The 111,246-nt window shown below is 74.3% G+C and carries 112 protein-coding genes and 1 riboswitch (1 of these 113 only partly in view); of the genes, 56 read left to right on the top strand and 56 right to left on the bottom strand.

Annotated features, from left to right (window positions below; translation table 11 throughout):
- The 3 genes from ACI78T_RS07715 to ACI78T_RS07705 all read left to right on the top strand — a co-directional run.
- Positions 1-2,077, top strand: the 3' portion of a protein-coding gene (locus ACI78T_RS07715; RefSeq protein ID WP_456557504.1) for a putative bifunctional diguanylate cyclase/phosphodiesterase. 44 nt of this gene lie to the left of the window's left edge; the window shows 2,077 of its 2,121 coding nt (coding positions 45-2,121); the start codon falls outside the window, past its left edge; it ends in the stop codon at positions 2,075-2,077.
- A 116-nt stretch (positions 2,078-2,193) separates the two neighbouring features.
- On the top strand, positions 2,194-2,928 hold the full coding sequence (locus ACI78T_RS07710) for an NYN domain-containing protein (protein ID WP_456557503.1): 735 nt from the start codon (positions 2,194-2,196) through the stop codon (positions 2,926-2,928).
- An 85-nt stretch (positions 2,929-3,013) separates the two neighbouring features.
- A complete protein-coding gene (locus ACI78T_RS07705; protein ID WP_456557502.1) occupies positions 3,014-4,285 on the top strand; it encodes a GGDEF domain-containing protein in 1,272 nt (423 codons plus the stop codon).
- On the opposite strand, the gene ACI78T_RS07700 is transcribed toward ACI78T_RS07705, so the two are convergent.
- Positions 4,282-4,728 (bottom strand): YdeI/OmpD-associated family protein, encoded by a 447-nt coding sequence (locus tag ACI78T_RS07700; protein WP_456557501.1) that lies wholly within the window; start codon positions 4,726-4,728, stop codon positions 4,282-4,284. The two genes, ACI78T_RS07705 and ACI78T_RS07700, sit on opposite strands and share 4 nt — an antisense overlap.
- 182 nt (positions 4,729-4,910) lie before the next feature.
- Between ACI78T_RS07700 and ACI78T_RS07695 the strand changes: the two genes are divergently transcribed.
- The 3 genes from ACI78T_RS07695 to ACI78T_RS07685 are packed head-to-tail and all read left to right on the top strand — an operon-like array spanning position 4,911 to position 8,883.
- Entirely contained in the window at positions 4,911-5,573 is a 663-nt protein-coding gene (locus ACI78T_RS07695; protein WP_456557500.1) for a PilZ domain-containing protein, read from the top strand.
- Positions 5,574-5,602: 29 nt separating this feature from the next.
- Positions 5,603-7,303 carry an ABC transporter gene (locus tag ACI78T_RS07690; protein ID WP_456557499.1) on the top strand — a complete coding sequence of 567 codons (1,701 nt, stop codon included), beginning with the start codon at positions 5,603-5,605 and terminating at the stop codon, positions 7,301-7,303.
- Positions 7,300-8,883, top strand: coding sequence for a GTPase (locus ACI78T_RS07685; RefSeq protein WP_456557498.1), 1,584 nt, complete (start codon positions 7,300-7,302; stop codon positions 8,881-8,883). Before ACI78T_RS07690 ends, ACI78T_RS07685 begins: the two co-directional genes overlap by 4 nt.
- A 52-nt stretch (positions 8,884-8,935) precedes the next feature.
- On the opposite strand, the gene ACI78T_RS07680 is transcribed toward ACI78T_RS07685, so the two are convergent.
- The gene (locus ACI78T_RS07680) at positions 8,936-9,472 is read right to left on the bottom strand and encodes an ATP-binding protein (protein ID WP_456557497.1); all 537 of its coding nucleotides are present in this window, start codon (positions 9,470-9,472) and stop codon (positions 8,936-8,938) included.
- A gap of 138 nt (positions 9,473-9,610) precedes the next feature.
- On the opposite strand from ACI78T_RS07680, the gene ACI78T_RS07675 reads away from it, so the two are divergent.
- A complete protein-coding gene (locus ACI78T_RS07675) occupies positions 9,611-10,288 on the top strand; it encodes a GAF and ANTAR domain-containing protein (RefSeq protein WP_456557742.1) in 678 nt (225 codons plus the stop codon).
- Here ACI78T_RS07675 and ACI78T_RS07670 read toward each other — a convergent pair.
- Both ACI78T_RS07670 and ACI78T_RS07665 read right to left on the bottom strand, forming a co-directional pair.
- Positions 10,285-11,226, bottom strand: coding sequence for a nucleoside hydrolase (locus ACI78T_RS07670; RefSeq protein ID WP_456557496.1), 942 nt, complete (start codon positions 11,224-11,226; stop codon positions 10,285-10,287). The genes ACI78T_RS07675 and ACI78T_RS07670 overlap by 4 nt on opposite strands.
- Positions 11,227-11,246: 20 nt before the next feature.
- Entirely contained in the window at positions 11,247-12,608 is a 1,362-nt protein-coding gene (locus ACI78T_RS07665) for an APC family permease (RefSeq protein WP_456557495.1), read from the bottom strand.
- Positions 12,609-12,933: 325 nt separating this feature from the next.
- Between ACI78T_RS07665 and ACI78T_RS07660 the strand changes: the two genes are divergently transcribed.
- Positions 12,934-13,773 carry a hypothetical protein gene (locus ACI78T_RS07660; protein ID WP_456557494.1) on the top strand — a complete coding sequence of 280 codons (840 nt, stop codon included), beginning with the start codon at positions 12,934-12,936 and terminating at the stop codon, positions 13,771-13,773.
- 706 nt (positions 13,774-14,479) lie between these two features.
- Positions 14,480-17,053 carry a SpoIIE family protein phosphatase gene (locus ACI78T_RS07655; protein WP_456557493.1) on the top strand — a complete coding sequence of 858 codons (2,574 nt, stop codon included), beginning with the start codon at positions 14,480-14,482 and terminating at the stop codon, positions 17,051-17,053.
- Positions 17,054-17,056: 3 nt separating this feature from the next.
- Here ACI78T_RS07655 and ACI78T_RS07650 read toward each other — a convergent pair whose 3' ends face one another.
- The 7 genes from ACI78T_RS07650 to ACI78T_RS07620 all read right to left on the bottom strand — a co-directional run bounded on the left by ACI78T_RS07650 (position 17,057) and on the right by ACI78T_RS07620 (position 23,416).
- A complete protein-coding gene (locus tag ACI78T_RS07650; protein WP_456557492.1) occupies positions 17,057-17,512 on the bottom strand; it encodes an ATP-binding protein in 456 nt (151 codons plus the stop codon).
- 111 nt (positions 17,513-17,623) lie between these two features.
- Positions 17,624-18,166, bottom strand: a complete 543-nt coding sequence (locus ACI78T_RS07645; RefSeq protein ID WP_456557491.1) for a DUF1697 domain-containing protein — start codon at positions 18,164-18,166, stop codon at positions 17,624-17,626.
- Between the two features lie 23 nt (positions 18,167-18,189).
- Positions 18,190-18,951: an energy-coupling factor transporter transmembrane component T family protein gene (locus tag ACI78T_RS07640; protein WP_456557490.1), complete on the bottom strand. Its 762-nt coding sequence runs from the start codon at positions 18,949-18,951 to the stop codon at positions 18,190-18,192.
- A gap of 79 nt (positions 18,952-19,030) precedes the next feature.
- Positions 19,031-20,464, bottom strand: coding sequence for an ABC transporter ATP-binding protein (locus ACI78T_RS07635; protein WP_456557489.1), 1,434 nt, complete (start codon positions 20,462-20,464; stop codon positions 19,031-19,033).
- Between the two features lie 5 nt (positions 20,465-20,469).
- Positions 20,470-21,102 (bottom strand): ECF transporter S component, encoded by a 633-nt coding sequence (locus ACI78T_RS07630; protein ID WP_456557488.1) that lies wholly within the window; start codon positions 21,100-21,102, stop codon positions 20,470-20,472.
- Positions 21,101-21,204: riboswitch (TPP riboswitch) on the bottom strand. Its footprint overlaps the gene before it by 2 nt.
- A 118-nt stretch (positions 21,205-21,322) precedes the next feature.
- A complete protein-coding gene (locus ACI78T_RS07625) occupies positions 21,323-22,606 on the bottom strand; it encodes an Nramp family divalent metal transporter (protein WP_456557487.1) in 1,284 nt (427 codons plus the stop codon).
- 99 nt (positions 22,607-22,705) lie between these two features.
- Positions 22,706-23,416, bottom strand: a complete 711-nt coding sequence (locus ACI78T_RS07620) for a Mut7-C RNAse domain-containing protein (protein WP_456557486.1) — start codon at positions 23,414-23,416, stop codon at positions 22,706-22,708.
- A gap of 94 nt (positions 23,417-23,510) precedes the next feature.
- Between ACI78T_RS07620 and ACI78T_RS07615 the strand changes: the two genes are divergently transcribed.
- The gene (locus tag ACI78T_RS07615; RefSeq protein WP_456557485.1) at positions 23,511-24,023 is read left to right on the top strand and encodes a VOC family protein; all 513 of its coding nucleotides are present in this window, start codon (positions 23,511-23,513) and stop codon (positions 24,021-24,023) included.
- A gap of 6 nt (positions 24,024-24,029) precedes the next feature.
- Here ACI78T_RS07615 and ACI78T_RS07610 read toward each other — a convergent pair whose 3' ends face one another.
- The 3 genes from ACI78T_RS07610 to ACI78T_RS07600 are packed head-to-tail and all read right to left on the bottom strand — an operon-like array spanning position 24,030 to position 27,576.
- Positions 24,030-24,659, bottom strand: coding sequence for a hypothetical protein (locus ACI78T_RS07610; protein WP_456557484.1), 630 nt, complete (start codon positions 24,657-24,659; stop codon positions 24,030-24,032).
- On the bottom strand, positions 24,659-25,141 hold the full coding sequence (locus tag ACI78T_RS07605) for a hypothetical protein (RefSeq protein ID WP_456557483.1): 483 nt from the start codon (positions 25,139-25,141) through the stop codon (positions 24,659-24,661). The genes ACI78T_RS07610 and ACI78T_RS07605 overlap by 1 nt, the downstream gene beginning before the upstream one ends.
- The gene (locus ACI78T_RS07600) at positions 25,138-27,576 is read right to left on the bottom strand and encodes a molybdopterin oxidoreductase family protein (RefSeq protein WP_456557482.1); all 2,439 of its coding nucleotides are present in this window, start codon (positions 27,574-27,576) and stop codon (positions 25,138-25,140) included. The genes ACI78T_RS07605 and ACI78T_RS07600 overlap by 4 nt, the downstream gene beginning before the upstream one ends.
- A gap of 130 nt (positions 27,577-27,706) precedes the next feature.
- Between ACI78T_RS07600 and ACI78T_RS07595 the strand changes: the two genes are divergently transcribed.
- On the top strand, positions 27,707-28,510 hold the full coding sequence (locus tag ACI78T_RS07595) for an SDR family NAD(P)-dependent oxidoreductase (protein WP_456557481.1): 804 nt from the start codon (positions 27,707-27,709) through the stop codon (positions 28,508-28,510).
- A gap of 23 nt (positions 28,511-28,533) precedes the next feature.
- Positions 28,534-29,112 (top strand): GNAT family N-acetyltransferase, encoded by a 579-nt coding sequence (locus ACI78T_RS07590; RefSeq protein ID WP_456557480.1) that lies wholly within the window; start codon positions 28,534-28,536, stop codon positions 29,110-29,112.
- Here the strand turns inward: ACI78T_RS07590 and ACI78T_RS07585 are convergent.
- Positions 29,096-29,539 (bottom strand): rhodanese-like domain-containing protein, encoded by a 444-nt coding sequence (locus ACI78T_RS07585; protein ID WP_456557479.1) that lies wholly within the window; start codon positions 29,537-29,539, stop codon positions 29,096-29,098. The genes ACI78T_RS07590 and ACI78T_RS07585 overlap by 17 nt on opposite strands.
- 134 nt (positions 29,540-29,673) lie before the next feature.
- On the opposite strand from ACI78T_RS07585, the gene ACI78T_RS07580 reads away from it, so the two are divergent.
- Together ACI78T_RS07580 and ACI78T_RS07575 are read left to right on the top strand one after the other, a co-directional pair.
- Positions 29,674-30,339 carry a GntR family transcriptional regulator gene (locus tag ACI78T_RS07580; protein ID WP_456557478.1) on the top strand — a complete coding sequence of 222 codons (666 nt, stop codon included), beginning with the start codon at positions 29,674-29,676 and terminating at the stop codon, positions 30,337-30,339.
- A complete protein-coding gene (locus tag ACI78T_RS07575; protein ID WP_456557477.1) occupies positions 30,326-31,345 on the top strand; it encodes a 1-aminocyclopropane-1-carboxylate deaminase in 1,020 nt (339 codons plus the stop codon). The genes ACI78T_RS07580 and ACI78T_RS07575 overlap by 14 nt, the downstream gene beginning before the upstream one ends.
- A 12-nt stretch (positions 31,346-31,357) precedes the next feature.
- Here the strand turns inward: ACI78T_RS07575 and ACI78T_RS07570 are convergent, their stop codons facing one another.
- The 3 genes from ACI78T_RS07570 to ACI78T_RS07560 are packed head-to-tail and all read right to left on the bottom strand — an operon-like array spanning position 31,358 to position 33,285.
- Entirely contained in the window at positions 31,358-32,044 is a 687-nt protein-coding gene (locus ACI78T_RS07570) for an alpha/beta fold hydrolase (RefSeq protein WP_456557476.1), read from the bottom strand.
- Entirely contained in the window at positions 32,041-32,259 is a 219-nt protein-coding gene (locus tag ACI78T_RS07565; RefSeq protein WP_456557475.1) for a hypothetical protein, read from the bottom strand. The genes ACI78T_RS07570 and ACI78T_RS07565 overlap by 4 nt, the downstream gene beginning before the upstream one ends.
- Positions 32,260-32,271: 12 nt before the next feature.
- Positions 32,272-33,285 (bottom strand): NADP-dependent oxidoreductase, encoded by a 1,014-nt coding sequence (locus ACI78T_RS07560; RefSeq protein WP_456557474.1) that lies wholly within the window; start codon positions 33,283-33,285, stop codon positions 32,272-32,274.
- A 56-nt stretch (positions 33,286-33,341) separates the two neighbouring features.
- On the opposite strand from ACI78T_RS07560, the gene ACI78T_RS07555 reads away from it, so the two are divergent.
- The 4 genes from ACI78T_RS07555 to ACI78T_RS07540 all read left to right on the top strand — a co-directional run bounded on the left by ACI78T_RS07555 (position 33,342) and on the right by ACI78T_RS07540 (position 38,198).
- Positions 33,342-34,244: a haloalkane dehalogenase gene (locus ACI78T_RS07555; RefSeq protein ID WP_456557473.1), complete on the top strand. Its 903-nt coding sequence runs from the start codon at positions 33,342-33,344 to the stop codon at positions 34,242-34,244.
- Positions 34,241-35,365 carry a class I SAM-dependent methyltransferase gene (locus ACI78T_RS07550; protein ID WP_456557472.1) on the top strand — a complete coding sequence of 375 codons (1,125 nt, stop codon included), beginning with the start codon at positions 34,241-34,243 and terminating at the stop codon, positions 35,363-35,365. Before ACI78T_RS07555 ends, ACI78T_RS07550 begins: the two co-directional genes overlap by 4 nt.
- 40 nt (positions 35,366-35,405) lie before the next feature.
- Positions 35,406-36,479: a class I SAM-dependent methyltransferase gene (locus ACI78T_RS07545; RefSeq protein WP_456557471.1), complete on the top strand. Its 1,074-nt coding sequence runs from the start codon at positions 35,406-35,408 to the stop codon at positions 36,477-36,479.
- Between the two features lie 132 nt (positions 36,480-36,611).
- Positions 36,612-38,198 (top strand): methyl-accepting chemotaxis protein, encoded by a 1,587-nt coding sequence (locus ACI78T_RS07540; RefSeq protein WP_456557470.1) that lies wholly within the window; start codon positions 36,612-36,614, stop codon positions 38,196-38,198.
- Between the two features lie 144 nt (positions 38,199-38,342).
- Here the strand turns inward: ACI78T_RS07540 and ACI78T_RS07535 are convergent, their stop codons facing one another.
- Complete coding sequence (locus ACI78T_RS07535; protein ID WP_456557469.1) at positions 38,343-38,837, bottom strand: phosphoribosyltransferase; 495 nt, start codon at positions 38,835-38,837, stop codon at positions 38,343-38,345.
- Positions 38,838-38,863: 26 nt separating this feature from the next.
- Between ACI78T_RS07535 and ACI78T_RS07530 the strand changes: the two genes are divergently transcribed.
- Positions 38,864-39,331, top strand: coding sequence for a hypothetical protein (locus tag ACI78T_RS07530; protein ID WP_456557468.1), 468 nt, complete (start codon positions 38,864-38,866; stop codon positions 39,329-39,331).
- A 2-nt stretch (positions 39,332-39,333) separates the two neighbouring features.
- On the opposite strand, the gene pucL is transcribed toward ACI78T_RS07530, so the two are convergent.
- From pucL to uraD, 3 genes are all read right to left on the bottom strand, one after another.
- Positions 39,334-40,236 (bottom strand): factor-independent urate hydroxylase, encoded by a 903-nt coding sequence (pucL, locus tag ACI78T_RS07525; RefSeq protein WP_456557467.1) that lies wholly within the window; start codon positions 40,234-40,236, stop codon positions 39,334-39,336.
- Between the two features lie 103 nt (positions 40,237-40,339).
- Entirely contained in the window at positions 40,340-40,657 is a 318-nt protein-coding gene (gene uraH / locus ACI78T_RS07520; RefSeq protein ID WP_456557466.1) for a hydroxyisourate hydrolase, read from the bottom strand.
- Positions 40,654-41,151, bottom strand: coding sequence for a 2-oxo-4-hydroxy-4-carboxy-5-ureidoimidazoline decarboxylase (uraD, locus tag ACI78T_RS07515; protein ID WP_456557465.1), 498 nt, complete (start codon positions 41,149-41,151; stop codon positions 40,654-40,656). Before uraD ends, uraH begins: the two co-directional genes overlap by 4 nt.
- A 47-nt stretch (positions 41,152-41,198) precedes the next feature.
- Between uraD and aceB the strand changes: the two genes are divergently transcribed.
- From aceB to ACI78T_RS07485, 6 genes are all read left to right on the top strand, one after another.
- Complete coding sequence (gene aceB, locus ACI78T_RS07510; RefSeq protein ID WP_456557464.1) at positions 41,199-42,767, top strand: malate synthase A; 1,569 nt, start codon at positions 41,199-41,201, stop codon at positions 42,765-42,767.
- Positions 42,768-42,844: 77 nt separating this feature from the next.
- Entirely contained in the window at positions 42,845-44,104 is a 1,260-nt protein-coding gene (locus ACI78T_RS07505; protein WP_456557463.1) for a DUF6986 family protein, read from the top strand.
- Between the two features lie 34 nt (positions 44,105-44,138).
- On the top strand, positions 44,139-44,786 hold the full coding sequence (locus ACI78T_RS07500; RefSeq protein WP_456557462.1) for a DUF5701 family protein: 648 nt from the start codon (positions 44,139-44,141) through the stop codon (positions 44,784-44,786).
- Positions 44,787-44,882: 96 nt separating this feature from the next.
- Entirely contained in the window at positions 44,883-45,893 is a 1,011-nt protein-coding gene (locus ACI78T_RS07495) for an anti-sigma factor RsbA family regulatory protein (protein ID WP_456557461.1), read from the top strand.
- 51 nt (positions 45,894-45,944) lie between these two features.
- Positions 45,945-46,802: an SDR family oxidoreductase gene (locus ACI78T_RS07490; protein ID WP_456557460.1), complete on the top strand. Its 858-nt coding sequence runs from the start codon at positions 45,945-45,947 to the stop codon at positions 46,800-46,802.
- Between the two features lie 5 nt (positions 46,803-46,807).
- Complete coding sequence (locus ACI78T_RS07485; protein ID WP_456557741.1) at positions 46,808-47,311, top strand: MarR family winged helix-turn-helix transcriptional regulator; 504 nt, start codon at positions 46,808-46,810, stop codon at positions 47,309-47,311.
- A gap of 96 nt (positions 47,312-47,407) precedes the next feature.
- Here the strand turns inward: ACI78T_RS07485 and ACI78T_RS07480 are convergent, their stop codons facing one another.
- From ACI78T_RS07480 to ACI78T_RS07470, 3 genes are all read right to left on the bottom strand, one after another.
- Positions 47,408-49,240 carry a diguanylate cyclase domain-containing protein gene (locus ACI78T_RS07480; protein WP_456557459.1) on the bottom strand — a complete coding sequence of 611 codons (1,833 nt, stop codon included), beginning with the start codon at positions 49,238-49,240 and terminating at the stop codon, positions 47,408-47,410.
- Positions 49,241-49,302: 62 nt separating this feature from the next.
- Entirely contained in the window at positions 49,303-50,316 is a 1,014-nt protein-coding gene (locus tag ACI78T_RS07475; RefSeq protein ID WP_456557458.1) for an ATP-dependent DNA ligase, read from the bottom strand.
- 144 nt (positions 50,317-50,460) lie between these two features.
- Entirely contained in the window at positions 50,461-50,985 is a 525-nt protein-coding gene (locus ACI78T_RS07470; RefSeq protein WP_456557457.1) for an NUDIX domain-containing protein, read from the bottom strand.
- A 38-nt stretch (positions 50,986-51,023) separates the two neighbouring features.
- On the opposite strand from ACI78T_RS07470, the gene ACI78T_RS07465 reads away from it, so the two are divergent.
- The 3 genes from ACI78T_RS07465 (at position 51,024) to ACI78T_RS07455 (ending at position 53,269) form a co-directional block, all read left to right on the top strand.
- Positions 51,024-51,515: a DnaJ family domain-containing protein gene (locus tag ACI78T_RS07465; protein ID WP_456557456.1), complete on the top strand. Its 492-nt coding sequence runs from the start codon at positions 51,024-51,026 to the stop codon at positions 51,513-51,515.
- 111 nt (positions 51,516-51,626) lie between these two features.
- Complete coding sequence (locus tag ACI78T_RS07460; RefSeq protein WP_456557455.1) at positions 51,627-52,274, top strand: hypothetical protein; 648 nt, start codon at positions 51,627-51,629, stop codon at positions 52,272-52,274.
- The gene (locus ACI78T_RS07455) at positions 52,271-53,269 is read left to right on the top strand and encodes a hypothetical protein (protein WP_456557454.1); all 999 of its coding nucleotides are present in this window, start codon (positions 52,271-52,273) and stop codon (positions 53,267-53,269) included. Before ACI78T_RS07460 ends, ACI78T_RS07455 begins: the two co-directional genes overlap by 4 nt.
- 8 nt (positions 53,270-53,277) lie before the next feature.
- Here the strand turns inward: ACI78T_RS07455 and ACI78T_RS07450 are convergent, their stop codons facing one another.
- Positions 53,278-53,646, bottom strand: coding sequence for a nuclear transport factor 2 family protein (locus tag ACI78T_RS07450; protein ID WP_456557453.1), 369 nt, complete (start codon positions 53,644-53,646; stop codon positions 53,278-53,280).
- 13 nt (positions 53,647-53,659) lie between these two features.
- Positions 53,660-54,082 carry a hypothetical protein gene (locus tag ACI78T_RS07445; protein ID WP_456557452.1) on the bottom strand — a complete coding sequence of 141 codons (423 nt, stop codon included), beginning with the start codon at positions 54,080-54,082 and terminating at the stop codon, positions 53,660-53,662.
- Positions 54,083-54,168: 86 nt separating this feature from the next.
- Here ACI78T_RS07445 and ACI78T_RS07440 point away from each other — a divergent pair, with 86 nt between their 5' ends.
- Complete coding sequence (locus ACI78T_RS07440; protein ID WP_456557451.1) at positions 54,169-54,951, top strand: MmyB family transcriptional regulator; 783 nt, start codon at positions 54,169-54,171, stop codon at positions 54,949-54,951.
- Between the two features lie 3 nt (positions 54,952-54,954).
- Here the strand turns inward: ACI78T_RS07440 and ACI78T_RS07435 are convergent, their stop codons facing one another.
- The gene (locus ACI78T_RS07435) at positions 54,955-55,089 is read right to left on the bottom strand and encodes a hypothetical protein (protein ID WP_456557450.1); all 135 of its coding nucleotides are present in this window, start codon (positions 55,087-55,089) and stop codon (positions 54,955-54,957) included.
- A 107-nt stretch (positions 55,090-55,196) separates the two neighbouring features.
- On the opposite strand from ACI78T_RS07435, the gene ACI78T_RS07430 reads away from it, so the two are divergent.
- Positions 55,197-55,769 (top strand): NADPH-dependent FMN reductase, encoded by a 573-nt coding sequence (locus tag ACI78T_RS07430; RefSeq protein WP_456557449.1) that lies wholly within the window; start codon positions 55,197-55,199, stop codon positions 55,767-55,769.
- A gap of 91 nt (positions 55,770-55,860) precedes the next feature.
- Positions 55,861-56,022 (top strand): hypothetical protein, encoded by a 162-nt coding sequence (locus tag ACI78T_RS07425; protein WP_456557448.1) that lies wholly within the window; start codon positions 55,861-55,863, stop codon positions 56,020-56,022.
- A gap of 63 nt (positions 56,023-56,085) precedes the next feature.
- Here ACI78T_RS07425 and ACI78T_RS07420 read toward each other — a convergent pair whose 3' ends face one another.
- The 6 genes from ACI78T_RS07420 to ACI78T_RS07395 are packed head-to-tail and all read right to left on the bottom strand — an operon-like array spanning position 56,086 to position 62,429.
- Positions 56,086-57,993, bottom strand: a complete 1,908-nt coding sequence (locus ACI78T_RS07420; RefSeq protein WP_456557447.1) for a hydantoinase B/oxoprolinase family protein — start codon at positions 57,991-57,993, stop codon at positions 56,086-56,088.
- A complete protein-coding gene (locus ACI78T_RS07415) occupies positions 57,990-60,062 on the bottom strand; it encodes a hydantoinase/oxoprolinase family protein (RefSeq protein WP_456557446.1) in 2,073 nt (690 codons plus the stop codon). The genes ACI78T_RS07420 and ACI78T_RS07415 overlap by 4 nt, the downstream gene beginning before the upstream one ends.
- A 46-nt stretch (positions 60,063-60,108) precedes the next feature.
- Positions 60,109-60,429: a hypothetical protein gene (locus tag ACI78T_RS07410; RefSeq protein WP_456557445.1), complete on the bottom strand. Its 321-nt coding sequence runs from the start codon at positions 60,427-60,429 to the stop codon at positions 60,109-60,111.
- On the bottom strand, positions 60,426-60,857 hold the full coding sequence (locus tag ACI78T_RS07405; RefSeq protein ID WP_456557444.1) for a DUF1707 SHOCT-like domain-containing protein: 432 nt from the start codon (positions 60,855-60,857) through the stop codon (positions 60,426-60,428). Before ACI78T_RS07405 ends, ACI78T_RS07410 begins: the two co-directional genes overlap by 4 nt.
- Positions 60,858-60,884: 27 nt before the next feature.
- Positions 60,885-61,973, bottom strand: coding sequence for a winged helix DNA-binding domain-containing protein (locus tag ACI78T_RS07400; RefSeq protein ID WP_456557443.1), 1,089 nt, complete (start codon positions 61,971-61,973; stop codon positions 60,885-60,887).
- Between the two features lie 39 nt (positions 61,974-62,012).
- Entirely contained in the window at positions 62,013-62,429 is a 417-nt protein-coding gene (locus ACI78T_RS07395; RefSeq protein ID WP_456557442.1) for a MarR family winged helix-turn-helix transcriptional regulator, read from the bottom strand.
- 68 nt (positions 62,430-62,497) lie between these two features.
- Between ACI78T_RS07395 and ACI78T_RS07390 the strand changes: the two genes are divergently transcribed.
- Complete coding sequence (locus tag ACI78T_RS07390) at positions 62,498-64,336, top strand: ABC transporter ATP-binding protein (RefSeq protein WP_456557441.1); 1,839 nt, start codon at positions 62,498-62,500, stop codon at positions 64,334-64,336.
- On the opposite strand, the gene ACI78T_RS07385 is transcribed toward ACI78T_RS07390, so the two are convergent.
- Both ACI78T_RS07385 and ACI78T_RS07380 read right to left on the bottom strand, forming a co-directional pair.
- Positions 64,285-64,749: an SRPBCC family protein gene (locus tag ACI78T_RS07385; protein WP_456557440.1), complete on the bottom strand. Its 465-nt coding sequence runs from the start codon at positions 64,747-64,749 to the stop codon at positions 64,285-64,287. The two genes, ACI78T_RS07390 and ACI78T_RS07385, sit on opposite strands and share 52 nt — an antisense overlap.
- Positions 64,746-65,156: a nuclear transport factor 2 family protein gene (locus tag ACI78T_RS07380; RefSeq protein WP_456557439.1), complete on the bottom strand. Its 411-nt coding sequence runs from the start codon at positions 65,154-65,156 to the stop codon at positions 64,746-64,748. Before ACI78T_RS07380 ends, ACI78T_RS07385 begins: the two co-directional genes overlap by 4 nt.
- An 84-nt stretch (positions 65,157-65,240) precedes the next feature.
- Here ACI78T_RS07380 and ACI78T_RS07375 point away from each other — a divergent pair, with 84 nt between their 5' ends.
- The 5 genes from ACI78T_RS07375 (at position 65,241) to ACI78T_RS07355 (ending at position 68,912) form a co-directional block, all read left to right on the top strand.
- Positions 65,241-65,735 carry a MarR family winged helix-turn-helix transcriptional regulator gene (locus ACI78T_RS07375; protein WP_456557438.1) on the top strand — a complete coding sequence of 165 codons (495 nt, stop codon included), beginning with the start codon at positions 65,241-65,243 and terminating at the stop codon, positions 65,733-65,735.
- Between the two features lie 61 nt (positions 65,736-65,796).
- Positions 65,797-66,879 carry an alkene reductase gene (locus tag ACI78T_RS07370; protein ID WP_456557437.1) on the top strand — a complete coding sequence of 361 codons (1,083 nt, stop codon included), beginning with the start codon at positions 65,797-65,799 and terminating at the stop codon, positions 66,877-66,879.
- A 148-nt stretch (positions 66,880-67,027) separates the two neighbouring features.
- A complete protein-coding gene (locus ACI78T_RS07365; RefSeq protein ID WP_456557436.1) occupies positions 67,028-67,924 on the top strand; it encodes a diguanylate cyclase domain-containing protein in 897 nt (298 codons plus the stop codon).
- A 201-nt stretch (positions 67,925-68,125) separates the two neighbouring features.
- Complete coding sequence (locus tag ACI78T_RS07360; RefSeq protein WP_456557435.1) at positions 68,126-68,548, top strand: winged helix-turn-helix transcriptional regulator; 423 nt, start codon at positions 68,126-68,128, stop codon at positions 68,546-68,548.
- 19 nt (positions 68,549-68,567) lie between these two features.
- Positions 68,568-68,912: a thioredoxin family protein gene (locus ACI78T_RS07355; protein WP_456557434.1), complete on the top strand. Its 345-nt coding sequence runs from the start codon at positions 68,568-68,570 to the stop codon at positions 68,910-68,912.
- A 3-nt stretch (positions 68,913-68,915) separates the two neighbouring features.
- On the opposite strand, the gene ACI78T_RS07350 is transcribed toward ACI78T_RS07355, so the two are convergent.
- Complete coding sequence (locus tag ACI78T_RS07350) at positions 68,916-70,124, bottom strand: sensor domain-containing phosphodiesterase (RefSeq protein WP_456557433.1); 1,209 nt, start codon at positions 70,122-70,124, stop codon at positions 68,916-68,918.
- A gap of 126 nt (positions 70,125-70,250) precedes the next feature.
- Here ACI78T_RS07350 and ACI78T_RS07345 point away from each other — a divergent pair, with 126 nt between their 5' ends.
- The gene (locus tag ACI78T_RS07345; RefSeq protein ID WP_456557432.1) at positions 70,251-70,871 is read left to right on the top strand and encodes a dihydrofolate reductase family protein; all 621 of its coding nucleotides are present in this window, start codon (positions 70,251-70,253) and stop codon (positions 70,869-70,871) included.
- Positions 70,872-70,906: 35 nt separating this feature from the next.
- Here the strand turns inward: ACI78T_RS07345 and ACI78T_RS07340 are convergent, their stop codons facing one another.
- From ACI78T_RS07340 to ACI78T_RS07325, 4 genes are read right to left on the bottom strand one after another with little or no spacing between them, the layout of a single operon-like run.
- Positions 70,907-71,551 (bottom strand): ABC transporter ATP-binding protein, encoded by a 645-nt coding sequence (locus tag ACI78T_RS07340; RefSeq protein ID WP_456557431.1) that lies wholly within the window; start codon positions 71,549-71,551, stop codon positions 70,907-70,909.
- Positions 71,548-72,378, bottom strand: a complete 831-nt coding sequence (locus ACI78T_RS07335) for an ABC transporter ATP-binding protein (protein WP_456557430.1) — start codon at positions 72,376-72,378, stop codon at positions 71,548-71,550. Before ACI78T_RS07335 ends, ACI78T_RS07340 begins: the two co-directional genes overlap by 4 nt.
- Positions 72,368-75,046 carry a hypothetical protein gene (locus ACI78T_RS07330; RefSeq protein WP_456557429.1) on the bottom strand — a complete coding sequence of 893 codons (2,679 nt, stop codon included), beginning with the start codon at positions 75,044-75,046 and terminating at the stop codon, positions 72,368-72,370. Before ACI78T_RS07330 ends, ACI78T_RS07335 begins: the two co-directional genes overlap by 11 nt.
- 20 nt (positions 75,047-75,066) lie before the next feature.
- On the bottom strand, positions 75,067-77,727 hold the full coding sequence (locus ACI78T_RS07325; RefSeq protein WP_456557428.1) for an FtsX-like permease family protein: 2,661 nt from the start codon (positions 77,725-77,727) through the stop codon (positions 75,067-75,069).
- 214 nt (positions 77,728-77,941) lie between these two features.
- Here ACI78T_RS07325 and ACI78T_RS07320 point away from each other — a divergent pair, with 214 nt between their 5' ends.
- Positions 77,942-78,676 carry a hypothetical protein gene (locus ACI78T_RS07320; RefSeq protein WP_456557427.1) on the top strand — a complete coding sequence of 245 codons (735 nt, stop codon included), beginning with the start codon at positions 77,942-77,944 and terminating at the stop codon, positions 78,674-78,676.
- Between the two features lie 21 nt (positions 78,677-78,697).
- Here the strand turns inward: ACI78T_RS07320 and ACI78T_RS07315 are convergent, their stop codons facing one another.
- Together ACI78T_RS07315 and ACI78T_RS07310 are read right to left on the bottom strand one after the other, a co-directional pair.
- Positions 78,698-79,363, bottom strand: coding sequence for a response regulator transcription factor (locus tag ACI78T_RS07315; RefSeq protein WP_456557426.1), 666 nt, complete (start codon positions 79,361-79,363; stop codon positions 78,698-78,700).
- Positions 79,360-80,493, bottom strand: a complete 1,134-nt coding sequence (locus tag ACI78T_RS07310; protein WP_456557425.1) for a sensor histidine kinase — start codon at positions 80,491-80,493, stop codon at positions 79,360-79,362. Before ACI78T_RS07310 ends, ACI78T_RS07315 begins: the two co-directional genes overlap by 4 nt.
- A 183-nt stretch (positions 80,494-80,676) precedes the next feature.
- Here ACI78T_RS07310 and ACI78T_RS07305 point away from each other — a divergent pair, with 183 nt between their 5' ends.
- Positions 80,677-81,558: an ABC transporter ATP-binding protein gene (locus ACI78T_RS07305; RefSeq protein ID WP_456557424.1), complete on the top strand. Its 882-nt coding sequence runs from the start codon at positions 80,677-80,679 to the stop codon at positions 81,556-81,558.
- A gap of 32 nt (positions 81,559-81,590) precedes the next feature.
- Positions 81,591-82,352: a hypothetical protein gene (locus ACI78T_RS07300; protein ID WP_456557423.1), complete on the top strand. Its 762-nt coding sequence runs from the start codon at positions 81,591-81,593 to the stop codon at positions 82,350-82,352.
- A 48-nt stretch (positions 82,353-82,400) separates the two neighbouring features.
- Here ACI78T_RS07300 and ACI78T_RS07295 read toward each other — a convergent pair whose 3' ends face one another.
- Complete coding sequence (locus ACI78T_RS07295) at positions 82,401-82,898, bottom strand: winged helix-turn-helix transcriptional regulator (protein WP_456557422.1); 498 nt, start codon at positions 82,896-82,898, stop codon at positions 82,401-82,403.
- Between the two features lie 88 nt (positions 82,899-82,986).
- Between ACI78T_RS07295 and ACI78T_RS07290 the strand changes: the two genes are divergently transcribed.
- On the top strand, positions 82,987-83,469 hold the full coding sequence (locus ACI78T_RS07290; protein ID WP_456557421.1) for an SRPBCC family protein: 483 nt from the start codon (positions 82,987-82,989) through the stop codon (positions 83,467-83,469).
- Between the two features lie 65 nt (positions 83,470-83,534).
- On the opposite strand, the gene ACI78T_RS07285 is transcribed toward ACI78T_RS07290, so the two are convergent.
- Positions 83,535-84,365 carry an SDR family oxidoreductase gene (locus ACI78T_RS07285; protein WP_456557420.1) on the bottom strand — a complete coding sequence of 277 codons (831 nt, stop codon included), beginning with the start codon at positions 84,363-84,365 and terminating at the stop codon, positions 83,535-83,537.
- A 54-nt stretch (positions 84,366-84,419) separates the two neighbouring features.
- Positions 84,420-85,064, bottom strand: a complete 645-nt coding sequence (locus ACI78T_RS07280; protein WP_456557419.1) for an NAD(P)-dependent oxidoreductase — start codon at positions 85,062-85,064, stop codon at positions 84,420-84,422.
- A 153-nt stretch (positions 85,065-85,217) separates the two neighbouring features.
- Between ACI78T_RS07280 and ACI78T_RS07275 the strand changes: the two genes are divergently transcribed.
- The 3 genes from ACI78T_RS07275 to ACI78T_RS07265 are packed head-to-tail and all read left to right on the top strand — an operon-like array spanning position 85,218 to position 87,869.
- Entirely contained in the window at positions 85,218-86,345 is a 1,128-nt protein-coding gene (locus tag ACI78T_RS07275) for a serine hydrolase domain-containing protein (RefSeq protein ID WP_456557418.1), read from the top strand.
- Positions 86,346-86,379: 34 nt separating this feature from the next.
- Complete coding sequence (locus tag ACI78T_RS07270) at positions 86,380-86,946, top strand: hypothetical protein (protein ID WP_456557417.1); 567 nt, start codon at positions 86,380-86,382, stop codon at positions 86,944-86,946.
- Positions 86,943-87,869, top strand: a complete 927-nt coding sequence (locus ACI78T_RS07265) for an oxidoreductase (RefSeq protein ID WP_456557416.1) — start codon at positions 86,943-86,945, stop codon at positions 87,867-87,869. The genes ACI78T_RS07270 and ACI78T_RS07265 overlap by 4 nt, the downstream gene beginning before the upstream one ends.
- Positions 87,870-87,947: 78 nt before the next feature.
- On the opposite strand, the gene ACI78T_RS07260 is transcribed toward ACI78T_RS07265, so the two are convergent.
- The 6 genes from ACI78T_RS07260 to ACI78T_RS07235 form a co-directional block, all read right to left on the bottom strand.
- Positions 87,948-88,316: a DUF1707 SHOCT-like domain-containing protein gene (locus ACI78T_RS07260; RefSeq protein WP_456557415.1), complete on the bottom strand. Its 369-nt coding sequence runs from the start codon at positions 88,314-88,316 to the stop codon at positions 87,948-87,950.
- Between the two features lie 130 nt (positions 88,317-88,446).
- Positions 88,447-89,118: a CoxG family protein gene (locus ACI78T_RS07255; protein ID WP_456557414.1), complete on the bottom strand. Its 672-nt coding sequence runs from the start codon at positions 89,116-89,118 to the stop codon at positions 88,447-88,449.
- Positions 89,115-91,535, bottom strand: coding sequence for an aerobic carbon-monoxide dehydrogenase large subunit (cutA, locus tag ACI78T_RS07250; protein WP_456557413.1), 2,421 nt, complete (start codon positions 91,533-91,535; stop codon positions 89,115-89,117). Before cutA ends, ACI78T_RS07255 begins: the two co-directional genes overlap by 4 nt.
- Positions 91,532-92,044, bottom strand: coding sequence for a (2Fe-2S)-binding protein (locus tag ACI78T_RS07245; protein WP_456557412.1), 513 nt, complete (start codon positions 92,042-92,044; stop codon positions 91,532-91,534). Before ACI78T_RS07245 ends, cutA begins: the two co-directional genes overlap by 4 nt.
- Positions 92,041-92,916 carry an FAD binding domain-containing protein gene (locus tag ACI78T_RS07240; RefSeq protein WP_456557411.1) on the bottom strand — a complete coding sequence of 292 codons (876 nt, stop codon included), beginning with the start codon at positions 92,914-92,916 and terminating at the stop codon, positions 92,041-92,043. Before ACI78T_RS07240 ends, ACI78T_RS07245 begins: the two co-directional genes overlap by 4 nt.
- Positions 92,917-93,091: 175 nt before the next feature.
- Entirely contained in the window at positions 93,092-94,531 is a 1,440-nt protein-coding gene (locus ACI78T_RS07235) for a uracil-xanthine permease family protein (RefSeq protein WP_456557410.1), read from the bottom strand.
- Between the two features lie 227 nt (positions 94,532-94,758).
- Here ACI78T_RS07235 and ACI78T_RS07230 point away from each other — a divergent pair, with 227 nt between their 5' ends.
- The 3 genes from ACI78T_RS07230 to ACI78T_RS07220 are packed head-to-tail and all read left to right on the top strand — an operon-like array spanning position 94,759 to position 97,966.
- A complete protein-coding gene (locus ACI78T_RS07230) occupies positions 94,759-96,243 on the top strand; it encodes an FdrA family protein (RefSeq protein WP_456557409.1) in 1,485 nt (494 codons plus the stop codon).
- A complete protein-coding gene (locus tag ACI78T_RS07225) occupies positions 96,240-97,649 on the top strand; it encodes a DUF1116 domain-containing protein (protein WP_456557408.1) in 1,410 nt (469 codons plus the stop codon). The genes ACI78T_RS07230 and ACI78T_RS07225 overlap by 4 nt, the downstream gene beginning before the upstream one ends.
- Before the next feature lie 50 nt (positions 97,650-97,699).
- Positions 97,700-97,966 (top strand): hypothetical protein, encoded by a 267-nt coding sequence (locus tag ACI78T_RS07220; protein WP_456557407.1) that lies wholly within the window; start codon positions 97,700-97,702, stop codon positions 97,964-97,966.
- Positions 97,967-98,032: 66 nt separating this feature from the next.
- On the opposite strand, the gene ACI78T_RS07215 is transcribed toward ACI78T_RS07220, so the two are convergent.
- On the bottom strand, positions 98,033-98,788 hold the full coding sequence (locus ACI78T_RS07215; RefSeq protein ID WP_456557406.1) for a DUF2470 domain-containing protein: 756 nt from the start codon (positions 98,786-98,788) through the stop codon (positions 98,033-98,035).
- Between the two features lie 61 nt (positions 98,789-98,849).
- On the opposite strand from ACI78T_RS07215, the gene rpsD reads away from it, so the two are divergent.
- From rpsD to ACI78T_RS07185, 6 genes are all read left to right on the top strand, one after another.
- Positions 98,850-99,452: a 30S ribosomal protein S4 gene (gene rpsD / locus ACI78T_RS07210; RefSeq protein WP_456557405.1), complete on the top strand. Its 603-nt coding sequence runs from the start codon at positions 98,850-98,852 to the stop codon at positions 99,450-99,452.
- Positions 99,453-99,498: 46 nt separating this feature from the next.
- A complete protein-coding gene (locus ACI78T_RS07205; protein ID WP_456557404.1) occupies positions 99,499-100,275 on the top strand; it encodes an SDR family NAD(P)-dependent oxidoreductase in 777 nt (258 codons plus the stop codon).
- The gene (locus ACI78T_RS07200) at positions 100,272-100,802 is read left to right on the top strand and encodes an RNA 2'-phosphotransferase (protein WP_456557403.1); all 531 of its coding nucleotides are present in this window, start codon (positions 100,272-100,274) and stop codon (positions 100,800-100,802) included. Before ACI78T_RS07205 ends, ACI78T_RS07200 begins: the two co-directional genes overlap by 4 nt.
- A gap of 94 nt (positions 100,803-100,896) precedes the next feature.
- Positions 100,897-102,603 (top strand): SpoIIE family protein phosphatase, encoded by a 1,707-nt coding sequence (locus ACI78T_RS07195; RefSeq protein ID WP_456557740.1) that lies wholly within the window; start codon positions 100,897-100,899, stop codon positions 102,601-102,603.
- Between the two features lie 213 nt (positions 102,604-102,816).
- Positions 102,817-103,221 carry a hypothetical protein gene (locus ACI78T_RS07190; protein WP_456557402.1) on the top strand — a complete coding sequence of 135 codons (405 nt, stop codon included), beginning with the start codon at positions 102,817-102,819 and terminating at the stop codon, positions 103,219-103,221.
- 64 nt (positions 103,222-103,285) lie between these two features.
- Entirely contained in the window at positions 103,286-104,926 is a 1,641-nt protein-coding gene (locus ACI78T_RS07185) for a signal peptidase I (protein ID WP_456557401.1), read from the top strand.
- A gap of 29 nt (positions 104,927-104,955) precedes the next feature.
- Here the strand turns inward: ACI78T_RS07185 and bar are convergent, their stop codons facing one another.
- From bar to ACI78T_RS07170, 3 genes are read right to left on the bottom strand one after another with little or no spacing between them, the layout of a single operon-like run.
- The gene (bar, locus tag ACI78T_RS07180) at positions 104,956-106,059 is read right to left on the bottom strand and encodes a barbiturase (RefSeq protein ID WP_456557400.1); all 1,104 of its coding nucleotides are present in this window, start codon (positions 106,057-106,059) and stop codon (positions 104,956-104,958) included.
- Positions 106,060-106,096: 37 nt separating this feature from the next.
- The gene (locus ACI78T_RS07175) at positions 106,097-107,062 is read right to left on the bottom strand and encodes a carbamate kinase (protein WP_456557399.1); all 966 of its coding nucleotides are present in this window, start codon (positions 107,060-107,062) and stop codon (positions 106,097-106,099) included.
- 52 nt (positions 107,063-107,114) lie between these two features.
- Entirely contained in the window at positions 107,115-107,948 is an 834-nt protein-coding gene (locus tag ACI78T_RS07170) for a histidinol-phosphatase HisJ family protein (RefSeq protein WP_456557398.1), read from the bottom strand.
- A 79-nt stretch (positions 107,949-108,027) separates the two neighbouring features.
- On the opposite strand from ACI78T_RS07170, the gene ACI78T_RS07165 reads away from it, so the two are divergent.
- Positions 108,028-110,247 carry a DEAD/DEAH box helicase gene (locus ACI78T_RS07165; protein ID WP_456557397.1) on the top strand — a complete coding sequence of 740 codons (2,220 nt, stop codon included), beginning with the start codon at positions 108,028-108,030 and terminating at the stop codon, positions 110,245-110,247.
- A 55-nt stretch (positions 110,248-110,302) separates the two neighbouring features.
- The gene (locus tag ACI78T_RS07160) at positions 110,303-110,935 is read left to right on the top strand and encodes an alpha-ketoglutarate-dependent dioxygenase AlkB (RefSeq protein ID WP_456557396.1); all 633 of its coding nucleotides are present in this window, start codon (positions 110,303-110,305) and stop codon (positions 110,933-110,935) included.
- Positions 110,936-111,246: the final 311 nt, after the last annotated feature.

Raw genomic sequence — 111,246 nt, 5'->3', positions numbered from 1 at the left:
GCTGGCCGGTGTTCCCGACGCGGTCTTCCGCCTCGACCCCGAGGGCCGCGTCACGTACGTCAACGCCGCGGCGGAGTCCCTGTTCCAGATGGGCGCGGCCGAGCTCACCGGCCGCCGGCTGCTCGAGGTCTTCCCCGCCGCCAAGGGCACCCTGGTGCAGGAGCAGCTCCGCGACCTCCTCGGGGACGGGCGGCCCCGCCAGTTCGAGTACTTCTACGAACCGAGCGAGCACTGGTTCGAGATCCGGGCCTTCCCCGATCCCGACGGCGTCGCGGTGTTCCTCCGCGACGTCGACACCCGGTACCGGACCGACCTGCGGCGCGACACCGAGCTCCGCGAGCTGACCGCGGTCCTCGAGGCGCTGCCGTCGGCCACCGTGCTCGTCGGGGACGACGGCCGCATCCTCGTCGTCAACCGGGCCTGGGAGGCCGACGGGGAGCTGCTGCGCAGCGGGGGCGTCCAGCCCGGCGGCGTCGGCGACGTCTACCTCGAGTGCATGTCGCGCGGGCTGCTGCCGACGCACCACGCGGCGATCGCCGCGGGGGTCATCCGCCTGCAGGCGGAGGAGCCCGACGGCGTGCCCGGCTCCTTCGAGTACGAGTACTCGACGCAGCTCGGGTCCTTCGCGACGTGGTTCCACCTGCAGGCCGCCCGTGTCCCGTTCTCCCGGCGGGTGGTGGTCACCCACACCGACGTCACCGAGCGGGTGCGCGGCGAGCAAGCCATGGCCTGGCGCGCGGGCCACGACGAGCTGACCGGCCTGCCCAACCGGGCCACGCTGCTCGACATGATCGCCGACGCCCTGGGCGGCGGGGCCCCCGATGCGCCGGGCACCGCGCTGCTGGTGCTCGACCTCGACGGGTTCAAGACCGTCAACGACTCCCTCGGCCACCAGCTGGGCGACCGGCTGCTGCGGCAGGTGGGGGAGCGGCTGGCCGAGCAGGTCCGCCCCGGGGACGCCGTCGGGCGGCTGGGCGCCGACCAGTTCGTCGTCCTGGCCCGCGAGTGCGACCAGGCCGAGGCGGCCGCGCTCGCCTTCCGGCTGCAGACGACCTTCGCGCTGCCCTTCACGGCCTCGGGGATCTCGGTGCCGCTGTCGGCCAGCATCGGTGTCGCCGTCTCGCGGTCCGACGTCCGCGACCCGCACCAGCTGCTCAGCGACGCCGACGCGGCGATGTTCGCCGCGAAGAGCTCCGGCCGCGACCGGGTGCACCTGTTCTCCCCCGGGCTGCGGGAGGCCGCGCGCTGGCGGCTCGAGGTGGCCACCCGTCTCCGCGGCGACGCGATCGACCAGCTCGTCGTCCACTACCAGCCGGTGGTCCGCCTCGACACCGGCGAGGTGGAGGGCGTCGAGGCGCTGGTCCGCTGGCAGCACCCGGAGCGGGGGCTCCTGCCGCCCGACAGCTTCCTGTCCGTCGCCGAGGAGACCGGTCAGGTCATCCCGATCACCCGGTGGCTGCTACGGGAGACCACCCGCAAGGCCGCCGAGTGGGCGGCGCAGGGCCTGCCGCTGCGGATGTCTGTCAACGTGAGCGCCCGCCACTTCTCCGCCGAGACGCTGGTGCGGGACGTGCGGACGGCGCTGCGCGATTCCGGGCTGCCGCCCGACCAGCTCGTGCTGGAGCTGACCGAGACGAGCGTCGCCGAGGACCCGACCCGCGCCGAGGACCAGCTCACCGTGCTGCGCAGCTTCGGCGTCCGGGTGGCCATCGACGACTTCGGCACCGGCTGGTCCTCGCTGGCGCAGCTGTTCGCGCTCCCCATCGGCACGCTCAAGATCGACAGGTCGCTGCTCAACGCGGCCGAGCGCGCCGTCGCGGGCGAGACCGGTGCGGTCCTGCAGGCGATCGTCGGGCTCACCCGGACGCTCGGCATCCGGTCCGTGGCGGAGGGGATCGAGACCCCCGAGCACCTGCGGATGGTTCGCGCGGCCGGTTGCGACCTGGCCCAGGGCTGGTTGCTCGGCCAGGCGATGCCGGCCGAGGAGATCCCCCGGTTCGTGCGGTCGGTCCAGGCCGCGGGCGGCGACCTGTGCGCGCTGGCGGTCGCCGGCGACGCGGTGCCGCAGGCCGGGTGATCGGCCGCCGCACCGGCCGCCGGGCGACCGCACCGGCGGGACCCCCGCGGCCGGCCGAGGTGCGTCCCTCGGGCCCGGAGCGCACCCGCACCCGCACGGCGCGGCAGACTGCTCCCGTGCCCGACAGCCTCGACGCCGAACTCGCGACCCTCACCGAGGAGGAGCCCGCGCCCGGCGGCGCGGCGGAGCTGCCGGCCGCCGCGGTGGCCGAGGGCCGCCCGCAGCCGGTGCTGGACCTGCTCATCTGGGACGCGCCCAACATCGACATGACCCTGTCGACGGTGATCGGCGCGCGCCCGACCGCGGCGTCCCGGCCCCGGTTCGACGCGATCGCCGCCTGGTTCGTGGAGGGGGCGGGGGATCCGTCGGCCCCCGGCGCCCCCGAGGTCGAGGCGTGCGTGTTCGCCAACATCCCGCCGCAGCCGGGCACGCTGCAGCGGTGGGTGGAGGCGCTGCGCGGCTTCGGCTACTCCGTCTTCGCCCGGCCGAAGTCCCAGCCGGACGACGACATCGACCAGGACATGCTCGACCACATCGCGGTCCGGGCGCACAGCCACCGCCTCCGGCGCCTGGTGGTGTTCTCCGGCGACGGGCGGAACTTCGCGGAGCCGCTGGAGCAGCTGGTCCGCGAGGGCACGCACGTCGTGGTGGTCGCCTTCAGCGAGGTCGCCGGGTACGCGATCAGCTCCGAGCTGCTGGAGTTCATCGACATCGAGGACGTCCCCGGGGCGTTCGTCGAGCCGCTCGACCGGGTGCGGCTGGACGCCCTGCCGCCGGACGGCGCCTGGCTGCGGCCCACCCGGAGCCTGCGGGACTTCGTCAGCAGCTTCAACGCCCGCCGCGACCGCTGATCGGTCGGCCGCCCCGGTCTCACCCGACGGAGGCTGTCGCGCGGACGGTGCTCAGGCAGCGGCCCGGTTCTGCCGAAGAGAGGACGTGCTGCTCGAGGGCCTCCGCCGGGTCGTGGCGATCATCCTGGGCGACGACGCGCTGCCCGGCGTGGCGTCCGGCCCCGATGCCGCACGCACGGCCGCGGTCGAGGGCGGCTCCGGGACCGGGAGGGAGCGGCCGACGCTCGAGGCGGTCACCGCCCTGTCCCCGGCCATCCGCCACGAGCTGGCCGAGCGGTCCCGCAGCACCGGCATCCTGATCGGCCTGTTCGCCGCGGTCATCCTGCCTGCCTGGACCCTCGCCGACCGGTTGCTCGAACCCGAGCTCACCGGGCTGTTCCTCACCGTCCGGCTGATCAGCGTCGTCCCGATGCTCGTCGCGGTGTGGGTCCTGTGGGCAGCTCCCCAGCGCTGGCGTCGTCCGGAGCTGCTCACCTACTTCGTCCTGGGGCTGGTGCAGGTCGAGGTGGCCTGGATGATCCCGCAGGTCGAGAACGTCGAGTACTACCTGATGGGGTTCACCCTCGCGATCTACGCCAGCGGCTGCCTGATGGTGTCCCGGCCGCGCTGGACCATCGGCCTCATCGCGGTGTCCTGGGCCGCCCTGGCCGTCTCCCTCGTCGGCTGGCACACGGCGATGTCCGCCGGTGACCTCGGCGGGACCGCGGCCTTCCTGGCGACCGCCTCGATCATCGCCGTCGTCGCACACCTGCGCCGGCACCTGCTCAGCATGCGCGAGCTGATGACGCGCGTCCGGCTCGAGCGCGAGCAGCAGCGCACCGGCGTCCTGCTCGCCCAGCTCGAGCGGCTCAGCCACGAGGACCCGCTCACCGGCCTGGCCAACCGCCGCCGGTGGGACGCCGAGCTCGCCGGCACGTGCACCGTCGCCCGGCAGCGGGGCGGGCACGTCGCCGTCGTCCTGCTCGACATCGACCGCTTCAAGACCATCAACGACCGCCACGGGCACCCAGGGGGCGACGAGGTGCTGGGCCGGGTGGCCGCTCTCCTCGCCGCGCGGGTGCGCGCCGACGACGTCGTGGCCCGGCTCGGCGGCGACGAGTTCGGCATCCTCCTGCCGGGCGCCGACCTCGACCGCGCGGTCGAGCTCGCCGAGCGCCTGCGCGCGGAGGCGGCGCGGCTGCTACCGGCCGGCTTCGGCCCGGGCGAGATCAGCCTCTCCCTGGGCGTCGCCTCCGCATCCGGCGACGCGGCCTACCCGCTGGAACTCATGTGCCAGGCCGACCAGCAGCTCTACCGGGCCAAGATCACCCGCAACGCGGTGGGCGCACCGCCGCGCGAGCTGCCCGTCCCGTCCTAGCGCGCGTCCCCGCGCAGCATCTCCAGCGCCTTGGTGACGCGCCGCTGACGCGTCTCCGGCGTCTTCGCGTCCTCGATGGCAATGACGTGCCGCCGGCGGTGGCTGTAGGACAGCGCGTCGAAGGCCGCCCGTGCTGCCGCGTCGCCGTCCAGCGCCTCCGCCAGGTCCGCGGGGACGGCGACCTCGCGGGGCGAGGTGTCCAGCTCCACGTCGACGTCCACCTCGTCGCCGGCCGACACCCCGGCGGCCGTCCGGTTCTCCGCGCTCAACGGCAGCAGGTACCGCCCGCCCATGACGGCGACGGTGCTGCGGTAGCTGTGCCCGCCGATGCGCACCACCACCGGAGGCTTCCGGCCGGCGCCCAGGGCGTCCACGACCTCGGCCGGCACCTCCAGCCCGGTCGCCGTCTTCCCGCCCAGCTCGACGGTCGTCCGGAACTCCACGGTCCGGCAGTGTGCCGGGTGCAGCGCCCCACCGCCAGGGTGCGGTCGTGGAATGGTCGCCTCCTGCGGCGCGTCGGGAGTGGGCGGCGCGCCCGCCGTCGGACGAGCGGGCTACGGTCCCCCCGCGGCGTCCCTGAGCGGGTCGGACCGGCCCGTGCCGCGGAACCGATCGGAGAGGACCCATGACCAGCGTTCCCGGAGTGGACCACCCGGAGGAGCAGACGGAAGCCGAGATCACGCTCTCCGGCCGCGGGGTGTCGGTCAGCTCGCGGGTCGAGGTCGTCCAGAACGAATACATCTCCGTCCGGCCGTCGGTCGGCGAGTTCGTCGAGCAGGTGGTCGTCAAGGTCGGCGACGTCGTCGAGGTCTTCTGGAAGACCGAGGAGTCGCAGCGGGCGATGCCGGCGGAGATCACCGACGTGGAGACCGGCGCCGTCGTGCGCTGGCGCATGCGCACGACCGGCCCCGCCGAGATCAGCCAGCGCCGCAAGGCGGTGCGCGGCCGGGTGGCCGTGCCGATCATGGCCGGCTACGGGTCCATCGAGCTCAAGGGCACGACCATCGACCTGAGCGAGGCGGGCGTGCGGGCGGAGTTCGAGGGGCTCGGCGCGCCGCCCGAGGCCGGCGCCAAGCTCGACCTCGTCATCGAGCTCGAGGACGGGGCCACGAAGACGAAGGCCGAGGTCGTGCGCACGCAGGCGCGGGGCGCGCGCTGGGTCATGTCCATCCGGTTCTCCGGCATCCAGGAGCGGGACCAGGACCGCGTCCGGAAGCGGGTCTTCCAGGCGCTGCGCGAGGAGCGCGCCAAGCGGGCCGACGACTCCCCGCCCGACCTCCGGGGGTAGCCGGCCGTCCGACGGGGCAGTTCCCCGGTGTGACCGCCCCGACCCTGCGGCTGCCCGACGCCCTCGCGGCGCTCCGGGACCAGCTCGCGACGACGCCCCTCGGGCTCGCGACCCCCGGGCGGGACGGCGCCGTGCGGGCCGCGCGGGCCGTGCGGGACCAGATCGACGACTACCTGCTCCCCCGGCTCGGCGACCTCGACGCCCCGCTGCTCACCGTCGTCGGCGGCTCGACGGGCGCCGGCAAGTCCACGCTCGTCAACAGCCTCGTCGGGAGCCCGGTCACGACGGCCGGCGTGCTGCGCCCGACGACCCGCGCCCCCGTGCTGGTCTGCGCCCGTGCCGACGTGGCGGCGTTCTCCGGCGACCGGGTCCTGCCCGGCCTGGCGCGCGTCACCGGGGGCGACGGCGGCCCCGGGACCGTCCGGCTGGTCGCGCGGGACGACGTGCCGCCCGGCCTCGCGCTGCTCGACGCCCCGGACGTCGACTCGGTCGTCGAGTCCAACCGCGAGCTGGCCGGCCAGCTCCTGGCCGCGGCCGACCTCTGGGTGTTCGTGACCACCGCCGCCCGCTACGCCGACGCGGTGCCGTGGGACCTGCTCCGGACGGCGCAGGAACGGGGGACCGCCCTCGCCGTCGTCCTCGACCGCGTCCCGCCGGAGGCGGCGGGTGAGGTCGCGGCCGACCTGCACGGGATGCTGCAGCGCGCCGGCCTGTCGAGCGCCCGGCTGTTCGTCGTCGAGGAGCGCCCGCTGGTCGAGGGCCGCCTGCCCGAGGACCAGGTCGCGCCGATCCGGACCTGGCTCCACGACCTCGCCGCGGACCAGGAGGCCCGCGCCGCCGTCGTGCGGCAGACCCTGACCGGCGCGCTGGACAGCCTCGAGCAGCGCGTGGGGGGCATCGCGGCCGCCGTCGACGAGCAGGCGACGGCGGGGGATGCCCTGCGCGCCGCGGCCGCCGCCGCCTACACGGCCGCCTACGACGGCATCGACGAGGGCGTCCGCAGCGGCACGCTGCTGCGCGGAGAGGTGCTGGCCCGCTGGCAGGAGTTCGTGGGCACCGGGGAGTGGATGCGCGCGCTGCAGAACCAGGTGGGCCGGTGGCGCGACCGGCTGGTCAGCGTCGTCACCGGCCGCCCGACGCCGGCCGAGGACCTTCAGGGGGCGTTGGAGAGCAGCGTCGAGCACCTCCTCCGCGCCGAGGCCGACCGCGCCGCGGAGCGGACGGTGACGACGTGGCGCTCGATGCCCGGGGGCGCCCAGCTGCTGGCCGGGGCGGAGCGCGAGCTCGAGCAGGTGTCGCCCGACTTCCCGGAGGCCGCGGCCGCGCAGGTGCGCGACTGGCAGGGCGCGGTGCTGGACCTGGTCCGCGAGCAGGGTGCGGAGAAGCGGTCCACGGCGCGGATCCTGTCGTGGGGCATCAACGGCGCCGGCGCGGTGGTCATGGTCGCCGTCTTCGCCTCGACCGGCGGGCTCACCGGCGGCGAGGTCGCCGTCGCGGGCGGCACCACCGCGGTCGGCCAGCGGGTGCTCGAGGCGGTGTTCGGCGACTCCGCCGTCCGGGCGATGGCCGACCGCGCGCGGGAGGACCTGCAGCACCGGGCCGATGTCCTGCTGCGCTACGAGCAGGCCCGCTTCGACGACCGGGTGGACGACGCGGCGCCGGCACCAGGCACGGCCGACGCCCTCCGCCGCGCGGTGCGCGAGCTGGCCGCGGCCCGGCGGAGCGCATGAGCCGCCGGGAACCGCCGCTGGCCGACCGCCTGGCCGCGCTCCGCGAGGCGGTCGAGGTGGCCGAGGGACGGCTCGAGGTGCCGGAGGTGCCGGAGGCCAGGGCCCTGCTGGCGAAGGCCGGTGCCCGCGCGGCGCTGGGCGACGCGACCGTCGTGGCGCTCGCGGGCGCGACGGGCAGCGGGAAGTCCACCCTGTTCAACGCACTCTCCGGCGCGGAGGTCAGCACGCCCGGGGTCCGCAGGCCGACCACCGGCGTGGCGCACGCGACGACCTGGGGCGAGGACGGGGCCGACCGGTTGCTCGACTGGCTGGAGGTGCCCCGCCGGCACCGGCACGCCCCCGAGCCGGCGCTCGACGGGCTGGTGCTGCTCGACCTGCCCGACCACGACAGCGTGCGGCTGGAGCACCGGCTGGAGGTCGACCGCCTGGTCGGGCTGGTCGACGTCCTCGTGTGGGTGCTCGACCCGGAGAAGTACGCCGACGCCGCCGTGCACGACCGTTACCTGGCCCCCCTCGCGGGGCACGCGGGCGTGCTGCTCGTCGTCCTCAACCAGGTCGACCGGCTCGACGCCCGGGCGGCGCAGGAGTGCCTCGCCGACCTCCGCGGCCTGCTCGACCGCGAGGGCCTGGCCGCCGTCCCCCTGCTCGCCGCCTCCGGTCGGACCGGGACCGGCGTGGCGGAGCTGCGCGGCGAGCTGGCCCACCGGGTGGCGGCGCGGCGCGCGGCGACCGACCGGCTGACCGCCGACGTCCGCGGGATGGCGGCCGCACTGGCGGTGCACGCGGAGGGCGACGACGCGGCGCTGGGCCGTCGGGCACGCGGCGAACTGAGGGAGGACCTGGGTGACGCGCTCGCCGCGGCGGCGGGGGTGCCCACGGTGACCTCGGCGGTCGAGCGCTCGACGATGCGCGCCGGCGTGGCCCGCACCGGCTGGCCGCTCCTGCGCTGGGTGCGGAAGCTGCGCCCGGATCCGCTCGACCGCCTGCACCTGGGCGACGAGCGCGCGCGCACCTCGCTGGGGCCGGCCGGGCCGGTGGAGCTCGCCGGCGTGACGACGGCGGTCCGCCGGGCCCGGGACGTCGTCGGGGAGGGGTTGCCCCAGGCGTGGCGCGACGACCTCCGCCGGACGGTGGAGGTGTCGGAGGACGAGCTGGCCGACCGGCTCGACCGGGCCGTCGCCGGCACCGACCTGGGCTCCGACCGGGTGCCGGTGTGGCAGCGGGCCGTCGGCGGCCTGCAGTGGCTGCTGGCGCTGGTGGCCCTCGTCGGCGCCCTCTGGCTGCTCGTCCTGGTGGTCCTCGGCTTCTTCCAGCTCGACGACGTCGTCCCGCTGCCCCGCGTGGAGGGCCTGCCGCTGCCGACGCTGCTGGTCGTCGGCGGGCTGCTGGCCGGGCTCCTGCTGGCGGTGGTGTCCCGGCCGCTGGTCCGGCTGCGCGCGCGGCGCAGGGCCCGCGCGGTCGAGCGCCGGCTCCGGGCGGCGGTCCAGGACGTGGCGGAGGACGCGCTGCTGGCGCCCATGTCCGCCGTCCGCGAGGACGCCGCCCGCTTCCGCGACGCGGTGCACCGAGCCCGGCGGTAGGCCCGGCCGGAGGCTCGCCCTGAGCGTGCGAAGGGGTGAGGGGTCCTTCCCGCTAGTCCCGGCGGACCTCGGGCGAGCGTGGTTCGGGCAGCTGGCCCTTCCGGCGCTCCGCGCTCTCCTCGCGGCCGGTGGGCAGCCGCGCCCACACGTGCTTGCGCCCGGGGCGCTGCTCCCAGCCGAAGGCGGTCGACAGCTGCGCCACCAGGTGCAGCCCCATCCCGCCCAGCGAGGGGTCGCGGTCGACGGCGGGGACCGGCGGCCGGTCGGGCGCCTCGTCGCTGAGGTCGAGCAGCCAGCCGCCGGAGCCGGCGACGACGAGGGCGCGCACGTCACCGCCGCCGTGGCGCAGGGCGTTGGAGGCCAGCTCCTCGAAGACGAGCAGCAGCCCGTCGCGGGCGTCCTCGGTCGAGGCGGCCGACACCGACGGGTGCGCGATCCGGGCCCGCAGGTCGCTGCGCACCCGGGAGACCACGTGCATCGTCTCCAGCTGCCAGTGCCAGACGTCGCCCGGGACCGACGGCACGGGGGCGCACGGCCACGGGTCGTGCGCGCCGTCGGGGGACTGCTCGTCGCCCGTGTCGCGGGCCATCGCCTCCCCCTCGTGTCGTGCGTCGCACCGGAGCCGGGCCCGTGCCTGGCCGCGTCCATCCTGACCGATGGTGATGCGGCGCGCACCGGCGGGCGCGCCATCGGGACCCGACGAGGCAGACTGTGCCGCGTGGAAGCCATGTTGCGCGAGCTGAGCCGCGTCGTCCTCGTCGACCGGACCCTCGACGACGTGCTGGCCGACATCACGCGGATCGCCGCCTCGGGCATCCCGGGGGCCGAGGCCACCTCGATCACGCTCCTGCGCGACGACAAGGCGTTCACCGCGGCCTACCACGGCGAGATGGCGCTGGCCGCCGACGAGCTGCAGTACGAGAAGGGCTACGGGCCCTGCATGGACGCCGGGCGGGGCGGCGTCCTCCTGCGCATCGACGACATGCGGACCGAGACCCGCTGGCCCGACTACGTGGCGACCGTGCAGTCGACCGGTGTGCGCAGCTCGCTGTCGGTCCCGCTCCCGTACCAGGGCGCGTTCATCGGCGCACTGAACAACTACTCCTCGGCGGCCGCCGCCTTCGCCTCCCCGGAGAGCCTGGAGGCCGGGCTCGAGGCGGCCGAGGTGGTGGCGATCGCGGTCGCGAACGCCGACGCGCACTGGCAGCTCGGCGAGCAGGCGCGGAACATGCGGCTGGCCATGGAGTCGCGCGCGGTCATCGAGCAGGCCAAGGGCGTGCTCATGGCCCAGCGCCACGTGGACGCCGACCAGGCCTTCGAGATCCTGCGCGAGGCCTCGCAGCGCTACAACCGCAAGCTGCGCGACATCGCTCTCGGCATCGTCGAGGGCACCCGGCAGCGCTAGCGCGCGTCCAGCGACGACAGCCGCGACACGAGGAACTCCACCGCGGCCGCGCTGTCCACGGTCTCCGCGACCTCGACCGCGGTGGGCGCCGACGAGACGGTCCGCCGGTCGACCAGCGTCTGCCCGCGGCCGAACCCGAGGCCGGTGTCGACCACGACGTCGCGGGGCACGGTGCCCAGGGTCCCCGGCGCGATCGCCTCGGTGACGGCGAGTGCGTCGTGCACCACCACACCGGTCGTCCCGTAGGCGGTGCGCGCGTGGTCGAGGTACTGCTGGAGGATCGCCGCGGCGCTCGCGCCGATCGGCCCCGCGGCGGCGAACCGGGCGATGCCGTCCTCGTCCAGCACGGTGGGCAGCGTGACGTCGAGGCCGACCAGCACGGTGGGCAGCGTCGAGGTCAGCACCGCCTGGGCGGCCTCGGCGTCGGCCCAGACGTTGAACTCCGCGGCCGCCGTCACGTTGCCGCCGCGGGTGGCCGAGCCGCCCATGACCACCAGCCGCCCGATGCGCGCGGCGGCCTCGGGGAAGACGCGCAGCAGCAGCGCCAGGTTGGTCAGCGGCCCCACGGCGGCGACGGTGACCGGCTCCGGCGACGTCATCAGCAGCTCGGCCAGCGCCACCACCGCCGGGCGGGGGTCGACCGGCGCCGGGGACGGCGGCAGCTCCACGCCACCGAGGCCGGCGCTGCCGTGCACGTGGCCGGCGCGCTCGGGCTGCGGGTGGACGAGGGACTCCGCCGCTCCCGCGGCGACCGGGACGTCGGAGCGCCCGGCCAGGTGCAGCACCCGGAGCGCGTTGTCCGTCGTCCGGTCGAGCTCGACGTTGCCGTGCACCGTCGTGACCAGCCGCAGGTCCACCTCCGGGCTGGCCAGCGCGAGGAGGATCGCGAGGGCGTCGTCGATGCCGGGGTCGGTGTCGATCACCAGGGGAGTGGGCACCGGGGGATCCTGCCAGCGGGTCAGCCGACCGGTTCGGCCGCCTTCTCGCCGGCGGTGGACCGCTCCGGGTTCCGCCACCACGGCGCCTGCGCGAGCAGGTACAGGAGCACGCCGACGGCGAGCATCACCCCGGCGAACAGCCAGGTCCTGCCCTCCTGCTGCCACAGCAGCAGGAGGCAGGACGCGATGGCCAGCACCGGGACCACGACCGGGGCCCGGAAGTGGTCGGCCTCGACGCGGTCGCTCCGCAGCACCAGCACCGCCGTGTTCGTGCTGAGGAAGACCAGGAGCAGCAGCAGGACGACGGTGTTGGCCAGCGTCGCGAGGTCGCCGACCAGGGTGAGCCCCATGGCGACGGCGGTCGTCACGACGATCGACACCCACGGCGTCCGCCGCCGCGGGAGCACCCGGCCGAGCGGGCGGGGGAGCAGGCCCTGCTCGGCCATCCCGAAGACCAGGCGGCTGGCCATGATCATGGTGAGCAGGGCGCCGTTCGCGACCGCCACCAGGGCGATGGCGCTGAACACCTCGTCGGGGATGCCCGCATCCGCCGCCCGGACGACGTCGAGCAGCGGCCCCGACGACCCGGCGAGGTCCCCGGGCGCCAGGACGACCGAGGCGGCGAGGCCGACGAGGACGTAGACCAGCCCGGCCACGAGCAGCGCGCCGAACAGCGCCCGCGGGTACACGCGGCGGACGTCGCGCACCTCCTCGGCGACGTTGGCCGAGGTCTCGAACCCGACGAAGGAGTAGTAGGCCAGCAGCGCGGCGGCCAGCACCCCCGAGGCGACCGAGACGCCCTGCGGGAACTCGGTCACCCGCCCCAGGTCCCCGTCGCCGCGGCCCAGCACGACGGCTCCGAGGACGACGACCAGGAGCAGGCCGGAGAGCTCCACGACGGTCATGACGACGTTGGCCCGCACCGACTCCTGGATGCCGCGCGCGTTGAGCGCCGCCACGAGCACCAGGAAGCACAGCGCGGCCGGGATCGCGGGGACGTCGAGGAACACGCCCAGGTAGTCCCCGGCGAACGCGAGCGAGAGCCCCGCCGCGCTGGTGACGCCGGCGGCGAGCATGCAGTAGCCCACGAGGAACGAGACGACGGGGCTGCCGAAGGCGCGCTCGGCGAACACCGCGGAGCCGCCCGCCCGCGGGTACTTGGTGACGAGTTCCGCGTAGGACGCCGCGGTGAGCAGCGCGAGCAGGAGTGCCACCAGCATCGGCGCCCAGACGGCGCCGCCCACCTCGCCGGCGATCACGCCGAACAACGCGTAGATCCCGGCGCCCAGGACGTCGCCGAGGATGAAGAGGAACAGCAGCTTCCCGCTGACCGCGCGGCGGAGGCGGGTGTCGGACTCGTGGGGCGCGTCGAGGTCGTGCACCACCGAAGTCTCCGGGCGGTGCGCGGTCGCGGCAATTCGACGTGTCCCGGACGGGGGACGCTCCCGACACGCCGCGCGCGTCGGACGGGCGACCGGGATGACCGACGCCGCTCCCCGCCATTTCCACGCTCGGAATGCGCTGTTTGTCGACAAGTTCCCGCTGTGAGGAAAGGGTCATCGACCGGTTCGGAATTGCTGCGCAACGGTTCGGTCACGCGCGTTCCAGGTGGTGTCCGGAATGGCCGAGAAAGGAGCCCCGCCTCCCTATCTTTCTCCTTGTCCGCGGCACCTTCCCCGGCTGCGGACATGAACTCGAGGAGGCGACATGAGCAGCGACCGCGCGACCGCGATGCCGCTGTCCGCCGCTTCTGCCCGCGGACTGGTGGGGCTGATCGACGTCCTGGACCGCGTGGACGGACCGGCCGCGCGCCGGCCGCAGCCGCGGCGGACCTCGGCGCACCGCCCCTCCGGCACGCGGACCGGCGCCGTGCGCACCGTCCCCCTGCGGTCGGTGCAGCCGGCGCCGATGGCCCGGCCCGCCGCCGCTCCCCGCGTCTACGTGCTCCCGGAGCCCGAGCGCGTGCCGGTGACCGGTCTGGCCGACCTCGTCCGCCGCGCCGCGATGTGGGGCGCCGGACCCCGGGGCGAGTACCTGGCCTGGCGCCCCCGCACGGCGGCTCCCGCCCCCGCCACCCAGGCGGCGGCCCGGCGCCCGGGACGCATCCGCGGCCTGATCCGCCGCGCCGCCCTCTGGGGCGCCGGACCCGGCGGCGAGCACCTCGCGTGGGGCCGCCCCGCTCCCGCGCCGGCCCCGAACGAGGTCGACCCGCCCGTGGTGCTGCGCGAGATGCCCAGCACCCCCACCATCCAGCCCGTGGCGCCTTCCCCCGCCGCGGCGCTCCTTCCCCGCGGTCCGGCGTCGTCGGCCGGCTCGCGAGGATTGCCGCCGGTCCCCCGTGGAGCAGTGGCCGTCCCCGGCGTAAGACACGGCGGACCGCCTGAACGCTCCCGGGCCACCGGCTGGCCGTCCCACCAGCGGACGTCGCCCGGAGCGACCGGCCTCGTCCGGACCCGCGGTGACCCGGCGGCGTGCCGGGTCAGGGGTTCTCCCCCGCCGGCGCGGCGCTCCCGGTCCCCGGGCTCCGCCTGGAGTTCCTTCCCCTAGGACCGCCGCAGCAGAGCAGCACTGCGCGACCACGGCAGCCAGCCGCTGGACGCCGTCCTCCGTTCGCCCGAGCACGCCGAGACCGGTCACCCCCTTCCCCGGGTGACCGCGACCGACGAGCCGGTCCCGAGCCACCGATCCGCAGGCCGACCCGGCCGCCTCTGGCTCACCTCCGACGGTGCACGTCCGGCCGCCGACCGACTTCGACGCACGACGGTTCTCGCCTCGACCCACCGCCGACTGCCTCCGAGCAGCGCGCGGACCCTCCAGGGAGGCGCAGACGTGTGCGGCGACGCCGGCCCGGCGACGGGAACCGTCGAGGAGGTGGCCCCAGGTCCTCCCGGTACCCGGAAGGGACGTCCCGTCCCCCGGGTCTCTGACCGGGCCCCGACCTGGCACACGGCGCCGGAGCAGGCGCCGCGCGGAGCCGGCCGCTCGCCGGAACCGGTCCGTGGTCCGGCCGCTCGCGGCACGCGATGCTGGACGACGTCGCCTGGTCCGTGATTTGCGTACGGGGGGACGCAGCACGCCGTCCCCCACCCTCCCGCCGACGGGCGGGCGCCTCCCGGAAGCCCCCGGAGGTGCCCGCCCCGGCCAGGAGCCACCCCGGTGCCGCACCGCGAAGTGCCTGCCGGGATGCTGGGACCGGACATCCGGCGCCCGCCGAGGTGTGTGCCCGGCTGGCCCGCGTGGAAGGAACCCGACCGTGACCGCCCCCGAGCCGCTGACCGGCTCCCGCGAGGGGCGGCTGGCGGCTGTGCGACGGCTGGAACCGACCGCCCTCGGCTCCCGCGCCCTCCAGCGGCTCACGGGCATCGCCGCCCGCCTCCTGGGCGCCGACGGCGCCTGGGTCTCCCTCGTCGGCGACGTCCAGACCGTCGTCGGCGCGCACGGGCTGCCGCCGGGCAGCCTCGGCCGGCAGGGCCCGCTCACCGAGTCGATCTGCGCCGTGGTGCTCGAGCGGGGCACCGACCCGCTCGTGCTGGCCGACGCCGCCACCGACCCCGGCATCTCCGCCCTGCCGGCGGTGGCCGACGGCACCGTCGGTGCGCTCATCGCCGTCCCGATCGTCGTCTTCGACGGGTCCCCCGTCGGCACGCTGACCGCGTTCACGACCGCGCCACGGCGGTGGACCGACGGCGAGACGGCGCTCCTCCGCCAGCTCGCCGACTCCGTCGCCACCGAGCTCGAGCTCTCCGCGCTGGGCCGGGAGTTCGAGGCGCACCGGCTGCGCGTCGAGCTCGCCATCGACGCCGCCGAGATCGGCAGCTTCGACTGGGACCTGGCCACCCGCCGGCTGGTCTGGGACGACCGCCTCGTGCAGATGTTCGGCTACGACCGCCCTTCCTTCGACGAGACGATCGAGGCGTTCCGGGACCGGGTCCACCCGGAGGACCGGGACCGGGTGGCCGGCGCCCTGCAGGCCGCCATCGACACCTGCGGCGAGTACGGGGCGGAGTTCCGCGTCGTCCTCCCCACCGGCGAGACCCGGTGGGTGCAGGCGCGCGGGCGCGCGCTCGCCGACGACCGGGGCGCCGCCGTCCGCCTGCTCGGTGCGGCGTTCGACACCACGAAGCAGCGGCACAGCGACGCCCGTGTCTCGCGCGTGCTCGAGGTGATGAAGTCGGCGTTCTTCTCCCTCGACCCCGACTGGCGCTTCACCTACGTCAACGCCGAGGCCGAGCGGGTCCTCGCCAGCACGCGGGAGGCCCTGCTCGGCGGATCCATCTGGGAGCTCTTCCCGGCCGCGGTGGGCAGCGACTTCGAGGTGCACTACCGCGCGGCCGTGGAGACGGGGGCGGAGCGGGTCTTCGAGGCCTACTACCCCGAGCCCCTCGAGGCCTGGTACGAGGTCCGGGCCTGGCCGGGTCCGGACGGGCTGTCGGTCTACTTCCTCGACGTCACCGAACGACGGCGGGCGGAGGAGCGGGCGCGGCGCAGCGCCGCGCACCTCGCGCTCGTGGCCGACGTGACGGCGGCCCTCTCGGCGACGCTGACCAGCGGCGGGAGCGAGGCCGAGGCGCTGCAGCGGGTGGCGGAGAGCGTGGTCCCGCTGCTCGGGGAGTGGGTGATCCTCAGCCTGGTGGACGAGGACGGCCGGATGCGCGACGTCGCGAGCTGGCACGAGGACCGGACCCGCCGGTCGGACGTGGCGCGGTACGCCGAGCTGCGCCTGGCCTCCATCGGGCCGGACGCCCCGATCGTGCGGGCGCTGGCGTCCGGGCAGGTGCTCACCGTCGCCGACGTCCCGGCGGCGGTCGGCTACGACCTGCCCGCGGGCGAGGTCAGCGACGTCTTCTGGCGGCTGGCCCCGCAGTCGGCCGTGACCCTCGCGCTGACCGCCCGGGGGCGGACCCTGGGGGCGCTGAGCATCTACCGCCCGGCGGACCGGCCGATGGCCGACGCCGAGGACGTCGCCACGGTGCGCGACCTCGCGGACCGGATCGCGCTGGCCATGGACAACTCCCGGCTCTACGAGCAGCAGCGGCGGCTCGCCGAGGGCCTGCAGCGCAGCCTGCTCACCGCGCCGCCGGAGCCCGACCACGCCGAGATCGTGGTCCGCTACCGGCCGGCGGTGGAGGTCGCCCAGGTCGGCGGTGACTGGTACGACGCGTTCCTGCAGCCCTCGGGCGCCACGATGGTCGTCATCGGCGACGTCGTGGGGCACGACACGGAAGCGGCCGCGGCGATGGGCCAGCTGCGCGGCATGCTGCGCGGCATCGCCTACCGGGACGGGCCGGGCCCGGCGGCGGTGCTCAGCGAGCTCGACGCCGCCATCCAGGGGCTGGGCATGGGCACGATGGCCACCGCGGCGATCGCCCGGTTCGAGCAGACCCCGGAGGAACGGGCGGCCGGCCTCACCCGGATCCGGTGGTGCAACGCGGGGCACCCACCGCCGTTGCTGCTGCACGGCGACGGCCGGGTCGAGCAGCTGGAGCACGACCGCGCCCAGCTGATGCTGGGTGTCGACCCGACGGTCGACCGCACGGACGCCGTGGTGACCGTCGAGCGGGGCGCCACCGTGCTGCTCTACACCGACGGCCTGGTCGAGGGCCGGGACCTGCCGCTGGACGAGGGGATCGCCCGGCTCCGGGGAGCCGTCGCGGAGCTGGCCGACCAGCCGCTGGCGCTGGTCTGCGACGAGGTCATCGGGCGGCTGCGCCCCGAGGGCCTGCAGGACGACATCGCCCTCGTCGCCGTCCGGCTGCACCCGGAGGACCGGCCGCGCCCGCCGGAGGCCGGCCCGGAGCGGCTGCCCGAGCTCGTCGACCCGCGCTGACCCTCAGGCGCGCGGGAGCAGCGCCCAGACGAACTTCGCGCCGTCGAGGACGTACCAGCCGTGGGCGGACGACATCTCGGCGATCAGGTAGAGGCCCAGCCCGCCCTCGCTCGGGTCCCGGTCGACGGCCGGGGACGGCGGCGTGGTCGCGGCTCCGTCGGACACCTCGATCAGGTAGGCGTCCGAGGTCAGCCGGACGGCGGCCCGTACGGCCCCGCCGCCGCCGTGGCGCAGCGCGTTGGAGGCCATCTCGTCCAGCGCGAGGATCAGCTGGTCCCGGAGCTCCTCGGCGATCTCGGGGTCCGCGCCCCGGGCCACGGCATGGCTCAGGGAGTGCCGGCGCAGCTCGGCCCGCACCCTGGGCAGCTCCGCGATCCCGTGCAGGTCCCACGCGAGCGCGGGATCGGCAGGAGGCGGTGCTGCCGACGGCCAGACCGGTCCGGCCGCCTGCCCTGTCACGCGATGGTCCCCTTGCGTTCTGCGGCCTCCGTGGTCGAGGCCAACGACTTCGTATGGGCTGCCGCGAGGCCCGCCAAACCTACTGCGACGTGTGTCACCCGCCCGGGCGAGTCAGCCCTCCTCGGCGAGCGCCACCAGCCTCGTGACCGTGTTCCAGTTCCGGGCGGTGCCCGGCACCCCGAGCAACGCGTCCCACTTCCAGGAGGCGAGCGGTGTCCCCTGGATACCGTCGGGCAGCCAGAGGTGCAGCTCCCGGCCGTGGACCCGGTAGTCCCCGGGCCCGTCCACGGCCGGCAGCGCCGCGACCCGGTCCGGGTCGGGCGGCCGCGACAGGAAGGTCACCAGGTAGCGCGCCGGGTCGGTGGCGACCCCGGCGAACGGGTCCTCCGCGACGACGGCGGCCAGTTCGGCGCCGGTCCGGACGACGACGGGGACGGCGAACCCGAACTCGGCCTCGACCGCCTCCGCGAGGTCGGCGGCGAGCTCCTCCTCCGGCAGGTCGCTGTCGAGCAGGACGTTGCCGCTGCGCAGATGGGTGCGGACACCGCTGTACCCGCGCTCGGTGAGCACCTCCACCAGCCGGGGCATGGAGACCTGCCGGGCGCGGCCCAGGTTGATCCCCCGCAGCAGGGCCACGGAGCGGGTCGGGCGCACGGGCGCACCGTAGCGCCGGGCACTCAGCCGACGAAGATCGGCGACCAGGAGCCGGTGACCACGCTGAGGGTCACCGCGGCGGCGCAGACGAGGACGGCCCCGGCCACGAAGCACGCGTCCCGGGCGTGGAGGCGCGAGCCGCGGGCGTTGGTCCGCGGGACGCCGGAGTCGAAGCCGCGCGCGTCCATCGCCGTGGCCAGCCGGGAGCCGCGCCGCACCGCGCCGACCAGCAGGGCGAAGGCGACTCCGGCGAGCAACCGGGCCTGCGCCACCGGGTTGCGGCCGGCCGCCACGCCCCGCGTGCGGCGGGCCAGCCGGATGGACTCGAACTCGGCCACCAGCAGCGGCACCAGGCGCAGGGCGGCGAGCGACCCGTAGGCGAAGCGCGTGGACAGGCGCCAGTGGATGGTCAGCGCGTCGGCCAGCCGGACCGGGTCAGTCGACGCCACGAGCAGGACGCCGGGCAGCGCCAGCCCGATCACCCGCAGCGCGAGCCCGATCCCGGTGACGGCGGTGGCCTCGTTGCTGAGCAGCACGTTGACCAGCCCCACCGACCCCGCCCCGAGCAGCAGCGGCCAGGTGCGCCGCCACAGGTCCCGGGGGTCGGTCAGGCCGGCGGCCGGCAGCAGGCACAGCTCGGCGGCGACCACGACCGCCGGCGTGACGACGTCCAGGCTGGTGAGCAGGACGAGCGTGACGACGAGCATGGCGCCCAGCTGCGCCACGGGGTTGATCGCTGCCAGCCGGGCGCCCGGGACCGGGCCGAGCGAGAGCGAGGCGGTCACAGTGCCTCCCGTTCGATTCCGGACTCGTTCCGCTCCTCGCTCGCCGGCGCTCGCTGCGATGCTCGCTCGCCCGTCGCTCTCACAGCGCCAGCCGCTCGTCGGCCAGGATCCGCACCAGGTCCTCGTCGTGCGTGACGACGGCGACGGCGCACCCCCGGGCGCGCTGCTCGGCCAGCAGGGTGACCAGCTCCCGCCACGTCGCGGCGTCCTGGCCGAACGTCGGCTCGTCGAGGACCAGCACCCGCGGCGAGGTGGCCAGCGCGGTCGCCACGGACAGCCGCCGCTGCTGCCCGCCGGAGAGCGTGTAGGGGTTGGCGTCGGCGTAGGCGGTGAGGCCGAGCCGCTCGAGCAGCGCGTCGGCGGTGGCGCGCGCCGCGGCGGCGTGCTCCCCGGAGCGGAGGGGGCCCAGGGCCAGCTCGTCGCGCAGGCGCCCGGTGAGGAACTGCTGCTCCGGGTGCTGGAAGACCGTGCCGATCCGGGTCACCAGCTCGCCGGCCCGCCAGCGGTGCGGCTCGGCGTGCCCGCCGCGCACGCGGCCGGTGAGCTCGCGGGACGCCGCCACGCGGCCGCACGTGGGCGCCCGCAGCCCGGCCAGCAGCAGGGCCAGCGTGGACTTGCCCCGCCCGTTCGGCCCGGTGACCGCCAGCGCGCGGCCTCCGTGCAGCTCCGCCGTCGTCGGTGCGAGCGCGGGTGCGGCGCTGCCGCGGTAGGTGAAGCCGGCGTCCCGGGTGGCCAGCAGCAGCGGACCCTCCGGCGCGGCGGGGAGCAGCAGGCCGGCCGTGCGGGGCACCGGCCGCCAGCCGGGCCCGTGCTCCACGAGGCCGCCGCCGGTCACCTCGACGACCCGGTCGACCAGCGGCAGCCACGGCTCGGCGTCGTGGTCGACCACCACCACCGTGGCCGAGCGGTCAGCGGTCGCGCGGGCGACGGCCGACCGCACGAGCGCGGCGCCGGCCGGGTCGAGCTGCGCGGTCGGCTCGTCGAGCAGCAGCAGCCCCGGCCGGCGGGCGAGGGCGCCGGCGAGCACCAGCCGTTGCTTCTCCCCGCCCGACAGCGCCTGCGTCTGCCGGTCGCGGCCGTACGGGAAGCCGACCGCCGCCAGGGCCTCGTCCACCCGCGGCCAGATCTCGTCCGGCGGCAGGCCCGCGTTCTCCAGCCCGAACGCGACGTCGTCCCCGGCGCGGGTCATGACCAGCTGGCTGTCCGGGTCCTGGGCGAGCAGGCCCAGCCCGGCACGGGCGTCGCGCGGCGGCCCGCCGTCGACGCTCAGCTCGCCGGCGAGCTCCGTCCCCTCGCCGTCGAGGATCCCGGCCAGGGCCGCGAGCAGGGTCGACTTCCCCGAGCCGGAGGCGCCGGTGAGCAGGATGCGCTCACCGGGCTCGACGACGAGGTCGGCGCCGGTGAGCGCCCAGGCCCGCCGGGAGGCGTGCCGGACGCCGAGCCCGCGCGCGACCACGCGCACCGGCCCGGCGCCCGCGCGGACCGGTGCGGACCCGTGGGTGGCGCTGCCCACCGGGGTCAGACGCGGGTGCGGCCCGCGGCGAACGAGCTCAGCGCCCCCGTGCGGGCCAAGGCGCGCACCAGCAGCAGGCCGACGACGCCCGCCAGGAGCACGCTGGAGAGCACCGTGGTCAGCGTGTAGGGCAGCGTGAACGCCCAGAACGGGTACTCCTGCGAGACCGGGTAGTAGAGGCTCAGGTCGAGGATCGACGTCGACAGCCCCGCGGTGACCGACGCGAGCAGCGCCGTCCCCCAGCCGAAGCTGCGGTACCGGGTGAGCAGGAAGCCGAGCTCGCCGCCCACCCCCTGGACCAGCCCGTAGACGACGATGATCCCGCCGTAGGGGGAGCCGAGGAGCAGGCTGACGGCCGCCGCGAGGGTCGACGCGAAGATCGCCGCGCCGGGCCGCCGCACCAGCAGGCCGGCGACCACCCCGGGCATCAGGAAGACGCCGTTGAGCAGCCCCTTGATCGGCGGGAAGAAGTCGAGCGGGGTGGACAGCGCCTCGGCGACGAGGTTCCAGCCCCAGAAGACGACGCCGAAGGCGACGCCGAGGACGGCGGTGACGACGATGTCCACGGTGCGCCAGCGGGCGACGCTCCCGGTGTCCCGGACATGGGTGGACGACGGACGGACGGCCTGGTCGGCCATGACTCTTCCTCCAGACTCCCTGCGCCGGCATGACCCGGATCAGGTTCGAGGGTCTGCGGTGTCCCGCACTCTCAGCGCCGAAGCGCTCCCCTGCTGTGAATGTGTGTTCAGTTGTGGTGCGCCGCCAGCCTAGCCCGCCGTCCCCACCCGCTCCCCCCGGGGACTTTCTGCACGTCAAGTCCCCGGACCTCCTGTGCAGAAAGTCCGGGGACGCAGGGGGTCAGAGGACGAACCCCAGGACCAGGTGGGCGTTGAGGCCGATGATCAGCGCGGCCACCACGCTGCCGGCGACCGTGGTGATCCGGCGGTTGACCCACCCGCCCATGAGGTCGCGGCGGCTGGTCAGCCAGAGCAGCGGCACCAGGGCGAACGGGATGCCGAACGAGAGCACCACCTGCGACCACACCAGCGCCGTCGTCGGGTCGCCGCCGAGGACCAGGACGGCCAGGGCGGGGGCGAGGGTGATCAGCCGCCGGGCCAGCACCGGGATGTGCCTGCGGAGGAAGCCCGCCATGACCACCTGACCGGCGTGCGTGCCGACCGAGGAGGAAGCGAAGCCGGAGGCCAGCAGGGCGAGGGCGAAGGCGAGCGCGGCCCCGCTCCCGAGCTGGTCGCCGAGGCCGGCGTGCACGCCCTCGAGGGAGTCGGCCTGGCTGCCGGAGGTGAACAGCTGCGCCGCGATGACCAGCATGGAGGCGTTCACGAGGCCGGCCAGCCCCATGGCCAGGAGCACGTCGAGCCGCTGGGCCTTGAGCAGCCGCCGTCGTCCCTCCTGGGTCCGGCCGGCGGTGACGGCGTCGCCGTAGCGGCCGGGGGTCAGGGCGGAGTGCACGTAGATGACGTGCGGCATGACCGTGGCGCCGAGGATCCCGGTGGCCAGCACGATGCTCTCCGGCCCGTCGAACGTGGGCACGAGACCCGCGGCCGCGCCGCCGACGTCGACCCCCGAGCCGACCAGCGTGTAGCCGAAGCCCAGCCCGATCACCAGCAGCAGCCCCGTGATGACCCGCTCGAACGGCCGGTGCCCCCGGGACTGCGCCGCCAGCAGGACGAAGGCGACGACTGCGGTGATCACGCCGCCGATCGGCAGCGGGACGCCGAAGAGCAGGTACAGCGCGACGGCGCCGCCCACGATCTCGGCCAGGTCTGTCGCGATCGCCACCGCCTCGGCCTGCAGCCACAGGCCCCAGCTGACCGGTCGGGGGAACCGCTCCCGGCAGTTGGTGGCCAGGTCGCGGCCGGTGGCCAGGCCCAGCTTGGCGGTCAGCGACTGGATGAGCATCGCCATGAGGTTCGCGGCGACGATGACCCACAGCAGCGTGTACCCGAAGGCCGCGCCCCCGGAGAAGTTGGTGGCGAAGTTGCCCGGGTCCACGTACGCGACCGCGGCGACGAAAGCCGGGCCGAGCAGGGGCCAGATGCGCCGCTTGGGTGCGACCGGTGCCGGGCGCGCGGCGCCCAGCACGGTCGGCAGGACGGCGGCCTCGGTCTTCGACAGGTACACGGCGGCCTCGCAGGGGTGGGTCTGGAGTGGTGCTCCTGTCCTGCCCGGCCTCGGTGTCACCCCGGGGCCGACCCGTGGCCCCCGCGGGCCAAGTGAGCCTCACCTACCGGTGGCCGACCGGATCATGGCGTCGATGCGGTGCGCGTGGGCGCCGTGCCAGTAGACGCGGCCGCACGCTGGGCAGCGGGCGAAGGCGTCCTGGGTGAGCAGCGTCCCCGGCTCGAGCAGGTGCGCGACGTCGGCCTTCGCAACCGGAGCGAGCGCCGCACCGCAGGCGGTGCAGCGGCTCAGGGGTGCCAGCCCCGGGTCGAATCGCGCCAGGACGTCGGCCAGTTGCTCGGCGGGCCGGCTGCCGCGCACCAGCGCGCCGTGACGCAGCGCCCGCCGCATGAGCAGCCCCCGGTCCTGGGTGAGGAGCACGCGCTCTTCCCGGTTGGCGCGCTCGACGAGATCTGCGTCGTCCGCGTCGTTCGACCAGGCGGCATCCAGGCCCAGCAGCCGCATGCGGCGGGCGAGGGCCCCGAGGCCGACGTCGAGCAGGAAGCCGCCCGGTGCCGCGCTCTCCGGCCGGGGCCGCTCCGCCACCTCGACGGTGCTGCCGGGTCGTGCGCGGGCGTCCCTCGTCACCGGCTCCCCGTCCGACCGGAGCCCGCCGACCTCGGTGAGGGGCACCCCGGCGGCCTGGACGAGGTGCCCCACGGTGGCGTCGGGGTCGAACGCCAGCCGCCGCGCCGCACGGGGGCGGTCGCGCGCCGGGAGCAGGAATCGCAGGGCCGGCGGGACGGCGACCTCCACACCGGCATCCGGCATGCACGGGGCGCTACCCGGTCGCGCACCAGGAATGCTTGAGCTTTCAAATAACTTGGTGGAGGATGCACACGTCCTCGACAGCCAGGAGCCCGTCATGCCCGTCCAGCGCCTCAACCACGCCGTCCTCTACGTCCGCGACGTGGAGCGCAGCTCCGCGTTCTACCGGGACGTCCTCGGCTTCCGGGTGAAGATGGAGATCCCCGGTGCGGCGGTCTTCCTGCAGGCGGAGGGCTCGACCAACGACCACGACCTCGGCCTCTTCCAGATCGGGGCGGGGGCGGGTGCCTCCGAGGCCGGCCGCCGGACCGTCGGGCTCTACCACCTGGCGTGGGAGGTCGACACGCTCGCCGAGCTCGCCCGTATCCGGGACGCGCTCCTGCGGGCCGGGGCCCTCGTGGGGCAGTCCGACCACGCGACCACCAAGGCGCTGTACGCCCAGGACCCCGACGGCCTCGAGTTCGAGGTCTCCTGGCTGCTGCCGGCCGACCTGATCACCCCCGAGGTCACCGAGGGCGCCGCCATCACCGCGCCGCTGGACCTCGACCGCGAGATCGCGCGCTACGGCGCCCGGACGCGCGGCGGCGTCGGGGTGTCCGTCCCCGCCTGAGCCGGGTCAGAGCTGGGGCCGCACCCCCGGGTCGTCGCCGGGCGACGCCTGCCCCCGGCGGCCGAGGGGCAGCACCGTGCGCCGGTGCGAGCCCTCGAGCTCCAGGGCGAGAGCCGCGTAGAGCGCCAGCACCGCGAGCGCCAGGCCGACCCATCCGGCGGCCGACTTCCAGCCGGCCGAGCCGGTGAGGTGGTGCGCGCCGGTCACCGCGAAGCGCACGCCCGCCAGCCCCATGACGGCGGCCGGGACCAGCTTGCCGCCGGCCGAGACCGCAGGCACGAGCATGCACACGCCGGCGGTGACGAGCAGGACCCCCAGGCCCTTGCTGGTCGCGCCGGGGGCGGAGGTGTAGGTCGTCAGGCCCACGACGGCCCACGTGCCGGTGAGCACCCCCATGCCGGTGGCCGCCACGGGGTCGCGCGCCAGGAAGCCCATGACCGAGGCGAGGAACTGGAGCGGCACGGTGGCGGCGATCGCCACCAGAGCCGCCACCCTGCCCTCCGTGGGCGGGATCCACCCCAGCTGCAGGGCGCTGAACGCGGTGGTCGCGAGGACCAGGGCGAGGAAGCCCAGCGGTAGCGGGGTCGCCAACGGACGCAGGACCACCCGGGTCGCCGGCTCGCCGTTGCCGTCCATCAGCTGGACAGCACCTGGGGGGAGGACTCCTTGAGCTTGGCGTTGGCCCAGCGCGACACCCGCAGCGTCTGCGGGTGGCAGCGCTCGGCGAGGTCGAGCAGCGCCTCGTTCCTCGCGCCCTGGGCCCCCTGGGCGAGCAGCTCCCAGTCGAGCGAGGTCCCGGAGGCCTCCCGGTAGAGGTGGCGCAGGTCGGCGAGCAGGAGGAGCCCGGGCGCGGCGCGGCGACCGGTCAGCTCCGAGGCCTTCTGCTGCAGGGTCTCGAGCAGGCTCTGGCTGTTCCTCGCCTCCGGGTCGAGGTCGAGGCCGAACTCGCGGCCCGCCTCGGCCAGCTCGGTCACGTGCTTCTCCGACCACCCGGCCATGTCCCGGCAGACGTGGAAGACCTCGTGGTCCACCGTGTGCCGGTCGGACATCGCCAGCAGCACGGTGTACAGCTCGTTCTCCGAGCGGTGCAGCTCCTCGATCGCCAGGTCGAGCTTCATGCCCGTCCTCCCACCAGTTCCTCCGCCTCCGCCGCGGCGCCGCCGGTGGTCGCCGGTGGCGAGCCCGTCACCGGTGCGGACGCCGTCGTCGTGGGCGCCGCGGACGGCGTCCCGTCGGATGCCGTCAGCCGGCGTACCGCAGCGGCAGCCGTCTTGAAGATGGGCTGCTTGGACACCGGGTCCCAGTCGGTGGGCGTCAGCTCGTTCGCGGCCCGGTCGCCTTCGCCGTCGGCGTCCCAGTAGCCGTAGTGGAAGGGGAGGAACAGGACGCCCGGGCGGATGCCGCTGATCCGGAGCCGTCCCTCGACGCGGCCGCGCGGCGTGGTGACCTCCAGCAGGTCCCCCTCTCCGAAGCCGCGGTCGGCGGCGTCGCCCGCCGCCATCTCCACCCACACCTCGGGCGCCGCCTTCTGCAGCTGCGGTGCGCGGCCGGTCTTGGTGCGGGTGTGGAAGTGGTAGAGCGTGCGCCCGGTGATGAGCTGGAAGGGGAAGTCCTCGCCGGGCAGCTCGTGCGGGGGCAGGTACTCGGCCGCCTTGAGCACCGCCTTGCCCTCGGGGTTGAGCGCCTTGTACTCGGTCTCGGACACCGGGGCCCCGGTGACCATGTCCCGCCCGTACTCCTCGCAGAAGGCCGGGTCGGCCCAGAACCGCCCGTCGGCGTAGAGCCGCGCGGTGCCGTCCGGGTTCTCCTCGTTCACCGGCCACTGGATGCCGTTGCGCTCGCGCAGCTTCGCGTAGCTCAGCCCGGTGTAATCGCACGGGCGGCCGCGGCTGCACTCCTTCCAGCCCTCGAAAGCGGCCTCGGGGTCCGACCACTTCACCAGCGGCGCGCCGTCCTTGTCCCGCAGGCCCAGCCGGTGGGCGAAGTCGGTGAAGATGTCCAGGTCCGGCTTCGCCTCGCCGGGCGGCTCGACCGCCTTCTCCGACAGGTGCACGGTGCGGTCGGCGTTGGTGAAGGTGCCGGTCTTCTCGCCCCACGTGGCGGCGGGCAGGACGACGTCGGCGAACTCCGTGGTCTCCGTCGGGAAGATGTCCTGGACGACGACGAACAGCCGCTCCTGACCCAGGATCGAGCGGATCCGGTGCAGCTCCGGCAGCGAGACCGCGGGGTTGGTGCCGATGATCCAGAGGAAGCGGATCGAGCCCTCCTCCGCGTAGCGGAAGATCTGCATCGCGTGCGTCGGCGGGGCGTAGTGCGGGATCCTGATCTGCTCGATGTTCCAGATCCGCGCCAGGTCGGCGACGTGGTCGTCGTTGTCCCAGTTGCGGAATCCCGGCAGGTCGCCGTCCGCCCCGCACTCGCGGGTGTTCTGCGCGGTCGGCTGGCCGTTCATCTGCAGCAGGCCGCACCCGGGCTTGCCCAGCATGCCCCGGACGATGTGGATGTCGTTCACGCAGACGGCGGCCGCCGTCGCCTGGTGGGACTGGTAGAAGCCCTGCAGCACCGTGGACAGCAACCGTTCGGCGGTGCCGATGATCCGGGCCGCCGCCCGGATCTGGTCCGCGGGCACGTCGCAGACCTCGGCGGCGACCTCGGGTGGGTACTTCTCCACCTGCCGTCGCAGCTCGTCGAAGCCGACGGCGTGCGCGGAGACGTAGTCCTCGTCGTGCCAGCCGTTGCGCAGGATCTCGTGCAGCAGCGCGTTCATGAGCATCACGTTGGTGCCCGGCCGCGGCGCCAGGTGCACGGTCGCGTGCTTCGCCACCGGCGTCAGCCGCGGATCGACGCAGACCAGCGTCGGCGGGTTCGGGCCCGCCAGCCGGTCGAGCATCCGTGTCCAGAGCACGGTCTGCGTCTCGGCCACGTTGTGCCCGTACAGGACGATGACGTCGGCGGAGTCGACGTCCTCGTAGGAGCCGGGCTGGCCGTCGCAGGCGAAGGACTCCTTGAGCGCCGCGGCTGCGGTCGCCGTGCACAGCCGGGTGTTGCCGTCGACGTGGTTCGTGCCGATGCCGCCGTGCGCGACCATGCCCAGGGTGTAGTAGTCCTCGATGAACAGCTGGCCGGTCGTGTAGAAGCCGATGGCGCTCGGGCCCTGCTCGTCCAGCAGTTCCCGGACCTTGCCCACGACGGCGTCCATCGCGGTGTCCCAGTCGGTCTCGACCAGTTCGCCGTCCCGGCGGACGAGCGGCCGGCGCAGCCGGTCCGGGGAGCCGTTGGCCTGCCAGCCGAACAGGTCCTTGGGGTCGAGCCGGCCGTGGTTGACCCGGTCGTCCGCCCGGCCGCGGACCCCGACGATCCGCCCGTCCTTGACCGCGATGTCCATGCCGTCGCCGTTCGAGTGCAGGATCGACGCGGACTGGACCCAGCGGTCGACGTCGTCCTCGCTCAGGCCGTCGGCGAGGTGCGTGTCGACGCGGACCGGCCACCTCTCGCCCGGGCCGTACGGCGTGCGGGTCCCCCATGGTTCGGCGACGCGGTCGAGCCGGCCCATCCCGCCTCCCGGAACCGTTGATGGTCTGCAACCGAGTCTGCGGCCCGCGCGGCAGTCGCGCAGATCGTGCGTCGGCGGCGACCGCCCCGGGCATGGAGGGGGCTGATCCCCCGAGTGCCTGGAGGCCTTCGTGACCACGCCCGCTGCACGCCCGCTCGCCCTCGTCACCGGCGCCTCGAGCGGCATCGGCCGCGAGCTGGCCAAGCAGTTCGCCGAGAACGGCTTCGACCTGATCGTGGCCGCGGAGGACGTCGAGCTCGACGACGCCACCGAAGAGCTGCGCGGCATGGGGGCGGCGGTCGCCCCGGTGAGCGTCGACCTGACCAAGCCGGAGGACGTCGAGCGCCTGGCGGCCGCGGTCCGCGGTGCCGGCCGGCCCCTCGACGCGGCGGCGCTGAACGCCGGGGTGGGTGTGGGCGGCGCGTTCGCCGAGACCGACCTCGACCGCGAGCTGGAGATCGTCGACCTGAACTGCCGCTCCACCGTGCACCTGGCCAAGCGCGTCGTGCAGGACATGGTGGCGCGCGGTGAGGGCCGGATCCTGTTCACCTCGTCGGTCGCCTCGCAGGCGCCCGAGCCCTTCCAGACCGTCTACTCCGCCTCCAAGGCGTTCGTGCAGTTCTTCGCCCTCGGCCTCCGCGAGGAGCTCTCCGAGACCGGCGTGACGGTGACCGCCCTGCTCCCCGGGCCCACGGACACCGAGTTCTTCGACCGCGGCGACCTCACCGACACCAAGCTCGGCGCGATGGAGAACAAGGACGACCCGGCCCTCGTCGCGCGGCAGGGGTTCGAGGGCCTGATGAAGGGCGAGGCCTCGGTGTTCGCCGGATCGGTGTCGAGCAAGCTGATGGGGAAGCTGTCCGCGATCCTGCCGGACGCCATCGCGGGCAAGTCGCACAAGCCGATGACCCGGCCGGGGTCGGCGGAGGGCTGAGCCGCTCGGGCACCATCACGGGCGTGGAGACCGTCGCGCTGGAGCCCATCGAGCCGGTCGAGCTGGACGCCGGGCCGGTCCGGCTCCGGCCCTGGCGGCCCGACGACCTCGACGCCCTCTGGTCGGCGTTCCAGGACCCCGAGATCCGGATGTGGAACGGCGGGGGAGTGGCCACCCGCGAGGACGCGCTGGCGCTGCTCGGGCGGCGCGCCGGGCGCTACCCGGACCACGTCTCGTGGGCCGTCGTGGACCCGGCGAGCGGCGAGCTGCTGGGCTCGGTGTCGCTGCACTCCATCGACCCCGTGGGCACCGACGGCCAGGTGGGCTACTGGACGGCGCCGGCGGCTCGGGGCAGGGGCGTCGCGGTCTCCGCCGTGGACGCGGTCTGCCGCTGGGCGTTCCGGGCGCTGCCGGTCGACCGGATCGAGCTCTTCCACGCCGTGGAGAACGCCGCGTCGGGCCGGGTGGCCGAGAAGGCGGGCTTCACCCGGGAAGGTCGCTCGCGGCGCTCCTACCGCTACGGGGACGGCGTGAAGCACGACGAGCTGCTGTGGGCGCGGCTCGCCGACGACCCCGCACCGGACCTCAGCACCCGCAGCTGATCCCGGCGGGGGCGGTCAGCGGATCGGCGGCCGACCGGCGCACGCCGTCGTCGGTCTCGACCGGCAGGCCCTCGCGCACCCAGTACTCGAAGCCGCCGATCATCTCGCGCACCCGGAAGCCGAGCGTCGCCAGCGCGAGCCCCGCGCGCGTGGCCCCGTTGCAGGCCGGGCCCCAGCAGTAGACGACGACCGGGACGGACCGGTCCAGCTCGACGGGCGCCCGGTCGACGATCTCCCTCCCGGGCAGGTGGACTGCCCCCGGGACGCGCCCCTGCGCCCAGGCCTCGGCGCTGCGGCTGTCCAGCAGGATGAAGCCGGGCCGGCCGGAGTCGAGCGCGGCCGCGACGTCGCTGACGTCGGTTTCCACCGCGAGTCGGTGGGCGAAGTGCGCGGCGGCCACGGTGGGGTCGGTCGTCCAGTCGATCACGGTCCCGACGCTAGGAGCGGCCCGTCCTGCCGACGAGGCCCGCGACGGCCAACCACCGCACCGATAGGGCCAAAGTGGCCACTTCGGCCCCTCGAGGGTTGACGTGAGGACGACTGACATCTGAGATGTCAGTTGTGTCCCGTCCGCTCCCGCCCGTCCGCCGCGTGCTGCTGCGCGACCAGGCGCTGACCCTGCTGCGGGAGGCGATCGTGACCGGCGACCTCGCCCCCGGGGCGGTCGTGAAGGACACGGAGCTGGCCGAGCGGATGGGCCTGTCGGTCGCTCCCGTGCGCGCGGCGCTGGCCCGGCTCGCCGACGAGGGTCTGGTCGAGGCCAAGCCGCAGAGCCACACGCGCGTCACCCCGCTGGTCCCCGGCCAGGTCCTCGACGCCGCCGTCGTCGTCCGCTCGATGCACGAGGTGGCCGTCCGCGAGGCGGTCCCCCGGCTCACACCCGAGGACGTCGCCGCGATGCGCGCCGCCAACGACCGCTTCGCGGCGGCGCTCGACGCCGGGGACGTCGACGCGGCCATGGCCGCCGACGACGACCTGCACGGCGTGCTGGTGGCCCGTTGCGGCAACGCGGCGGTCGCGGCGACGGTCGACCGGTTCACGCCGGCCATCCGACGGCTGGAGCGCCGCCGCTTCGCCGAGGCCCACGGACGTGGCTCCGTGGAGCTGCACGAGCGCCTCATCGCCGCCTGCGCGGCCGCCGACGTCGAGGACGCCGTCGCCACCACCACCGACATCTGGACGGCGCTGCTGTCCGAGCTGGAGGACCACGACCATGGCTCTCGCTGACTTCCCCCGCTACCCGCTGCTGTTCGGGCCCTCCCCCGTGCACCGGCTGGACCGGCTCACCGAGCACCTCGGCGGCGCCGCCGTCTGGGCGAAGCGGGAGGACGTGAACTCGGGCATCGCGTTCGGCGGCAACAAGACCCGCAAGCTCGAGTACCTGGTGGCCGACGCCCTGGCGCAGGGCTGCGACACCCTCGTCTCGATCGGCGGCGTGCAGAGCAACCACACCCGCCAGGTCGCCGCCGTCGCGGCCCGCGTCGGGTTGCGGTGCGTGCTGGTGCAGGAGAGCTGGGTGGACTGGCCCGACGCCGTCTACGACAAGGTCGGCAACATCCTGATCAGCCGGCTGGCCGGCGCGGACGTGCGGCTGGTCAAGGCCGGCTTCGGGATCGGGTTCAAGGAGAGCTGGGAGTCGGCGCTGCGGGAGATCGAGGAGCGCGGCGGCAAGCCCTACGCGATCCCGGCCGGCGCCTCGGACCACCCGCTGGGCGGGCACGGCTTCGCCGGTTGGGCGCACGAGGTGGCGCAGCAGGAGGCGGAACTCGGCGTCTTCTTCGACACCGTCGTCGTGTGCTCGGTGACCGGCTCGACGCAGGCCGGCATGGTGGCCGGCTTCGCCCAGCTCGAGGAGCAGGGCGGCCGGCCGCGCCGGGTGCTGGGCATCGACGCCTCGGCCAAGCCGGCCGAGACCCGTGACCAGGTGCTGCGGATCGCCCGGCGGACCGCCCGGGCCATCGGCGTGCGACGCGAGCTGACCCTGGACGACGTCGAACTCGACGAGCGGTACCACGCGGGGATCTACGGCATCCCCGACGAGGCGACGATCGCGGCGATGGAGCTGGCCGCCCGGACCGAGGGCATGGTCACCGACCCGGTGTACGAGGGGAAGTCGATGGCCGCGACCATCGACCTGGTCGGGCGCCGGGAGATCGACCCGTCGTCGACGGTGCTCTACGCCCACCTCGGCGGGCAGCCCGCCCTCAACGGCTACAGCGCCCTGTTCTCCTAGAGGGCGGTTCTCCTAGAGGGCGAGGGCCAGCGACCCGTCGTCGTCGCGGGCCAGCGCCTCGGCCACGTCGGGCCGCATCGGTGCCAGGCCGGCCCGGGCGAGGACGACGTCCCGGGTGAAGGCGTGCCACACGAGCGCCCGCCGGACCATGCTGTGCCCGCCGGCGACGGTGAACCGCGCGACGCGTGCGCCGGCCGCCTGCGCCCGCGCCGCGAACTCGGCCGACAGGGCGGCCGGGACCCAGCGGTCGCCGCGGCCGTGCAGGATCGCCACGGTCGCGCCGCGCAGGTGCGCGACCGGCTCGCCCGGCGGCGTCCAGGGCGCCAGGGCGCAGACCGCCCGAACGCCCGGTTCACCACCGGCGCGGAGCACCGCCCGGCCGCCCATGGAGTGGCCGACGAGGACGACCGGCACGTCGCCGTGCTCCGCTCGGATCCGCGCCAGGGCCCAGCGGACGTCGGCGAACGCGTCCGCCGCGACGCCGTTCCAGCCGGCGACGCGGTACCGCAGCAGGCACGTCGTGAGCCCCTGCCCGGTGCCGGTCGCCGCGACGAACTGCTCCACGGCACGCATCCGGACCAGCGACAGGGCCCGGTCCCGCGGCGGCTCGACGCTGGCCACCGTGCCGCCGTGGCAGAGGAGCGCGACCGCGGTGGTGCCGCCCTCGGCGGGCCGCACCTCCAGCCGCGGCTGGGTCACCGCCGTCGCTCGCCCCGGAGGGTCGCCCGCGCCCGGTCGCCGAGGTCGCCCGCCCGGAGCAGCATGCGGCTCACCGCGGAGGGCCCGCGGCGCCGCTCGAGGGACCGGCCGACCCGGCGGAGCAGGCCGGTGGTGAGCGGGACGACGACGGTGAGGATCAGCCACATGCGCAGCCGCCGGGAGAAGAAGAGCCACATGGCGTCTGCCCTGCCCACCCGGTCGACGTCTCAGTCGGCGAGCTTGACCACCATCTTCCCGGTGTTGCCGCCGCGCAGGAGGTCGAGGAAGGCGGGCACCGCGTCGTCCAGGCCCTCGCGGACCGTCTCCCGGACGACGAGCTGCCCGGAGGTGACCAGTTGCGTGACCTTCTCGGTGAACTCGTCGCGCAGGTCGGCGTGGTCGCCGACGATGAACCCGCGCAGGCTCAGCTTCTTCGACACGAGCATGAACATGTTGCGCGGCCCGGGCTGCGGCTCGGTGGCGTTGTAGCCCGAGATCGCGCCGCAGATGGCGGCGCGTCCGAACTCCTTGAAGGCCCCGATGGCGGCCTCGAGGTGCTCGCCACCGACGTTGTCGAAGAAGACGTCGATGCCGTCGGGTGCGGCGGCCTTCAGCTGCTGCGCGACCGGTCCGTCGTGGTAGTCGAACGCCGAGGTGAAGCCGACCTCCTCGGTGAGCCAGCGCACCTTCTCCGGCGTCCCGGCGCTGCCGATCACGGCGGACGCCCCGTTCAGCCGGGCGAACTGCCCGACCAGGCTGCCGACGGCGCCCGCGGCCCCGGAGACGAAGACCGCGTCGCCCTCCCGGAACTCCGCGAGGCGGAAGAGGCCCACCCAGGCGGTCAGCCCCGGCATCCCGAGCACGCCCAGGTGGTAGCTGGGCGGGATGCCGGGCAGCTCGGGGAGCACCCGGACGTGCCGGGCGTCGAGGACGGCGACGTCGCGCCACGCCGCGTCGGCCAGCACCAGGGAGCCCTCGGGCACGGCGGGCGAGCGGGAGTCGACCACCCGGCCGACCGCGCCGCCCTTCATGGTCTCGCCGACCTCCCACGCCGCCGCGTAGGACTTCCCCGCGTTCATCCGGCCGCGCATGTACGGGTCCACCGACATGGCGAGCATCCGGACGACGACCTGCCCCTCCACCGGGTCGGGGCGCTCGAGCTCCACCAGCCGGAAGTCGTCGGGGGTCGGCTCGCCGTGCGGGCGGGCCGCCAGCTGCCATTCACGCGTGGTCACGGGCATGCGCCCGATCCTGCCCGGTGGGCCCGGACGGGCTGCCATCGCGTAGGAAGAGCGGCATGGAGATCCTGCGGACGCCCGAGGAGCGGTTCGCCGACCTGCCGGACTTCCCGTACGAGCCGCGCTACGTCGACCTGGACGGCGGCCTGCGGGTCGCCGTCGTCGAGGAGGGACCGGCCGACGGCGAGACCGTCCTGCTGCTGCACGGCGAGCCGTCCTGGTCCTTTCTGTACCGCCGCATGATCCCGGTGCTGGCGGGCGCCGGCCTGCACGTCGTCGCTCCCGACCTCGTCGGCTTCGGTCGTTCGGACAAGCCGGCCGACCGGTCGGCCTACAGCTACGCCGCCCACGTCGCGTGGATGCGGGAGGCGCTGCTCGACCGGCTGGACCTGCGCGACGTCACCCTCGTCGGCCAGGACTGGGGTGGCCTCATCGGCCTGCGGCTGGTCGCCGAGCACCCGGAGCGCTTCGCGCGGGTCGTCGTCGCCAACACCGGCCTGCCGACCGGTGACCAGCCGATGAGCGAGGCGTTCCTGGCGTGGCAGCGGTTCTCGCAGGAGAGCCCGGAGTTCCAGATCGGCCGGGTGATCGCGAACGGCTGCCGGACGACGTTGCCGGCCGAGGTCGTGGCCGGGTACGACGCGCCCTTCCCCGACGACGGCTACACCGCCGGCGCGCGCGTGTTCCCGGCGCTGGTGCCCACCCGCCCCGACGACCCGGCCGCGGCGGCCAACCGGGCGGCGTGGGAGGTCCTGACCCGGTGGGACAAGCCGTTCCTGACCGCGTTCTCCGACGGCGACCCGATCACCGGCGGCGGCGACCGGGTCTTCCAGAAGCTGGTGCCGGGGGCGCAGGGGATGCCCCACACGACCCTCGCGGGCGGCGGGCACTTCCTGCAGGAGGACGTCGGCCCCGAGCTCGCCCGGGTCGTCGCCGACCTCGTGGCGGCCACGCCCCGGTGACCGCGGCCGAGGACCTCTTCGGCGCCCTCCGCCGCGCGCCGGACGTCGAGGCACCGGAGCTGGTCGCCGTCGACGCGACCGACCGCCTGCTCCTCGACGAGGCGGCGGCCGCGCTGGCGATCTGCGGGCCCGGCGAGGTCGCCGTCGTCGACGACGCCTACGGGGCGCTGACCCTCGGCGCGGTGGCGCTGCACGGCGCCACGGACGTCCGGGTCGCGCAGGACCTCCTGGTCGGCGAGCGCGCGCTGGCACGCAACGCCGAGCGGACCGGCCTGGTCGGGACCTACCGCCCGCTGCCGCTCGACGAGGTGGCGGCGGGGGCGCGGGTGGTCCTCGTCCAGGCGCCGAAGGCGCTCGACGCGCTGCGTGAGATCGCCGAGCGGGTCGCCGCGGTGGCCGCGGCCGACGTCACCGTGTTCGTCGGCGGGCGGGTCAAGCACATGACGCACGCGATGAACGACGTCCTGGGCGACTCGTTCGGCGAGCTCTCGGCCACCCTCGCGCGGCAGAAGTCGCGGGTGCTGGTCGGGCGGCGGCCGCAGCCGGGGACCTTGTCGTTCCCGCGGCGGCAGGAGCACGCCGATCTCGGGCTCACCGTCGTCGCCCACGGGGCCGCGTTCGCGGGCACGAAGGTCGACATCGGCACCCGGACGCTGCTCGGCGTCCTGGACGGCAGGGCGCCAGGCGCCGGGACGGCGCTCGACCTCGGCTGCGGCACCGGCGTGCTCGCGACCTCGCTGGCGCGGGCTCGGCCGGAGCTCACCGTGCTGGCCGCCGACCAGTCCGCCGCCGCGGTGGCGTCGGCCGCAGCCACCGCGGAGGCCAACGGCGTGGCCGACCGGGTGCGCGTCGTCCGGGACGACGCGGCCGACTCCCTCGTCGACGCGAGCGTCGACCTGGTCGTCTGCAACCCGCCGTTCCACGTCGGCGCCGCCGTCGTGACGACCGCCGCGGACCGGCTGTTCGCGGCGGCGGCGCGGGTGCTGCGGCCCGGCGGCGACCTGTGGACCGTCTACAACAGCGCGCTGCGCTACAAGCCGACCCTGGGCCGCGTGGTGGGTCCGACGCGGGTCGCCCGGCAGACGCCGAAGTTCACGGTGACGGTGTCGACGCGCAGGTGACCCTTGTCGCCGCGGCCGGACCGGGCCACGGTGACCGTGCATGACAGCAACGTCGCCCGTCCCGCTCGGAGATCGCCTCGTCGCCGCCGTGACCGGAGCCTTCGAGGCGGCTGCTGTCGACCTCGGGGACCGGCTGGGCTGGTACCGCGCACTGGCCGACACCCCGTGCACCGCGCCCCAGCTGGCCGCCCGCACGCGCACGCACCCCCGGTACGTCCGCGAGTGGCTCGAGCAGCAGGCCGTCGCCGGCTACCTCGCCGTGGACGACGTCCGGGCCGCGCCCGACGAGCGCTGCTACACGCTGCCCGACGAGCACCGCGCCGTCCTCGTCGACGAGGTGGACCCCGCCTACGCCACCCCTCTGGCCCGGGTGGCCATGACCTTCACCCGGAACGTCCCGCGACTGGCCGAGGCGTACCGGACCGGCGGCGGGCTGAGCTGGGCGGAGATGGGTCCGGAAGCACGGGAGGGGCAGGCGGCCGCGAACCGGCCCTTCTTCATGGGCGCGCTGGTCACCGAGGTGCTGCCCGGCCTCGCCGACGTGGACGCGGTCCTCCGCGACGGCGGCCGGGTGGCGGACGTCGGCTGCGGCATGGGGTGGTCGTCGATCGGGATGGCGACCGGCTACCCGGCCGCCCGGGTCGACGGGTTCGACGTCGACGCGCCGTCCATCGAGCAGGCCCGGAGCAACGCGGCCGAGACCGGGGTCGCCGACCGTGTGCGGTTCGCCGTCGCCGACGTCGCGGGCCTCACGGACGTGGGGGAGTACGACCTGGTGACGGCGTTCGAGTGCGTGCACGACATGCCCGACCCGGTCGGCGTGCTGTCTGCCGTGCGGACCATGGTGCGTCCCGGCGGGACCGTCCTCGTCGTGGACGAGCGGGTGGCCGAGACGTTCACCGCGCCGGGCGACGACGTCGAGCGGCTGATGTACGGCTACAGCCTCACCTGCTGCCTGCCGGACTCGATGTCGACGACCCCGTCGGTGGCCACGGGGACCGTGATGCGACCGGCCGTGCTGGCCGGATACGCGCGCGCGGCCGGCTTCGACGGGGTGCAGGTGCTCCCCGTCGAGCACGACTTCTTCCGCTTCTACCGCCTGACGGGCGGCTGAATCGGTTCACCGAGCCGGAACCAGAAAATCCGCAACTTTCACGTTCTTCGGCTGTAGTCGCTCCAGTCACCGGCCGAAGAACGCGGCAACGGTGGAGAACCACCGCCCCGGCCACTGGTCCTGGAGTACTCGATGGCGCGTTCGCTCTGGTCCGACCGGCCGCTCGGCGTGAAACTGGCGGCATTGGTCGCCGCGGGTGCCGCGGCGCTCGGCGTCTTCGCCGTCGTGACCGTCGGCGCGCTGCAGGACACCGGCGAGACCGCCGAGGAGCTCCTGGCCAGCGCGGAGGCCACCGAGGACGTCCTCCTCGCCGACATGATGCACGACGCCGTCCGGGCCGACGTCCTCCAGGCGCTGCTCAGCGGCGGGACCGGCGACCTGTACGCGACGGCGGCCGCCGACCTGGCCGACCACACCGAGACGTTCCGCGCCATCCTGGACGAGGCCCGCGCCGACCGGCTCAGCCCCGAGGTCGTGGACGCCGTCGAGGCCGTCGCCCCCGAGGTGGACGCGTACCTGACCTCGGCCGACGCCATCGTGACCACCGCCGGCACCGCCCCGGCCACGGCCGCGGCCGCCTACCCGCAGTTCGCCGACGCCTTCTCCGCCCTCGAGGAAGAGCTGCCCACGCTCGGCGACGCCGTGGCCGCCTTCGCCGAGGCCGCGGCCACGAGCAGCAGCGACGAGCGGGCCGCCGCGATCACCTCCTCGATCGTCATCGCGGTCGTCGGCGTCCTCGTGCTGGCCCTGCTCGGCTGGGTCGTGACCCGGTCGGTGGTCCGGCCGCTGCACAAGGTCCGCGCCGTCCTGGCCGGTCTCGCCGACGGCGACCTGCGCGGCTCCACCGACATCACCAGCAAGGACGAGGTCGGGCAGATGGCCGCCTCGCTCGAGACCTCCATGGCCAACGTGCGCGCCGTCATGACCGCGATCGGCGACAGCTCCACCACGCTCGCCTCGGCCACGGAGCAGCTCTCGGCCAGCGCCCAGGACATGGCCCGCCTCGCCGACGAGTCCTCGCAGCAGAGCGGCATCGTCGCGACGGCGGCCGGGCAGGTCTCCACCAACGTGCAGACCGTGGCCGCCGGCTCGGAGCAGATGGGGGCGTCCATCCGCGAGATCGCGCAGAACGCCAGCGAGGTGTCCCGCGTGGCCGGTCAGGCGGTGGCCGCCGCCGACGACACCACCGCCACGGTGGCCAAGCTCGGCGAGTCCTCGCTGGAGATCGCGGGCGTGGTCAAGGTGATCACCTCGATCGCGGAGCAGACGAACCTGCTCGCCCTCAACGCCACGATCGAGGCGGCGCGGGCGGGGGAGGCCGGCAAGGGCTTCGCCGTCGTCGCGAACGAGGTCAAGGAGCTGGCACAGGAGACGGCGAAGGCCACCGAGGACATCTCGAAGCGCGTCGAGGCCATCCAGACCGACACCGAGGGTGCCGTCCGGGCGATCGGTGAGATCTCGTCGATCATCGCCCGGATCAACGACTCGCAGAGCACCATCGCCGCCGCCGTCGAGGAGCAGACCGCCACGACGACGGAGATGAACCGCAACGTGTCGGAGGCGGCGCTCTCGGCCAGCCAGATCGCCGAGAACATCGACGCGGTCGCCGCTGCCACCGGTTCCACGACCCGTGCGATGACCGACGCGCAGGCCGCCATCGACGAGGTCGCCCGCATGGCCACCTCGCTCCACAGCTCGGTCGCGAAGTTCCGGTACTGACGCGCTACCGGAGCGGCCTGAGACGCGGCGGCGGTGGGGGGCTTCCCACCGCCGCCGCCGTCAATCCACGGCAACGACGCGTTCGGCCACCCTTCAGGGGCCCGCGGCGAGCCTGCGAGTCGTGGGGGGAAGGGTGGTCCTTCTTCAGTGGGCGGGGCGGCCGCTGCGGCGGACGACCGGCGGCAGCACCGACCACGGGAAGTCGATCCACCGGTCGGTGCGACGCCAGACGTAGTCGCACTGCACGACCGACTGCGGCTTCTCGTAGATGACCGCGGTGCGCACCTCCGCGACGTAGCCGGTGCAGAAGTCCCGGACCAGCTCGAGCGTCTTGCCGGTGTCGGCGACGTCGTCGGCCACGAGCACCTTGCTGCCGGTGATGTCCACCCGGTCGAGGGTCGGCGGCAGCACGACCGGCAGGTCCAGCCGCTGGTCGACGCCGGTGTAGAACTCCACGTTCATCGTGAACAGGTTCTTCACGTCGAGCGCGTAGCCCAGCGCCCCACCCAGGAACAGGCCGCCGCGGGCGATGGACAGGATGAGGTCGGGCTCGTAGCCGTCGGCGGCCACCTGCTCGGCCAACTCGCGGCTCGCCGTCCCGAACAGTTCGTAGGTCAGGGTCTCTCGCTCGCCGGTCACGGTCGCGATGGTGGCAGGCTGCTCGCATGAGGCGTTCGGCGGCATCCGTTCTCCGCGCGGCCCGGCCCTGGCTCGTCGGTCTGCTCGCCTTCCACGCCCTGGTGGCCGTGGCCGGCCGGGTCACCGCGTGGCGGAGGAACGAGGGCGACGAGTCGTCGACGTCGATCCGGCGGGTGCTGACCCACAGCGGCCTGGAGCTGCGCCCGCGGAACCCGGATCTCTCGCGGCTCCGGGTGGACATGGGCATGGCCGGCGCGGAGATCGACCTGACCGGCATCCCGCGGTCCGACCACGGCATCGACGTCACGCTGCGGGTGCTCATGGGCGGCGCGGCGGTGCGGGTGCCGGCCGACTGGCGGGTGTGGTGGCGGTTCCGGGGCGTCGGCGGCATGGGCGGCGACGGCGTCGCCCAGCGCACCCACGACGAGCACGCCGCGGACGTGCGGATCCACGCGATCGCCGTCTTCGGCGGCATCGGCGTCGAGGCCGGCTGAGCTCAGCAGAAGCCGGCGGTTCCCTGCCAGGCGACGCCGGCGGGCGGGGCGTCGTCGCGCAGCACCGTGCCCTCGATGAGCCCGTAGGGGCGGTCGTCGGCGTGGTAGACGACCGCGCCGCCCTCGGGGGTGTTCTCCAGCCCGTAGGCGGAGAGGTCCTGCAGGAAGTGGTGCTTGTTGGGCATCGACATCCGGATCTCGGCGACGTCCGGGAACTGCTCCAGCACCGCCTCGCCCATCGCGTACAGCGACTGCTGGAGCGCGAGCGAGTGCGTGGACGCGAACGTCTCGAGCAGCGTGGTCCGGACGCCGGCGAAGCACGCGTCGAAGTCGACGTCCGATCCCGTGTAGCGCCAGCGGGCGGTCACGGCGGTGGCCAGGATCCGGTCCGTCGTCTCGGCGAGGGTCGTGTACCGGTCGCGCGGGAAGCCCCAGAACTCCGAACCGGTCGTCTTGAGGACGACGAGGTCGCTCAGCCCGGCGAGCACGTGGGCGTCGTCGCCGTCGACGGTGACGACGGCGGTGCGGACCTCGGCGCCCGCCTTGCGGAACGCGTGGTCGTGCTCCGCGCCGCCGACGGCGATCCGGTCCCAGCCGTAGGACTCCACGGCCACGCGTGCGCCGGTGATCCAGTCGTAGGAGCCGGCGAAGTGCCGGGCCAGCCGCAGGCCGAACTCCTCGGGCGTCCCCACGCCGTCGCGGGCGAACGCGAAGACCGTGTTCTTCTGCGCGTCCGTGGTGAGGACGTGCGCGTTGTCGCCCGCGGTGTGCGCGGCGGTGAAGTCGCCGCGCAGGCTGGAGCTGACGTTCAGGTCCCAGAAGGTGTGCCGCGGCTCGCTGCGGTCGACCGCGACGACGCGGACCTCCGCCTTCCCGTACTGGTTCGGTCCGAGCACGATCGCCATGCGGGCACCCTCCCCTGCGCAGATGTCACGGATGTTGCCAAGCGGCCCCTCTGCAGGGTCCCGCGCCGAGCGTGCGAGGCGTGGGGGGCAGAGGGGTCCTTTCTTACGAGCCGCGGTAGGTGGAGTACGCGAACGGGGAGAGCAGCAGCGGCACGTGGTGGTGCTCGGCCGGCTCGGCGACGGAGAACGTCAGCACCACCTCGGGCCAGAACGCCTCGCGGTCCTGCTCGGCGAACCACTGGCCGGTGGCGAAGACCAGCCGGTGCGTGCCCAGCGCCGTCGCGTCCTCGGTCAGCCGGCAGCGGCCGTCGTGATCGGTGACGCCTTCGGCGATCAGCTCCTGGTCGGCGTACAGCCGGACGGCGATCCCCGCGGCCGGCCGCCCCAGCACCGCGTCGAGCACGTGCGTCGAGACGCTCACGAGACCAGCGCCTTCACGCGGAGCGCGGTGATCTGTGCCAGCTGCTCGGTCACCTCGGCGCGCTCGGCGTCCTCGTCGTTGCCCAGCCGCCGCTCGAGCTCGGCCAGCATCTCCTCGGGCGACCGTCCGGAGGCGCGGATCAGGAAGACGTGGCCGAAGCGCTCCTCGTACCGGCGGTTGCCGTCCAGCAGCGCCTGCCGGGTCGCGTCGTCAGCGCCGGACACGGAGCTCTGCTCCCGCCGCGAGGACTGCGCCTCCGCCGACGAGCCCTCGACCCGGTCGCCGATCCGCGGGTGCGCGGCCAGGGCGATGGCCACGTCGTCCCAGGGCAGCGCCCGGGCGACCTCCTCGGCCCGCGCCACCAGCGTCTCGACGTCCCGGTACGGCCGTCCGGCGGCCACCTCGGCCGCGAACCGCGGCGCCGCGTTGCAGGCCCGGAGGGACTGGACCGCCTGGTCCGCCGGCTCGTCGTTGAACTCGTCGAGGCTCGCCACGGTGAGAGGATGCCAGCTCGGCCGGTCGAGGGAAGGTGCGGCGAGTGGTGGACGTGCGCGTGGAGGGCCCGCCGGTCGAGCGGGGCGAGGAGATCCTGACCCCCGAGGCGCTGCACTTCGTCGCGGATCTGCAGTCCCGGTTCGGCACCCAGCGCGACGCGCTGCTCGCCGCCCGCGCCACCCGCCGGGCCGAGATCGCCGCTGCCCGGCGGATCGACTTCCGCCCCGAGACGGCGGCGATCCGCGAGGGCGACTGGCAGGTGCCCCCGCCCCCGCCCGGCCTCGTCGACCGCCGGGTCGAGATCACCGGCCCCACCGAGCCGAAGATGGCGATCAACGCGCTGAACTGCGGCGCGAACGTCTGGCTGGCCGACCTCGAGGACGCCAACACCCCGCACTGGCGCAACGTCGTCGGCGGGCAGGTCGTGCTGAAGGACGCCGTCCGCCGCACGCTCTCCTTCACCAGCCCCGAGGGGCGCGAGTACCGCCTGCGGGACGACGGCGAGCTGCCCACGATCGTGCCGCGCCCGCGGGGCTGGCACCTGCCCGAGCGGCACCTGCTGGTGGACGGGCAGCCGTCGGTCGGCGCCCTGGTCGACGCCGGCCTCTACCTGTTCCACAACGCGCGGGAGCAGCTCGACCGCGGCAGCGGGCCGTACTTCTACCTGCCGAAGATGGAGGGCCACCTCGAGGCCGCGCTCTGGAAGCTGGTCTTCGACCACGCCGAGCAGGTGCTCGGCCTCCCCGCCGGTTCCATCCGGGCGACCATGCTCATCGAGACCATCCCGGCCGCGTTCGAGATGGAGGAGATGCTGCACGAGCTCGGCCCCCACGCCGCCGCGCTCAACGCCGGCCGCTGGGACTACCTGTTCAGCGTCATCAAGGTCTTCCGCGACGCCGGCCCCGAGTTCGTCCTGCCCGACCGCGGCGCGGTCACGATGACCGCGCCGATGATGCGGGCCTACACCGAGCAGCTGGTCGCCGTCTGCCACCGCCGCGGGGCCCTGGCGATCGGCGGCATGGCGGCGGCCATCCCCAGCCGGCGTGACGCCGAGGCGAACGAGCGGGCGCTGGCCAAGGTCCGCGAGGACAAGACCCGCGAGGCCGGCGACGGGTTCGACGGCTCGTGGGTCGCGCACCCGGACCTGGTCGGCGTCTGCCGGGAGGTCTTCGACGGCGTCCTGGGGGAGCGGCCCAACCAGCTCGACCGGCTCCGGGACGACGTCCGCGTGGCTCCCGAGCAGCTGCTCGACGTGGCGGGCGTGCCCGGCGAGCGGACGATGGCCGGCCTGCGGGCCAACGTGGAGGTGGCGATCCGCTACCTGGCGGCGTGGCTGGCCGGCAACGGCGCCGTGGGCATCCACGGCCTGATGGAGGACGCCGCCACCGCCGAGATCAGCCGTTCGCAGGTGTGGCAGTGGATCAACGCCGGCGTCCAGCTCGACACCGGCGAGACGGTCACAGGGGAGTTGGTCCGCCGGGTCATCGACGAGGAGGTGGCCGGGATCGGCGAGCTGGACCGGCTGGACGACGCCCGGCGGCTGTTCGAGCAGGTGGCGCTCGCCGACGAGTTCCCCGACTTCCTGACCCTGCCCGCCTACGGGCTCGTGGAGTGAACCGTGAGAACGGCGGGCGAGCGAGCATCGCAGGGAGCGCCGGCGACCGAGGAGCGGAACGAGCCCGGAGTCGAACAGTGAGTGGCGCCCTGCCCGAGGACCTGTACGCCCAGCTGGACCGGCTGCTCACGCCGGGCGACGCGCTGCGGCTGGCCCGCTACCCGGGCGAGTGGCCGCAGCGGCAGCCGGTGCACACCTGCTACGTGCCCGCCGACGCCGTCGTCCCCGGCCTGGCGGCGTCGTGGGGGAGCGCGGCACTCGAGGCGCTCGACGAGCACGGCCTGCCCGACCTGGGCCTGGACGCGGAGCTGGTCGAGCAGGTGCTGCCCCGGGTGCGGCACAAGCTGGCCACCGAGGCGATCGAGGACCTGCGCGTCGACGCCGAGGACGGCTACCGGGGCGGACCTGACCACGAGGACGACGACGTGCTGCGCGCCGGGGCGGTCCTGGCGGCGGACGTGCAGGCGGGCGCGGCCCCGCCGTCGGTGGGCATCCGGGCGAAGTCGCTGGAGGCGCCGACGCGTCGTCGCGGCGTCCGGTCCCTCGACCTCTTCCTCGGCACCCTGGCCGGGCAGGGCCCCGGCCGGGCGGTGGTCACGCTCCCGAAGGTCACCGACGTCGACCAGGTGAAGGCCTTCCTCACCGTCCTGGAGGCGCTGGAGGGCGCCCACGACGTCGCCCTCGACCTGGAGCTGCAGATCGAGACCCCGCAGGCGGTCCTCGGCCCCGACGGCACCGCGCCGCTCGCCCGGATGGTGCACGTCGCGGGCCCCCGCCTGGTCGGGCTGCACTACGGCACCTACGACTACAGCGCCTCGCTCGGGATCTCCGCGGCGTACCAGGCCGCGAACCACCCGGCGGCCGACTTCGCCAAGCACCTCATGCAGGTGGCCGTCGCCGGAACCGGCGCCCACGCCGTCGACGGCTCGACAAACGTGCTGCCGGTCGGCTCCCGCGAGCACGTGCACGAGGCGTGGCAGATCCACGCGCACCTCGTGCGCCGCGCCCTCGTGCGCGGCTTCTACCAGGGCTGGGACCTGCACCCGGCGCAGCTGGTCACGCGGTACACGGCCACCTACGCCTTCTTCCGCGCCGCGCTCCCGGCGGCGGCCGGACGGCTGGCCGCCTACCTGGACCGCGGCGACGGCGGGGTGCTCGACGAGCCGGCGACGGCGCGGGCGCTCGCGGCGGTCGTGCTGCGCGGGCTGGACTGCGGCGCCCTCGACGACGAGGACGTCCGTGCCGCCGGTGGGCCGGATCGGCCGGTCCTCGATAGTGTTGCTGGCCGGCGGCCAGGGGGAGCCGAAGTGGTCGCCGATCGCCGTCCGGCCCGCTGACGACGTCCGGTGGGCCGCCCCGAGAGGTCCTGCGATGAGCGCTCTTCCCGTCGCCGCCTGCCCCACCGAGGCGGAGCTCGAGTTCGACCGCCAGGTCGACGCGCTGGTGATGACCGGCCTGCCCGAGGCCATGGAGCTGGCCGAGGCCTGCTTCCGGGCGTGCGCCGAGCCGCTGCGCGACCTGCTGCCCCCGGTGACGGGGGACGTCGGCCGGATCCCGTTCGTCGTCGTCTTCCCCGGCGTGCCGGTCGTGCCGGTGCTGGAGACCGTGCACACCCTCGGCGGGACGGGCTTCACCACGATGTCCCCGGAGGAGCTGGCCGCCTTCCGGCCGCTCCCGGAGCTCGGCGTCCCGGCGAGCCCCTACCTGCTGCTCGACGTCGACCTCGGTGCCGACACCGTCGACGTCCCGCCCGGCGAGGTCCTCCCGCGGATCACCACCGCCGGGCGGTCTCCGCTGACCGTGGCCGAGGGGCTGGCCCTGCTCGTGTCCGACCCGGGCGTCCTGAGCAGCCGCGGCTGCTTCTCGGTCGCCGGTTCGCGGGCGGGGGACCAACGGGTCCCCGCGTTCTGGATGAGCGCCCGGCGGCCGCGGCTGGGCTGGTGCTACCAGGGCGCGCCGCACGCGTGGCTCGGCACGGCGTCCTGCGCCGGTCGCGTCGGCGAACCGCACGTCATCTGATCGGGGCGCCCCGGATGCGGACGGGTTGCGCCGATGGATCAGAATGAACGCTCATCGACCGGCACCGACCCGGTCTCGACACCCCACGGAGAGCTGGTGGACCGGTCTGCGACGGAGTGCTCGTCGACCGTCGTGCCCAACCAGCGCGCCGGGGACGGGACCCCGGCGGTGAGCCACGGCCACTGCGGTGCCCTCGTCGCCACAGAGTCGGAGCTCCTCGGTGTGGCGCTGCCCTTCCTCGACGAAGGGCTGCGCGCCGGCGACCTGGTCGCCCTCGCCTGTCCCCCCGACACCGTGGCGCTGTTGTCCCGCGAGCTGGGCGCCCGGGCCGCCGAGGTCGAGTCCGAGCCGCGGTTGAACCTGCTCGGATCGCGGGCGCCCGACGCGCTGACGGCGTGCGCCAGGTTCATGGAGCGCGCCAGGACGTCGAGTTCCGGTCGCCTGCGCGTGCTCTCCGAGGTCGACTTCGGTCCCGACCCCGCGGACTGGCGCGAGGGTCAGCGCTTCGACGCGGTGACGAACCGGCTGCTGGGCGCCGAGCCGATGGACATCGTCTGCGTGTACGACCGCCGTCGGCTCGACCCGTCCGTGGTGGAGAGCGTGAGGGCGACGCATCCCACGCTCCTCCACGCCGACGGGCGGTACGAGCGCAACCCGGACTTCCAAGACCCTGGCTCCTACGTGCCGTCGCTGCCCCTGCCGCGGGAGCCGGTCGAGGACGGCGAGCCCGTGTTCGCGGTCGACGACGCCCGCACCCTCGCCGGTCTCCGGCACCAGCTGGGGGCGACGATCGCCGAGCTCGTGCCCGACCGCGAGCAGCAGGAGGACCTGCACCTGGCGGTGAGCGAGATCGCGGCGAACGCCTTCCGGCACGGCACCCGCCCGGTGTCCGCCCGGGTGTGGGCGGGCAGCGACCGCATCGTGTGCGTCATCTCCGACCGGGGCACGTCCTACGGCGACCAGCTGAGCGGTTTCGTGCCCGCGCACGGTTCCGACCTGTCCCGTGGGGGCATGGGCCTCTGGCTGGCCCGCAAGCTCTGGGACCACGTCGACGTCATCCCGGGCCCGGACGGCCTGAGCGTCCGGCTCAGCACCCGCCTCCGCTGAGCCCACGCGTCGCTGCTTGACGCGCAGATTCCTCACTGCTGAGGTACCTGGGTGATCGTGGTGACGGCGGCCGGCGGCGCCACCGGCTCGGCCGTCGTCCGGGCGCTGTGGTCGCGGGGGCGCCGGGTCCGGGCCCTCGTCGGTGGCAGCCAGGAGCACCCGGAGCTCACCGCGCTGAGTGCCGACGTCGTCGCCACCGATCTCACCGATCCAGCCGCGGTCGAGCCGCTGCTGGCCGGGGCCGAGGCGCTCTACCTGATCTGGCCCAACTTCGACCGGGGCGAGACCGCCGGCGCGACCGCACTGCTCGCCGCGGCCCGCCGGGCCGGCGTCGGGCGCGTCGTCTACCACTCCGTCCTCCGTCCGCAGGCGCGCGCGATGCCGCACCACGCGGCCAAGGACCGGGTGGAAGAGGCGCTGGACACGAGCGGGCTGCGCTGGCGGGTGCTCCAGCCGTGCGCCTACGCCGACAACCTCGACGGGCAGCTGGCCGGCGTCGCGGCGACGGGGACCTTCCGCAGCCCGTGGGGGCTGGCGCAGGCGCAGTCACTGGTCGACCTGCGCGACGTGGCCGAGGCCGCGGCGGTGCTGCTGACCGAGGACGGCCTGGACGGCGGCACGTTCGAGGCCGTCGGGCCCGACCCGCTGACCGCGCCCCGCATCGCCGAGCTGCTCGGCACCTGGCTGGGCAGGGAGGTGGCCGCGGTCGACGCCGTCCCGGACGGACCGGTGCCACCGGCCGACGACTACGCCGCCCACTGCGCCCGGCTGATGTTCGACCACTACCGGGCGCACGGCTTCACCGGCAGCCCGCGCGTGCTCGAGGCGCTGCTCGGACGGCCGGCCCGGACGTTCGCCGACCACCTCGCCGCGGTGGAGCTGCCGAGCGCAGCCGGAGAACTACGGTGAGCGACATGCGGGACGCCGTCGACCTGATCCTCGCCCAGTGGGCACGGGAGCGGCCGGACCTCGACTGCTCGCCGATGGGCATCATCGGGCGGATCACCCAGCTCCAGCGCGAGGTCTTCCTCGCCCAGCGGACGACGTTCGCGCGCTACGGCCTGGACGCGCCGTCCTTCGACGTCCTGGCAGCGCTCCGGCGGGCGGGCGAGCCGTACCAGCTCACGCCGACCGCGCTGATGCGGACCGCGCTCGTCACCTCCGGCGCCATCACCCAGCGGCTGGACCGGCTCGAGGAGAAGGGCCTGATCACCCGCGAGCGCAGCGAGGCCGACGGCCGGGCGGTGGTGGTGACCCTGACGGCCGCGGGACGCGCCGCCCTGGACGCCGCGCTGCCCGACCACCTGGAGACCGAGCGGGAGCTGCTGGACGGGCTGTCGGAGGGCGACCGCGAGCAGCTGGCCGCTCTCCTCCGCCGGCTGCTGGTCGCCCGGGGGCGGGTGCCGCAGGAGCCCTAGGTCGGGAATGCCGCTCCCGTGCGCATCCGAGCGGGAATCGGCGCGCGGATTGCCGCGCGCAGACGTATCCGGGCGTGGACGGCCGCCCGACCGGGCTCAGCGGGTGAGGGCGTCCAGCAGGCTGCGGGAGTCCTTGCCCGAGCGCTTGGCGCGGTACATCGCGGTGTCGGCGGCGTGCAGCAGCGTTTCGGCGGTGTCGCCGGGTGCTCCGAGCGCCCCGCCGATGCTGGCGGTGACCGACACGGTGGTGCCCGCGATGGACATGGGCGCGCGCAGGGCCGCCAGCAGGCGGTCGGCGACGTCGCGCAGGCGCTCGCCGTCGGCCTCGGTCAGCAGCACCGCGAACTCGTCGCCCCCGAGCCGGGCCACGACGTCCTCGGCCCGGACGTCGGCGGTCAGCCGCGCCGCCACGGCGAGCAGCAGCTCGTCACCGGCCGCGTGGCCGAGGCTGTCGTTGACGGCCTTGAAGTCGTCGACGTCGACGAACAGCACCGCCGGCGGCGCCGCGGCGTCGATCGCCGCGGTGGCCGTGGCGAGCCGGTCGGAGAACGCGGCCCGGTTGAGCAGGCCGGTCAGCGGGTCGGTCTGGGCCTGGCGGCGCAGCTCGTCCTCGAACAGCTTGCGGTCGGTGACCTCGCGGAAGTTCACCACCCAGCCCTCGATGCCGATCGCGTCCACCCGGCCGCTGATCCGCATCTCCACCCAGCGGGTGCCGCCGGAGGCGTGCTGGACGCGGATGTCGGTGTCCACCACGCCGGACTCGATGTCGCCGGCGCTGCCGGCCTCGGCGACCGCGGCCCGCAGCCGCGGCTGGTCGCGGGGGTCGGCCAGGTCGATGGCGTTGCGGCCCAGGTAGTAGGCCGGCGGCCGGCCCAGCAGCGACTGCACGGCCGGGCTGATGTAGGCGATGGAGCCGGACGCGTCGACGATCGTGATGACGTCGGCGGCGTTCTCCAGGAGCAGCTGCAGCCGCGCCTCGCTGGCGGCCAGGGCGGCGCGGGTGCGCTCACGGTCGCGGTTGAGCGCGGTCAGCCGCCACAGCGCCATGCCGGTGAGCAGGGCGCTGCCGGCCCCGAGCACGTAGCCGGTCCCGCCGTGGCCGATCGTCCACAGGATCAGCAGCGCCGGGCTGATCAGCAGGGCGGCGCCGAGGCCGAGCACCCGGTTCGACGCGGCGTCCTGGTCCGACTCGGGACGGCGTCCCATGGCGGCCACGGCAGGGTGCCGGGCGGCGAGCACGAGGGCGGCGACCGCGAGCAGGGGCAGCGGGTCGATGAGCGGGGACTCCCGGAGGGTGCCCACGAACATGCGGCCGCCGTAGCCGACGACGGTCAGGACGGCGGCGGCGAACAGGGCCATCGTGGTGACCGAGCGGCCGCCGCGGGACATGGCGAGCGGGACGCAGACGATCAGCATGACGGCGGTCAGCAGCGGGGTGCCGATGCCCAGCTCGACGACGTCGGCGGACATCGAGTGCCGGTCGCCGGTCACCGCCAGCAGCGCCAGGCCGGCGGCGAGCAGCAGGGTCGCGGTGTCGATCCAGGCGGCCCGGTCGCGGCGGCGCCGCCCCCGGCGCACGACGCCCAGGGCGCCGACCACCATGGCCGCGTACGCCGCGATGTCGAAGCCCGACTCGACGACCCCGGCGGGGCCCTCGGCGATCCCGGCGAGCTCGAGGACCTCGGCGAGGCAGCTCAGGGCGAAGAAGGCCAGGCCCAGGCCGAGGCCCCGCCAGGCGACGACCAGCGGCGTCCGGTGCCGGTGGAGGGCCACCCGGACCCCGGCCAGGCCGAGCGCGAACAGGACGACCTCGGCCGCCGGGCGCCAGGGTCCCAGCGGGACGAACGTGACGGTGAGGGCGACGAGCAGCACCGCCAGCGCCGCGTGCTGCCAGGCGGCACGGGCGGTCGGGGCTGCGGAAACGCTCACGCCGTCCCATCGACACGTGCGGCGACGAGCTTGATCAACTCACCCCGGAGGGGGATGCGCCGTCAGGAGATGGGCGGCAGGTCCTCGGGGCGGAGATCGGAGCGCACGCGGACGAAGCGCAGCGGGTGCCGGAAGACGCCGGCCTGCAGGGCGGCGTCCGCGCTGACCTCGACGACAACCGTCGGGTCGACCCGGGTGAGCGCCACCGACAGGCGCCCACCCCCGAAGCGGCCGGTCCCGATGCGGTCGGGCCAGGGGTGCTGGCCCTCCGGTGGAGAGAGGACGGCAGCCAGCTCCGCGGACTGGCGGGGGTTGAGCGGGCTGGTGCGGCCGACCACCACCAGTTCGCCGTCCCGGTAGCGCCCGGCGACGAGCTGGCTCGGGGCGCCGATGGGTCCGATGACACCGCCGGCCAGCACCTCCGTCGTCTCCCACGACTTGACCTTGAGCCACTCCCGCCGGCCGGGGGCGTAGCGGGTGCCGGCGCCCTTGGCGACCAGGCCCTCGACCCCGGCCGGGCGGTAGTCGGTGAACCAGGCGCGGGCCTCGTCGAGGTCGGCGGTGACGGGGGAGAGCTGCATCGGGGGCGCCCACCGCGCGGCGAGGTCCTCGAGCACCGCCCGCCGGCGGGTCAGCTTCGTCGTCCGCAGGTCTGTGCCGCCGGAGGCGAGCACGTCGAAAGCGACGTAGGAGGCGGGGTGCGCGGCGGCCAGGGCGGCGATCCGGCCGGGGGAGGTTACGATCCGCTGCTGGAGCAGTCCGAAGTCCAGCCGCGAGCCGTTCCAGACGACGACCTCGCCGTCGAGCACCGTGCCGGGCGGCACCTGCGCCCGCGCGGCGGCGACGACGTCGGGGAAGCGGTCGGTCAGGTCGCGGCCCTGCTTCGACCACACGCGGGTCGAGGCGGCGCTCCGGACGACGACTAGCCGGTAGCCGTCCCACTTGGGTTCGTACAGGCACCCGCCGGGCAGCGCGTGCGGCGGCGGGATCTCGCGCACGGGCTTGGCCAGCTCCACCGCGACCGGCCCCGAGAGCTCGGGCGGGAGGCCCGGCAGGCCGGGGGCGGACAACGGCACCCGGTCAGCCTCCCGGCCGCCCGGCGCCAGTGCACGGCGGGGGACGACGGCATCACCCGAACGGGACCGGCGCTCCGCGTGCCGATGACCGACCGTGACCGCCGTCGAGACGTTCTCCGGCCGACACGGCCCTGACCTCGTCGATCACCCGGAGAGCAGCAACAGGCTGTAAGCGGCCAGGGAAGGGCTGTCGGTGAACCTGCCGTCGGCCACCATCGCCCGCAGCTCGCGCTCCGGGACGAACGCCGAGCGCATGTCGGCCTCCGACGCCTCGCGCGCGGTGGGCCCCGGCGTGAGTTCGGCGGCCCGCCAGACGTCGAACAGCTGCGTCGACAACCCGGGAGCGAGGTCGAGCCTGCCCAGGTGGTCCATCCGGCCGGCCCGGAAGCCGGTCTCCTCGGCGAGCTCCGCGCGGGCGAGCTCCTCCGGGCTCCCGTCCTGCCCCGGGGTCCAGGTGCCCTGCGGGAACTCCCAGCTCCGCCTGCCGATGGGGTGGCGGTACTGCTCGACCAGCCAGAAGCCGTCCCGGTCGGTGGGGAGCACGACCGCGAAGTGGGGGCGCTCGACCACCCCGTAGACGCCCGTCGATCCGTCGGGCAGCTCGACCACGTCCTCGCGCACCCGTGTCCAGGGGTTCCGGTAGACCTCTCGGCTGCTCGTCGTCCGCATGCCGCGAGCCTCGCAGACCGCTGGGACCATGGGAGGCGATGACCGAGCGCAAGCCACCCGGGATGTCCTTCGAGACGTGGGTGGGTCAGCAGATCTCGCAGGCGATGGCGAGGGGCGATTTCGAGGACCTGCCGGGCGCCGGCAAGCCGCTGCAGGGGCTCGACCGCGAGGAGACGGCCTACGACTGGGCGGTGGCCAAGGCCCGCCGCGAGGGGGTCGACACCGCCGCGATGCTGCCTCCCGGGCTGGCGCTCCGGCGGGAGCGGGACGAGCTGCCCACCCGCGTCGCCCGGCTGGCCTCGGAGGCGGAGGTGCGGGCGCTCGCCGAGGACTACAACGCCCGGGTCGAGGTGTTCTGGCGGCGGCCGCAGGAGAGCCGGTGGTCACCGGTGCCCGGCCTGGCCGACGTCGAGGTGCTGGTGGCGGCCTGGCGCGCGCACCGACCACCCGAGCCACCTCCGGCTCCCCGGGTGGAGGCAGCGCCCCCACGCCGGCGGCCCCGGCTCCGGTGGGCCCGCCGGCCACGGTGACCTGGCTGATCGCCGCCGGCCCGTATCCGGCGGCCGCTCACCGCTCTCTTGACCATGCCACCGGTCACGAGAACCGTGAGGGCTCTCGGCCATCGGCCGCAGGAGGTCGCCATGACCCGCCGCTCCCCTCTCCGATTCGCTCTCGGTCTCGCGCTGGCGCTGCCGCTCGCCGCCTGCGCGGGGGGCGGCCCCGGTGTCGAGGAGACCGCCGTGGAGGGCGGGGCCGCCTCCGCCGGCGTCGAGCCGCAGGACGAGACCCCCGACGACGGCAGCTCCGACGACGACGGCGGTGGCCGCGCCGGCGGGCCCGATCCTGTCGACGGCGGGGGAGGCCGGCCGGGCAACCCGTTCGACGTCGAGGCGTTCGAGCAGATCGGTCAGCCGGCCGATGAGTTCCTCCCGGTCGGCTACGCGTACTGCAGCGGCGGCCGGTGCACGCTGGTCGAGCAGTGGTACGAGTCCGATGACGTCGGCCTCTGCGAGGTCGCCGACTTCGCCTACGACCCGCCGGCACGACCGGAGGGGGCCCCGGCGTCCGACCAGTTCATCCAGCGCGGGACGACGGTCACCGTGTTCATCGCCTGCCCGCCGGAGGGTTCGGAGGAGTCAGAGGAGTCGACGGAGTCCGAGGGGTCGACCGAGACCGAGGGGTCGACGGAGACCGAGGAGTCGACGGAGACCACGGAGACGGAGGAGTCCACGGAGACGGAGGAGTCGACGGACACCGACGGGACGACCGAGGACGACTCGGACGGATGACCGCCACCGAGGACCGGACGGCGCCCTCGACCGACGGCCCGCCGCCGGCGGCCGGGCCCGCGGCGGAGGCGTCCCCGTCCTCCGCCCCGGCCGTCGCACCGGACGACGACGGTCTGGGCGCCGGCGAGGCGCTGCCGCGGCTGGTGCGGATCGCCGGCGAGATCGTCGCGCCGGCGACGCTGCTCACCGCCCTGCTGTTCCAGTTCGGCAGGCTGCACGCGGCCGGCTACTTCCGGCACTTCGGCGTGAACTTCACCGTCCTCGACCTCACGACCACCGACTTCCTGATCGTCGGGGCCGACGGGCTCTTCGTCCCGCTGGCCGGCGCGTGCGTCCTCGCGCTCGTGCTCCTCTGGCTGCACCGCCTGGTGCTCGGCCGGGTGCGCGCGGGCACCTACCAGCGCCTGTTCCGGGCGCTGGTGCCCGCCGCGGCGGTGACCGGCGCCGTCCTGCTGGGGCTGGCCCTGCTCGACCTGCTGACCTCGGTGCGGCTGTTCTGGGGCGAGTCCGAGGCGGCCGGGCTGGCGCTGGCGGTCGGCGTGCTCCTGCTGGTCTACGTCCTGCGGCTGGTCAGGCTCTCCTCCGACCACCCGCGTCCCCGGTCGGAGCAGGCCGAGCTGGCCGAGTGGGGCGCGGCGTTCCTGCTGGTGAGCGTCGGCCTCTACTGGGCGGTCGGCACGTACGCCTTCGGCGTGGGCACGGGCCGGGCGCTCCAGCTCCAGCGCGCCCTGCCCGCGCAACCGGCCGCCGTCCTCTACAGCGAGCAGAGCCTGAGCCTGACCGCGGACGGCGTGACCGAGGTGCGCTGCGCGGATCCCGACGCCGCCTACCGGTTCCGCTACGACGGGCTGCGGCTGGTGCGCCAGGCCGGCAACCACTACCTGCTGGTGGCCGCGACCTGGACCCGCGACACCGGGACCGCGGTGCTGATCCCCCGCGGTCCCGGTGTGCGGCTGGAGTTCCGGACGGCCCCGGCGGGCTCGTCCACCTGCTGATCGCCCGCTCAGGCGGCGGCGGGCACGCGGTCCAGGAAGCCCAGGACCGTCCGGATCCGTCCGCTGCCGTCCACGACGGCGACGTCGGAGCCGGCGACGGGCGCCTCCTGCCCCTCCGGGCCCAGCTCCCAGCTGAAGCGGAGCTGGTCGTGGTGGGCGTCGACCGGACCGGCGAGGCGGAAGACGAAGCCCGGGAACTGCTGGTGCACCGCGCCGATGGTGGCGTGGAGGGCGTCGCGGCCCTCGGCCACCACGAGCGGGTCGGTGTACCGGACGTCGTCGGCGAACAGGCCGGCCATCGCTGCCGTGCGGGCGGCGGGTTCGGTCTCGTTCCAGGCGGCGATGTAGCGGTCGGCGAGGTCGGGGGTGGCGGTCATGTGGGTTCCTCTCTCAGTGGTGGCGGCGGAGGCCGGTGATCTGGAGGACGGCGAAGCCGGCGACGACGGCTGCCTGCAGCGCGAGCCAGACGGCACCGACGGTGGTGGGGGAGCCGAAGCCGGTGACGACGGCGACGACGCTGCCGATCGCCCACAGCACGTTGGCGGCGACGACCGCCTCGACGGCTGCCGGGTTGATCCGCGGGCCGGCCCCGACCAGCCACACGGCGACGGCGTAGACGAGCAGGAAGGCGCCGACGCCGCGGAGCAGGCCCCCGGGCAGACCCAGCAGGTCGTCCAGGAGCGGTGCCGCGGTGAGGTAGGCGAGGCCGTTGGCGCCGGTGACGACCGCGTCGAGGCGGAGCGCCAGCCGGAGCAGGGAGCCGGATCGGGTGGAGGGGGAGACCGCGTGCGGCGCGGCGGTGGAGGTGGTCATGGCCCTACCGTGGCGCCGGGCCGGACGCCGGTCGATTACCTGGCGGGTAAGCGACAGAGCGGCCGGCCGTCGCTAGCGTCCCCGGCGTGACCTCGGTCCGGACGCGCCCCGCGGTGGGCGAGCTGCTGCGCGACTGGCGGCTGCGACGGCGGCTCAGCCAGCTCGACCTGGCCGGCGACGCCGGCGTCTCCACGCGCCACCTCAGCTTCGTCGAGACCGGCCGGGCCAGCCCCAGCCGCGAGATGGTGCTGCACCTCGCCGAGCAGCTGGAGGTGCCGCTGCGGGAGCGGAACGAGCTGCTGCTGGCCGCCGGGTTCGCCCCGGTCTACGGGCGGCGGGCGCTCGACGACCCGGACATGGCGGCCGTCCGCCGCGCCATCGACCTGGTGCTGGCGGCCTACGAGCCCTACCCGGCGGTCGTCGTGGACAGGTCCTGGCAGCTGGTGGCGGGCAACCGCAGCGTCGCGCTGCTCACCGACGGCGTCGCCGAGGAGCTGCTGGTACCGCCGGCCAACGTGCTGCGGCTCAGCCTGCACCCGGACGGGCTCGCGCCCCGGATCCTCAACCTGCCGCAGTGGCGCAGGCACGTGCTGCACCGGCTGGACCGGGAGGCGCAGCTCACCGGCGACCCGCAGCTGCGGGCGCTGCACCGCGAGCTGGCCGCGCTGCCCGGGGGCACCGACCGCACGCCGCCGGACGGCATCGCCGTCCCGCTCCGCATCCGGGCCGGCGACGACGTCCTCAGCTTCCTGAGCACGGTGACCACGTTCGGCACCGCGGTCGACCTCACGGCGGCGGAGCTCAGCATCGAGGCGTTCCTGCCCGCCGATCCGCGCACCGCCGAGGTGCTGCGGGAACTCTCGCCCTAGCGGTCAGCCGGGCTGCTGGTCGCCGTCCTCCTCTCGCGCCTCCTGCTCGCGGGTGGCCATGCCGCCGTGACCCCCGTGGTCGTGCTGGCCGGGGTGCAGGTTGTTCTCGTGCTCGTCGTCCTCGCGTGGCTCGGTCACCCGACCAGTTTCCCGCGCCACGCGTGAGCACGCTCACCCGGACGCCGGGACGAATGCGGGCATCGCGCGCTGACGAACGTTGCAACGACCAACCGGAGGAGCACGGCATGTCGCGACCCGTCCTGCAGGTGATCGCCGCCAGCACCCGTCCCGGCCGCAAGGGCCTCGCCGTCGCGCGGTGGATCCAGCGCCAGGCCGAGGCGCACGGCGGCTTCGACGTCGAGCTGGTGGACCTGGCCGAGGTGGGCCTGCCGGTGTTCGACGAGCCGAACCACCCGCGGCTGCAGCAGTACACGCACCAGCACACCCGCGACTGGGCCGCGACGGTCGCCCGCGCGGACGCCTTCGTCTTCGTCACCCCCGAGTACAACCACTCGCTGCCGGGCTCGCTGAAGAACGCTCTCGACTTCCTGTCCGTGGAGTGGGCCGACAAGGCGGCCGGCATCGTCTCCTACGGCGGTGTCTCGGCCGGCCTGCGCGCCGCGTCCGCCCTCAAGCCGGTCCTCGCCGCGCTGCGCGTGGTGCCGGTGGTCGAGGCCGTGTCGATCCCGTTCTTCGCCCAGTTCCTCGACGAGGACGACGAGTTCGTGCCCAACGCCGAGCTCGAGGTGGGCGCCAAGGCGATGCTGGGCGAGATCGAGCGCCTCACCGGCGCCCTGCGCACCCTCCGAGCCGCCTGAGCGCCGCGACTGCCGTGTTCGCCCGTGGCGAAGCGGGGGATCGGCGCGGTCGGGCGCGGGTAGTGCCGGGCCTGCCGACGAGGAGGCCGACATGACCGAGGTACCAGGCACCGACCGCGACCAGGCCCGGGAGAACGTGCTCGAGGAGACGCCGACGGCTCCGGAATCCGTCAAGGGCGCCGAGGGCGACCAGGACGGCGGGGAGGGCGACCAGGCCAAGCCGACCCCGGGCAGCACCGATCCGGTCACCTAGTCCGGACGCTCGTGCTCCGAGTCCCCAGGGGGACTCAGAGCACGAGCGTGCCCGGAGCAACCCTCAGAGGACGTCGAACTCGTTGAAGGCTGCCCCACCGGCGAGCTGGGCGTAGCCCGGCCCGCGGTCGAAGAACGGCTCCTCGCCGGTCCGGTTCGCCCGCAGCTCGGCCCGCAGCGCCTCGGTGGCCGCCTCGTCGGCGGTCCCGTCGTCGAGGACGACCACGCCGTAGTCCTCACGGGCGCCCGCGACCGACACCTTGCGCCAGGCGATGTCGCGCAGGACCTCGTCGACCGGCCGGTCCAGCGGGTCGCCCCAGCCGCCACCGCCCGTCGTCCGGATGCGGACCACCGTGCCCGCCTTCAGCGGCTCGGCGTCGGCGAGGGCGTCGACGTCGTGCTCGTCCGGGCCGCCCGGGTCGACGGTGATCTGGAACGGCTTGCCGGCCTTGCCGCCCTTCACGCCCCAGCAGGCGAGGATCGAGCGGTCGGCGATCGACATGAAGTGGGCGTCGCGCAGCACCCGGATGTGCTTCTCGTAGCCGCAGCCGCCGCGGTAGCGCCCGGCGCCGCCGGAGTCCACCGCCAGGCCCAGCCGCTCGACGCGCAACGGGAACCGGGACTCGGTGAACTCGGTCGGCAGGTTCCGGGAGTCCGGGACGACGTGGATCGTGTCCTCGCCGTCGGCGTAGTACCGCCCGCCCGAGCCGCCGCCGAGCACCTCGCGCATGAGGTACGGCTCGCCGTCGAGGTCGGTGCCGTAGACGCCGGTGTAGCGGATCGTCTCCTGGTCGGCGGGCATGCGGCCGCCGGTGGCCTTCGCGAGGACGCCGGCCAGGACACCGAGCAGCCGCAGGATGACGAAGGTCCGGGCGTTGGTGGGTGCCGGGAAGATCGGCGTGAGCAGCGTGCCCTTCTCGGGGAAGCGCATCTCGATCAACGGGACGACGCCCTCGTTCACGTCGAGCTGGGCCATCCGCTCCGGCGTCTCCGCCAGGTTGCGGAGGATCGGCGCCAGCCACTTCTTCAGGAAGTTGCCGTCGGCGTAGTCGCCGCAGTGGTTGATCGGGCCCTTCGCCTGCGGGCCAGTGCCGGTGAAGTCGATGACCAGCGGGGTCTCCTTCGAGGAGTCCATGGTCAGCGTGATCCGCTGGCGGTGCAGCTGCGGCTCCTCGACGCCGTCGTGCTCGGCGTAGTCCTCCCAGACGTAGGTGCCGTCGGGGATCTGCGAGAGGATCTCGCGCCGGTAGACCTCGGTGGAGCTGGCCAGGATCGCGTCGAAGCACGCCTCGACCGCGGCCACGCCGTACCGGTCGAACAGCTCGCCCAGGCGCCGCGCGCCGGCCAGGCACGCCGAGCACTCCGCGTCGAGGTCGGCGGCCAGCGAGTCGGGCATCCGCGAGTTGCGGGTCATGATCTTCAGCGCGCTCTCGTTGGGCACGCCGCGGTCCCACAGCTTGATCGGGGGGACCATCAGGCCCTCCTCGTACACGCTGGTGGCCGCCGACGGCATCGAGCCCGGCACGGCGCCACCGATGTCGTCGTGGTGGCCGAACGCCTGGATGAAGGCGACGACCTCCGGCTCGCCGGTCTCCGGGGACGCGGCGAACACCGGCACGGTGACGCACAGGTCGGGCAGGTGGCCGATCCCGCCCTCGGAGAGGTAGACGTCGTTGTGGAAGAAGACGTCGCCGACGTTCATGGTCTCGATCGGGTAGTCGCGCACGACGGGGTGCACGAGCGCCGAGTACGAGCGGCCGGTGAGCTTGCGCAGCTGCCGGTCGTGGATGCCGGCGCGGAAGTCGTGCGCGTCGCGGATCATCGGCGACCGCGACGTCCGGCCGATGGAGGTCTCGACCTCCTTCTCGATCGCGGCCAGGGTGCCGGCGACGATCTCGACGAGGACCGGGTCGGCGTCGACCTTGCCGTTCGAGGGGCTGAAGTGGCCACTTCGGCCCTGAACGGCGGTCATCGGGCGTCCTCCTTGGTGAGCAGCAGGTTGCCGTAGGTGTCGACGGTGGCGGCGAAGCCCGGGTGCACCGGGACCGTCGAGCCGAACTCCTCGATGATCGCCGGGCCGCTGACGACGTCGCCGGGGGCGAGGTCGGGCCGGTTGTAGGTCGGGGTGTCCACCCAGTCGTCGAAGAAGACCCGGCGCGAGCCCGTGACGGCCCGGTCCGTCCCCCCCTCGCCGGCGGGCAGCTCCACGAGGTCGGGACGGCGGATGGGCCCGATCCCGCTCACCCGCAGGTTCACCCACTCGACGGCCTGGCGCGGGTCGGTCGCGAAGTCGTAGCCGTAGAGCTGCCGGTGCGCGGCGTGGAAGGCCTGCGCGACGTCCTCTGCCGCCGCCCGGTCCAGCTCGCCGTCCGCCACCGGGACGCGCACCTCGAACGCCTGGCCCACGTAGCGCAGGTCCGCCGTCCGCTGCATGCGCTGCTGGTCGCGGCCGAAGCCCTCGCCGTCCAGGGCGGTCTGCGCCTGCGCCTCGAGGTCGGCGAAGACCGACCGCACCCGGTCGAGGTCCAGGTCGAGGTGCTTGGAGACCACGGTCTGCACGTAGTCGTTGCGGACGTCGACGGTGAGCAAGCCGAACGCGCTGACGTTGCCCGGGTTCGGCGGCACGAGCGTGCGGGGGAGGTTGAGGATGTCCATGAGCCGGCAGGCGAGCAACGAGCCCGAGCCGCCGAACGTGGTGAGCGTGAAGTCGCGGACGTCGAGGCCCTTGGCCACCGTGACCTGCCGCAGCGCGTTGGCCTGGTTCCACGCGGAGATCTCGAGGATGCCGGTCGCCGTCCGCTCGAGGTCCATGTCGAGCTTGGCGCCCAGCTGCTTCAGACCCTCGCGGGCGGCGTCGACCGACAGGGGGATCTCGCCGCCCAGCAGGTGCGGGGGGATCCGGCCGAGGACGACGTGGGCGTCGGTGACCGTGGGCTGGTCGCCGCCGTCCGGGTAGCAGATGGGACCGGGGTCCGCGCCGGCCGACTTGGGGCCGACCTTGAGGGTGCCCTCGGGCGACAGCCAGGCGATGGAGCCGCCGCCGGCGCCCACGGTGACGACGTCGATCATCGGGATCTTCGACGGGTAGTCGCCGACCGAGCCCTCGGTGGTGAGCGCGGGCTCGCCGTCGATGACGACCGTGACGTCGGTGGAGGTGCCGCCGCCGTCGCAGGTGAGCACCCGGTCGAACCCGGCGGTGCCGGCGATGAGCGCGGCGCCCAGGGCGCCGGCCGCGGGACCGGACAGCATCGTGGTGATCGGCTGGTGCACGACCTCGCCGGCGCTCAGCACGCCGCCGTTGCTCTTCATCACGTAGAACGGCACGCCGGGGGCGATCTCGTCGAGCCGGGTGCGGATGTTGGTGACGTAGGCGCCGACCTTGGGCTTCACGGCCGCGTCGACGAGGGTGGTCACCGAGCGCTCGTACTCGCGGTACTCGCGCAGCACCTCGGAGCTGATGCTCACGACGGCGCCGGGGTGTTCCTCGCGGATCACCTCGAGCATGCGCCGCTCGTGGGCGTCGTCCGCGTACGCGTGCAGGAAGCAGACGCCGATCGTGGTGATGCCGGCGTCGCGGAAGAAGCGGGCCGCCGCGCGGGCGTCGTCCTCGTCGAACGGGCGGACCTCGGCGCCGGTGTGGTCCAGCCGCCCGCGCACGGTGCGCACCAGGTCGGCCGGGACGATGCGGGGCGGCTTGACCCAGAAGTAGCTGTTGCCGTAGCCGTCGGGCACCGACTGCCGGGCGATCTCGAGGACCGACTCGTAGCCCTCGGTGGTGACGAACCCGATCCGGTCCAGCTTGCCCTCGAGCAGCTGGTTCGTGGCGACGGTGGTCCCGTGGCTGACCGCGGTGACCGCGCTGCCGTCGAGGTCCATCAGCGCGAGGACCTTGCGGACGCCGTTGAGGAAGCCCTCCGCCGGGTCGGCGGGGGTGGACGGCGTCTTGGTGGTCGTCGTCCGGCCGGTCTCCTCGTCCACCGCGACGACGTCGGTGAACGTCCCGCCGGTGTCGATGCCGATGCGGACCCGGCGCTCGCTCATGGCAGAAACCTTAGCGGTGAGATACCGGCGCGGGAAGCGTCGCGCCTCAGTAACTGGCGACGGCCAGGGCGGTGGTGGCGGCGAACAACCCGAGGCTCAGCGGGCCGAGCAGGATCGCCCCGAGACGCACGAGGCGGGCCCGGCGGCGGCGCAGCACGACGAGCACCAGCCCGGTGAGCAACAGGACGCCCTGCCCGATCCAGCCGCCCGTCAGCCAGGCCTCGGCCGTGGCGCACGGCGCGCACCCGGTCGACGTACAGCTGTAGGTGTTCGTGCAGGCGGTCATCGTGCCGAAGCCGGCGGCGAAGCTGCCGAACGTCGCCAGGAGCAGCACCACGGCGAGCGAGGCGGCGAGGGTGCGGCTCACCCGGTCCGTCGTCCGATGCCGAAGGCGTAGAGGACGGCGAGGACCGCCCCCGGTGGGCCGACGACGTACAGGAACCACGGGTGCACGAACTCGCCGACGGCCAGGGACGTGGCGCCCCAGATGCTGACGGTCGCGGCCAGGATGCAGGCCCAGATGATCGTCAGGACCCGCATCGCGGTCCCGGCGTCGTCCTGGGCGAACGCCTCCCACGAGGGGGCGGGCGTCGGCGGGGGAGGAGGCTCGGGCAGGTCCGCGGTGGTGCGGACCAGCTCACCGCGGGTCTTCGCCGCCCAGACCGACTGCACGCGGGCGTCGAACTCGTGGATGTCGAGCTGGCCCAGCTCGACCGCGTGGTGCAGCCGCTCCTGGACGGCGCGGCGCTCACCGTCGGAGACGCGCAGGTCCTCGGGGCGCACGGGCTCGGTCACGGCCGCATCGTCGCACCGGCGGAACGCTCACTCCAGGAAGTCCACGTCCTTCAGCGACAGGCCCCGGAAGGCGGCGAGCCGCTCGGCCTGCTCGGCGATGCCGCGGCGGACGGCCGCACCGGCGCCCGCCCAGAGGCCCACCTCGACGCCGACCGACGAGCCGCTCTTGCGGGCGCGCCAGGTGCCGGCGATCTCGCCGTCGACCAGCACGCCGCCGGGCCGGCCGAGGGTCCGCCAGAGGTCCTTGGCGCGAGCGGTGTCCGGCACCAGCAGCGCCCGGTCCCGCGCCTGCAGGTGCAGGTCGAACGGGGCCAGCAGGAGCGTTCCCCGCGGCGGGTCGCCCAGCAGGTCGACGTCCTGCTCCAGGAGCCAGCGGCGCTCGCCGTCGACGTCCACCTCGACCGCGTCCCCCGGCCAGCGCGCCTGCACGTCCTTCACCGTGGCGTCCAGGTACTCGGCGACGAGCTTCGGCGTGGCCGGGCCGAGCAGGCGCAGGTAGGCCCGGACGACGTCCAGGTGCTCCGGCACCTCGGTCGCCGGTGCGAACCCCGGGATCGGCCGGAGGACCGGCGGTGAGGTGCCGGGCTCGAGCTCGAGGCCGGCGCGCAGGGCGGACAGCCGGAACGGCTGCTCGTAGGTGTGCGTCGCGTCGCAGGGGACGCAGAAGCGGAGGTAGGGCTCGTCGAGGACCGCGGTCAGCCGCGTGGACATCTCGCCCTTGACCATGGGCGCGGTGACGATCGAACGCATCGCACCGGCGACGGTGTCGAGCGCGGTCAGGTTCGGGATCCCGGCGGCCTTGAGCGGCCGGCTCGCGTCGAAGATCCGCTTGCCGGCGTCCGCGTCGGAGAAGGGGGCGGTGGCCGCCGCCACGCCGGGGAGGTCGGCCCGCCGGTAGACGTGCGGCGCGCCCCGGATGGTCCAGACGGTCGCCAGCTCCGCCTCGGCCGGCGCCTCCACGCCCCGCACCGCCAGCGCCCACCGGGCGCCGTCCGGGCCGGTGTCCTGGACGCCGATGTCGAGGACGGCGGTGTCGGCCGGTGAGCCGGAACTCCGGCCGAGCTGCTGCGCCCGCACGCGCAACCCGAGCACCTGGCGCCTGGTCACCGTCCGCACGGCGGTCACGCTAGCGCTGGGACGTGCCCGAACCTGTCCTCAATCGGCGAGGGTGCGCAGGATCCGGGCGAGGGCGTCGCGGTCGCCGGGGGAGAGGCGGGCGAAGAGCTCCGAGGAGTCGGCCGCCCGGGCGGCGTCGATCTCCCGGCGAACCCGCCGGCCCTCGTCCGTGGGCCGCAGGATCACGGCCCGCCGGTCACCCGGGTCGGGCGTCCGCTCGACCAGCCCGCGGTCCTGCAGCCCGTCGGCCACCTCGGTCGCCGAGCGTGGGGCGATCCGCAGCGCCTCGGCGAGGTCGGACAGTCGGACGCCGTCCCGTTCGGACACGACCTTCAGCGCTCGGGCCTGGTGGGGGGAGAGGTCCCACGGGGCGAGCGCCTCGCGCCAGCGGCGGCGCTGCGCGCGGAAGACGCGCATGAGCAGCTCGCCGAGCTCGCCCGTCCCCTCCTCGGCCACGGCGGAATGGTACCGCCCGTCGTGCGGTTACCACACCGTGAGGTAACCTCAGCATCTGATCCCAGGAGGTGGTCGGCATCGACGAGATGACGAAGGGCAGCGGACGCAGCGGCCGGCGGCCCGACCCGGCCGACATGGCGCAGCTCGAGCGCTCCCCCGTGCGGTGGAGCCGCGTCGCCGGTCTCTTCCGCCCGTTCCGGTGGCAGCTGGCGGTGGTGGTGGCGCTGATCGTGGCGTCGTCGCTGGTCGCGCTGGCCACCCCGTTCCTCATCCGCCTCGTCATCGACGAGGCGATCCCGCGGCAGGACGTCCCCCTGCTGCTGTGGGCCGTCGGCGGCATGCTCGCCGTCACCGTGGTCACCGCCGTCTTCGGCGTCGTCCAGACCTGGCTGTCGACCACCGTCGGCCAGCGGGTCATGCACGGCCTCCGAACGGCGGTCTTCACGCACCTGCAGCGCCAGTCCCTCGGCTTCTTCACGCGCACCAAGGGCGGCGAGGTGCAGTCGCGCCTGACCAACGACATCGGCGGCATGCAGTCGGTGGTCACCTCGACCGCGACGTCGTTCGCCTCGAACGCGACCACGGTGATCGGCACGGCCGTCGCCATGGCGGCCCTGAGCTGGCGGCTGTCGCTGCTCTCGCTGGTCGTGCTGCCCCCGGCGATCTGGCTGACCCGCCGGGTCGCCCGCATGCGCCGGTCGATCACCGCGCAGCGGCAGCGCTCGCTCGCGGACATGCACTCGCAGGTCGAGGAGGGGCTCTCGATCAGCGGGGTGCTCCTGGGCAAGACCCTCGGCGCCGGGCCCGCGCAGTCCCAGCGGTTCGCGACCACCTCCGACGACCTGGTCGCCCTCGAGGTGCGCTCGCAGCTGGCCGGCCGCTGGCGCATGGCGACCATGAGCGTCGTCTTCGCCGGCATCCCGGCGCTGATCTACCTCGCCGCGGGCCTGCCCGCGACGTCCGGCGGCATGACCATCGGCACCCTGGTCGCGTTCACCACGCTCCAGGGCGCGCTGTTCCGCCCGCTGATGCAGCTGCTCGACATCGGGGTCTCGCTGACGGCGTCGATGGCGCTGTTCAGCCGGGTGTTCGAGTACCTCGACCTGCCGGTCGAGATCGACGACCCGGCCGACCCCGTCACCGTCGACCCGGCGGCCGTGCGCGGCGCGGTCCGCTTCGAGCGCGTGGGCTTCACCTATCCCGACGGCGTCCGCCCCGCGCTCGCCGACGTCGACCTGACGGTGCCGGCGGGGACCACGCTCGCGCTGGTCGGCGAGACCGGCTCGGGCAAGACCACGCTCGCCTCGCTGGTCGCGCGGCTGGCCGACCCGACCACCGGACGGGTGCTGATCGACGGCGTCGACGTCCGCGACATGGCGCTGGCCGACCTCGCGCGGGTCGTCGGCGTCGTCTCGCAGGAGACCTACCTGCTGCACGGCACGATCCGCGAGAACCTGCGGCACGCGCGCCCGGACGCCACGGACGCCGAGATGGAGGACGCGGCCCGCCGCGCCCAGGTGCACGACGTGATCGCCGCCCTGCCGGCCGGCTACGACACCGTCGTCGGCGCTCGCGGCCACCGCTTCTCCGGCGGGGAGAAGCAGCGGCTCGCGATCGCCCGCACGCTGCTGCGCGATCCCCGCGTGCTGGTCCTCGACGAGGCGACCAGCGCCCTGGACAACGAGACGGAGCGGGCCGTGCAGGCCGCGCTCGACGAGGCGGCCCGCGGGCGGACGACGATCACCATCGCCCACCGCCTGTCGACGGTGCGCGACGCCGACCGGATCGCCGTCCTGGACGCCGGCCGGGTCGTGGAGCAGGGCGCGCACGACGAGCTCGTGGCCCGCCGCGGGCGCTACGCCCGGCTGGTCGGTTCCGCCGAGCGTGCGGTGGAGCTCGCGGCCTGAGCCAGGGCGGCGGCCTCGCCGGCCAGCCGCTGCCGGTTCATCCCGGAGAGCACCGGGTTCAGCAGCGCGCGCAGCCCGGTCATCCGGACCTCCACCTCCAGGACGACGGTGCACCCGCCGTCCGGCTCCGGGACGACGGTGCGCCGCCCCTCGACCACGAGGGCGCCGGCGCCGCCGGCGAAGGACGCCGTCAGCTCGCCGGCCTCCGTGATCGTCGTCGGGGTCACGTACGTGCGGCCGCCGGTCCGCAGCTCCTCGGTGATCCGCTGCCCGACCTTGGCGCGCCCCGGCGGGTCCACGTCCATCCGGACCACCGTGGGGCGCCACTCGCCGTCCCGCGACCAGTCGAGCACCAGGGCCGCGACCTCGGTGGCGGGCGCGGTCAGCCGCACGCGCTGCACGTCCCGGCTCACGACGCCACCTCATGCCGCGCCGGCTCGCCCCAGAACTCGTCGACGGCGTACTGGTCGCGGCTGTGCAGCCACGACTCGGCGATCCGGCCGTCCCGGAGCCGGGCCACGTGGGCCAGGTTGTTCTCCAGCGACCGCTCGCGGTCGGGCCGGGTGGCGGTGTACGTGCACAGGGCCACGCCCCACTCGCCGTCGTCCAGGACGCGGTGGACCGTGAGGTCCAGCGTCCCGCCGGTCACCTCGGCGGCGTGCGCGACGAAGCCGACGACGGCGTCGCGGCCGGTGTAGGTGCCGGTGTTGGAGCTGCGGCCGGGCACGTGCAGCACCGTGTCCTCGGTCAGGTGCTGGGCGGCGGCGGTCAGGTCGCCGGCGGCGAGCGCGTCGTACCACGCGGTGAGTGGTGAGTTCATGTCGTCCTCCAGGGGTCGTCCCCCGTTGTTCGTTTCGACGTCGAAATGATGGACCCGCAGGTATTTCGATGTCAAACTCTTTCCGTGCCCGACGGTGACGCGGTGGAGCAGATGGTGGACCAGTGGCGGCGGGAGCGTCCCGACGTCGATCCCTCGTCCATGGCCGTCTTCGCCCGGCTGACCCGGGCGCACCTGGCCGCCACCCGGGCGATCGAGGCCACCCTGGGGGCGCACGGCCTCAACCGCGGCGAGTTCGACCTGCTGGCATCGCTGCGCCGCTCGTCGGCCCCGTACCGCCTCTCCCCGGGCGACCTGGCGCGCGCGATGGTCCTCTCGCCCGCGGCGACGACCAACCGGCTGCAGCGGCTGGAGGAGCGGGGTCTGGTCGTGCGGCGGCCGGACCCCGCCGACGGCCGGTTCGGCGTCGTCGAGCTGACCGAGGCGGGGCGGGCGGCGGTGGACGCGGCGGTCACCGACCACGTCGCCACGCTGGACCGGCTGCTCGGCGGTCTCCGGGGCGCCGACCGGGAGGCGTTCACCGGGCTCCTGGCGGCGGTGGAGCGCAACGCCGGGGAGTGACGATCGCCGCATCCGGGTCCGTTCCGGAACAGCTCCCTCCGCGGGACGGGTTGCGCCGGGCATGGATCTCTTCTCGCCCGTCCGTCTCGGCGATCTCGAGCTCGCCAACCGCGTCGTCATGGCGCCGCTGACCCGCATGCGCTCCGGCCGCTCCGGCATCCCGGGGGACCTGGTCGTCGAGCACTACGCCCAGCGGGCCGGCGTCGGCCTGATCATCACCGAGGGCACCTACCCCAACCCCGACTCGCGGGCCTACCCGGGCCAGCCCGGGATCGTGAACGACGAGCAGGAGGTCGGCTGGCGCAGCGTCGCCGAGGCCGTGCACGCCCGCGGCGGGAAGATCGTCATGCAGGTGATGCACGGCGGTCGCGTGTCGCACACCGACATCACCGGCACCGACAGGATCGTGGCTCCGTCGGCGATCGCGATCGACGGTGAGGCGCACACCCCGAACGGCAAGGTGCCCTACCCGGTGCCGCACGCGCTGACCACCGAGGAGGTCCAGGAGACGCTGGCCGACATCGTGGCCGCGTCGAAGCGGGCGATCGCCGCCGGGCTGGACGGCGTGGAGATCCACAGCGCCAACGGCTACCTGCTGCACGAGTTCCTCTCGCCCAACACCAACCAGCGCACCGACGTCTACGGCGGCTCGCCGGAGAACCGCGCGCGCTTCGTCATCGAGGTGGCCACGGCGGTGAGCGAGGCCATCGGTGCCGGCAAGGTCGGGATCCGGATCTCGCCGATGCACCACGTGCAGGGCATGCACGAGGTCGACGAGGCCGACGTCCGCGCCACCTACGGGTACCTGGTCGACCAGCTGCGCCCATTGGGCCTGGCCTACCTGTCCGTGCTGCACCACGAACCGGCCGGAGAGCTGGTGCAGGACCTGCGCCGGCGGTTCGACGGTCCGCTGATCGCCAACAGCGGCTTCGGCACCGTGACCACCCGCGACGAGGCCGTCCGGCTGATCGAGGACGCGCACGCGGAGGCGGTGGCGGTCGGCCGCCCGGTGCTGGCCAACCCCGACCTGGTCGAGCGGTGGGCGGGCGAGCACCCGGAGAACGAGCCCGACGCCGCCACCTTCTACGCCTCGGGACCGATCGGTTACGTCGACTACCCGACGCTCGCAGGAAGCCGTAGTTGACCCGTACCTCCGGTAACACTTGCGGCCTCCTGCGTGTATGACCGCAGAATCGCCGGTGGGGGGACGCGTGGGACGCGACGCCGAGCCGTCCGGTCCGCACGCCGGCGAGACGACGACGTGGACCGATCCGAGGGCGGGAGGTGCCCGGGTGACCGTGCAGCCCGAGGTGGCCCAGCTGCCGGATCAGCTGCTGCGGGACTTCGTCGACGCCAGTGACGCCCTGCTGTGCATCGTCGACGGGGGCGGCCGGATCCTGATGACCAACCCCGCGCTGCAGCGGTTCACCGGCCGCAGTGCCGAGGAGATGGCCGGGGTGCCGTTCTGGGACGTCTACGTCGTCCCCGAGCACGTGGCGCTGGCGCAGGATGCCGTGGCGCGGGCGATGGAGACGGGGGTCGCCTACCCGCAGGAGGGCGACTGGCTCACCGGCGCCGGCGAGCGGCGCCGGGTCGCGATGCGCAACACGGTGCTCCGCGACGACCAGGGCCGGCCCTACGCGGTGGGCTGCGTGGGCATCGACGTGACCGACGACCGGCGGCGGGAGGCGGCGCTCCACCTGCGGGCCCAGACCGACCTGCTGACCGGGATCGCAAACCGCGGTGCCCTCTTCGACGCGCTGCGGGCGAGGGTCGGGGACGGTCCGGGCTGCGCGCTGCTGTTCTGCGACCTCGACCAGTTCAAGGTCGTGAACGACCGCTACGGGCACGCCGTCGGGGACACGCTGCTGGCCGAGGTGGCCGGGCGCCTGGCCGAGGTGGCCGGTGCCGGGGATCTCGTGGCGCGGTTCGGCGGCGACGAGTTCGTGATCCTGTGCAGCGGCCGTCCCGAGGAGGAGCTCACCGCCCTGGCCGCTCGGGTGCACGACGCCGTGGGCGCGCCGTTCGACGGGCCGCAGGGCCCGCTGTCGATCGGCGTGAGCGTCGGGATCGCCGTCGGCCGGCCAGGGGACGACGCGGACGACCTGATCAGCCGGGCCGACCGGGCGATGTACGGCGCGAAGGCCCACCCGCACCGTCACGGCGGGCGCGACCGCCGCGCCGACTGAAGCCTCGGGCAGCGATCCGACCACGCCGCACATCAGCCGACCACGCCGCACACCGCGTGCCCGGGTGCCACACGGCGTGGTCGACTGCTCGGCGGGCACGAACCAGCCGTTCCCGGTCGCCGATCGTGACTCTTCGTCACCGGAATCCGCCCAGCACGTCGCCGTTGACGCCACCTGAGTACTGAGTCCACACTCAGCACCGTGGACGACGGAGTGGCTCGCGTGCTCGAGCTCGTGGGCGACCGCTGGGCACTGCTGGTCGTCCGCGAGGTGTCCCTCGGGCTGCGCCGCTTCAACGAGCTCGAGGCCGCCACCGCCGCCCCTCGGACCGTCCTGTCCGACCGCCTGCGCCGTCTCGTGGACGCGGGGGTCCTGCGGACCCGGCCCTACCAGGTGCCGGGCAGCCGCTCGCGCACGGAGTACGTGCTGACCGACGCCGGCTACGACCTCGTGCCCCTGCTGTCGGCCATGTCCGACTGGGCGCAGCGCCACCTCGGCGGCGGCACCCCCGGGGTGGACTACCGGCACGGCGGCTGCGGTGGCCGGGTCACCGCCCGCCTGGTCTGCGAGTGCGGCGAGCAGACCGCACCGCGCGAGCGGCTCATCGCCGCCGTCAACCGCTGATCCCCCGACAGGAGAGACCATGGCCGGCACGCTGCCCACGACCTCGGACGCGACCTTCCGCGATGACGTCCTCGCCAGCGACGTCCCGGTCCTGGTCGAGTTCACCGCGACCTGGTGCCCGCCCTGCCGCATGATCGCCCCGGTGCTCGGGCGGATCGCCGCCGACCTGGCCGGCCGGCTGCGGGTCCTCGCGATCGACGTCGACGAGAACCCGCTGACCACCCGTGCTCACGGGGTCATGGGCATGCCGACGATGGCGCTGTTCGTCGGCGGCGAGGTGGTCACCACCCTGACCGGCGCCCGTCCGCAGGCCGTGATCCTGAAGGCGGTCGAGCCGCACCTGGCGGCCGCTGCCGCCCGCTGAGCGTCAGGCGGGGACGCGCGGGCGGGGCACTGACACGGGGCCGCCGTCGGTGAGGGCCTCCGCCGGGCCGGGGCGGCCGAAGTGCCAGCCCTGGCCGTGGTCGACCCCGGAGACGAGCAGGGCGGCGGCCTCGTCGGCGGTCTCGACACCCTCGGCGACGACCGCGATGTCGCAGCCGTGGGCGAACTCGACCAGCGAGAGCACGAGCTTGGCCAGCACCGGGTCGGCGTGCAGGCCGCTGACGATGCTCCGGTCGATCTTGATGACGTCGGGCGCGGTGACGACGATGTGGTGCAGCGAGGAGAAGCCGGCGCCGACGTCGTCGATCGCCAGGCGCAGCCCGTCGGCGCGCAGGGGCTCGAGCACCGCCGCCAGGGCGTCGTAGTCCTCGACGCGGTCGTGCTCGGAGAGCTCGAGGAGCACGCGGTCGAGGGGCAGGCGGGCGAGCAGCCGGCGGCAGTCCTCGGTCAGCAGGGTGGCGGGGGAGACGTTCATCGAGACGTAGCCGCCCACCCGGTCCAGCAGCTGCGCGGCACGGTCGAGCGCCAGCAGCTCGAGGCGGTGGCCCAGCCCGACGCCGTGCGCCTGGCCGAAGACGACGTCCGGCGGCATGCCCCACTCCGCGGGGAAGCGGCTCAGCGCCTCGGCGCCGGTCCGGCGGCCGGTGGCCAGCTCGACGATCGGCTGGAGGACGACGGTCGGGCCACCCGCCGCGATGACCGGGTCGAGCCGGTCGACGATCTCGGTGCGCTGCTCCTGGGCGCGGACGCCGGGCTCGATGATGACCGCGGCGGCCGAGGCCAGCACCTCCATCAGCGCCTTGTCCCGCTCCGCGAGCTCCTTGTCCGTGGTGAGGCCGAAGGCGCAGAAGGTGCCGTACAGCTCGCCGTCCGACAGCCGGACCGGCGCCGACACGTAGCTGCGGATCCGCGGGATCTTCGCCGTCGGCAGCTTCATCGCCTCGGGGAAGTCGCGGACGTCGGGGATCACGGCGGGCAGCCGCCCGTCGAGGATCGCCTGGCAGAAGGTCGTCTCCTGGGGCTGCGTGATGCCGTCGCGGAAGACCAGCGGGATCCGGGAGTCGACGACCTCCAGGTGCTGCGTGGTGCCGTCGAGCCGGCTGAGGAACGCCACGCTCATCTGCAACGACGTGCGCGCGGTCCGCAACAGGTCCGCGACCTGCTGCTCCGCCTCCGAGCGTTTCCTGCCCACGTCGCCCTGATCGACAGCTCGCAGAACTTTCTGGAGGAAATTCCTCCGCACGTGTCGATCAGGTCGATCCCCGTTCGACGTCCTAGCGAGGGGCCGGACAGCGGCCCGCCAACAGGAGGAGTCGTCATGCGTCCGCTCGTCGTCACCACGTTCGTCACCCTCGACGGTGTCATGCAGGCCCCCGGGGGCACGGGAGAGGACCCCTCCGGCGGGTTCTCGCACGAGGGCTGGCTGCCGCCGTTCTTCGACGAGTCGGTCGGGGAGCAGATGAACGCCTGGTTCGCCCCCGCGCAGGACTTCCTGCTCGGGCGCACCACCTACCAGCTCTTCTACGCGGCGTGGCCGCAGATGATCAGCGACGACCCGGTGTCCCAGGGTCTGAACTTCAAGAAGAAGTACGTCGCCTCGCGCACGCTCACCTCGGTGGAGTGGGAGACGGCGGAGCTGCTGCAGGGCGACGTCCCCGACGCCGTCCGGGCGCTCAAGGCCGAGGACGGCGGAGAGCTGCAGGTGCACGGCTCGGCCGGCCTCATCCAGACGCTGCTGCGCGAGGATCTCGTCGACGAGCTGCGGCTGGTCGTCTTCCCCGTGGTGCTCGGCGAGGGCAAGCGGCTGTTCGGGGAGGGCACGATCCCGCGCACCTGGCGGCTGACCGACCACAAGGTGTCCGGCACGGGCGTCGTCATGACGACCTACCAGCGGGTCGGTGAGGTCGAGCTCGGCAACGTCGGCCCCGAGTACGAGTGAGGGGCCGGAGAGGCCTTCGTGGCCACCATGGCCCCTCAGGCGTCGACGACCTGGCCGTCGCTGAGGCGGACGACGCGGTCGGCCGCGGCGACCACCACCGGGTCGTGGCTGGCCACCAGCACGCCGGTGCCGGCGGCGGCGTAGACCTCGCGCAGCGTCGTCAGCACGTGGGTGGAGAGCTCCTCGTCCAGGCGGCCGGTCGGCTCGTCGGCGATGAGGAACGACGGGCGAACGACGAGGGCGCGGGCGATCGCCGTCCGCTGCTGCTCCCCCAGCGACACCTCGTCGGGCATCCGGTCGGCCAGGTGCCCCAGTCGAAGCGTCTCGAGGGTGGCCACCGCTGCCTCCCGCGGCTCGGCCGCCCCGGCCAGCCGGGCCGGCAGCGCGACGTTGTCGGCCAGCGACAGCTCGTCGAGCAGACCGAACCGCTGGGGGACGACGGCGACGGTCGACCAGTCCGCCGCGGCGGGCGCCGCGGCCCCCGGCACCGCGACCGTGCCGGCGTCGGGGGTCTCCCAGCCCAGCAGGCAGTTGAGCAGCGTCGTCTTGCCGGAGCCCGACCGCCCGAGCAGCGCGACGACCTCGCCCGGCCGGACGGCGATGGAGACCCCGCGCAGCGCGTGCACCTGCTCCCGCCCGCGGCGGTAGGTCTTCGACACGTCGGTGGCGGTCAGCGTCATGACGGCTCCCGCAGCACGACGCCGTCGTCGGTGACGTCGATCAGCACCCTGCGGGCCGCGAAGCGGGCCAGCGCCTCATCGGGCAGCTGCACGCGGCCGTCGCCGTCGATGACCGCGAGACGCCGGCCGGCCACCTCCTCGTGCGCGACGGTGCCCGAGCGCAGGTGGATGACCTGGTCGGCGGCCTCCGCGGCGAGGGGGTCGTGCGTGGCCATGACGACGGTGGTGCCGGTGCGGGTCAGCTCCGCCACGGCGCCCAGCAGGTCGGCGGTGGTCCGGCTGTCCAGCTCGCTGGTCGGCTCGTCGGCGACCACCAGGGCGGGCCGGCCGACGACGGCCTGCGCGAACGCCAGGCGCTGCTGCTCGCCGCCGGAGAGCTGGCCGGGCAGGTGGTCGGCGCGATCGGCGATCCCGAGCAGGTCGAACAGGTCGCCGGTCTCGCGGGAGACCTCGGCCCGGCCGACGCCGCGGAGCTTCCCGGCCATGGCGAGGTGCTCGGCCGCGGTCAGGTGCGGCAGCAGGTTCTGCGGCGGCCGGGGGAACACGTAGCCGATGTGCCGGCGGCGCAGCGCGCGCAGCCGGTGCGCCGAGAGCCCGGTGAGCGGGTGGCCGGCGACCTCGGCGCGGCCAGCGGTCGGCCGGTCCTGGGCGGCGAGGATCCGCAGCAGCGAGCTCTTGCCCGAGCCGGACGGGCCGGTGATCGCCGTCAGCCGCCCGGCGGGGACGACGGCGTCGACGCCCTTGAGCGCGTGCACCTCGCCGCTGGGCGACCAGTAGATGCGGACCAGTCCTTCACACACGGCCGCGGGGGTGCTGTCAGGAGGCATCGCGCATCACCTGTCCTCCGGTGGCCCGCCGGGCGGCGCGCCCGACGAGGACGGCGCTGCCGGCGGTCACCAGGACGACGCCTGCCAGCACGATCGCGAGGCTGCTCCACGGCACCTGGAACAGCGCGTCGGGGCGCAGCGCGGGCACCGGGTCGAGGACCCGCAGCACCAGCGCCGACGCGGGCAGCGCCACCGCGACGGCCACGAGGGCGGCGACGCCGGCGAGCAGGCCGATCTCCGCGCCGGCGGAGGCGTCGGCGGAGCGCCGGCTCATCCCCATCCGGCCCAGCAGCAGCGCCGCCACGGTCCGGCGCCGCTGCTGCGCCATGGCGTGCATGGCCAGCCCCACGAGGCCGAGCGCGCCCGCGGCGAGGGCGACCGCGCGGAGGTAGTCCAGCGACCAGGTCTGCGCCGACAGCTCGGGCCGGTCGGCGAACTCCGCCGCCGTCGTCACCTGCTCCTCCTCGGGCGGCTGGATCCCCGCCGCGGTGAGGCTGTCCAGCACGGCCTGCGGCTCGCCGCGCGCCCACAGCTCCTGGGCGATCACCAGCTCGGGGTCGCGGCCGGCGGCCTCCAGCGCGCCGGCGTAGCGGTCCCAGTCGGCCACGAGCAGCGGCCGGCGCTCGGTCTGGCCGGGGAAGGCGTCGGCACGGGCGACCACCTCGACCGGCAGGTCGAAGTAGCCGAAGTCGGCGGTCAGCTCGTTGCCGGTGCCCTCGAGGACACCGTCGGGCAGCTCCCCGGACAGGATCACCGGCACCCGGTCGCCGTCGTAGCCGCTCAGCGCGGCCATGAGGTCGGCGAGCGGCCGGTCGGCCAAGGCGTCGTTCCACCGGACGACGCCGGCCACCTCCTCGGGCCGCACGACGAGCACGTTGGCCGTCGTGCTGCCGGGGAGCACCTCGACGCCCGGCTCGACGCCGACCACCATGGCTCCGGCCGGCAGCGGTCCCTCGACCGCGCGTGCCCGGGGCAGCTGGACGACGACGTCGCTGCCGGTCGCCACCGACGCCTTGGCCGCGATCGTCCGGTCGGTCGACGACGCCAGCGCCCCGGCGTAGACGACCAGGCTCAGCGACAGCGCCGTCGTCACCACGACGAGGCGAGCGGTGCCCGAGCCGGCCAGCACCCGGCGGGCGGCGAGGTAGCCGCCGGTCGGGAGGCGCCGCAGCCGGGTGTCGGCCCGGGAGCCCAGCCGGGGGAGCAGGGCGGTGACGGCGCCGGCGACGACCACGGTCACGAGCAGCGGGACGGCGAGGGTGAGGACGTCGACCCGGCCGGAGTTCTCACGGGTCACCAGCGGGACGACGGTCACGACGGTGATCGCGGTGACGACGGCCAGCCACGGCACCCGCCCGAGGAGCTGGGCCGCCTGCCCGCGGCCGACCTGGTCGAGCCGGGTGACCAGGGCGGCGGTCACGGCGGCGAGGACCAGCAGCGCGGCGAGCAGCCCGAGCCCGAGCGCGACCAGGGCGGCGTCGGTGGCGCCGGCGGGCAGGTGCGACGAGGGGCCGAGCGCCCGGACCAGCAGCCAGCCCGCCACGCCGCCGGCCGCCCCGCCGACCAGCACGGGGAGCACCGACTCGCGGACCACGTCGCCGGCCGCCCGCGCCGGGGAGAGCCCGCGGGCGACCAGGGAGCGCAGCTCGTCGTCCCGGCGGCGCATGCGGTGCCCGGCCCAGGCGCCGACCAGCACCAGCGCGGCGGCGCCGCCCCCGATCCCGACCGCGCGCACCGGTGGGGCCAGCAGGTCGACGGTCTCCTCGACCGACTCGAGGGCGTTCGGCAGCCCGGTCCGCACCGCGGCGGTCTCGAAGCCGCCCTCCACGATCACGCCCGCGACCGGCCCGTCGGGATTGGTCAGCGCGGCCTGCAGCGCCTCGTAGCGGTCGGCCGCGGTGCGGGCGGCCGAGATGCCCACGGAGTCGTCGAGCGGGATGGACCAGTTGAGGAACAGGTCCTCACCGAGGGCTCCGGCGACCGACTGGGCGACCGGCTGCGGGGCGATGATCGCCGCCGGCGGGTAGACCAGGTCGCCGGTCGTGATGTCGCGCGTCGGCAGGAACAGGAAGCCGAGTCCGTCCCAGAACTCGTCGAGCGGTGCGGTCGGCGTCCGGTAGACGCCGCTGACCGGCACCTCGGTGCTCGCGCCGCCCTCGCTCTGGACGGCGACCGTGCTGGTGGCAGCCAGGCCGGCCGGCAGGAGGGCCTCGGGGACGAGCACGCCGTCGTCGGCGGGCCCGCCGTCCACGATCTCGACGTGCTCGGCGGCTCCGGGCAGGGACACCACCTGGGCGAGGTCCCCGGCGTCCGCCGTCGTCGCGGCGACCGGGTCCTGCAGGATCGTCAGCAGGGCCGGCGTCCCGAGGCCGACGCCGCGCGCGGCCTCGATGACGGAGGCGTCGAGCTCGTCCACCTCCGCCACCCGGTCGGCCGTGGGACCGCCGCGGCCGTCGATCGTCGAGGCCAGGATCGTGGCGCCCAGGGAGACCCGGCTGATCCGGTCCTGCTTCTGCTCCCACGCGCCCTGCTCGGCGGAGGCGACGAACAGCGGCGCGGAGACCAGGGCCGCCGCAAGGACGGCGACCAGCACGGCGAGCCCGAGCGCCGCACCGGGCAGCGGCAGCAGCCGGAGGCGGGCCCGGCGCAGCGCTCCCGAGGTGGCCATCGGGCGGAACCTACCGCGCGTCACGGTGCACCCCGCATGACCTGACCGGCGTCGTCGGACCGCGCCGCCCGGCCGACCAGCAGGGCGGTGGCGGCGCTCAGCACGGCCACGCCGAGCACCACGGCGGCGACGCTGCTCCACGGCACGGCGAACAGCGGCGCCGGGAGCAGGCCGGGCACCGGGTCGAGCAGGCGCAGCACCAGCGCGGACGCGGGCACGGCGACCGCGACGGCGACCAGCACGCCGATGCCGGACAGCAGCCCGATCTCCAGCGCGGCGGCGGCGTCGAGGTGACGGCGGCGCATGCCCATGCGGGTGAGGAGCAGGGCGGCGACGGTGCGGCGGCGCTGCTGGGCCAGCGCGTGCATGGCGACGCCGGTGAGCCCGAGCAGCCCGGCGGCCAGCGCGACCGCCCGCAGATAGCCGAAGGACCACGACTGGGCGCTCAGCTCCGGCCGGGCGGCGAAGTCGCCGGTGGTGCGCACCTGGTCGAGGTCGAACGCGTAACCGCTCGCCGTCAGCACGTCCAGCAGCCCGGCGTCGTCGCCGCGGGCCCACAGCTGGCGGTCGAGGACGGTCTCCGGGTCGCGGCCGGCGGCCTCGACCGCGCCGGTGAACCGGTCCCAGTCGGCGATCACCATCGGGGCCCGGCCGGGCTGACCGGGGAAGGCGGTCGCGGTGCCGACGACGTCGACCTGCACCCGGTAGACCCGGCCGAACTCGACCACCAGCTCCGCGCCGACGTCGGCGTCGGCCGACCCGGCGACGACGACGGGCACGCCGCCACCGTCGTGGTCGGCGAGGGCGCGCATGAGCTGGTCGACGTCCTGGTCGGCGAACGAGGGGTGCCACCGGGTGACCGCCGGGATCTCCTCCGGCCGGACGACGAGCACGTCGGCCTCCTCGCCGGTCGACAGCTGCGCCCGCTGCCCGACGCCGACGATGGTCGTGCCGTCGGGCGGCGGTCCGGCCTCGACCGTCCGGCGCAGCAGCGGGACGACGACGTCGCTGCCGGTGCCCACCGCCTGCTTGGCGACGAGCGTGCGGTCGGTGGAGTCGGCCAGCGCCCCGGAGTAGACGATCAGCCCGAGGGCGAGCGCCGTCGTGATCACGACGAGGCGGGCGGCGGCGCGACCGGTCAGCACCCGGGAGAGGGCGAGGAAGGGCGCGGGAGCGAGACGGGCCGGCCGGAGGGGCACGCGGGGGAGCGCCGCGGTGAGCCCACCGGCGACGACTGCGGTGACCAGCAGCGGGAGGACCAGCTGCAGGAGGTCGATGCCGCCGCCGTCGGCCTCGCCGGTGAGCACGGGGATCGCGACGACCACGGTGACCGCCGCGGTGACCGGCAGCCACGGGATCCGTGCGAACAGGACGCCGGGACGGCGAGCGGGGGAGTCCAGCCGCGTCACCAGGGCCGTGGTGACCACGGCGACGGTGAGCAGCGAAGCGACGCCGGCCGCCGCGAGGGCGACCAGCGCGGCCGGGAGGGCGGCGTCCGGGAGCGAGGCTGACGGACCGAGCGCGCGCACGAGCAGCCACCCGGCCGCAGCGCCCACGCCCACTCCGGCGAGCGTGGGCAGGAGCGCCTCGCGCAGCGCCTGGCCGCCGGCCCGGTGCGGCGGGAGCCCCCGGGCGAGGAGGGAGCGCAGCTCGTCGTCCCGCCGGCGGACCCGCTGGCCGGCCCAGGCGCCGACGAGGACCAGGGCGGCCGCGGCGGCGCCGGACCCGACCGCGCGGACGGGCGGTGCGAGGAGGGCCACGGTCTCGTCGACCCGCTCCAGCGCGTCGGGGAGCTCCGAGGCGGGCGCCGGCCGGTCGAAGCCGAACAGGTTGGTGATCCGGACGGCGGCCGACCGCGGCGCGACCAGGTCGGCCTGGAGCTGCGCGACCCGGTCGACGGTGCGCCGTGCCTCGTCGACGCCGATCCCTGCCGGCAGCGGCAGGTACCACTCGAGCTCGACGTCCTCGCCCACGGAATCGGCGGTGGCGAGCACGACGTCGCGCGGGGCGAAGAGCGCGACGGTCGGGAACTCCGGGTCCTTGGTGCCGGGGTCCGGCGGGGGGATGAACAGGTTCTCGACACCGCCCCAGTACGGGTCGAGGGGCACGGCCGGGTCCTGGTAGATGCCGGTGATCGCGAGCTCGGCGATGCTGCCGGAGTCGGCATCGGCGGTGAGCACACCGCCGGGCTCGAGGCCGACGAGATCGACCAGGCGGCTGTTGGCCAGCAGCCCGGGCCCCCCGGCCACCAGGTCGAGGTGCTCCTCGGCGCCGGCGCGGGAAACCAGCACGAGCCGGGCCGGTCCGGACGGCGTGGTGATGAACAGCGGGTCGCGGAGCCGGACGAGGGAGACGGGCCGGGGGAGGGCGAGATCGGCCGCGGCGGCGACCACCGCGTCGTCCAGCTCGGCCGCGTTCAGCACCCGCTCGTCGATCAGCTCCAGACTGCCCGGCAGGGAGGAGGAGAAGAAGGTGGCGCCGATCGACGACTCCGCGTGCCGGGCGCGCTCCCGCTGCCAGGCGCCCTCCTCGGCGGACCCGGTCATGAGGGGCACCGAGGCCAGGGCGGCGGCCAGCACCGCGACGAGGACGGCGAGCCCGAGGGCCTGGCCGGGCAGCGGGAGGAGCCCGATCCGCAGCCGGCGCAGGACCGGGCGGGCACCGCCCCGGCCCGAGGTCATCGGCCGGAACGTAGCGCCGCGCGGGGCCGCGCGGGAGTGCCCCACGGCGGTTTCGACCGTTCGTGCGCAGGACGTCGCGCACGCGCCCCGGAAACCACGGTTCGCGCACATCCGGTGGCCACGCACGAGCCCCTCCCGCGATGGCGGCGGCGGTTCCACACTCCCCGTGGGCGTCGCCGCCCGGCGGGGCCCGGTTCACGGGAGGGGTGTCGTCATGGAAGCCAGCGCTGGATCCGGGATGAGCGGCCCGGCGGTCACCGCAGGGATGCGGGACGAGGCCGAGGCGAGGTGGGACCGCATCGCCGGCGCGGCCGGCATCGTCTTCGTCCTGCTGGTCGTCGCGAGCTTCTTCACGCCCTCGACGCCGGACTACCCGAGCACCGCGGACGAACTGGCCACCGTGTTGACCGACGACCGGACGGGGCACCAGTGGGCGCTGCTGCTCGGCTTCCTGGCCGACATCGCGGTGCTGCTGTTCCTCGCCGGGATGTGGAGCCGGTTCCGCCGCCACGAGGGCACCGGCGGCATGATGTCCGGCCTGTTCGCGATCGGGAGCGCCGTGTTCTCGGCGACCATCCTGGTCTCCGAGGGCATCTACCTGGCGCTGGTGCAGGCCGCCGAGACCGCGGACCCGGCGACGCTGCCGACGCTCCAGGTCCTCGACTACTGGGTGGGCATCTGTGCGGTGCCCGCCGGCGTGGCCATGATGATCGGCGCCACCGGCGCGGTGCTCAGCACCCACGCCTTCCCGGCCTGGCTCGGCTACCTGTCGGGCCTGACCGGCGTGCTCCTGGTCCTCAGCCTCGCCGCGGTGTTCGAGTCCGACGAGGAGACCGTGCTGGTCGCCATCGGCGGGTTCGGCGGATTCCTGCTGTTCCTCGTGTGGGCGCTGGCGGCGAGCGTGCTGCTGCTCATGCGGACCTCGCGGCGTGCGGAGGCGATGGCCTGAACGGGTGCCCGGCCTGCTGGGTCAGCTCTCCAGCAGGCCGGCCTCGTGGGCCAGGATCGCGGCCTGGGTCCGGTTGGCCAGGTCGAGCTTGGTCAGCAGCCGGGAGACGTAGGTCTTCACCGTCGCCTCGCTGACGAACAGGCGGCGGGCGAGCTCGGCGTTGGACTCCCCGCTGCCGAGCAGCTGGAGCACCTCGCGCTCGCGGTCGGAGAGAGCGGCCACCCGCTGCAGCGCCTCGGCCCGGCGCGGGGCTGCCCGCCGCTCGACGTAGGACTCGATCAGCGTCGCGGTCACCTTGGGCGAGAGCGTCGCGGTGCCGTCGGCGACGGCCCGCACGGCCGCGGCGATCTCCCGCGGCGGGGTGTCCTTGAGCAGGAACCCGGCCGCGCCGGCGGCCAGGGCCGCGTACACGTACTCGTCGAGGTGGAACGTCGTCAGGACGGCGACCTGCGGCGGCTGGGGCAGCGCCAGGATCTCCTTCGTCGCCGACAGCCCGTCGAGCACCGGCATGCGGATGTCCATGAGGACGACGTCCGGCCGCAGCTCCCGCGCCGCCCGCACCCCGGCTGCCCCGTCGCCCGCCTCGCCGACCACGGTGAAGCCGCCCACCGACTCGAGCACCGTGCGCAGCCCGAACCGGACCAGCTCCTCGTCGTCGACCAGCAGCACCCGGATGTCCTCGGTCACGCGGGCAGCACCGCCTCGACCGCGAAGCCGCCGTCCAGCCGTGGGCCGGCGTCGAGCCGGCCGCCCAGGGTGCGCACCCGCTCAGCCAACCCCACGAGGCCGAACCCGCCGCTGCCCGCGTCGGCCGGCGTCCCCCCGGCGCCGTTGACGACCGACACCACGAGCTCGTCCGCCCGCCGCTCGACCGTCACGCACACCCTCGCGCCGGGCGCGTGCTTGCCCGCGTTGGTCACCCCCTCCTGGACGATCCGGTACGCCGCCCGCCCGACGGCGGGGTCGGCCGCTCCGGCGTCGCCGCGCAGCTCGACGTCCATCCCGGCCTCCCGGGCCGAGGCGACCAGCCGCGGGACGTCGTCCAGACCCGGCTGCGGGCCCAGTGGGGCGTCCTCGTCGATCTCCGCCCCGCGCAGGACGCCCACCATCTGGCGCAGCTCGTCGAGCGCCTGGCGGCCGGCGGTCTGCACCTGCTCGGCGAGCTGCTCGACCCGGTCGGCGTCGCGGGCGGCCACCTCGATGGCGCCGGCCTGCAGCACCATCAGACTCACCCGGTGGCCGACGGCGTCGTGCATCTCGCGGGCGATGCGGGTGCGCTCGTCCAGCACCGCCTCGCGGGCGAGCAGCTCACGTTCGGCCTCGGCCCGCTCGGCGCGGTCGCGCAGGGCCTCGAGCAGCTGCACGCGGGTGCGCTGCCAGACCCCGAGCGCGCCGGGGAGGACGAGGACCAGCGCCGTCCCGGCGACGGCGCCCACCCACTCGTCCAGGCTGTGCACCGCCCACGGCTGGAGCAGAGCCAGGCCGCCGACCACCGCCGCCCCGATGCGCACCGGCCAGCGGCCGACGTACCGCCCCACGGCGTAGCTGGTGAGCATCATCCCGGCGGTCACGGCGGGGGAGAAGGCGCTGAGGACGGCGCTCACGGCGTACGGCACCAGCGGCGCCGAGCGGCGGAGGAGGAACAGCAGCACGGTCAGCAGCGCCGCGCCCAGGAGCAGGACCGGGTCCGGGACGAGCCCGGCCTCCGGGGTGGCGGTCCCGAGGACGACGCTCGCGGTGCTCAGCAGCGCGACCACGGCCTCGAGCCAGATCGAGCGCGCGCCGAGACCCGGCCAGATGCGCGCCCGGAGCCCCATGCCGCGAGCGTATTTCGCGGAGCGCACCCGCCGGGTCGCCCGGACGGTGGGGGTCGACGTCAACTTCCGGATGACGGCGTCCGACCGGAGGTGGATGCGAAGACCGGTCCTGCGGCCGACGCGGGGAGCCCGTCGTCGCGGGCAGATTTCTCGCCGACAACGCGGACAGCCCCGGAGGTTCCCATGATCACGGTCAGCGGACTGACCAAGCAGTACGGCGGCCGGACCGTCGTGGACGACGTCTCGTTCGCCCTCGAGCCCGGCACGGTGACCGGCTTCCTCGGCCCGAACGGTGCCGGGAAGACGACGACGATGCGGATGATGACCGGCCTCGTGCCGGCGACGTCCGGGACGTCGACCGTCGACGGGCGGTCGTACACCGACCTGCCCAACCCGGGCGCCGTCGTCGGCACCCTGCTGGACGCCTCGGCGGTGCACCCCGGCCGCACCGGGCGGACCCACCTGCGGCTGCTCGCGTCGGCGATCGGCGTGCCCGCCACCCGGGTCGACGAGGTCCTGGCGCAGGTCGGTCTGGCCGACGCGGCCGGCCGGCGCGTGGGTGGCTACTCGCTCGGGATGCGGCAGCGGCTCGGCATCGCCGGCGCGTTGCTGGCCGACCCTCCCGTGCTCGTCTTCGACGAGCCGGCCAACGGCCTCGACCCGGAGGGGATCCGCTGGATGCGCGACCTGCTGCGCGGGCACGCCGCCAGGGGCGGCACGGTGCTGCTCTCCTCCCACCTGCTCGGCGAGGTCGAGCACACCGTCGACCGGCTGCTGGTGATCGGCAACGGGCGGATCGTCGCCGACGGCCCGGTGGCCCAGCTCCTCGGCGCCGACGGGACCGTCGTCCGGGCGGTCGACCCAGCGGCGCTCGGCCGGGCGCTCGTCGGGGCGGGGTTCCACGTGGAACCCGGTGCGGACGGCGCCCTGGTGGTCGCCGGCGTCGAGCCCGCGGCGGTCGGCGAGGTCGCCGCCACGGCCGGCCTCGCGCTCGTCGACCTGCGGCCGCAGCAGCGCGGCCTCGAGGACCTCTTCTTCCAGCTCACCACGGCGGCCTCGGCATGAGCGCCGTCCTCGACTCCCGGAAGGCAACCGCCATGACCGACGTCCTGTCCCTCGCCTCCCCGCGTATCGACGTCCCGGTGCGCCGGACCGCTCCGTCACTGCCCCTGCTGGTCGGCCTGGAGGTGCGCAAGTCGCTGTCCACCCGGTCGGGCAAGGCCCTGGCCGCGGCCGCCGTGCTGCTGGCGCCGGCGGGTGCCCTGCTCGCGTCGGCGCAGAGCAGCGAGACCCTCGGCTCGATCACCGGGCCGCTCGCGGTCATGGGCCTGCTGACCGGCTACCTGCTGATCGCGCTGGGCGTCCTCTCGACCGCGGGCGAGTGGAGCCACCGGACCGTGCAGACGACGTTCCTGCTGGTCCCGCAGCGCGGCCGCGTGCTGGCGGCCAAGGCGGTGGCGGTCGCCCTGCTCGGGGCGGCCCTGTCGGCCCTGTCGACCGCGCTGTCGGCCGGGGTGCTCGCCGCGATGGAGAGCGGCGTCTCCTGGGACGGCGCCGGGCGGGCGGTCGCCACGGTCGTGGCCGCCGGGGCGGCGTTCGCGGTGATCGGTGCCGGTGTGGGTGCCGCGCTGGGCAACACCCCGGGGTCGCTGACCGGGCTCTACCTGGTGCTGCTCGGCGTGATGCCGGTCCTGCTGAACGTCAAGCCGGCGCTGGCCGAGAAGCTCGACCCGGCCAACTCGGTGCTCGCCCTCGCCCAGGGCGACGCCACGACGCAGTCGGTCGCGGTGCTGGCCGGCTGGGTCGTCGTCAGCACGGTCGCCGGCTGGGTCCTCACCCACCGCCGCGCCGTCTCCTGACGACGTCGGACGGCCCCCTCCCGGACTCCGGGAGGGGGCCGTTCCGCGTCACCGCCCCGCGGCCAGGCGCTGCTCCATGCGCTGGGCACGGTCGGCCGGCATGCCGGGGCCGGGCAGTGCGTCGACCTCCGCGGCGTCGTGGACCTCGCCGCAGGAGGCGCACACGACCTCGGAGCGGATCTCGGAGCCGCAGGCGCGGTGGCGGTACAGCACCGGCGCCCCGTCGGGTGCGGACCAGCGGTCGCCCCAGGCGGTGAGCGCGATGAGGGCGGGTGCGAGGTCCCGCCCCTTCTCGGTCAGCAGGTACTCGTACGCCTCGGGCTGCTCGGAGTAGCGGGAGCGCCGCATGATGCCCGCTTCGACGAAGCCCTCGAGGCGCGAGGCCAGGACGTTGGTCGCGATCCCGAGGCTCCGCTGGAAGTCGGCGAACCGCGTGGAACCGGCGAAGAGGGCGTTGCGAACGATCAGCACGCTCCACCGCTCGCCGACCACCTCGAGCGCGCGGGCGATCGAGCACACCTCGTCGTCGTACGTCTTCCCCAGCACGCCGCCCATCGTAGCCAAGCCGCTTGCATCACGAAAGCAGGTGCCTCTAGGGTGACTTGCGTCATGCAAGCTGGCCTCTGGAGGAGCCATGACCGACCCGAGCTACACCACCGCGTTCACCGTCGAGCGCTCGCCGGACCAGGTGGTCGACGCGATCACCGACGTGCGGAGCTGGTGGATGACGAAGGTCGACGGCGACAACCGCGCCGTCGGCGACGAGTTCTCCTACCGGGTGCCCGGCATCCACTACTGCCGGATGCGGGTCACCGAGCTGGTCCCCGGGCAGCGCGTCGTGTGGCGGGTCGTCGACAACCACATGGGGTTCATCCAGGACCAGAGCGAGTGGAAGGGCACCGAGATCCGCTTCGAGCTGACCGAGCGGGACGGCGGGACCGAGCTCCGGTTCACCCACCACGGTCTGGTGCCGGCCTACGAGTGCTTCGACATCTGCCGGAACGCCTGGACCTTCTACGTCGGCGACAGCCTGCGCAGCCTCATCGAGACCGGGGAGGGCAAGCCGTCGGACCCGGACACGATCAGCCTGGGCGAGGAAGCGGCGCGCGCCGGTTGAGACGTTCCCGCGGGAACGCCTCTGCAAGCCACTGGCCTTGCCCGGGCGTTCCCGCGGGAACGTGCTCAGCTCTGTGAGCCGTGCGCCTTCTCGGACAGCGGCTGCCACTCGCGCCAGGTGGCCAGGCGCGACTCGTAGTCGCGCTCGGCGATGCGCAGCGGGGCCTCGCCGAAGAACACCCGCAGCGGCGGGTTCGCCGCGTCGACGATCTCCAGGACGGCGTCCCGGGTGGCGACCGGGTCGCCGGGGTTGCCGGCCCGCGCCTTGCGCTGCTCGGCGGCCTTCTCGCGGAAGGCGTCGTAGGCCGGGTTCTGCTGGGCGTGCTTGGCCGAGGAGCCACCCCAGTCGGTGCCGTAGGCGCCGGGCTCGATGATCGTGACCTCGATGCCGAAGTCGGCGACCTCCGCGGCCAGCGACTGGCTGAACGCCTCGAGCGCCCACTTGGAGGCGTTGTAGATGCCGATGTTCGGGAACGCGCTGATCCCGCCGATGCTGCTGACCTGCAGGAAGTGACCCGAGCCCTGCTCGCGCAGGTAGGGCAGCGCGGCCTGCGTGACGAACAGGGCGCCGAACACGTTGGTGTCGAACTGGGCGCGGGCCTCGGCCTCGGAGATCTCCTCGATCATCCCGAACTGGCCGTAGCCGGCGTTGTTGACGACGACGTCCAGCCGGCCGAAGCGGTCGTGGGCATCCTTGACGGCGGCGAACACCGCCTCGCGGTCGTCCACGTCGAGCCGGAGCGGCAGGACGGCGTCGCCGAACCGCTGCACGAGGTCGTCGAGGGTCTTCGGGTCACGGGCGGTGGCGGCGACGGAGTCCCCGCGCTCGAGAGCGGCGATCGCCCACTCCTTGCCGAAGCCGCGGGACGCGCCGGTGATGAACCAGGTCTTGGGCATGTCACCGGGCAACCGGGTGGGCCGGACGCGTGTTCCGGCCCACCCGGGTGTCGCTCAGTAGGCGACGGTGAACCGGGCGCGGCGGTGAGCCGGCTGCTCGATCTCGTCGACGATCGCGGTGGCGAAGTCGGCGCCGCCGATGAACGAGTTGCCCTCGTCGTCGGTCAGCAGGACGTCGCCGCCAACGCGGAAGGTGCCCTGGCGCTCCCCTGGGGCGAAGCCGCCGAAGGCCGCGGGCGGGCAGACGTAGAACCAGTCGAGGCTTTCCGCCGAGTTCCGCAGGTCGTCGAGGGCCGCGGCCATCTCCAGGCTCTCCGGCTTGTAGACGGCCGGGAACTCGGGGGTGTCGAAGAGGCGGGGTCCGCCCTCGGCGACGTGCAGGCTGCCGGCGCCGCCGACGACGCCGATGCGCACGCCGGCGCGCTCGGCCTCGGCGGCCAGCTCGGCGATGCCCGGGGCCACGCGGCCTCCCATGTCACCGCGCGGGGCGACGGTGACGACGACGACGTCCGCGTCGGCCAGGACCTTCGCGCGGGTGTCGGCGGCGAGCAGGGAGCCCTCGAGGTAGTCGACGCCGTCGACGCGCTGCTCGGGGAGGTTCCGGCTGACCGAGGTCACCGAGTGCCCCCGCGTCGCCGCCTCCGCGACGATGTTGCTGCCGGCGTAGCCGGTCCCGCCGAACACGCTGATCCGTGCCATGTCTGTGCCTCCGTTGGTCGGTCGTGCTGGAGGCAACTCCGACCGGATGCTTGAACATTCCAGTATCTCGGTGCGTCGTTGTCGCGATCTTGTGGTCGTGGTCTGATCGCTGTCTGCGTGGCAACGGCGCCGCGCGATCGACGAGGGGGGCTCATGGCCGAGGTCCACGGCAACTTCGACGAGCGGTTCGCCGGGGTGCGGGACGCGCTGGCACAGCAGCTGGACGGCGACGAGCTCGGCGCCTCGATCGCGGTGGACCTCGACGGCGAGACCGTCGTCGACATCTGGGGCGGCTACCGCGACGAAGCGCGGACCACCCCGTGGACGCAGGACACGATCGTCAACGTCTGGTCGACGACGAAGTGCGTGCTCAACCTGGCCGCGCTGATGCTCGTCGACCGCGGCGACCTCGACCCGTACGCGCCGGTGGGCAACTACTGGCCCGAGTTCTCGGCCAAGGGCAAGAAGGACGTCGAGGTGCGGCACCTGATGTCGCACACGTCCGGCGTCTCCGGCTGGGAGCAGCCCTTCTCCGTGCGCGACATGTACGACTGGGAGACGGCCTGCGAGCGGCTGGCGCAGCAGCGGCCGTGGTGGGAGCCGGGGACGGCGTCCGGGTACCACGCGGCCAGCCAGGGCTTCCTCGTCGGCGAGCTGGTCCGGCGGATCACCAACAAGACGTTCTCGACGTTCGTGCGGGAGGAGATCGCCGGGCCGCTGGGCGCGGACTTCCAGATCGGCGCCCGGCCCGCCGACTGGGACCGGGTGGCGTCGCTGGTCGCGCCGCCGCGGCCGGAGTCGGCCGGTGACCCCGACCCGGCGTCGATCTCGGTGCGGACGTTCACGGCGCCGGTGATGTCGGTGAAGGCGACGGCGAGGCCGGAGTGGCGGGCGGCCGACCTCGGCGCGCTGAACGGGCACTCGAACGCCCGGGGCGTGCTGGACGTACTGCGGGTGCTCTCGCTCGGCGGGACCGCGGGCGGCGTGCGGCTGCTGTCGGAGAAGTCGGTCGACCTGGTCTTCGAGCAGCAGTCCGACGGCGTCGACCTGGTGCTGGAGGAGCCGTTCCGGTTCGGCATCGGCTACTGCCTGGGGTCGCCGGTCGTGCCGTACGTGCCGGAGGGCCGCACCTTCTACTGGGGCGGCTGGGGCGGCTCGCTGGCCGTCATGGACCTCGACCGCCGGCTCACCATCACGTACATGATGAACGCGATGGCGCAGGGGATCCTCGGGTCGGCGCGGTCGGAGGCCTATGTCCGTGCGGTGTACGACGCACTCTGATTGCCCGCTGACCTGGCGGGATAGGTAGCGCGGCGTGGAACTCGACGACGTGCTGCCCAACAGCCACTACGTCACGCGGCAGTCGCGGTGGATCGCGGCAGCGCCGGAGGTGGTGTGGGAGGAGCTGCACGCCGTCCGGCTGAGCGGGCTGCCGGTCACCGTCGTGCTGAGTGCGGCCCGGTTCCTGCCGGTGCTGCTGTCGGGGCACGGGCTGAAGCAGCTGCACGACCGGCCGTTCCTCGACGCGCTGCCGGTGCCGCTGCTGTCGTCGACGGAGAACGAGTCGGTGGTGTTCGGCGGGGCGCTGCAGGCGTGGCGGCTGCGGGGAGGCGAGGACCCGCCTTCCTTGGACGCCGAGGAGCTGGCGCGGTTCATCCAGCCGGGCTGGGTGAAGGCGGTCATGGACTTCCGGCTCAAGCCCGTGCGCGGCGGGACGGAGCTGTCGTCGGAGACGCGGGTGCTGGCGACGGACCCGGACACGCGGGGCCGGTTCAGCTGGTACTGGATGGTCGTGCAGCCGGGGAGCACCGCGATCCGCTGGGAGGTGCTGACGGCGGTGCAGCTCCGCGCGGAAGCGAGGCTGCGGCAGGTCGCACCTTGACCTGGACCGAGAAGGACATCCCGGACCTGACCGGCCGGACGGCGGTGGTGACCGGGGCGAACGGCGGGCTGGGCTTCCAGACGGCGCTGGCGCTGGCCGGTGCGGGCGCGCACGTGGTGATGGCGGCGAGGGATCCGGACAAGACGACCGCGGCGGTGGCGCGGATCGCGGAGCGGTACCCGGCGGCGTCGCTCGAGGTGGTGCCGCTGGACCTGGGGGACCTGTCGGTGGTTCGTGCGGCCGCCGACAAGGTGCTGGCCGGGCACGAGCGGATCGACATCCTGGTGAACAACGCCGGGGTGATGGCGATGCCGCAGCGGGAGACGGCCGACGGCTTCGAGATGCAGTTCGGCATCAACCACCTGGGGCACTGGGCGCTGACGGCGCACCTGATGCCGGCGCTGCTGGCCGCGCCGGCCGCGCGGGTGGTGACGGTGACGTCGACGGCCCGGCATCGCGCTCGGCCGCTGGACCCGGCGGACCCGCACATGCGGCGGAACTACGGGGCGTGGGCGTCGTACGCGCGGTCGAAGATGGCGAACCTGCACTTCGCACTGGGGCTTCAGCAGCAGTTCGAGCGCGCGGGGGTGGCGGCGCAGAGCCTTGCGGCGCACCCCGGGCTGACGAACACGGACCTGCAGGCGCGGTCGGTGCGGGAAGGCGGCGCCGGCTGGCTCGGAGCGTTCTTCGAGGCGATGACGGCGCGGTCAGGGATGACGCCGTTCGAGGGCGCGCGACCACAGCTACGGGCAGCGACCGACCCCCGGGCCAAGGGCGGCGAGCTCTACGCGCCTCGCTTCGGGTCGCACGGCCCAGCAGTCCGCCACCCGATCCTCCGCCGCTTCGACCTGCAGAAGCAGATCGACCACCTGTGGCGCGTTTCCGAGCGGGAGACCGAGGTGCCGCTGGTCGTCCAGCCCTGACGTGGGCGCCCGGCGGCTCGCGCAGGTCGCCGGTCCGGTCACCGGTGGAGGAGCGCCGGCCTCACCGGCACGACGCGCTCACCGGTAACGGCTGAATCGCATGTGCCGGAGGAAGAGGAACAGGACGACGAAGCCGAACAGCGGTGGGACGCCGTAGATCACGGCCGCCACGATCGACCAGGCGAGCAGCATGGAGACGAGGACCGCCAGGACGCCCGGCACGCGTACCGCCGACCTGCTCGGACGGCGGGGCGGCTCCGGATCGGACGGTAGGTCGGCGGTCAGCGCGGGGAGCTCGTCGAGGAACACGGACGCGTGCGCCCGGACGACCCGCTCGTCGAATTCCTCGACGGTCAGCCGGCCCTCGCCGAAGTGCTTGCCGAGCTGCTCGACGACCCGCTGACGGTCCTTGTCACCCGCTCGCATGCGGGGCTGGAGTTCCGCCATCGCCCGTGCCTCCTCGACGTCCGCCACCCGATGGTGCGCCCATGGCGTCGGTGTCGGACGGGAGAGCAGCGCCGTCCGGCACCGATGCCATGCTCAACGTCGGCAGGGCGACGATTGGTGCCCGGACTCGTCAGCGGCGACCGAGGCGGTACCCGACCAGGACGCCGAGAAGGGTGAGCAGCGCGCCGCCCACCGCGCCGACGAGCAGGGTCTGGGCGTCGCCGGACGTTCCCGCGGGAACGCCTGCGCGGCCACTGAACACCTGCGGGCCCGAGGCGGCGACCGGCGCACCGCCGGCCACCAGTGAGGCGTCGCTGGTCGAGACTGCGGCAGCAGACGGCGCGGCGCTGATCGGCGTCACGGTGCCGGTCAGCTCGGCGTCGATCGCCTTGAAGAACTGGCCGGCCATCCGCTTCGCGACGCCGGAGATCATCCGCTGGCCCACACCCGCGACCGGACCGCCGATCACGGCGTCCGCCGAGTAGGTCAGGTTCGTCTTCCCGTCGCCCGCGTCGTCCAGGTTGATCGTCACCTGGGCCCGCGCGTTCCCCGGCGCACCGGCGCCCGAGGCGTGCATAACGTACGACTTCGGGTGCTCCTTGTCCGACAGGCGCACCTCGCCCGCGTACGTCCCGCGGATCGCCCCGACGCCGACGGAGACGTTCATCTTGTACTCGTCGTCCCCCACCTGCTCGAGCGACTCGCACCCCGGGATCGTCCGCGCCAGCACCGCCGGGTCGGTGATCACCGACCACACCCGCTCCGGCGACGCCGAGAGAACCGCAGAGCCGTCGAGGTTCACGCCATCACTCCAGTCCCCGCGCGGCTGGCAGCCGCCGCGGTCATCTCCGAATCAGGGGAGCGCACCAGGTCGTACAGCTCCGTCGGTGAGATCGGCATCGACGTGATCCGCCGTCCCACCGCGTCCTCGATCGCCGAGGCGATCGCCGCCGTCCCCGGGATGACCCCGGCCTCGCCGGCGCCCTTGATGCCCAGCGGGTTCAGCGGCGACGGCGTCTGCTGGTGGTCGATGTCGATGTCGGGCACCTCGGACGCGTACGGCATGAGGAAGTCCATGTAGGAGGCGTTCTGCAGCTGGCCGTCCTTGTCGTAGACCATCCGCTCGTACAACGCCCCGCCCACGCCCTGCGCGACGCCGCCGTGCACCTGTCCCTCGACGATCATCGGGTTCACGACGTTGCCGCAGTCGTGGACCACGGCGTACTTCACGACGTCGATCTCCCACGTCGCCGGGTCGATCTCGACGATCGCGGCGTGGGCCCCGGACGCGAACGTCGACCGCAGCGGCGAGTAGTAGTCCCGGTGCTCCAGCCCCGGGGCGTCGCCCTCGGCCACCGGTGGCTTCGAGTCGTCGTGCGTCGTGAACTGGGTGGCCTGCTTGGCCGCCTCGTCGAACGCGTAGCGCAGCGGGTTGGACAGGACGGCGACGGTCCGCAGCGGGATCGACGTCCCGGGCACGCCCTTGACCTGCACCAGGCCCTCGTCGATCTCCAGGTCCTCCGGTGCGGCCTCGAGCACGTCGGCGGCGATCCGCAGGGCCTTCTCCCGCACGCCACGGGCGGCCAGCGCGATGGCGTTGCCGCTCATCACCGCGGCCCGCGAGGCGAAGGTCCCGACGGCGTACCCGAAGCGCCGGGTGTCGCCGGTGGTCACCTCGACGTCCTCGATCGGCACCCCGAGCTCCGACGCCACGATCTGCGCGAACGCCGTCTCGTGGCCCTGCCCCTGCGAGGTCAGCCCCGTCGACACCAGCACCTTGCCGCTGCCGAGCACTTGCACGTGCCCGCCCTCGTACGGCCCAGGCCCGGTGCCCTCCACGTACAGCGCCATCCCGATGCCTAGGTGCTTGCCGCGGGCGGCCGCCTCTTCCCGAAGCCGCGAAGCCTCGGACCAGCCCACCAGCGTCTTCAGCTTCTCCACCAGGCCCGGGTAGTCGCCCGAGTCGTAGATGACCGGCCGGCCGTCCTGGAACGTCAGGTGGTGGTCGTAGGGGAACTGGTCGGGCTGGATGAGGTTCCGCTCCCGGACGGCGGCCCGGTCGAGCCCCAGCGCGTCGGCGATGCGGTCCATCGTCCGCTCCATCGCGTAGCAGGCCTGCGGCCGCCCGGCCCCGCGGTACGGCGTCACGATCACGGTGTTCGTGTAGACGCTGTCGACGCGCACCCGGTACACCGGGATCACGTACGGGCCGACCAGCTGGGTCGCGGTGATGATCGGGACGATGATCCCGTAGGGCGTGTAGGCGCCGTTGTCGTGCAGCACGTGGACGTCGAGCGCGGTGATCCGGCCCTCGTCGTCGTAGCCCACGGTGATGTCCTGGCGCTGCTGCCGCTCGTGCGCCGAGGAGATGAAGTGCTCGCGCCGGTCCTCGGCCCACTTCACCTCGGCCTGCAGCGCGATGGCGGCCATCGGCACCAGCAGCTCCTCGGGCCACGGGTGCACGATCTTCACGCCGAAGCCGCCGCCGACATCCGGCGCGATGACCTCGACGGTGTCCAGCGACAGCTCCAGCTTCGCCGCGATCGCCGCGCGGACCGACGTCGACGCCTGGGTGCTCGTGTAGACCCGCAGCGACCGGTCGTCGGCGTCCCAGCGCGCGTGCACGCCCCTGCCCTCCATCGGCATGGAGGCGCTGCGCTCGATGTACTGGGTGAACGAGAGCGTGTGCGTCGAGGCCGCCAGCGCCGGCTCGACGTCGCCGGTCTCCTGGTGGTGCCGGGCGGCCACGTTGTCGGGGACGTCGTCGTGCACGGCGGCCTTCGCCTCGTGCGCGGCGTCCACGCCGACGACGACCGGCAGCTCCTCGTAGGTGACGACGATGCGCTCGCACACGTCCTCGGCCACGTACCGGTCGGTCGCCACCACCATGACGACGGGCTCGCCCACGTGCCGGACGACCCCGTTCGCCAAGGGGTAGCCGGTGCGCGGCTCGGTCAGCTGCGGGTGGGGGATGAGCACCGGCAGCGGCTCGGCCATCGGGCCGGTGAGGTCCTCGTAGGTGTAGATCGCGACGAGGCCCTCGACGTCGAAGCAGTCGTCCACGTCGATGTCGACGATGCGGGCGTGGGCGTGCGGCGAGCGGACGAACGCCGCCGCCAGGGCACCCGACCCGATGTCGTCGAGGTAGCGGCCCTTGCCGACGATCAGCCGGGCGTCCTCGCGCCGGCGAACGGGCTCCCCGAACAGCTTGGTGGTCATGCGCGGTCCCGCATCGCGGCGTTGGCGTGGTGGACGGCCTTCCTGATGTTGGCGTAGCCGGTGCACCGGCAGAGGTTGCCGCCCACCATCTCGTCGACCTCCTCCTCGGTCAGCTCGACGGCGTTGTCCCGCTTCTCCAGCCCCGCGGCGATCGTGGTGAGGAAGCCCGGCGTGCAGAACCCGCACTGCAGCGCATGGCACTCGCGGAACGCCTCCTGCACGGGGTGCAGCACCTGCCCGCCCTGGTGGTCGTCCCGCGCGAGGCCCTCCACCGTGGTCACCGAGTGCCCGTCGACCTGGACGGCGAGCATCAGGCACGAGCGCACCGGGTCGCCGTCCACCAGCACCGTGCACGCGCCGCACACGCCGTGCTCGCAGCCGACGTGCGTGCCGGTCAGCCCGAGGTCGTGGCGCAGCGCGTCCGACAGCAGCCGGCGCACCGGCACGGTTGCCTCGCGGCGGACGCCGTTCACCGTGACGGTGATGGTCCGTTCGACGTCGACGCTCATGCCGCCCTCCCAGCTGCCTCGGTCGCCGCCTCGGCCAGCGTCCGTTCGGTCAGGACGCCGACCAGCAGCCGCCGGTAGTCGGCGCTGGCGTGGATGTCGGTGTCCGGGTCGACCAGCGTGCGCGCCAGCTCGCCGGCGGCGGCCCAGTCGGCCTTCTCCACGGGGGAGCCGATCACGGCGTCGGTCAGGTCGTGCACCTCGGGGGTCAGGCCGACCGAGACGTAGGAGGCCCGGACGGCGGCGACGCGGCCGTCCTCGTCCAGGGTGACGACGACGCCGGCGCCGCAGACGGCGTAGTCGCCCTTGCGGCGGGCCACCTCGGCGAACGCCGCCCCCGAGCGGGCCGGCAGGGCGGGGAAGAAGGCGGAGGTGACGACGGCGGGCCCGTGGACCGAGGTCTCGAGCGGGCCGACGAAGAAATCGCGCCACGCGACCGTCTCGACCCCGGCGGGCGTGGCCACCGTGACGGAGCCGTCGGTGAGGGCGAGGACCGACGTCATCTCGCCCGAGGGGTCGGCGTGCGCGATCGAGCCGACGGTGGTGCCGCGGTTGCGGATGGCCGGGTGGGCGACGTTCGCCGTCGCCCGCGCCAGGAGCGGCTGGACGCCGGCGGCGACCTGGTCGGAGAGCAGCGCGTTGTGGCGGACGAGCGCCCCGACCGTCACGCCGGCGTCGTCCACCTCGATCGAGGCGAGGCCGGGCACCCGGTTGATGTCGACCAGCGTCGTGGGCGCGGCCAGCCGCATGGAGAGCAGCGGGAGCAGGGACTGCCCGCCGGCGAGCACCTTCGCGCCGTTCCCCTCGGCGGACATGACCGCGAGGGCCTCGTCGAGCGAGCCGGGGTCGGCGTAGCGGAACGGTGCGGGCTTCACCGGCTGCGGTCACCTCCGTACGAGACGTGCGAGAGCAGTCACTCTGTCACCGCGCGGAGGGCGGCGAAAGTACCTCAGCGCTAAATCTTCATCGCCCTGTGACCGGGCCCGGAACGACGCACGCCGCCCCCGGACGGACCGGGGACGGCGTGCGCGCAGAGCGGGTGGAGCAGGGTTACCGGTTGGTGTCCGGAACCCCCGGACGGCCCACCTCGTCGACCGACGACGGGTCGGGCGCGCCGTGGTGACCGAGCGACGACGCCGCGGCGGGGTGGGTGCCCTCGCGGGTGAGCGCGGCCTTCATGTCGGCCGGGGCGAGGGCCCGGGCGACGTGCCAGCCGGCGACGGCGACGATCGAGCCCAGCGCGATGCCGCTCAGCGAGAAGTCGTCGGTGATCTGCAGGTTGACCGGGCCGATGCCGATGATGATCCCGGCCGCGAGCGGCACGAGGTTGATCGGGTTGGCGAAGTCGACCCGGTTCTCCTTCCAGATCTTGGCGCCGAGCAGGCCGATCATCCCGTAGAGGACGACGGTGATGCCGCCGAGCACCCCGCCCGGGACGATGTTGATCAGGGCGCCGAACTTCGGGATGAGGCCGAGCAGGATCGCCACGATCGCGGCCACGTAGTAGGCCGCCGTCGAGTAGACGCGGGTGGCGGCCATGACGCCGATGTTCTCGGCGTAGGTGGTGGTCGGCGAACCGCCGACGGCGCTGGCGACGACGGTGGCGACACCGTCGGCGGCCACGGCCCGGCCCATGTACGGGTCGAGGTCGCGCTTGGTCATCTCGGCCACGGCCTTGACGTGGCCGACGTTCTCGGCGACCAGGGCGATGACGGCCGGCAGGACCAGCAGGCTGAAGTTCAGGGAGAACGTCGGCGTGGTGATCTCGGGGAACCCGAACCAGTCGGCGTCCCCGACCGAGTCGAAGTTGATCCGGTCGCGGGTGGACACGGTGCCCGTGCCGTCCGGCGAGGTGATCTGGCCGGCGGTCACGTCGAGAAGGACCGACAGCAGGTAGCCGAAGACCAGGCCGAGCAGGATGGAGATGCGGGCGAGGAAGCCGCGTAGCGCCAGCGAGCAGACGATGACGAACGCCATGACGGCCAGCGCGACCCACTGGTCCTGCGGCCAGTAGACGCTCGCGGCGACCGGGGCCAGGTTGAAGCCGATCAGCATGACGACGGCGCCGGTGACCGCCGGCGGCAGCACCTTGTTGATCAGGTCGAGACCCGCGAAGTGGATCAGCAGGCCGACGAGGGCGAGCACGACACCGGCGACCAGGATCGCGCCGACGACGTCGCTGGAGTCACCGCCGTTGGTGCGGATCGCCGCCACGCCGCCGACGAAGGCGGCGCTGGTGCCCAGGTAGCTGGGCACCCGGTTCTTGACGATGAGCAGGAACAGGATCGTCGCGACGCCGCTCATCATGATCGCGAGGTTCGCGTCCAGGCCCATGATGAGCGGGAAGACGAACGTCGCACCGAACATGGCCACCACGTGCTGGGCGCCGATGCCGATGGTGAGCGGCCAGGACAGCCGCTCGTCCGGCGCTACCGCCTCGCCCAGGGGCGGCGTCTTGCCGTCCCCGTAGAGCTTCCAACCGAACGCCATCTGAGTGCCTCCTCGACGTGCACTTCCGACCCGGATCGGTGCCGGACAACGGGCGTTGCCAGCACTGGGAGGCGCCACTGTTGCACCGCCGACGACACGGCGGAAGTACCTCAGTGCTAAATCGTTATTGCAGGTGAACGCCACTGGAACGGGTGGTGCCGAGGGCTGCTGGTGGGGCTCCAGAACATCTCTTACCGCTAAGGCAATTGTGCGGTAGCGTCCGCCGGGTGAGCGCTCCCGCGGGTGTCCGGCACGTCTCCCTGCGCAGCGGCGTCTACGCCGACTCGGTCCGGCTCATGCAGGTGAGCCGGGAGGTCGGGGCGGCCGACGGGGTCAGCGCCGTCCTGGTCGCCATGGCCACGCCGCTCAACCTCGAGCTCGCCGCCGGCATGGGTCTCTCGCCCGACGAGCCGGCCTCGCCCGAGCAGCTGCTCATCGCGATCCGCGCGGACGACGACGCCGCGCTCTCCGCCGCGGTCGCCGCGGTCGACGCGGCGCTCGCCGCCCGCGAGCGCTCGACCGGCTCCGCGCAAGCGATCCCGCAGCGCACGATCGGCGCCGGCCTCGACGAGCTCGAGGGCTCGGCGCTGGCGATCGTGAGCGTCCCCGGTCAGTACGCCGTCGCCGAGGCCGCCGACGCCATCGCCGCCGGCCGCAGCGTCCTGGTCTTCTCCGACGGCGTCCCGGTCGAGCACGAGGTGGCCCTCAAGCGGGCCGCCCACGAGGCCGGCGTCCTGGTCATGGGCCCCGACTGCGGGACCGCGATCGTCTCCGGCGTCGCGCTCGGCTTCGCCAACGTCGTCCGTCCGGGACCGGTCGGCCTGGTCGCCGCGTCGGGGACCGGCGCGCAGCAGATCTCCTGCCTGCTCGACATGGCCGGTGTCGGTGTCTCGCACGTGCTCGGCGTCGGTGGCCGCGACCTGTCGGAGGCCGTCGGCGGGCTCGCCACCCTCGACGCCCTCGCCGCGCTGGATGCCGACGAGGGCACCGAGCGGGTCATGGTGGTCTCCAAGCCGCCTGCGCCGTCGGTCGCCGCCGCGGTGGCCGAGGCCGCCGGGAAGCTGTCGGTGCCGGTGAGCAACGCCGTCCTCTCTCCCGGGACACCGGACCTGACCGCCGCTGTCGAGGGGCTGCTCACCGAGATGGGCCTCGACGTCCCGGTCTGGCCGTCGCGGCCCGGGCCGGCGGAGGCGGCGGTGCCCGGCGCGGTGCTCAAGGGCTTCTACTCCGGCGGGACGCTCGCCGACGAGACGATGCTGCTGGCCGCGCCGGTGCTCGGCGACATCCGCTCCAACACCCCGCTGAAGCCGGAGCTGGATCTCGGGACGGACCTGTCCGCCCCCGGGCACGTCGTCGTCGACTTCGGGGACGACGCCCTGACGGTGGGCCGCGCGCACCCGATGATCGACCCGACGCTGCGGCTGGAGGCGATCAGCAACCTGGCCGCCCGCCGGGAGCCCGCCGTCCTGCTGCTCGACGTCGTCCTCGGCTACGGCGCCGACCCCGACCCGGCCTACTCGCTCGTGCCGGCGCTGACCGCCGCCCGCCGGGCCGGAACGCTGCCGGTGGTGATCGCCCTGATCGGCACCGAGGCCGACCCGCAGGGCTGGTCGCGCCAGGCCGACGCCCTCGCCGAGGCCGGCGCCGCCGTCTTCGCCTCCAACGCCGCGGCCACGCGGTACGCCCTCGACCTGCTGGGAGCCTCGAAGTGACCCTGGGCGGACTGCTCTCCGCGCCCCCGGCGATCGTCGCCGCGGGTGTCGACGTCTTCTCCGACGCGCTCCGCGCCCAAGGCGCCGACGTCCACGACGTCGACTGGCGGCCGCCGGGCTTCGGCGACCCGGCCGACCTCGCCGCGCTCGCCCTCGACCCGCGCCGGAACTCGGCCAACCGGGTGGCCGTGGAGCGGATCCTCGCGGCGGGCTCGCAGCTGGTCGACGTCCGGCCCGCCCGCGAGGTGATCGGTCTCGAGGACCGCACCCTCCTGCACTCCGGCCCGCCGCTCACGTGGGAGACCGCGTCCGGTCCCATGCGCGGCGCGCTGATCGGGGCGTGCCTGTTCGAGGGCTGGGCCGACGACGTCGAGGAGGCGGAGGCGCTGCTGTCGTCGGGCGCCATCGCCCTCGACCCCTGCCACCACCACCGGACCGTCGGCCCGATGGCGGGGGTGACCTCACCGTCGATGTGGATGTGGTGCCTCAAGGACCCGGTGCACGGCGGGGAGGCGTTCAGCAACCTCAACGAGGGCCTGGGCAAGGTGCTCCGCTACGGCGCCTTCAACCAGGAGGTGCTCGACCGGCTGGCGTGGATGCGCGACGTGCTGGGCCCGGTGCTGTCGACGGCGGTCCGGTCGATGGCCGAGCCGCTGGACGTCAAGAACGTGCTCGCGCAGATGCTGCAGATGGGCGACGAGGCGCACAACCGCAACCGCGCCGGGTCCCTGATGACGCTGCGCGAGCTGTCGCCGGCGCTGGTCGAAGTGGACGCCCCGTCGTCCGACATCGCGGCCGTCCTGAAGTTCATCGGCGGCAACGAGCACTTCTTCCTCAACCTGGGCATGCCGACGGCGAAGCTCGCGATGGACGCCGCCCGCGACGTCCCGGGCTCCTCGATGGTCACCGTCATGGCCCGCAACGGCACCGAGTTCGGCATCCAGACCGCCGGCACCGGCGACCGCTGGTTCACCGGCCCCGCCAACACCCCGGTCGGCCTCTTCCTGGGCGACTACGGCCCGGACGACGCCAACGCCGACATCGGTGACTCCGCGATCATGGAGACGTACGGGATCGGCGGGTTCGCGATGGCCGCGGCCCCGGCGATCGTGCGGTTCGTCGGCGGCACCGTGCCCGACGCCCTCGCCACGACCGAGCGCATGTACCAGGTGACGCTGGCCGAGAACCCGGCGATGGCGATCCCGATCATGGGCTTCCGCGGTTCGCCGACGGGGATCGACGTCCTCAAGGTGGCGCGCACCGGGTGGCTGCCGCAGATCAACACCGGGATGGCCGGGCGGATCGCCGGCACCGGTCAGGTCGGCGCGGGTCTCGTCCAGCCGCCCCAGGAGTGCTTCGAGAAGGCCCTCGCCGCCCTCGCCGAGGAGTCCCGCGCCGCCGCCTGAACCGTCGACGTGAGGGGTAGGACGTCGGCCCGACGGCGAGGAGGCACCCCATGGCGAGCTGCGAGGTCTGCGGCAACGACTACCGGTTGAGCTTCGAGGTGCACACCGCCGGTGCGGTGCACGTCTTCGACAGCTTCGAGTGCGCCATCCACGCGCTGGCGCCGGTCTGCGAGCACTGCGGCGTCAAGGTGGTCGGGCACGGCGTCGAGGCGGACGGCACGTTCTTCTGCTGCGCCTCGTGCGCCCGGATGCACGGGGAGCCGGGGAGCGTGTCCGACCTGGTCGACCACGCGGGCCGGGCGCCCGACGAGCGGTGAGCGAATGCGACGAACTCGTGGCGATCAGCTGCTGATGGCCACGCGTTCGTCGCACTCGACGGCAGCTCAGGCCGGGCCGCAGGTGAGCAGGCGCTCCATCGCCGCGGCGAAGTCGGCCGGTGACGACAGCGGCGAGGCGAACGGCACCCGCAGGTCGTAGCAGCCGCCCCGGCTCTCCACGCGGTACCGGACGCCGAAGCGGTCCAGCCCCAGCAGCCGGACGTCGTCGTGCCGTCCCGCCCAGCACTGCACCCGGTGGGTGAGGCGGTCCAGCGGGCCGCGCTCGGCGGCCAGCAGCTCGGTCTCGGCGGCGCTCACGCCGTCCGCCCGTGCCTCGAGGAAGTCCTCGGGCTCGACGTCGCTCGACACCCCCGCCTCCTCCAGGAGCACCTCCGCGAGATCCATCCGCAGCAGGGTCGCGCTGAGCCCGACGTCGAACAGGCTGTCGCAGGGGTGGCTGTCGGCGAAGTCGAGGACCAGCCTGGCGACGTCCTCCTCCGGGACGCGGGCGACCCACCCGGAGAGCTGCACCAGGCCGCGCACGGGGTGCCGGAGCGGGAAGGGTGCGCGGTCGGTGACGGTCAACCGGGCCGGCACGTCGCCGACGGGGGAGTGCCCGAGCGCCGTCATCACCTCGCCGGAGGTGGGGACGACGAGCAGCACCTCGCCACCGCACGTGGTCGTGGCGCCCCACAGCTGGCTGATGCCGAGGCCCGCGCAGTACAGCGAGGCCGCCGGCCGGGCGGCCACCGTGCGGGCGCGCTCGGCCACCGGTGGGTGGTGGTCCGTGGTCGCGGACGAGTGGGTCGGACCGGCCGTCATGGACCACCTCTGAGGACTAGCGGGCGAGTAGTAAGGTGAGCCTAACCAAACCGGAGGTTCTGTGAACACGCCCCGTCCCAAGGTCCGGCTCAGCCGCGCGCTGGGCATCCCGCTCACCCCGAAGTGCGTCCCGTACTTCGAGCGCCGGCCGTACCCGCCGGGTGAGCACGGCCGCAAGCGCCGCAAGGACAGCGACTACTCCACGCGGCTCAAGGAGAAGCAGCGGCTGCGCGCGCAGTACGACATCAGCGAGACCCAGCTGCGGGCGGCGTTCGACCGGGCCAAGCGTTCCGGCGGCAAGACCGGCGAGGCGCTGATCCAGGACCTCGAGTCGCGGCTGGACGCCACCGTCCTGCGCGCCGGGTTCGCGCGGACGATCTACCAGGCGCGCCAGTTCGTCACCCACCAGCACGTCCTGGTGAACGGCAAGCGGGTCGACCGGCCCTCCTACCGGCTCAAGCCCGGTGACTTCATCGAGGTCGCGGAGAAGTCGAAGAAGAAGGAGCCGTTCCTCGTCGCCGCGTCGGGCGCCCACGCCGACGCGCCGGCCTACCTCGAGGTCCGGCTGGCCGACCTGGTGGCGCGCGTCGAGCGGACGCCGGGCCGCGACGAGGTGCCGGTGATCTGCGAGGAGCAGCTCGTCGTCGAGTACTACTCCCGCTGACCCGCCCGGCGGGAACACCGTCCCGCGCCCAGGCCTTGCCTCCGGCATGCAGATCGACCTGACCGGACGGACGGCGCTCGTCACCGGCTCCTCCCAGGGCATCGGGCTGGCCATCGCCACGGGACTGGCGCGGGCGGGCGCCGAGGTGGTGCTCACCGGCCGCGACGCGGACAAGCTCCGGGTCGCGGCCGACGGCATCGGCGGGCGGGTGAGGGCCGTGGCCGGCGACGTCACCACCGACGAGGGCACGGCGGCGCTGCTCGACGCCGTCCCGTCGGTCGACGTGCTGGTCAACAACCTCGGCATCTTCGGGGCGCAACCCGCGCTGGAGATCTCGGACGACGAATGGCGCCGGTACTTCGAGACCAACGTGCTGACCGCCGTCCGCCTGACCAGGGCCTACCTGCCGGCGATGCAGGAGCGGGGCTGGGGGCGGGTCCAGTACATCGCCAGCGACTCCGCGGTCGCCATCCCCGCCGAGATGATCCACTACGGCGTCAGCAAGACCGCGCTGCTCGGTGTCGCCCGCGGCTTCGCCAAGGCCGCCGCCGGGTCCGGGGTGACGGTCAACTCGGTGATCGCCGGTCCGACCCACACCGGCGGCGTCGAGGACTTCGTGCGCTCGCTCGTCGGCGACCTGCCGTGGGACGAGGCCCAGCGGGAGTTCATGCGGCTGCACCGGCCGCAGTCGCTGCTCCAGCGGCTGATCGAGCCCGAGGAGATCGCGAACATGTGCGTCTACCTCGCCTCGCCGCTCGCGTCGGCGACGACGGGTGCCGCGGTGCGCGTGGACGGCGGCTACGTGGACTCGATCGTGCCGTGACCGACGTCGTCCGGGTGAGCAAGCGGTTGTCCTACGTCCTCCGCCACCACCCGGAGAGCGTGGGGCTCACCCTCGACGACGCCGGCTGGGCCGACGTCGACGAGCTCCTGACGACCCTGCGGCTCACGCGCGAGGAGCTCGAGCACGTCGTGGCCGCGAACGACAAGCAGCGCTTCGCGTTCGACGCGACGGGGCGCCGTATCCGCGCGAGCCAGGGGCACAGCGTGGCCGTCGACCTCGGGTACGCGCCGGCGACGCCGCCGGACGAGCTGTTCCACGGGACGGTCGACCGCTTCCTCCCCGCGATCCTGGCCGAGGGGCTGCGACCGGGGCGGCGGCACGCGGTCCACCTCAGCCCGGACGCCGCCACCGCCCGCGCCGTGGGCGGACGACGGGGTCGCCCCGTCGTCCTCCGGGTCGACGCCGCGGCGCTCTCCGCCGACGGTCACGTCCTCACCCGCAGCGCGAACGGCGTGTGGCTGGTCGACCGGGTGCCGCCGCGGTACCTCGCGGTCGTCGCGGGGTGAGACGATCGGGCAGCGGCGTCGACCACGGTGCCCGGTCGGCGGCGTCGCGGGGGGTGGGGGTCTGAACAGGCGGCTGGCGGAGCTGGTCGTGGGGATGCCCCGCACCGAGCTCCAGCGCATGGTCCTCGAGCACGACTGGGCGGCGACGTCGCTCGGCGGCGAGGACCAGTGGTCGCCGACCCTGCGCACCGCGGTCGCCACCTGCCTGAACTCGCGGTTCCCGATGCTGCTCATGTGGGGCCCCGAGCTCGTGATGATCTACAACGACGGGTACGCGCCGATCCTGGGCCTGCGGCACCCGGGCGCCCTCGGCCACCGGGTCCGGGACGTGTGGCCCGACGTCTGGGACGCCATCGAGCCCGCGATCCAGGAGGGCCTGGCCGGCGGCGCGCCGCACTTCGAGGACCTGCTGCTCGTCATGACCCGGCACGGGTTCACCGAGGAGTGCTACTTCACCTTCGCCTACAGCCCGGTCGTCGCACCCGGTGGCGTCGTCGCCGGCCTGCTCGACGTCGTCGTCGAGACCACCTCCCGCGTGCTGGCCACCCGGCGCCTGGGCATCCTGTCCGAGCTCGGCGGCCTGCCCCGGTCCACGCACGGCAACACCGCCGAGGCCGTCGCCGCCGTGCTCCGGGTCCTCGCCGAGGCGCGCGCCGACTGCCCGGTGGGCGTCGTCTACCTCGACGACGGGACCGGGGCCCGCCTCATCGCCTCGGAGGGCGTGGGGGAGCCGGGGCACCTGGCCAGCCCGGTGCTGCTCGAGCCGGTGCGGACCGCGATCGCCACGGGGACGGTGCAGACCCTGACCCGGCTCGACGAGCGGCTCCCGGGTCTGTCGGTCGTCGGTGCCAGCCCGATCGGGCAGGCCGACGTGCACACCGCCGTCGTGCTGCCGCTGGTGGTCGCCGGTCAGCCACGGCCCGTCGGTGCCCTGGTCGTCGGCACGAGCCCCCACCTGCGGTTCGACGAGGAGTACCGGGTCTTCCTCTCCCTGGCGGCGGGGCAGGTGTCGGCGGCGCTGGCCGACGCCCGCGCCGTCGAGCTGGAGCGGCGCCGGGCGGAGGAGCAGGCGGAGCTGGACCGGGCACGCGCGCAGTTCCTCACCGAGGTCGCCGTCACGCTGCAGCGCGCCGTGCTCGGGCCCACCAACCTCCCGGACGGCTTCGCCGTCCACTACGAACCGGCCAGCGGCACCCTCGAGGTGGGTGGCGACTGGTACGACGTCGTCGACCTGCCCGACGGCCGGCACGGCGTCGTCGTGGGCGACGTCGTCGGCACCGGCCTGCCAGCCGCTGCGGTGATGGGCCAGCTGCGCAGTGCCGGACGGGCGCTGCTCCTGGAGAGCCGGTCCCCGGCGCACGTGCTGAGCGCGCTGGACCGGTTCGCCGAACTCGTCCCCGGGGCCGCGGTCAGCACCGTGTTCTGCGGCCTCGTGGACACCCGGACCGGGACCCTGCGCTACAGCAGCGCCGGGCACGTGCCCGGCATCGTGGTGGACGCCGACGGCGACGCGCGGCTGCTGTCCGAGGCGGGGTCCCTGCCCCTCGCGGTCGCGCCCGAGCGCGAGCGCCCCGAGGTCGACGTCGTCCTCCCCGCCGGCTCGACGCTGCTGCTCTACACCGACGGTCTCGTCGAGCGGCGCGGCGAGGCGCTCGACGAGGGCACGGCCCGCGCGGTGGGCGCGCTCGTCGCCGGCCGAAGGCTGCCGCCGGACGAGCTCGCCGAGGTGCTCCGGGGGAAGCTCTTCCGCGACGCCCCGGACGACGACGTCGCCTTCCTGCTCTACCGCCACGGCGGCTGACCACCGCCTCGCTCGACCATTCCGCGTGGTCGCGGGATTGGCGGTCATCGCATTTCCCGTGTCGCTTCAGCGACTCCAGTTTTTGTTGGGACTGGAGTCAAGTCCTGGGTTCCTGTTGCCGAAGCTCGGGATGTCAACGATCAGGCCAGCCGTCGCTGAGCCGGGTGAACCCATCCGCGCCGTACTGAGCCACTGAGAGAACAGGACCCTGCAATGCGCAAGTCGCGCGTTCTGCTCGCCGGTGTCGCGGTCGCGGCTGCCGCCGTCACGACCTCGGCCTTCACCGCCGGCAACACCTTCACCGGTCTGGACAACAACGTCGCCGGTTACGGCGAGGTGACGGCGACCGGTGTCAACGTCAACAACATCGCCTACACCCCGACCACCGCAGACAGCGGACGCCTGCAGTCGGTTGCCTTCACCGTCGACCAGGCGGTCGCGTCGCCGGGCATGTCAGCGCGCGTGACGCTGTACAACGGCACGACCCCGATCGCGAACGGCGCCAACACCTGCGTCTACACGATGCCCGCCTCGGACCACATCCTGACCTGCACCTTCACGACGCCGCCCCTGATCTCGTCCTTCGACAAGACCTCGCTGACGGTCACGTCGAACTAGCAGTGTCGGAGTGGGCGGGGCGGCCGGGTGGCCGCCCCGCCCTGACCTATTGGGTGTCCTCGCCATGAACGCCGTCCCGAGAGTCGTCAGCACCAGCGCGGTCGCCGCGCTGGTGCTGACGACTGTCTGGTTGTTCTGGCCCTCGGCACTCGGCGGTGCGACGACGTACGTCACGACGCACGGCACCAGCATGGAGCCGCACTTCCACACCGGTGACCTCGCCGTCCTGACGCCCGCGGACGGCTACTCGGTGGGCGACATCGTCGCCTACCGGAGCGAGGCCCTCGACACGATCGTCATGCACCGCATCGTGTCGATCGAGGGGGACCGCTTCGTCACCCAGGGCGACAACAACGACTGGCTCGACGAGGACCGTCCCACCGAGGACGAGATCCTCGGCAGCCTGTCGTTCCGCATCCCGCACGGGGGCCAGGTCCTCGACGCCATCCGCTCGCCGGGTGTCGCGTTCCCCCTGGCCGGTGTGCTGCTCGTCGTCCTCGGTGCCCTGCACGACCCGCGGGGCCGCCGGACGGCCCGCTGGCTGCGCCGCCGGGGCGCCCGGGTGCCGACGCTCCCCGTGTCGACGCGGGGCCGCGCTCGCCAGGTGGCCCTCGGCGCGGGGGTGGTCGCGCTCGCGTCCGCGGTCGGCTGCGGGGTGCTGCTCGCCCTGCCGCCGAACGAGGTCGAGACCCGCACGCTGGAGGTGACCCAGCAGGGCACGTACTCCTACTCCGGCACCGCGGTGACCGGGACGACGTACCCGACGGGCACCCTCACCACCGGGGACACCGTCTGGAACCGCCTCGTCGAGAACCTGACCGTCACGCTGGCCGGCTCGTTCTCCGGGCCGGGGCTGGCCGACCTGGCGGGGAGCGTCCACCTGGACGTCGTCGTGTCGGCCGCCGACGGCTGGAGCGCCGTCGTCACCAGCGGGGCACCCGTACCGCTCGTGGACGGCGCGGCGACGGCGTCCGTCGCCGTGGACGCCGACCAGGCCGCGGAGCTGCTCAGCCGGCACGGCGAGGAGACCGGCACGTCGATCGGGACGGCGACCCTCACGGTCACCCCGGTCACCGACGTGACGGGCACCGTGCAGGGGCAGGCATTCACCGCCGAGCCGCTGACCGGGCTCGCCTTCGCCCTCGACGGCATGGCGTTGATGCCGACGTCGACGGACGCGGCCGCGTTCGAGCCGTCCCTCACGACCGGCGTCCCGGTCGACGAGATCGCACCGCGGAGCATCCAGGTGCTCGCCGCATCGATCCCGATCGGGACCGCCCGCAAGCTCGTGGGAGCGCTTCTGCTGCTCTCGCTCGTCGCGCTCGGTGCCGGTCTCGGGATCGGCCGCATCGGGCGCGGGAACGCCTCCGACCGGTTCCTCGTGCGGCACGCCGACCGGATCGTGCCCGTGGCGTCGTTCAGCCCCGGCTCGACCGTCATCGACGTCGCCGACGCCGAGTCGCTGCACCGCGTGGCCGAGCGCTTCGACTCCGTCGTGCTGCACCAGGCCGGACCGGACGAGGACGTGTTCGCCGTGCGGGACCTCGATGCCACGTACCGCTTCGTCGTCCCGGGGTCAGCCCGCCGCGACCTGCCGCCCGTGCCGGCCGCGGCGCCGGCACCCGAGCCGGTGGACCGCACGACGCCGCTTCCCCGGGTGGTGCCCGGAACGGCGCGAGGCAGCCTCTGGGGCCAGGTCGCCTGACGGCAGGTCGCCCGGCCCCAGCAGCCTCGCTACGCCTTGATGATTGCGGCGACCGGGCCGCCGCCCGACGGGCCCTGGTGCACCGCCGCGACCGAGACGAACACCGCCGGGTCGCCGGTCACCGACGCGGCGACGCCGCCGACCGTCGCCTTGATCTGGCGGTGCCAGAAGACGTCGGAGTCGTCGAGCATCGCGTTGCGCCGGCCGCGCACGTAGCCGGTCGGGTCGGCCTCGCACTTGAGGAAGACGTTGACCAGCCGGTCGCCGAGGTCGCTCACGTGCGGACGCTCGGGCAGGTCGAGCCCGGCCTGGCGGATGGCGTCCCAGATGCCGTCCTGGTCGAGGGCGTCCTTCATCACCGAGTGGCCGATCGTGTAGTTGCCGCCGTGCCCGCGGGCGTTCCCGACGACGACGATCTGCGCCCGGTCCAGCTCCACGCCCGACGAGCAGGAGGCGACGGCGCTGTAGAGGGACAGGTCGCGCATGACCTGCTCCTGCTTCGGCATCTCGATCTCGCCCAGTGCGACGGCGATGCCCAGGGCCGTAGTCCCGTTGGACAGGTCCATCGAGCCGTGCGGCTCGTCGTAGTACGTGTCCTTGCCGCGGGACTTGGCGTCGCGGATGGTCTCGATGGTGAGCAGCGGCGTCTTCGTCTGCACGTAGTGGACGTCGGCCGGGTCGGTGATGCCGGCGGCCTCCATCGCCCGCTTCACGCCCTCGGCCACCTTCTCCACCATCGAGATGCGGCCGATGTCCTCGGGCAGCAGGACGTCGCTCATCGCGTAGCCGACGGTCAGCCGCGGCTCGTCGGTCTTCTCCACGGCGTCCTCGGGGAGCGTCGCGAAGATCGTCGCGTGCGGGCTGATGACGCCGTCCGTGCCGCCCGACCACACGATCGGGATCTCGGCGACCTCCTCCTTCGACCGGCTGCCCTTCTCCAGGAGCACCTCGCGGAAGGCTCGGTCGGCGATGATGCGGGTGTAGTCGTTCACACCGCCGTTGCCCTCGGTCTTGCCGATGACGGCGACGACCCGGTCGGCCTCCATGACGCCGTCGTCGATGAGCTTGGCGAGCTCGGAGGCGTCGCTGACGTTGTGCAGCGGGACCTTGCGGACCTCGATCGGTGCGGGCACGGGTTCTCCTTCTCGGGGGTGGGCCGGGCGGGCCGTTTCAGGCAGTCAGGACGGTGCCGGCGTCGTCGCCGCTGACGGCGTCGGCGATGTGCTCGAGCGAGGTGATGACGGCTCTCCGCCGTCCAGCTGCGGAGCCGCCTCCCTCGACGAATCGGAGGGCGGCCTCCACCTTGGGGCCCATGCTGCCGCGGGCGAACTGCCCGGCCGCCGCGTGCTCGCGCAGCTCCGCGACGGTCACCCGCCCGAGCGGGCGCTGGGCCGGTGTGCCGAAGTCGACCATGACGTTCGGGACGTCGGTCGCGATGACGAGGGTGTCCGCGTCCAGCTCCTGCGCGAGGATCGCGGCGGTCAGGTCCTTGTCGATGACCGCCTCGACACCGCGCAGGCCTTCGCCGTCCCGGCCGTCGTCCGTGACCGGGATGCCCCCGCCGCCGGCGCAGACGACGACGAAGCCGGCCGCCGCCAGGGCGTGGATCGCGGGGGAGTCGACGACGGACCTCGGCTCGGGGGAGGCGACCACGCGGCGCCAGCCGCGCTCGCCGCGGTCCTCCCAGATCTGGCCGTGGGCGACGAACCGTTCGGCCTCCTCGCGGGGGAGGTAGCGGCCGACCGGCTTGGAGGGCTCGCGGAAGCCGGGGTCGTCGAGGTCGACCAGGGTGCGGGTGACCAGGCCGGCGGTCCGCTGGGCCAGGCCGCGCGCCTGCAGCGCGGCGTCCAGCTCGTCGGCGACGGTGAACGCGATCGTGGCCTGCGTCTGGGCGACGTTCCAGTCCAGCGGGACGGGCGGGACGACGTGCGCCGCCATCTCGTTCTTGACCAGCAGGTTGCCGACCTGAGGGCCGTTGCCGTGGGTCAGCACCACCTCGACGCCGCCCGCGACGACGTCGGCGATGTGCGCGGCGGCGACGCGGATGGCGTCCCGCTGCGCCTGCGGGGTGGCCGAGCCGTCGGGCCCGGTCATCGCGTTGCCGCCGAGGGCGATCACCACGCGCTGCGACGTCACCCGGAGGACCCTAGCGGCAGATTCCTTAGCGGTGAAGTACCTCTTCGGAGGGCTATCGGCGCCAGAAGTCGAAGCGGTCGCGGCCCGGCCGGAACCCGGCGGCCTCCACGACGTCCACGGCGACCCGGAAGTGCTGCCCGACGGCGCCGGGCTGGTGGGCGTCGCTGCCGAAGCTGACCGCCTCACCGCCCTCCTCGTGGAACCAGCGCACCTGGTCGACCGAGGCCAGCGGGCTGCTGGTGTTCACCTCGAGGGCCCGGCCGCTGCCGGCGAGGGCCCGGAACACCGCCCGGTACTCCTCCTCGTAGTTCTTCTCCACGTACCGGTGCGTGCCACCGGGCCAGTAGCGGCGGGGGAAGTCGACGTGTGCGAGCACCTGGAAGACGTCGCTGGTCTCGATCATGTCCACCAGTTCGCCGAGGTAGCGGCGCATCGTGCCGTCGGCGTCGTCCCAGAGCAGGTGCCCGACGCCGTAGAGGCGGCCCTCGTGCGCGAGGGAGTGCAGCGATCCCAGCACCCGGTCGACCGGGGCGTTGCGCAGGTAGGCGTTCACGCTGGCCCTGAACAGGTGCGGCTCGCCGGTCTCGACCCCGGACAGGATGCGCAGGTCCGGGAAGCGGTCGCGCACCTCGGCGAGCTCGGCGAAGTAGCCCTCGACGTCGATCTCCGCGTGCCGGGACGCGTGCCGGTCGACCAGGCCCTCGTCGGTCGCGCGGTCGTCGGGGTCCCAGACCGTGAAGTCCAGGTGCTCCGTGAACGCGATCGAGGGCAGCCCCAGCGCGACGGCCCGCTCGCAGGCGCGGCGCATCGTCGACGAGTCGGCGGTGTCCCACGACCAGTGGGTGTGGACGTGGTTGTCCGGCGGCAGGTCCTCCGAGGCGCGCATCGCCGTGGATTCTCCCCCGCCGTCCACACGCTCCGCCGGGCGGTCGGTTCCGTCGTCCCGACTGCTTACTGTCGTCGGCATGAGCACCGCTGCGCCGACGTCCGACCTCGCCACCGAGGCCCTCGGGGTCCTCCGCGAGCTGACCGGCCGGCCCGACGCCGTCTTCCGCGAGGGGCAGGACGCCGCGGTGTCCGCGCTGGTGGAGCGCTCGCAGCGGGCGCTGGTCGTGCAGCGCACCGGGTGGGGCAAGTCGGCGGTCTACTTCGTCTCCACCGCGCTCCTGCGTCGGCGAGGCAAGGGCCCGACCTTGCTGGTGAGCCCGCTGCTGGCCCTCATGCGCGACCAGGTGGCCGCGGCCGCCCGCGCCGGCATCCGCGCCGTCGAGATCTCCAGCGCCAACATGACCGAGTGGGACGACATCGCCGCCCGCCTCGCGGCCGACGACGTCGACGTCCTGCTGGTCTCGCCCGAGCGGCTGACCAACCCGCGCTTCCGCGAGGAGCAGCTGCCCGGGCTCGTGGCGCGCTGCGGCCTGGTCGTCGTCGACGAGGCGCACTGCGTCTCCGACTGGGGGCACGACTTCCGGCCCGACTACCGCCGCATCCGCGACCTGCTGGGCACCCTCCCCGCCGGGACGCCGGTGCTCGCCACCACCGCGACCGCCAACGAGCGCGTGGTCGCCGACGTCGCGGAGCAGTTGGGGGCCGGCGGTGTCGAGGTGACGACGGTCCGCGGGCCGCTCTCCCGCGACTCGCTGCGGCTGGGCGTGCTGCGGCTGCCGTCCGACCGCGCCCGCCTCGCCTGGCTGGCCGCGCACCTCGGCGACCTGCCGGGCAGCGGCATCGTCTACACGCTCACCGTGGCCGCGGCGGAGGAGACGGCGTCCCTCCTGCGCGACGCCGGGCACGAGGTGCGGGCCTACACCGGCCGCCTCGACGACGCCGACCGCAAGGCCGCCGAGGAGGCGCTGCGCGGCAACGAGGTCAAGGCGCTCGTCGCCACGTCGGCGCTGGGCATGGGCTTCGACAAGCCCGACCTCGGCTTCGTCGTCCACTTCGGGGCGCCGTCCTCGCCGGTCAGCTACTACCAGCAGGTCGGCCGCGCCGGTCGCGCCGTCGAGCACGCCGACGTCCTGCTGCTCCCCGGACCCGAGGACCTCGCGATCTGGCAGTGGTTCGCGACGTCGTCCATGCCGCGCGAGGACCACGCGGCCGCGGTGCTGACGGCGATGGCCGACGGCAAGGCCTGGTCGGTCGCGCGGCTGGAGACCGTCGCCGACGTGCGCCGCTCGCGGCTGGAGCTGCTGCTCAAGGTGCTCGCCGTCGACGGCGCGGTGGAGCGGGTCCAGGGTGGCTGGCGGTCCACCGGGCAGCCGTGGGTCTACGACGCCGACCGGTACGCCCGCGTGACGCGCACCCGTGAGGCGGAGCAGCGGTCGATGATCGCCTACGCGCGGCCCGTGGATGAGGCGATGTGCCGCATGGCCTTCCTGCAGGAAGCCCTCGACGACCCGACGGCGGCCCCCTGCGGCCGCTGCGACGTCTGCGCCGGCCCCTGGTACGCCACCGACGTCCCGGAGGCCGCCGCCGAGGCCGCGTCGGCAGCGCTCGACCGCCCCGGCGTGGAGCTCGCGCCCCGCGCGCAGTGGCCCACGGGCGCCGACCGCCTCGGGGTCGACGTCAAGGGGAAGATCGCGGCGTCGGACCAGATCGAGCCGGGCCGGGCGGTCGCCCGGCTCACCGACCTGGGCTGGGGTCAGCGCCTGCGCACCCTGCTCGGGGACGACGGGGTCGGCGGTGTCGTGGACCTCGAGGCCCCCGGCCTGGAAGAGGACCCCGACGCCGCGTTCGACGTGCCGGTGAAGCGGTCGGTCTCCGACGTGCCACCGGACGACGAGCTCATCCGCGCGTGCGCTCGCGTGCTGGGCGCCTGGGACTGGAAGGAGCGGCCCGGTGCTGTCGTCGCCATCCCCTCCCGGCGCCGCCCGCAGCTGGTCACCGGCCTCGCCCAGGGGCTGGCGCGGCTGGGACGACTTCCCTACCTGGGGGAGATGACCCTCCAGCACGGTGGGCCCACCGGTCAGCCCGGTGGCAACAGCGCCTTCCGGCTCGCGGCCGTCTGGGACCGCATCGTGGTGGGACCCGAGCTGCGGGAGCGGCTGGCCGAAGCCGGATCGGCGCCGGTCCTGCTCGTGGACGACCTCGCCGACTCGCGCTGGACGATGACCGTCGCCGGCCGTGAGCTGCGCCGGGCCGGTGCTGCCGCGGTGCTCCCCTTCGCGCTCGCGCTCACCGCCTGACGGCTGTCCACAGCTTTTCGCACACATGTGCGAAAAGTCGGAGTAGCGTGCCGGCATGACGCTCGCCCACCAGCCCTCCATGTGGGACCTGGCCGAGGAGGCCACGCTCGGGCCACTGGCGGGGCACGTGACCAGGCACCAGCTCAGCGACGGCGCCTGGGTGGACCACCTGCCGGGCTGGGTCGCCGGCTCCGACGAGGTGCTCGAGGTGCTGCTCGGCGACATCGGCTGGCGGGAGGACCGCCGCCAGATGTACGAGCGCGAGGTGACCGTGCCGCGGCTGCTGCGCTGGTACAGCGGTCAGGAGACGCTGCCGCACCCGCTGCTGACCGAGGCCCGGGAGTCGCTCAACCGCTACTACGAGGTGGCCGGGACCGCCGATCGATTCGTCACCGCGGGGATGTGCCTGTACCGCGACGGCCGCGACAGCGTCGCCTGGCACGGGGACAGGCTCGGTCGAGGGCGTTCCGCCGACACGATGGTCGCCATCGTGTCCTTCGGCTCGCCCCGGCCGCTGCTCCTCCGCCCGGCGAGCGGCGGGCAGAGCCTGCGCTTCCCGCTCGGCCACGGCGACCTCGTCGTCATGGGCGGTTCCTGCCAGCGCACGTGGGAGCACTGCATCCCCAAGACGACGAAGCCGGTGGGCCCGCGGGTCAGCGTGCAGTTCCGCCCCACGGGCGTCGCCTGAGGGACGTGACGGGGACCTCTGGGGACCCCCCTGCAGACCCCCTCCGCAGTCGTGTACTGTTCTCCATGCGCCGCGCGGACCGGGAGGTCCGCCGGACCAGCCCCCCGGAGCGGGGCCGCTGGAAACCGGCGTAGTGTTGGACATCCAAGCCAGCAGGGATACCCGAGAGGGTGGACTTGCTGCGCGTCCGCTCTTTGAGAACTCAACAGCGTGCCGAAAGTCAGTGCCAAGTAATACCCCGTGCCCGGGTTTGTCTCGGGCTGGGATTCCTTTGGTTGATTGATATCGCGAGTGTCAGCTCGCGGTTCTCA

This window comes from Blastococcus sp. SYSU D00922 (assembly GCF_054050495.1).
This window is presented reverse-complemented; position numbering and strand designations above follow the sequence as displayed.

Excerpts from the sequence above, each read along its gene's own strand:
- ACI78T_RS07695 (WP_456557500.1), top strand. The coding sequence starts at position 4,911 with ATGACCAGCGTTCCCGGAGTGGACCACCCGGAGGAGCAGACGGAAGCC.
- ACI78T_RS07685 (WP_456557498.1), top strand. The coding sequence starts at position 7,300 with ATGAGCCGCCGGGAACCGCCGCTGGCCGACCGCCTGGCCGCGCTCCGC.
- ACI78T_RS07680 (WP_456557497.1), bottom strand. The coding sequence starts at position 9,472 with ATGGCCCGCGACACGGGCGACGAGCAGTCCCCCGACGGCGCGCACGAC.
- ACI78T_RS07675 (WP_456557742.1), top strand. The coding sequence starts at position 9,611 with ATGTTGCGCGAGCTGAGCCGCGTCGTCCTCGTCGACCGGACCCTCGAC.
- ACI78T_RS07660 (WP_456557494.1), top strand. The coding sequence starts at position 12,934 with ATGAGCAGCGACCGCGCGACCGCGATGCCGCTGTCCGCCGCTTCTGCC.
- ACI78T_RS07630 (WP_456557488.1), bottom strand. The coding sequence starts at position 21,102 with ATGGCCGACCAGGCCGTCCGTCCGTCGTCCACCCATGTCCGGGACACC.
- ACI78T_RS07620 (WP_456557486.1), bottom strand. The coding sequence starts at position 23,416 with ATGCCGGATGCCGGTGTGGAGGTCGCCGTCCCGCCGGCCCTGCGATTC.
- ACI78T_RS07615 (WP_456557485.1), top strand. The coding sequence starts at position 23,511 with ATGCCCGTCCAGCGCCTCAACCACGCCGTCCTCTACGTCCGCGACGTG.
- ACI78T_RS07610 (WP_456557484.1), bottom strand. The coding sequence starts at position 24,659 with ATGGACGGCAACGGCGAGCCGGCGACCCGGGTGGTCCTGCGTCCGTTG.
- ACI78T_RS07605 (WP_456557483.1), bottom strand. The coding sequence starts at position 25,141 with ATGAAGCTCGACCTGGCGATCGAGGAGCTGCACCGCTCGGAGAACGAG.
- ACI78T_RS07600 (WP_456557482.1), bottom strand. The coding sequence starts at position 27,576 with ATGGGCCGGCTCGACCGCGTCGCCGAACCATGGGGGACCCGCACGCCG.
- ACI78T_RS07575 (WP_456557477.1), top strand. The coding sequence starts at position 30,326 with ATGGCTCTCGCTGACTTCCCCCGCTACCCGCTGCTGTTCGGGCCCTCC.
- ACI78T_RS07560 (WP_456557474.1), bottom strand. The coding sequence starts at position 33,285 with ATGCCCGTGACCACGCGTGAATGGCAGCTGGCGGCCCGCCCGCACGGC.
- ACI78T_RS07555 (WP_456557473.1), top strand. The coding sequence starts at position 33,342 with ATGGAGATCCTGCGGACGCCCGAGGAGCGGTTCGCCGACCTGCCGGAC.
- ACI78T_RS07545 (WP_456557471.1), top strand. The coding sequence starts at position 35,406 with ATGACAGCAACGTCGCCCGTCCCGCTCGGAGATCGCCTCGTCGCCGCC.
- ACI78T_RS07540 (WP_456557470.1), top strand. The coding sequence starts at position 36,612 with ATGGCGCGTTCGCTCTGGTCCGACCGGCCGCTCGGCGTGAAACTGGCG.
- ACI78T_RS07530 (WP_456557468.1), top strand. The coding sequence starts at position 38,864 with ATGAGGCGTTCGGCGGCATCCGTTCTCCGCGCGGCCCGGCCCTGGCTC.
- pucL (WP_456557467.1), bottom strand. The coding sequence starts at position 40,236 with ATGGCGATCGTGCTCGGACCGAACCAGTACGGGAAGGCGGAGGTCCGC.
- ACI78T_RS07500 (WP_456557462.1), top strand. The coding sequence starts at position 44,139 with ATGAGCGCTCTTCCCGTCGCCGCCTGCCCCACCGAGGCGGAGCTCGAG.
- ACI78T_RS07485 (WP_456557741.1), top strand. The coding sequence starts at position 46,808 with ATGCGGGACGCCGTCGACCTGATCCTCGCCCAGTGGGCACGGGAGCGG.
- ACI78T_RS07470 (WP_456557457.1), bottom strand. The coding sequence starts at position 50,985 with ATGCGGACGACGAGCAGCCGAGAGGTCTACCGGAACCCCTGGACACGG.
- ACI78T_RS07465 (WP_456557456.1), top strand. The coding sequence starts at position 51,024 with ATGACCGAGCGCAAGCCACCCGGGATGTCCTTCGAGACGTGGGTGGGT.
- ACI78T_RS07460 (WP_456557455.1), top strand. The coding sequence starts at position 51,627 with ATGACCCGCCGCTCCCCTCTCCGATTCGCTCTCGGTCTCGCGCTGGCG.
- ACI78T_RS07455 (WP_456557454.1), top strand. The coding sequence starts at position 52,271 with ATGACCGCCACCGAGGACCGGACGGCGCCCTCGACCGACGGCCCGCCG.
- ACI78T_RS07450 (WP_456557453.1), bottom strand. The coding sequence starts at position 53,646 with ATGACCGCCACCCCCGACCTCGCCGACCGCTACATCGCCGCCTGGAAC.
- ACI78T_RS07445 (WP_456557452.1), bottom strand. The coding sequence starts at position 54,082 with ATGACCACCTCCACCGCCGCGCCGCACGCGGTCTCCCCCTCCACCCGA.
- ACI78T_RS07430 (WP_456557449.1), top strand. The coding sequence starts at position 55,197 with ATGTCGCGACCCGTCCTGCAGGTGATCGCCGCCAGCACCCGTCCCGGC.
- ACI78T_RS07425 (WP_456557448.1), top strand. The coding sequence starts at position 55,861 with ATGACCGAGGTACCAGGCACCGACCGCGACCAGGCCCGGGAGAACGTG.
- ACI78T_RS07420 (WP_456557447.1), bottom strand. The coding sequence starts at position 57,993 with ATGACCGCCGTTCAGGGCCGAAGTGGCCACTTCAGCCCCTCGAACGGC.
- ACI78T_RS07415 (WP_456557446.1), bottom strand. The coding sequence starts at position 60,062 with ATGAGCGAGCGCCGGGTCCGCATCGGCATCGACACCGGCGGGACGTTC.
- ACI78T_RS07380 (WP_456557439.1), bottom strand. The coding sequence starts at position 65,156 with ATGAACTCACCACTCACCGCGTGGTACGACGCGCTCGCCGCCGGCGAC.
- ACI78T_RS07370 (WP_456557437.1), top strand. The coding sequence starts at position 65,797 with ATGGATCTCTTCTCGCCCGTCCGTCTCGGCGATCTCGAGCTCGCCAAC.
- ACI78T_RS07355 (WP_456557434.1), top strand. The coding sequence starts at position 68,568 with ATGGCCGGCACGCTGCCCACGACCTCGGACGCGACCTTCCGCGATGAC.
- ACI78T_RS07345 (WP_456557432.1), top strand. The coding sequence starts at position 70,251 with ATGCGTCCGCTCGTCGTCACCACGTTCGTCACCCTCGACGGTGTCATG.
- ACI78T_RS07340 (WP_456557431.1), bottom strand. The coding sequence starts at position 71,551 with ATGACGCTGACCGCCACCGACGTGTCGAAGACCTACCGCCGCGGGCGG.
- ACI78T_RS07335 (WP_456557430.1), bottom strand. The coding sequence starts at position 72,378 with ATGCCTCCTGACAGCACCCCCGCGGCCGTGTGTGAAGGACTGGTCCGC.
- ACI78T_RS07330 (WP_456557429.1), bottom strand. The coding sequence starts at position 75,046 with ATGGCCACCTCGGGAGCGCTGCGCCGGGCCCGCCTCCGGCTGCTGCCG.
- ACI78T_RS07325 (WP_456557428.1), bottom strand. The coding sequence starts at position 77,727 with ATGACCTCGGGCCGGGGCGGTGCCCGCCCGGTCCTGCGCCGGCTGCGG.
- ACI78T_RS07320 (WP_456557427.1), top strand. The coding sequence starts at position 77,942 with ATGGAAGCCAGCGCTGGATCCGGGATGAGCGGCCCGGCGGTCACCGCA.
- ACI78T_RS07310 (WP_456557425.1), bottom strand. The coding sequence starts at position 80,493 with ATGGGGCTCCGGGCGCGCATCTGGCCGGGTCTCGGCGCGCGCTCGATC.
- ACI78T_RS07305 (WP_456557424.1), top strand. The coding sequence starts at position 80,677 with ATGATCACGGTCAGCGGACTGACCAAGCAGTACGGCGGCCGGACCGTC.
- ACI78T_RS07300 (WP_456557423.1), top strand. The coding sequence starts at position 81,591 with ATGACCGACGTCCTGTCCCTCGCCTCCCCGCGTATCGACGTCCCGGTG.
- ACI78T_RS07290 (WP_456557421.1), top strand. The coding sequence starts at position 82,987 with ATGACCGACCCGAGCTACACCACCGCGTTCACCGTCGAGCGCTCGCCG.
- ACI78T_RS07285 (WP_456557420.1), bottom strand. The coding sequence starts at position 84,365 with ATGCCCAAGACCTGGTTCATCACCGGCGCGTCCCGCGGCTTCGGCAAG.
- ACI78T_RS07280 (WP_456557419.1), bottom strand. The coding sequence starts at position 85,064 with ATGGCACGGATCAGCGTGTTCGGCGGGACCGGCTACGCCGGCAGCAAC.
- ACI78T_RS07275 (WP_456557418.1), top strand. The coding sequence starts at position 85,218 with ATGGCCGAGGTCCACGGCAACTTCGACGAGCGGTTCGCCGGGGTGCGG.
- ACI78T_RS07260 (WP_456557415.1), bottom strand. The coding sequence starts at position 88,316 with ATGGCGGAACTCCAGCCCCGCATGCGAGCGGGTGACAAGGACCGTCAG.
- cutA (WP_456557413.1), bottom strand. The coding sequence starts at position 91,535 with ATGACCACCAAGCTGTTCGGGGAGCCCGTTCGCCGGCGCGAGGACGCC.
- ACI78T_RS07245 (WP_456557412.1), bottom strand. The coding sequence starts at position 92,044 with ATGAGCGTCGACGTCGAACGGACCATCACCGTCACGGTGAACGGCGTC.
- ACI78T_RS07235 (WP_456557410.1), bottom strand. The coding sequence starts at position 94,531 with ATGGCGTTCGGTTGGAAGCTCTACGGGGACGGCAAGACGCCGCCCCTG.
- ACI78T_RS07220 (WP_456557407.1), top strand. The coding sequence starts at position 97,700 with ATGGCGAGCTGCGAGGTCTGCGGCAACGACTACCGGTTGAGCTTCGAG.
- ACI78T_RS07215 (WP_456557406.1), bottom strand. The coding sequence starts at position 98,788 with ATGACGGCCGGTCCGACCCACTCGTCCGCGACCACGGACCACCACCCA.
- ACI78T_RS07205 (WP_456557404.1), top strand. The coding sequence starts at position 99,499 with ATGCAGATCGACCTGACCGGACGGACGGCGCTCGTCACCGGCTCCTCC.
- ACI78T_RS07195 (WP_456557740.1), top strand. The coding sequence starts at position 100,897 with ATGCCCCGCACCGAGCTCCAGCGCATGGTCCTCGAGCACGACTGGGCG.
- ACI78T_RS07190 (WP_456557402.1), top strand. The coding sequence starts at position 102,817 with ATGCGCAAGTCGCGCGTTCTGCTCGCCGGTGTCGCGGTCGCGGCTGCC.
- ACI78T_RS07185 (WP_456557401.1), top strand. The coding sequence starts at position 103,286 with ATGAACGCCGTCCCGAGAGTCGTCAGCACCAGCGCGGTCGCCGCGCTG.
- ACI78T_RS07170 (WP_456557398.1), bottom strand. The coding sequence starts at position 107,948 with ATGCGCGCCTCGGAGGACCTGCCGCCGGACAACCACGTCCACACCCAC.
- ACI78T_RS07165 (WP_456557397.1), top strand. The coding sequence starts at position 108,028 with ATGAGCACCGCTGCGCCGACGTCCGACCTCGCCACCGAGGCCCTCGGG.
- ACI78T_RS07160 (WP_456557396.1), top strand. The coding sequence starts at position 110,303 with ATGACGCTCGCCCACCAGCCCTCCATGTGGGACCTGGCCGAGGAGGCC.